Source organism: Vreelandella sp. DA03-1M, from assembly GCF_055725665.1.
The window spans coordinates 3,092,733-3,205,007 of record NZ_CM146798.1; the positions used below are offsets into that span (position 1 = coordinate 3,092,733).

Below are 112,275 nucleotides of genomic sequence, written 5' to 3' on the forward strand. Positions count from 1 at the left end.
CTCGGCAATCATCAGATGCGCCGCTGCATCGCCCCCGGCGGACTGGCCAAATAGCGTGACATTGGTTGGGTCGCCGCCCATGGCCGCAATGTTGGTGTTGATCCAGCGCAGGTCCGAGATCATATCGAGCAGCCCCAGGTTCGCGGGGCGGTTAGCGTAGCCGCCCAAAAAACCTAGCAGGCCGAGTCGGTACGTGACCGACACCACAATGACATCTTGCTCCAACGCCAGCGGGCGCACGTCGAACACCGCAAGATCCCCGGCACCAAATACGTAAGAGCCACCGTGAATCCATACCATTACCGGGCGCGGCGCTTTAGAGGAGTTATCCGGCAGGGTGACCGATAAATGCAGCTCCCCCTCAACGGCGTGGAACTCTTTTTCGGTAACGCCTAATGCTTCATTCAGCTCTGGGATGGTGTTTTGCGGCGAGGCTGGCGACCACTCGGTGGCCTGGATGGGCGTGGTTGATGGCGGTTCATCTGTTGGGGCGCAAAAACGCTGAGCTCGGGCGTAGCGAATGCCCGAGGCGCGGATAACGCCCTTATCCCGCCAGCCAATAATCTCCCCGGCGGGCGTCGTAAAGCGAGGCTCATCGTAGTGCATACCGCTCCTTGGTTTGCTTGATGAAATAAGCGTAGCACCGCGCGGCCGGTCGGAGTCGCCATTTACTCAGGGGGCGCTTCTTCACTTTGGTGCGCCTCGAGTACCTTACGCGCTTCGGTTTCAATGGCATCAAGCACCTCGTCAGCTACTTGATAGCGAAACTGTTTACGGCGATTGTTGGAAAGGCGCCCCTCATTGCTCAGGCACATCATGACTAGGCGCGCCAAATCACTACCACGAATATCGTACGCTTCGTTTATTACAGCATACACATGATCGAAACACGCCAAGTAGCGAGTCTCGGCTTTTAGCTTGTCTTCCAAGGCTGCTTTTGCCATTATTAGTAAAAATGCCACCGCCTCTGTCGCATCCCAGAACCGGTACAGGGCCTCCAATCCCTTAAAGTGAAAGTCATATTGATCGGCATCTATCCAGTTGACGTTCCAATGCTCTCGGGTGGGCTTTGAAAACGCTTCGAGGGCAGCCAAGTACTCTGCGTCATGACGCTTCATGGCAACCGAAATAGGTAAAAGATTGTCGCGGTCCAACCCTCCTTTTCGGCATAGCGTATGGTGTATCAGAAACCGCGATATGCGTCCGTTGCCGTCCATGAAAGGGTGTAGAAAAACAAAACCAAAAGAGAGCACCGCTGACACCACCAGTGGCGAAACGCCTTCTGCTACCCCCTTATCTGAATCTTGATTGGCCCAGCTCATTAGCCCATTCATCAGCTCATCGCAAAGCGCTGGCGGTGGTGGCAGATAGCTGACACCTAGCGCTCCGGGTAAGCCATTGTGCAAGTAGTTCTGCTCATGGCGAAAGGTGACGGCTTTGTCGAAAGGATTACTGATAGTGCTGTTTTGAAGTTCGACAAGGTAGGCTTCTGTCAGCGGTCTACGCTCATGGGCTTGGCGCAGCAGTTGCATGAAGCGCTGTTGCTTATCGGGCGATGGCGACTCCTGTTCGATCGCGAACGAGGACTGTGTTTCACTCAAATATACTCATGAATGTACGCATACCCTACAGGTTTCATCTTGAAGTGCCTCGAATCAGAATATTTTGTTCACTTCATCAAGAAAATATTCAGTAAGCAACTAGAAGTTGTTTTTTTATTAACCTGTAACACCCTATAGGGTTAGTTTTCACTCGCATGTTACTCATGCTTCGCGGCAAGCCGGTTCATGCTCGCTAGATAAACACGCTTGGCCCCATTTCTCCTGATAGAAAATCCTAACAGAAAGCCGTCTGGTGAAAGCTCTCTCGCGCTGTCACACCAGCATGCCATTCCTTTAACTGTGGATACTTTTCTTGCCATTTCACATCTGGAAGCCTGAAAACTAAGTAATCCAGCGCTACCGCAATGGCAATGTCGCCAAGGTTAATAGTTGAGGCCAACTGTTTTTCGCCAAACTCACTGTTCAGCTGGTTCAACAGCCGCTGAATGGCTCGCGAACGCCGCTGGCCTAGCTCGCTATCGTCAATCTCGTTGCCATAGTGCTTTCTGGCAATCACAGTCGTGAAAGCGGCATCCATCAGGTTTTGGCCCAACCCCGTCAGGTGCAACACATCAACCAAATTGGCTGCTGGCAGCATAGGAGGGTTGAGGCTAACGCTATCCAGGTAAACCGCAATCAGCATGGATTCGCTGAGCGTGGTGCCCTCCTCCGTTACCAGTGCGGGAATACGACCGGCGGGGTTGGCTTTTAACAGATCGGCATCGTCTGCCCAGGGGTCGCACCACTTCAGCGTCACGGCGTCCGTTAGGCCTTTTTCCATCAACACGATGCGCACCAGGCGCGCATAGGGCGAGGTTGCGTTTAGGTAAAGTTCCATTATTGCTTCCCTTGGTGTGTAGAGTGCTTTGAAGAGTGCTGTGTAGCGTGCTTTGTAGATTGCCAGGCAGAAAGATGCGTATGGCGCTGCTGTACGCCACGGCTAAGCAGCACCAGCAAAAAACCTACGACGAGAATAAGGCCGCTAATGGCAAACAGTGGCGTGTAGCTGCCCCAGGCGCCATAAAGCGCGGACATGGCATAGCCTGCCACTGCCTGGGCGGCTGCAAAAGCGGCGGTGGCTTGCCCCCAGAGCTTCTTGTGGGCGGTTGGCCCTACCAACTCAGCAAGGCGGCCAGAAGTGAGTGCCACAATACCGGGGATCATTGCCCCTACCATGAAGGAGGAAACCGACTGGCTGAGCAGTGCGAGCGAGAACACCGGCAGTAAGACGACGGCGGCCTTCGCCGCAAAGGCGATCATCAAGCCACCCTGCCAGCCCACTCGATGCGCCAGTGCGCCTACCATAAACGGCCCACACAAGGCGCCCAATCCGAAGATTCCCCATTGCAATGAAGCCGCTTGATTGCCCAAGGCGCTTTCCCTGGCGAGATAGTCCACCCAGAACACGGTATGGGGCACAAAGCCAATCGCATCCAGAGCGTAAGCGCCCACCACCAACATCACGATTATCTTTACACCCGCCGCCTCTGTGGGGCTATTCACCCTTGGGCTAGCCATGATCGGTGAGGCTAAGTGTGCTACTCCCTGTTGTTGCAAAAAATAGTCGCACAAGAGGCCAGCGGCAATACACAGCAGCCCAAGCGTGCCCCAGGTGACGGAGAGGCTTAACCCTAGAAGTAACGGTACGATGAAGGCCGAAAGCAGTGCACCAAAGCCAATACCGGTAAACACCATGGCACCCACACGCGTTCGCCTTTCAGGTGGCGTGGCCGCCAGCGCCAGCGAGGGGCCAACGACCATTAAGATGGCCCCGGCAATGCCCGAGACCAACCGCCAGAAGAAGAACCAGAGAAAACCGCCCGCCCCAGCGCAGAGCACAAAACTGAGTACGATACCCGCGAAGCTTGCGGCCATCACCCAGCGAGGAGAAAAGCGCTCACTCAGCGAGTGGGCGGCGAGTGCGCCGATAAAATACCCCAGCAGGTTGGCGGCACCCAGCCCTAATATGGGTATCTCCTCTCTCATGAGGCAATGGTTGCTTCCCGAAGAAGTACTATTTATTCTTAGATATCTTTTTTTTGCGAAGCGGTAGCGTAGCGCATTGATACGAGGGAAATTTATGAGCGCTCAGGAGGATAACCGCCGCAGCGATCACGACAGCCCATGGAAGATGGCGCTGGAAGCGTATTTTCAGGAGTTTCTAGGGCTGCTGTTCCCGGCGATTCATGAGCAGGTGGATTGGTCGAAAGGTTACAGCTTTCTCGACAAAGAGCTCCAGCAGATCACTGCTGATGCTGAAAGCGGTAGGCGCTATGCCGACAAGTTGATCAAGGTGGCTGCCCTGGATGGCGTTGAAACCTGGGTATTGATCCATGTTGAAGTACAGGGCGAGCCTGAAGATAGCTTTGCCAAGCGTATGTTTACCTACCAGTACCGGTTGCGTGACCGCTATAATATTGATGTGGTCAGCCTTGCCGTACTGGCAGATACCCGCGAGAGCTTTCGCCCCACAACTTTTCACTATCAACGCTGGGGATGTGCGCTGTCTTTTACCTTCCCCATGGCTAAACTGATTGATTGGGAAGCGCACTGGGCAGAACTGGAAGCCAGCGACAATGTCTTTGCTTTAGTGGTGATGGCTCAGATACAGGCCAAGCGAGTGAAGGAGAACGCATCGCGAAAGGATACCAAAGTGGCCCTGATCCGGCTGCTCTACGAGCGAGGCTACACCCGCGATCAGGTTTTACGGCTGTTCAACATCATCGATTGGATGATCCAGTTGCCTAGAAGTTTGGATCCTGAATTTGCACAGGCGGTTTACGCCATACAAGAGGAGAAGCACATGCCTTACGTCAACACGATTGAGAGACTGGGTATTGAGAAAGGACGTCAAGAAGGACGTCAAGAAGCGCAACATGAAGCTGAGCAGCGCGCATTGGAAAGCAAGCGTAATGCAGCCCGTAAGCTGATCGCTCGCACCGAAATGGATGATCAGATGATTGCCGACATCGAAGAGCTGAGCGTCGAAGCAGTAGAAAGGTTGCGGGCTGAGACCCAGCACTAAGCTCGCCTGCTACTCCTTTATAAATATCGTTGCTCTCTTGGGAAGTTCACTTTCTAATAGGTTGCCACTGAAGACAAACAGCCCCTCATCACATCACGCTCAAGTTCTAACATAACAAATGAACCAATGACGGCCCTGCTCGCTGGCGGCCATATTCAAGCGCGGTGCGTTATGAAATTCCGTCTCCTTCCCGGCAAGATTTGCGATGTTCTGCCATAGTAAAAAAGGCTACTTATTAAAGCGTTCAAGGAGGAAGGAAAATGACCCGCATCGCACGTGTGGAGCCCATCAGCAAGGATCGTGGTGACGCTATCATCGTTTCAGGTTGGCGCGTCATAGATGTCACCCAGCCCGATGCCCCCGTGGAAATCTCACGTCACGACCATGAGCCTCAGGCGATTGAAGCGGCACGACGGTTTGAGGCCGAGACCTCAAGTGAGCCTGGCTCTGCGCCAGACGACACCCAGGACTACGATGCCTCCCAGCCAAATTTGGGTAAAGGTAACGACTAGCCTCTGCAACCCGTTATTACATGCTTACGACTGATAGGGAGCCCTTTTTAATTTGATCAGGTAGGCGGGGCTTAAAGCACCACGCCATTCAAATTTTTTAGCGGGCCTCCCTATCTATTATTAGCCGCTCGCTCAACGCGACGAGGTCTTCAGCCACAAAATCCCATGCTTGCTCTGCTTCTAAATCTTTATCCTGCTGAGGGCCATACTCTGTGCGACGGGGTATAAACGCGGTTTTCATTCCCAAGGCACGGGCAGCACCCAGGTCATAATTATGCGCCGCGCATAGCATCACTTCTTCAGGCGGCAGGCGAAGCAGGCGGCAAGCCCCTAAATAGACCTCTGGGTCCGGCTTATAGTGCTGGAATAGCTCGGCGCAAAACACCATATCCCAGGGCAGTTTGGCGTGACGGGCCACATCCACCATTAGTGATAAATTGCCGTTGGTCAGCGTGCCGATAATATAGCGCTCTTTTAAGCGCTGCAGGCCGTTCTGAACATCCGGCCAGGGCTCTAATTGGTGCCAAAAGTGGTTGATGCGATCAATGGTCGCCTCGTCTAGCGTAATCCCATGTTGATTGAGTAGTTTGACGAGGCTTTCTCGATGCAGATCATCCAGCCCCATCCACGGCACGTCACCTTGCCGTACTCGGTTCATTGAAGGGGCATAATGCTGACGCCATTGATCCGTTATCACTTCACTGGGCAGCTCAATCCCTAGCTCTTTCTGCAGCTCCTTGAACTGACGAATCAAACTGGAGCGCCAATCAACAATAGTGCCAAATACGTCAAAAACGATGGCTTTCATTAATGTTTCCTTGTTGGATGGTTATTAGTAGTCCCGCTAGTGTCATGGCGATCAGCAAGCTCCAACCGAGCATAAAGCTGCCAGAGATATCCAGCATCCACCCCAGCAGTGGGGGTATTGAGACAATCGCCAGTTGGTTAATCGCCATGGCTAGGCCTAGCACAAAGCCGGTTTTATCAGCAGGTGCAGACTCAGCCACATAAGCTACCCAAGGGCCGTACCAACCAAAACCAAAAAAGCCCAACCAGGCCATCAAACCGCCCAGCATAAGCGTTGAGTGTAGCGGCAGCCAAACCAATACCAGCAGCCCTACTATCACCGCCACCATGCATACCATGACCGGAAAATAGCGCGAGCGACAGCGATCACTCCAGGCCGCCAGCAAAATACGCCCGGCAACCCCGGCCCCCTGGGCTACGAATAGCAACGTCGCCGCCTGCAGTACCTCCATCTGCAAACGGCTATGCAGGTAGAGCACGGTAAAAATCAAAATGCCGTACTGAACCGAGATCAAACTAATACCGGACGCCATAATCTGTTTCATGGCCGGTTCACGAATCATCGCCAGTCGCGATAAGACGACTTTTTTTACGCTACCTTCAGAGGCTCTTGCTAACGGCACCACGCCAATAGGAGCACGGTAAAAAAGCATAAAGACCAACGCCCCGAAAATCGCAATTAGCCCCCCTACCAAAAAAGAGGCGCGCCACCCCCAGGTGATCGCGACGGTTGGTAGTATGATCGCCGCCAGCGCCCCACCCAGCGGCAAGCCTGCCTGACGAATCCCCATGGCAAAGCCGCGCTGGGATTTGTCAAACCAAGCGGCTACCGATTTGCTACCGCCAGGCTGGGCAGTACTGTAGCCCGCCCCTACGATGACCAAAAACAGCAGCATGGCCCAGTAGCTCTCAGCCAGCACGGCAGCGCTAAGCGCAATGCCCACAACGAGGGTACCTACTCCCACCACCAAACGTTCACTGAACCTGTCCAGCAGCTCCCCGGCAACCAACAGCCCAACCAAAGGCACCAGTTGAGCAGCAGAGACCAGTGCCCCAATCTGAAATGCAGAGAGCGCCATATCTGCCTGTATATAAACGCTGATGGCCCCGATGCCTTGAACGAAAAAGCATGCCGCTGCTTGAGCCAGGGTGGCTATCAGCAGAATGACCCAGCGGTAGCTACCAGAAGTACTAAGCGGAATAATTGCATTCATGCGATGGCCTCACTTTCTATCAGAGGAAAACCAAATTCTCCAAGCGGGCTTTGACGCTGAGCCCCAAACAAGGCATCCCTAACTTGGGCAATACCCATACGCTGCGAGATTTGAGCTGAATCTGTTTCTACCTCGATACCATTTTCTTCCATCTCTTTTAAAGCGATCCTGAATAGCTGATTATTATTAGTAATTCTTACTCCCCCATGTTTATCCAAAGTGTAGGGAGTATCTTCCATTCCAACCCGCAATATATCTACTTCACTATCAGGCTGAGCAGCATAAGCCGCTAACCTACGCATGGCACACATAACCACACCTTTTCTTGGCCCCACATCCATTGGTTTATAATTTTGTTTGGCATGTTGAGGCATTACTGCCGCCCCTACTGTAATTGTAACTTTACGTTTAATCACTCCTGGCTCTACAATATCTGACTCCAAACTTTTTGCTCTTTTAACAATGTCACGAAACTCATTATAGCTTTCAGGAAATGGGAGCCTAGGAGAAAATCCAAACAACAATATAATATTAAGCTGACCACCCCCACCAAGGCGCATTAAGGGGTGCTCTATTGCAAATCTAGTCATAGCATAACTACGGGCTAACTGCACCCATTCAACTTCATGAAGAAGTCCCAGTCTACGCCGCGCTTTTATTGAATTTCTATAAACTTGGAACTGAACCATTGGCGAGGTAATACCATAATCAGCACCTTTACTTGTTCCTGAATCCGTGAAGCCGGCGCCGACACTTTCCCTATCACCGCCAGCGAGCACTTTTTGATCATTCGCCCCGTGCAAGTTGGCTTTCGCAAGCCCGTTATTGCCAAAACCCACCGTGCTGATCGGTGCTGACGGCCCGTTTTGTCATGCCTTTCCACCCGCCAGGCACGACATATCTGGCGATCGCGTGTCGCTTGGAACTGCTTGTGGATAGAGTGTCGCCGATTGACGGTCAGCATGGCGTTCCTCGTGGATAACGCAGTCGGCTCCGCAGCGTCTTGAGCACCGTCATGCGCCCGATATCCTGCCCGAAGTCGAGGATGATCTGCCGTGCCTTGTGAATCACGAGAGCCGCACGGTGCACCAACTCTTGTAGCACGGTGCGCAGCCGGCGCCGCTTGGCCGGGTGGCGAACCGGGCTCAGCTCGCCGGTCATGCCCAGCTGTCCCATCAGGCGCAGGATGTTGTAGGCCAACTGGGCGAGATGCAGGATCAGATCGTTGGTGGCGAACTTGCCGGACGGCAAGCGCTCCAGGTCGAGATCGGTCTTGATCTCGCTGTGAAACTGCTCATGGGTGGCATGCGCCTGGTAGCGCTTGATCACCGCCTCCGGCGCCTCGTCCAGGCTGGTCCACCAGCCTTCCAACTCATAGTCCGGTTCGAGCAGCAACTGGCCATCGCGATCGGCGGTGCGCTCGACCAGGCGCATCACGCGTTGGACGACGTATTCGGTCTTGTTGTCGTCGTGGATCGAGACGGTCTGCGTCCACAGCGCCTGGCGCTTGCCAGGACGCAGCTCTTCCCAGTAGTCCGCCGCCACCGCCAGCCAGGTATCTCGATCAGCCGTGGCCGAGCCACGCGGGTTCCATTTGACGACATAGTCGAGCCGGCGCCCCTCGTCGGCAAAGACCTGGCGTTGCTGTTCGAGAAGCGCCAGGTGCGCCTGGCTGTCGAAGCCGCTGTCCTCGCGTAACAGGATCGGTTGCTTGGTCAAGCATTGGGCGCGAGGCAGTACCCGCTCCAGGAAGGCGTTGCTCTCCTTCATGGTGTGCTGCTTGCCAGGCCGCAGTTCCAGACCCAGGCACCACCCTTCGTTGCCCAGATAGGCGGCGATCGGGGTGTAGCCATCGACCTTCTGGTAGGTCCGCGAGACGCCTTCCTTCTTCGAGTTGCTGTTGTCCATGACGAAGGTGTCGATGTCCAGGCAGACGTGCGTCGTCTCGGCGGTGATCGGTGCTTCGATCAGTGACAGCAGGGTCGTGGACCAGGTGGCGGTGCGCGCCTGCAGGTCGTTGGCGGCAAGTTTCTCCAGCCGCTGTCGCAGCGTCGCCGCGCTCGGCACCTTCTGCAGGGTCAGCAGTTGTTGGAAGGGCTTGTCGCGGCGGAAGTTCTCGACAGCGTCATAGTCGCTCATGCCCAGACACAGCAGGCCCAGGTAGCTCTTGATCACGTCACTGGTGCGCATGCCCAGCGTGGTGGGGAAGCGGCTGTCGATGCTGTCGACGCCAGCGATCTCGAAGCATTGCCCGATGATGGACAGCCCGGCGTGGCTGGTGAGGGTGCGGCGACTGGCGCGGAACTTTATGTTGGGCATGGCACTGTCTGGGTGAATGGCGATAATGGCTATATTGCCATGCAGGTCAGTGGGTTAGAAGTGCTTCCGGGGGCCGGTCTCACGGATTCAGGTTGTTGAGTTCACATCTATATTTGTTTTTTCCTTTTTTGACGAAGGAAAATAATCATAAATCGCTGATAAAAAATTACGGCTCGAGGAAAACTCTACACTAATTCCTTTAAAACGCTTTTCAAGATCACAAATAACCTGCAGCTCTATAGCTGCCTGCATAGTAACAAAGTGTGCCCCACCAAGGTGGAGTGGAACTGCGCATTGGCTCACTCTTTCCCATTCACCAAAAGATGAGATATTATCTTGAACCTCACGACCATTCCGACTTGCCCCAAAGCTTATCAACATATCCTTACAACGAGTCTGCACCCCTAAACTTATTCTTTGGTATACTTCATTGTCAGTGGTTTGCTCCTTAGTGACAGGGTTTCTTGCATGATAATGGTAATATCTACAACCATTTCTATATAGCTCATCAGCTTCCTTAAAAAGCTCTTCTTCTGAAACTAAAATAGAATCTCCTGCGCATATCCTATCAAGATCTTTATCTCCAGTAATATAGTGATTATCTGGAGTAAATTTAGCGCCAGTTGAAGCACATCCAAGTATTAATTTATGCCCGCTTTTCTTCATTTCCTTGTCCCATAAAATGTGACCATGTTTTAAAAAACACCTTAAGACCACATCACATAATTCATAGGCGTTTTAAATGCAGTCCATTTTCAAAAACTAATCCAGCATTGTGCGCCGCACCATGCAAATATTACAAAATGCGTTGCTGTAACCGCAAAACCTTCACTAAGTGTTGTAAATTTTGCATTAAAATAAAAAAATAAAGGAATATTTGCCGAGTCTGCAATCAGACTGGAGCATAGGGGGCAGGTCGTGGAGAAGAGGCTACATACAGAGTTGTCCAGAAATATGGATTCGCTTGCATCCTACTGAACAACAATATTTAACGGTTTAATAATCCATTAGTGATAATATCTATTTACATCATCTAAATTAGCTCTCTATGCTTTCAGTTTTATGAGGTAATCCCATAATCGCTGTGCTTCTGGAGTCAAAGTCGCCACTCGCCTTAATAATTTTATCTTTAGAGAAATGTCGAAAGTTGGATCACCAGATCTTACTAGTCGCTTGGCACTAAGGTCTTCTCGTACTAATGATTTGGGTAACCACGCCATACCTAATTCGGATAAAGTCATGAGGCGCAAACCATTCGCAAGGTTAGTATCGTGATATTGTTGTAGATTCAAATTTCTATCTTTAAGTGCCGTCTGTAACGACCACCCCAAATGACACTCTTCTGAATATCCCAAAAATGAAATCGGGCGTTCATTATATGTATGCAAATTAAAAAGAGGCTGACCAGTAGCATTAGGGACACTGACGGGAATAAGGCTCTCTGTACCTAGCTCAATGAAAGTATATCTATCGCTTTCTACTAATAGTGACAAATGGTTTTTGATTAAATCATCTTCGTCGAACAATGCCACTACAAAATCGACTTTACCCCTATTAAGCTCAATTAAACACTGAGGTAATGTATCAGAATTAATGCTGAGTCTTGCTTCTCCAAATTTTTCTTGTAGCCTCGGCAACCAATAAGGAAAAAATATCGTTGATAGTATGTGTGGCGAACAAAAGCGTATACGTCGTTGTTGGTCCTCAGTTCGCTGTGCAACCGACTCCCTAAACCCTTCAAACACAGGGAGCGATTCCAAGGCTATTTTTTGTAGCTCATAGCCAGCCTCTGTCAGAGCTAACTCTCCTTTTCGCCGCTCAAATAACGCAGTCCCAGCCCAGTCCTCAAGCCCCTGTATACGGCGACTCAGACCTGAAACAGATACATGTCGGTGCTCAGCAGTGCGGCTAAAACTCTTGGTTTCACAAAGAACCAGAAAATCTCTCAAGATTATCAAATCAGTCATTGATGGTATTCCGGCAGGTTAGATATTAATCATAATTTACCTAAAAACATCGATAGGAAATAGCGCCTTCTAATAATTTTTGTATCCGCGGTAACCGGCTTTAGAGCTGAGCAGTCCGATTGGAATCTGCTAATGAAACTGGAAAGATCAGGGTACTTCATTAAATCAGTGCCACATATCAGCCATATTCGTTTGCCAGCAGTCTGTCTGTCAGGGCTAGGTTCTCCAGAACTAATAGTTGTAGGTAACCACTCGGTGGACGCTCAATATAACTTCTAGTGCTTGAGTTGATAGCAAGCCAAGGTGGTTGCTTAGCTCTTCCAGCAGCAACTGGCGCAGACTGGAGATCGGCGGGCAAACGTTAGCGCGCCGCGCTGATACACCTTACGGGTGGTGGTCGCTACCATCGCTTTGCTGAGTGCCTCGCCTACCCAAGGCGTTTTACGCAGCCGCATCAGGCGCGGCGACATCACTAAAAACAGCGCGGTTTCTTCCGCCGTGTAGCCAATCAACAGGTCAATCTTTGAAGCGACACGACGCCAGGCCGCATAAGCCTGATCTTCACTAGGCAGCGGGTAGTGGCCGTACTGGGTGCCAAATGGCATGGCCGCTTTTAGGCCAAAGCCGCGGGCGGATTCTGCCACCAGGGTCTGTCGGCGCAAAATCTCATCAATCGATGCATCGTCTTTTAAGGTGGCGGCTTTTTGGCCCATCTTGGCGTTCATTTTTGCCCGGCCACGGCTAATGCCAAGCGGCGCGCTTTGAATAATGGCGCGCTGAAAAAGTCCTTCGGTGCCCTCGGCAATCATTAGGTGGGCCGCTGCATCGCCCCCAGCGGACTGGCCAAATAGCGTGACATTGGTTGGGTCACCGCCCATGGCCGCAATGTTGGTGTTGATCCAGCGCAGGGCCGAGATCATATCGAGCAGCCCCAGGTTCGCGGGGCGGTTGGCGTAGCCGCCTAGAAAACCCAACAAGCCGAGCCGGTACGTTACCGACACCACAATGACATTGCCTTCGAGTGCCAGTGGTCGCACGTCGAACACCGCAAGATCCCCGGCCCCAAACACGTAAGAGCCACCGTGAATCCATACCATCACCGGGCGCGGCGCTTTAGAGGAGTTATCCGGCAGGGTGACCGATAAATGCAGCTCCCCCTCAACGGCGTGGAACTCTTTTTCGGTAACGCCTAATGCTTCATTCAGCTCTGGGATGGTGTTTTGCGGCGAGGCCGGCGACCACTCGGTGGCCTGGATGGGCGTGGTCGATGGTGGCTCATCTGTTGGAGCACAAAAACGCTGAGCACGGGCGTAGCGAATGCCCGAGGCGCGGATAACGCCCTTATCCCGCCAGCCGATAATCTCCCCGGCTGGCGTCATAAAGTGTGGCGCATCGTGGTCGTTTCGCTCAGCACGGCCGTTTCGCTCATCGTAGTGCATACCGCTCCTTGGTTTGCTTCATGAAACAAGCGTAGCACCGCGCGGCCGGTCGGAGTCGCCATTTACTCAGGGGGCGCTTCTTCACTTTGGTGCGCCTCGAGTACCTTACGCGCTTCGGTTTCAATGGCATCAAGCACCTCGTCAGCTACTTGATAGCGAAACTGTTTACGGCGATTGTTGGAAAGGCGCCCCTCATTGCTCAGGCACATCATGACTAGGCGCGCCAAATCACTACCACGAATATCGTACGCTTCGTTTATTACAGCATACACATGATCGAAACACGCCAAGTAGCGAGTCTCGGCTTTTAGCTTGTCTTCCAAGGCTGCTTTTGCCATTATTAGTAAAAATGCCACCGCCTCTGTCGCATCCCAGAACCGATACAGGGCCTCCAATCCCTTAAAGTGAAAGTCATATTGATCGGCATCTATCCAGTTGACGTTCCAATGCTCTCGGGTGGGCTTTGAAAACGCTTCGAGGGCAGCCAAGTACTCTGCGTCATGACGCTTCATGGCAACCGAAATAGGTAAAAGATTGTCGCGGTCCAACCCTCCTTTTCGGCATAGCGTATGGTGTATCAGAAACCGCGATATGCGTCCGTTGCCGTCCATGAAAGGGTGTAGAAAAACAAAACCAAAAGAGAGCACCGCTGACACCACCAGTGGCGAAACGCCTTCTGCTACCCCCTTATCTGAATCTTGATTGGCCCAGCTCATTAGCCCATTCATCAGCTCATCGCAAAGCGCTGGCGGTGGTGGCAGATAGCTGACACCTAGCGCTCCGGGTAAGCCATTGTGCAAGTAGTTCTGCTCATGGCGAAAGGTGACGGCTTTGTCGAAAGGATTACTGATAGTGCTGTTTTGAAGTTCGACAAGGTAGGCTTCTGTCAGCGGTCTACGCTCATGGGCTTGGCGCAGCAGTTGCATGAAGCGCTGTTGCTTATCGGGCGATGGCGACTCCTGTTCGATCGCGAACGAGGACTGTGTTTCACTCAAGTATGCCCACTGAATTGCACGGTCGAGCATTCCCGTGGGCAATGAGGCCATAAAAGTGGAAGCTTGCCCCAGGATATCTTCTTCTAAAAGCGCCGTAATAACCGAGGTACGACGCACTGTGGCGCAGTAACCCAACGTGCCTAGACCATTGAAATCGATTCGCCAACGGCTGTCCCGCACAGAGGGGCCAACAATATAATGCTCAGGATCGAATAGCGGCACTGCCCGACCACTGACAGCGATATCGAACGGCAAGCGTTTGACCATCGCTTCATATAGATGCGCCAACTTCCTCAAATAAATGCCGTTTGGCGAGTTTTGCAAGGCCTCTCGTAACTCTTCTATGGGCAGATGGGGCAAGGAACCTGCCAGTATGGCAAGGTCTATACCTTCGTGTTTCAGCGCAAACACCAGATGAGCAAGCAGTGAGGCATCAGGGGCTCGTCCTGCGGGTACCGCTATCTCGTTCCCCATAGACATGATGCGTGTCACGGGACGAACCCGCGCGGGGTGTTTGGGCGGGCATACTCCCAAGGCTAAATACTCATGAAGGTACGCATACCCTACAGGTTTCATCTTGAAGTGCCTCGAATCAGAATATTTTGTTCACTTCATCAAGAAAATATTCAGTAAGCAACTAGAAGTTGTTTTTTTATTAACCTGTAACACCCTATAGGGTTAGTTTTCACTCGGATATCACTCATGAAAAAGTTTAAGGCGATGGGCGCTGTTCGGCCGTTTCCTTCAGGCTTTCTTTACAAAATGGGCAGTCACCATCATGTCGCCGACGCCGTCGACCTTGCAGTCCAGTTGGTGATCCTTGCTGTCTGCGAGCCGCTTGATAACGGCTTTGGTGCCCACCTTGAGTACCAGTGAGCTGCCTTTGACCTTGAGGTCTTTGATCATCGTTACCTTATCGCCTTCTGCTAACGGCGTGCCGTGGGCATCTTTTACTGTCACGGTGTCTTCCGCCTGAGCCTCAGCAGGGTTCCATTCGTGGGCGCACTCGGGGCAGATGAACAGGCTTTGATCCTGATAGACGAATTCGGATTGGCAATGGGGGCAAGGTGGGCACGACATGAATGATGACTTCTGTGGTTTGGTTTAGGCTGCTTATGATACTGAGCCTGTATACCCTTGGCGAATGCCTTCACGCCTGCCCAGGAAAGGAGAACCAGGATGAACAAACGTGACCTGGAAGCAACCTACCGTGATTACATCACCTGCCTCAATAATCAGGATTGGACGACCCTTGGCCAGTTCGTGCATGACGATGTCCACCACAACGGTAAGCGCCTAGGCGTTGATGGCTATCGCGCCATGCTGGAAGCCGATTACGAGCAGATACCAGATCTTCACTTCAATATTGAGCTTTTGGCGGTTGATTCACCCCATGTCGCGTGCAGGCTTAGGTTCGATGTAACCCCTAAAGGTAGCTTCCTCGGCCTTGCGGTGGGTGGCAAAAAAGTGACGTTTTGCGAGAACGCGTTCTACCTCTTTAGCGATAACAAAATTAGGGAGGTCTGGTCGGTCATTGATAAAGCCGCGATTGAGGCTCAGCTTGGTTAAACGTTGCGGTTATCTCCATTAACAAACGAATAGAGCAGAATATCGGATCGGTACGCCCAGCCTTGGCTTGCCCAAAACGTCTGGGCGGCTTCGTTCTCGGGAAGAATCATCAGGTGTGCTTTTTGGATACCTTCGTTCTTCAATGCTTCCAGGCAAAGGCTAACCAGCCGTGTGGCAATGCCTAACCGGCGATGGGCGTTTGATACCGACAAGTGCTGCACATAGCCGCGCTTGCCATCGTGGCCCGCCATAATCGTGCCCACCAGCCCCTCTTCTGCTTCTGCCACAAAACTCAGTCCGGGATTGCGCAGCAGGTACTTCTCGATACCTTCCCGTGAATCGGCGTCGCGAATCCTCACGCCTTCACTCTCGCTCCATAGGGCAATGGCGGCGTCATAGTCGTTGATGGTCATGGTGCGGTAGTGCATTAATGGGGTCTCGCTGGGTAATCGTTAGTTAACGCGCTGGTGGCCTTGATCGCTCACTTCACACAAAGCTCATTCGTTATTCTCCCACAGCTAATTAGCAATTATGTACAGCATTCGGCTGAGCGCCCGCCAAGCGCGTCAGAGAGGTCCGGGCCTGGATGCAAGCGGCCCGGCCAGCGCAACACCATGATCGCCAGAACGTTGCGGTGTTCACCACCCGCCAGCCCCTTTTCCCCCGAGGACGAGGGGATGATGCCGCTGGCCGGGTCCACTGCCGCCGCCAGCGCCTCGCGCACCCGTCCCACCAGCGGGTGATCCTCGCGGTCGGCAAGCAGGAAGGCCAATGCCACCTCGGCTTGGATGTCGGCCGTGGCCCGGGCCAGGATGTTGACCATCTCCCGATCCAGCGCTTCCAGCACCCAAGCGTGCACCTCTGGGTCCACCTTCCGCTGGTAGTAGCGGCTGTCAGCGATGACGAAGTGGGTCAGGCCATAGAGCCAGTTACGGTACTCGGCGTCGTCGAGCCCGGCGACTCGATCAGGCGGGTAGTGGCGTCGGAAGGCCGCCTCCACTTCCCGGCGCAGGTCCATCACGCCGAGCTGGTGCAGGAAGTACGCTTGGTTGGCCACCTGAGCGGCATAGATCCCGATCACTGCGGGATCGGTCAGGAAGGCCGCCCAGCCAACCTCTGCCTGGTAGCCCAGCGCCCGTTCGTGGATCTCAATGGTCGGCAGCAGGCCGTGGTACTCGGCCTGGACCAGCCTGAACAGCAGCCCCCGGGCGAAGGCGATCTCCCCCCACTCACTCAGCATGGCGCGCCGGGCACGCTGCTTGGCCGTGCGCTGCGAGTAGTCGACAACGATCGCCCGGCTGCGGGCAGCCGCGTACCCGGGCTCGGCCAGGCTGACGATGTCCTCCTCGAGTCGCGCCAGTAGACGCTTGCCGTAAACGTGATTGAGGGCCCGCCAGCGCTGCTCGCCAGTCAGGCGGTAAAGCCGCTGAGCAAAGTGGCGCTGCTTGTCCTCGGACAGCGTCGGCAGCGCCTGCTCGTAGATCTCCTGGATGGCCAGACCGGCGTCGCGCTGGACGTCACGCTCCGCATGCGGCTCCATGGCGGCGCAGCCAGCCAACACCAGCACAACCACCAGCGAAAAGAGCTTTTTCATGACGGCCCCTTGGTGGTGTTCACTATCGATAGGCCATCATTGCACAGTTGATGAGCAATTATGTACAAGCATCCGTAGCGCTGACGGCCTAATCTAGGGTTGTGTTTCGAGGTGTTGGGTTTCATCAGAAGAGGTAGGCATGAGCAACGCCAGCCGGTTTGAGTTCTTCAAAAGTCATCATGTGCCGACACTGACGGTGCTGAAGGCGGCCATTGAGGATTTTAGCTACGCTCCCCACGCCCATGAGGAATATGCCTTTGGCGTGACGCTGGCCGGGCGTCAGGACTTTTTCAGCGGCGGCCAGTTTCACCGTAGCCCACCGGGCAACGTGATTCTATTCAACCCGGAAGAAGTCCACGACGGGCATTCGGGTGGCGAGCGAGCGTTGGATTATTTGATGGTGTACGCCCATCCGGAACAGGTGAAGCCGCTGTTTGCCGATGCCCTGGGGCACACGCGTGGCGCTGATTTCCGCTCCCATCAAACGCTGATTCAGGATGCGCCACTGCGCCAGGCCATTGTCGAACTGGCACGTTTGGTGACCTCCCAGGTCGGCAGCTGCATCGATCAGGAGAACGCGCTTTATCGGGTAGTAGAGCGTACGGCGCAGCTGGGCGGCCATGCTCAACCCAGCCAGGTTACGCACCGGCCGGATGCCCTGCTGGGCTTGGCGCGGGAGTATATCCACGCGCATCTGGAAGCGGATATGTCGCTGGACGACATCAGCCAGGCCGCACACCTGTCCAAGTACCATTTCTTGCGTCTGTTCCGTCAGCATTTCGGCATGACGCCGCACCAATACGTGATGAATGGCCGGGTTAATGCGGCCCGCGCCGCGCTCGACCAGGGCACTTCGTTGACCGAGGTAGCACTCCGCTTTGGCTTTGCCGACCTGAGCCATTTCAATCGCCGCTTCAAGCGTATTTATGGTATGACGCCCCACCAATATCAGCGCGATATCGCCCGCTAGTCCCACCACGCATAGAGGTTTTACCATGTTAGCAATCATCGCCTATGCCCTGGGCGTCATGTATACCCCTGGGCCTGTGAATCTGCTCGGCCTGAACGTGGGCATCAATGGCCAGGCCAGACAGTCGGTGGGATTTTGCCTTGGCGTGGGCACGGCGATGCTGGCGTATTTATTGGTGTTAGGTTGGGCGGGCGCTGCCTGGATCAATGATGACGCACTGGTGGTCGTAAGCGCCCTGGGGTGTAGTTATATCATTTATCTGGCCTGCAAAATTGCCCGCTCCAACACCGATTTCAGCACGCCCGCTAACGTCTCTCGGCTGGTTAGTTATCGCGATGGGTTAGTCATGCAGTTACTGAACCCCAAAGCCATTGTCGCCACCCTGCCGATTACTACACTGCAATTTCCTGCCGCTGGCATTCATGGACTTAGCCTAGTGATGTGGGCATTCGGGCTTGCCATGCTAGCCGCGGGCGCGCCTGGCAGTTACGTAGTGATGGGCAGTTTGGTCGGCCAGCGGATTAAAAACCCAGCCGTTGTGAGGCGCTTTAATGGGCTAATGGCCGGGCTATTGGTCGCCGTGGCGTTTTCGATCGGGTTTGAGCATGTATGGCTGCCGCTTACCTCTTCTGCTAGTTAGGACGTTAGCTGATTGCTCAGAAAAAAAGCGCCCTGAGGGCGCTTTTCATAACGGCTAGCGGTTAGAAGGAGGTCCATTTTTCGGTGTCTTGCTTGCCACCAATCACGTGAGTCGGCAAGCTTTTAGTGGCTCGAGGCTGGCTCTCACTCGGTTTTGGCGTAGCAGGTAGCGCGCGTTGGTTTTGGCCGGCAGTCGCTCCTCTAAAGAACGACACCTCGTTCAACAACGACTCTGCTTGGCTTTGCAGTGAACGCCCTGCCGCGCTGGACTCTTCCACCAGGCTCGCGTTCTGTTGGGTGACACTGTCCATTTGTGAGACGGCGGTGTTGACTTGGTCGATGCCTTGAGACTGCTCTCGGCTGGCGGTGGCAATCTCACCCATCAACACCGAAACACGCTTAACGCCATGGACGATACCTTCGAGCGACTTGCCTGCTTGGTTGACCAGGTTTGAGCCGGTGTCGACTTGGCCGATACTGTCCTCGACGAGTTTTTTGATGTCTTTCGCGGCATCAGCACTGCGCCCTGCCAGGTTACGTACTTCGTTGGCCACCACCGCAAAGCCACGCCCTTGCTCGCCCGCGCGGGCGGCTTCCACTGAAGCGTTCAGCGCCAGCAGATTCGTCTGGAAGGCGATTTCATCGATCAAGCCGACGATACCGGCAATCTTGCGGCTTGAGGCATTGATACCTTCCATCGCTTTGACGGCTTGACCTGCGATCTCGCCCCCGGCGTTGGCTTGCTGGCTGACTTCGTGCACGAGCTTGTCTGCTTCGGAAGCGTTGTCTGCATTCTGACGCACGGTCGAGGTGATTTCGTCCATCGAGGCCGCGGTCTCTTCGATATTTGAGGCCTGCTCCTGAGTACGACGGCTAAGGTCATCAGTGCCTAGCACGATTTCATCGGCGGCGACATTCACGGACTCAGCGTTATTACGAACAGACATGACCACCTGCGAGAACTTGGTTTCCATGCTCTTTAACGCCCGGAGCATCACGCCAAACTCGTCCTTGGCTGAAACGTCGACGTCGTTATCGAGCCTGCCTTCAGCCATGGCGTTGGCGAGTGCTTGCGCCTTGCCCAGCGGGGTCATGATCCCGCGAATCAACCATATTGCGAGCAGAATGCTGAAGATGATCGCCGCCACCATAACGCCGAGAACGATATTACGCGTCCAAATATAATCGTTTGAAGACTGTTGGTTATTCGCGGCGGCTTGAGCGCTGTTACGGTCGATAAGATCCTGAAGCGCCGTTAGCACCTTAGGATACTCGGCACGCAGCGTGGTGGTGGCAATCTCTCTTGCGCCATCATAATCGTTGCCGATCATGGCGGCGTTAATCTCATCAATTCCGGCACGCAGACTGGCTAGCGATGCTATAAAGCCTTCAGCTACTGCACGCTCATTATTATTGGTCACGCGGGCAGGAAAGTAATCACTCCAGGCGGCGTCGAGAATAGCATCGTTCTCAGCGACTTCCTGCTGTGTCGTTATGGCGGATGCCGGGTTCCGGTCGCGCTGTTCAGCCGTTATTTTTACCCGGTTACCGAGCAGTGCTTGGTTAACCTGACTCAGATTGCCCAATGTGAGCACGTTTTCTTCGTAGGTTCTGGTGAGGGCATCGTTAGTCTTACTGAGATTGTAGAGCCCGATAGTACCAACGGCGATCAACATCAATATGCACGCGCCTAAACTCACGGCAAGCCGCAGTTTAACGCTTCGATTTAGAAGTAGCATGGGGGGATCTCGTGAAAGCCCGCAGCGCGCTGCATTGGGCAGGTGGAAGCAATCTCAGTAACCGCATGCGCTCAGGTAAAAGCGCATATTACGAGTCACGTTGATGCATTATCGGCACGCGCAAAGAAAAGTTTAATTTTTTTAATTTATAAATCGCCAATTTCTTTTGTCATTACATGCTACCCACCCCTTTGATGGTCATTAACTTATCATCTGCATGACACAGCTTTGTCACCTAGGAGCGCTAACGTTGCATTGTAAGTCACAATAAAGTGAGCTTATACATTGCAGAAGGTGATCCAATGGCGCCTGTTCAATCCTCTGACTTAATGCTCCGCATCGAGAAAATGGGGGTGACATATCCTGGGAATGTTCTCGCACTTCGACCCACCACCGTTGATTTCCACAAAGGCGAGTTTACGGTTCTACTCGGTCTTTCCGGTGCAGGTAAATCTACGTTACTGCGCTCCCTCAACCACTTGGTGCGGCCCAGCACCGGCAAAGTGATCTCGGCCGAACTAGGTGCGCTCGAAACCATTACTACGGTACGCCGCCATCGGTGCAAAACCGCCATGGTTTTCCAGCACCATCAGCTCATTGAACGCCACACTGCGCTCCAGAATGTGCTGACGGGTCGGCTTGCTTACCACAGCACCTGGCGCAGTTTGTTTCCGCTACCCAGGCAGGAACAGGAGCTTGCCCTGCACTGCCTGGATCGCGTAGGCCTGGCTGAGAAGGCGCTTACCAGGGTCGATCAGCTTTCCGGAGGGCAGCAGCAGCGCGTGGGTATTGCTCGTGCCTTGGCGCAGCAGCCCGCCATGATCTTGGCGGACGAGCCAGTGGCCAGCCTTGACCCAGCCACGTCTGAGCGAGTGCTAACGTTACTGCGAGACATATGCCGTGAAGATGGTATTACCGCCATTATTTCACTGCACCAGCTGGAATATGCCCAGCGGTTTGCTGACCGCATTATTGGTTTAGCGAATGCCCAAATCGTTTTCGATGCAGCCCCGGCACAGTTACAGCAATGCCACCTGGATGAGATTTACCACGGTGCGCCAGGGGTTTTGCCCGAAGCCGATGAAACCACCAAACCCAACCCTCAATCCGCGAACACCCCTTCGATAAAACTGGAGATTGCCCAATGAAACCGCTATTCAGCTTTTTCTTCGCCATCTGTCTTATGATTGGAATTGTGATGCCAGCCATGGCGGCGGACGCTGATCCAAATCCGGATCTGTTAAAAGTCGCACTACTCCCCGATGAAAATGCCTCCGAACTGATCAAACGCAACCAGCCACTGAAAGACTATCTTGAAAGTACCCTTGGGAAAGAAATTGAGCTAATCGTCACTACAGATTATTCCTCCATGATCGAAGCCATGCGCTTTGGTCGCATCGACCTCGCCTACTTCGGGCCCCTCTCCTATGTGATGGCAAAAAGCAAAAGCGAGATCGAGCCCTTTGCGGCCATGATTGTAGATGGCAAGCCCACCTACCGCTCCATCATCATTGCCAATGTCGATTCCGGCGTTGAGTCCTATGCCGATATCGAGGGCATGAAGATGGCCTATGGCGACCGAGCCTCCACTTCAAGCCACCTGATTCCCAAAACCGTGTTGCTTGAATCGGCTGGTTTGGAAGCAGGAGAGGACTATGAAGCCCATTTCGTTGGCTCCCATGATGCCGTGGCGGTGAACGTTGCCAATGGTAATGCAGATGCTGGGGGACTATCGGAAGTGATCTTTGAACATGTGATGGACCGCGGCCTGATAGATCGCAGCAAGGTTAGGGTGTTGGGTCACAGTGGGGAGTATCCGCAGTACCCCTGGGCGATGCGTTCCAACTTGAACCCGGAACTCAAGCAGGAGATACAAGACGCTTTCATTAGCATTGATGATGAAGAAATCCTGAGCAACCTAAAAGCCGAAGGTTTCGCCGTTATCACTGACGCCGATTACGATGTGATCCGGGAAATGGGTAGTCTGCTCGACCTTGACTTCGCCAAGATGTAAGGGGGCATTATGAATCAGACCAAAACGGATCCGCCGGCCCTTTCATCATTCTCTCCTGACGCGGTGCTGGCCGAACACGCGCGCGGCTGGCGGAGTAAGCTCTTCCAAGTGGGCTCGTTACTGGCAGTGGTTCTCCTGGCGAGTTGGTACGTGGACTTGCTGGATTTTCGCACCCTAGCCAACGGGGTTCCTGCCATCGCCACCCTGCTGGGTGAATCGCTACCCCCTGACTTCACCAACGCCATGGATTGGATAGCGCCGCTGGTCGATACCCTCGCCATGAGCATTGCCGGTACGGCAATAGCGGTCATCGTTTCTGTGCCCCTGGCGTTCCTGGCCGCTCGCAATACCTCGCCCCATCCCGTGGTCTTCCACGTGACCCGCACGTTACTAAACGCTCTGCGCTCGGTACCCGAGTTGATTATGGGCATTATCTTCGTTGCGGCAGTGGGTTTTGGCGCCTTGCCGGGCGTGCTAGCGCTCGGCCTTCATTCCATCGGCATGGTGGGTAAATTCTTTGCCGAAGCGATTGAGCATGTCGACCCAGCCCCAGTGGAAGCCGCCAATGCCGCTGGCGCGACTCGCTTACAGGTTCACTGGCACGCGGTGCTGCCGCAGGTTCTTCCGCAGTTTGCCGATGTCTCCATCTATCGCTGGGAATACAATTTTCGCGCCTCGACGGTCATGGGCATGGTGGGGGCCGGCGGGATCGGCTTCGAGCTAATGGGCTCTTTACGCGTCATGCAGTACCAGGAAGTCAGCGCCATCCTGATTGTCATACTCGTTATGGTGACGATGGTGGATAGCCTTAGCGGCCATCTTCGTAAGAAATTCAAGTAAGGAAATCAAATGAAACCAAGGGTTTTCATTACCCACCGGGTACACAACAGTGTGCTGGAAAGGCTGGAACAGAGCTGTGAATTAATCACCAACCAGTCAGACACTACCTTGCCCGCCGCCGAGGTAAAGGCCCGCGCGGCAACCGCAGACGGCATGATGGTGTTTATGCCGGACCAGGTCAGCGAGGAATTTCTAGCTGGCTGCCCCAAGTTGAAAGTCATTGGCGCTGCCCTGAAGGGATACGATAATTTCGATGTGGAGGCCTGTACGCGTCATGGTGTTTGGCTGACCTTCGTACCGGACCTGCTGACAGTGCCAACGGCTGAACTCACCATAGGGCTAACCATCAGCCTAATCCGACATGTTCGGGCGGCCGACGAGTATGTTCGTTCTGGCCAGTTCAGGGGGTGGCAGCCAACGTTCTATGGGCTTGGGATTGCAGACGCCACCGTGGGCATCGTCGGCATGGGGCCCATCGGCAAGGCTGTGGCAACGCGGCTCAAAGGCTGGGGGGCAACCTTGCTGTATTCTCAGCCAGACGCCTTGCCCGCTGCGGAGGAGGAAACCCTCGGCGTGGCGCGCAAGTCGCTTGAAGAGCTGCTCGGGCAAGCCGACATTGTCATTTTGGCCCTGCCGCTCAATAAACAAACCCTGCATACCATGAACTCTGCGCGCTTGGCCCTGATGAAACCAGGCGCCTTTTTGATCAACCCATGCCGGGGTTCTGTAGTGCAGGAAGCTGCCGTTTTGGAAGCACTGGAATCCGGGCAGTTAGGCGGCTACGCAGCGGATGTTTTTGAAATGGAAGATTGGGCTCGAGAGGATCGCCCGCAAGAGATTTGCCCCACCTTGCGAGCACATCCCAACACGCTATTTACGGCACACATTGGCTCTGCCGTCCAGGATGTGCGGCTGATGATTGAACAGCGTGCTGCCGACAACATTCTTCAAGCGTTACAAGGAGAACGCCCTCAGGATGCGGCTAATTCGCCCTCTATCACTGAGACAACTCCATGCTGAACTTGGTCTGGCTGAAAAGTTTTACCACACTGGTTCAGCACCGACGTTTTCAGGCCGCCGCCCAAGCTCTCGGTATCGCACAACCCACGCTTTCACAGCACATTCAAAAGCTCGAAGAACAGCTAGGTGCCCTGTTGATACGCCGCAGTAAAACTGGATGCGAGCCCACCAAAGCAGCCCTGGCGCTTATGCCTCTAGCGCTTAGTATGTTGCAACTGGACGAGCGTGCTCGAGAAGTCGTTAGCGGTACGCGTTTACGCGTAGGGGCAAGTTCCAACATAGGTATTTACATGCTCCAGCCCTACGTGAGCACGTTCAAGAACATTCCGGCGGTACCTGAGCTGGATCTTGTGATTGATAACAATCCTAACATTGCTAGACAACTGACTAGCGGCGAGCTGGATATAGCGGTGATGGAGTGGTGGCACCCGAAACCTGGCTTCCAGGCAATGGATTGGCGACAGGAACCCGTGGTTTTAATTACCCGACCAGATCACTCCTATGCGGGCTGGCATGAAATAGACAGGGAAACCCTTGCCGGAATGAGCTTGCTTGGTGGTGAACCCGGAACAGGTACTGGCCGGTTGCTGGCGAATTTCTTTGGCGAAAGAGGGCCGTTCCCGAAGGTTTCAATGCAACTGGGCAGTACCGAAGCGGTTAAACAGGCTGTCAAAGCTGGCCTGGGCGTATCACTGGTGCTGGCGGCTTGCGTCGAAGCGGAGATTCAAGCGGGCTCCTTGTGTGCCATCCCGGTCAGTGATGCCGCATTGGCAAAAAAACTGATGGTCATTTGCCCTGAGACTCTAGCAAGGCAGCCGCCAGTATCCACTTTCGTCAGCCATATATGTCAGTGAAAATCGAGTGACATCTTTAGAGCCAGGGAAGGCGTGTGGGTGGCTAAGAATAGGTGCCATTGAGACCCACCCCCGCACGCTTCACTGAAGCGTTAATCGGCATCGCGCAGCCGCACGCCTTCACTCTCGCTCCATAGGGCAATGGCGGCGTCATAGTCGTTGATGGTCATGGTGCGATAGTGCATTAGGCGGCTCTCAGCGGGTGGCGGCATCGTCTTGTTCGTTCTGCTCGGCAGGGTCGTTGAAGTGGTCCTTCTGCTCTGCCCATTTCAGCAAGGCATCCAGCGCCGGGCAGAGCGTTTGCCCCCATTCGGTCAGGCGGTACTCCACTTTCGGCGGCACCTGGGGATAGACTTTACGGGCCACGATGCCATCCGCTTCCAGTTGGCGCAGCTGTTGGGCCAGCATTTTCTGGGAGATATCGGGGATGAGTTTTCCGAAATCGGAGTAGCGCTGCACTTTTCCATCGAACAGATGAAAGAGAATAATGAGCTTCCAGCGCCCTTCCAGCATTTTTAATACATTTTCCACATCGCCTGCGGCGGTAGTGGGCGTATAAATCTTTCTCATGGGTAAGCCACTTACCTTTTTGTGCGTTCTTGATAACGCGTCAGTCTAGGCAGAATATTCTCTCACATTAACTTACGAGAGATGACCATCATGAGCTTGTCACTGCCAGACGCGATCACTACTTACTTCAGCATCAGCAACGGTGCGGATGCCTCCCACATTGCGGATTGCTTCACTCAAGATGCCTGTGTGTTTGACGAAGGCGAGACGCATCGCGGGCACACCGCTATTCAAGCTTGGATGCGCGCCACCCGTGACAAGATTGAGTATAGCGTCGAGCCGGTCAGTGTTTCCCAACAAGGCAATAAGATGGTGGTTACCGCCACCGTGACCGGCAACTTTCCCGGCAGCCCGGTGCAACTTGACCACCAGTTTGAGCTTGCCGAGTCGCAAATCCAGTCATTGGAGATCCACTAATGAACCTGAACTTGAACGGGCGACGTGTATTGATCACCGGCGGCAGCAAAGGGGTTGGCGCGGCCGCGGTGGCACTCTTTCGCGAGGAAGGTGCGCAAGTGCTAACAACCGCCCGTACTCCCCCCGACGACCTGCCCGATGAGCTGTTTGTGACTGCTGACCTGACGACGGCCGAAGGCTGTGCCACGGTGGCCGATGCGGTCAACGATCGCTTGGGCGGCGTCGATATTATCGTTCACGTACTGGGTGGTTCATCCGCCCCCGGCGGCGGGTTCGCTGCCCTTGGGGAGGAGGAGTGGCAGCGCGAGCTCGACATCAACCTGTTTCCCGCCGTGCGGCTGGATCGCGCCCTGCTGCCCGGCATGCTGGCCCAGGGCGATGGGGTGATTATCCACGTGACCTCCATTCAGCGCGAGCTCCCCCTGCCCGAGTCGACCACGGCCTATGCGGCGGCCAAGGCGGCGCTCTCCACCTATAGCAAGAGCTTGTCAAAAGAGGTGTCACCCAAAGGGGTGCGCGTGGTTCGCGTGTCGCCGGGTTGGATCGAAACCGAAGCCGCCGTTGCGCTGGCCGAGCGGATTGCCCAAGAGGCAGGCACCGATTACGCAGGCGGCAAGCAGATCATCATGAACTCGCTAGGCGGCATCCCGATTGGCCGCCCCTCGAAGCCTGCAGAAGTGGCCAACCTGATTGGGTTTCTAGCATCACCGCTGGCAGCCACCATCACGGGCACGGAGTACGTGATCGATGGCGGTACGGTGCCTGTTGTTTGAAGGTGGCGGTAGTGCAGCATTCGCTGGGGCTCCTTCAATACTGACAGGCCCCTTGTTGTCTTTTTAATCCGATATCAAAACCCTTTGGCCATGAATGATTCAAGATTCAACTCGGGATACTGCTTCGACACATTCGCAACGTCATTGCGGGTTTCTGCGATGATCCACTCCCGCACCTGCTTGGCGGCCTCGCTTAGCGGTTTTTTGCGTGAGTGAACCAGGTGGCATAGCCGCTCGGTGGCAATCGCGGTTGGCGTGGCGGGCACCAGCGAGCCCGTTTCCAGCCAATGGGATGCGATGTTCAGCCAGCCGATGGCGATACCTTGGCCCAGCAGGGCCGCCTGGATTACGACGGCATAGTCCGAAAATACCAGCGAGTGAGTGGTTCCATAAGCTTGCAGATGGAAATTGGGCAAAAGCTCAAACCAGTCTATGCGGCTGTCACTGAGGCTAATCAGGGTGGTGGAGACATCGATACCGGGCGATTCGAGTTGCTGCTTTCGATAAGCCGGGCTGCAGACCGGCACCAGTATCTCCGGCAGTATCAACGAGGCGTCATGCAGGATGTCCTCCCCCGTGACGAAGCGAATCCCCAGGTCAACATCCTCGACCGAGCCGCTGACCGCCCCCGAGATCAACTGAAAGCGCAGATCGATATGGGGTAACTGCGCCTGCAGCCTGTGCATGCGCGGCATCAGCCAGTGGGTCGTGAAAGCAGTGGATACCGATAGCGTGACGGTTTCCAGCCCGGTGCTACGTGCCCGTATTTCCTGAATCGCTGCTTCAATATTGTGAAAGCCATCGATTACCCCTTGGTAAAGTATCTCACCACTCTCCGTCAGCACGGTTTTGCCGGGCGTCCGCAAGAACAGCTTAACCTCCAGATACTCCTCCAGAAGCGCAAGCATGCGGCTGACCGCTGGCTGGGTAACCCCCAGTTCAGCGGCGGCCTTGGTGAAGTTACCGCAGCGTGCCGCTGACTCGAATACGAAGAGGGCGTTGGCACTGGGTAGTTGTCGGCGCAATGTAGGCATAACTTCAGGTTATGCCACCACCAAGAATTTCGCAATTGTCCGCGAACACCTTATCTGCTGTACTCAATGACAACCGATAGGCATCACAACAATGAAAGGTGATAACTCCTATGGATGAGCGAGATAGTGTGGGTGTTTCCATACGTTCAATCTGCAAGCGATATGGCAACACGGAAGCCCTGAAGGACATAACTTTAAATATTGAGCCGGGTGAATTCGTATCGTTGCTGGGCCCTTCGGGCTCCGGGAAAACGACTTTGCTTGGCGCCTTGGGTGGTTTCGTCATGCCTTCTTCAGGGTCGGTATGGGTCGGTGATCAGGACATGACCTACATGCCACCCCACAAGCGTAATATCGGCATCGTCTTTCAGAGTTACGCGCTCTTTCCTCATATGAGTGTTGGCGAAAACGTCGCTTTTCCCTTGCGGGCTCGTCGCTTGCCCAAGTCAACGTGGCCAGGACGCGTTAAGCAGGCGCTGGCCATGGTCGAGCTGGATGGCTATCAGGATCGTGGCGTCTCACAGCTTTCGGGCGGCCAACGGCAGCGGGTTGCCCTTGCCAGGGCGATCGTGTTCGAGCCTCGGCTGATCCTGATGGACGAACCGCTTTCGGCGCTGGATAAGCAGTTGCGGGAGACCATGCAGATTGAGCTGCGTCGCTTGCATCGCAAGCTTGGGGCCACCGTGGTGTATGTGACCCACGATCAGCGTGAGGCGCTGACCATGAGCGACAGGGTCGCGATCCTCAAGGATGGTGAGCTGGTACAGATCGGCGCACCCGAAACGCTGAACAACAACCCCAAAGATTCCTTTGTAGCCAGTTTCATCGGCGATTCCACCCTGCTCCCGGTGACCCGCATCGATGAGCACAATGTCCGGCTAGGCGATCACACACTGCGTTCGGCCAAGCCTATTGCTCCCCATGACGATCTACTGCTGGCGATTCAAACCGAAAAACTGCTGATCGATGACGGCCGACATGAACCGGGCATCAATCGTCTGTCGTGCCGGGTCATGGAAGCCGTGTACCAGGGCGATAGCCTGAGACTGTTCCTTGAACTGGAGGACGGGACGTCTATCAGCATGCGTCAGCCCAGTCACCATACGGCACTGCAAAAGATCCCACCGCTCGGCGAGCGTCTGAGCGTGGTACTGCATCCAGAGGACACCATTATCGTGCCTCGTGCGGGATGCGCCACTCCGGCGGCAAACGTCGCCTGACATAACTTCAAAGCACCTCAGAAAGGAGTCATTCACGATCATGGAACTTTCCAATTTTAAAGTTCTTACCTTCGATGTCGTGGGCACGCTGATCGATTTCGAAACCGGTGTACTGGACGCAATCCGCCGAATTGGTGGTAGTGCTGCTCAGGAATTGAGCGACGACACCATTTTCGAGGCCTACAAACGTGGGCGGGATCGCTACCCTGGCCGTTCAAGCAGTGCCATGGCGGATGTCTATCGCTCGCTGGCGGAGGAGTTGAAGCTGCCTGCGGATTCGGTTTCAGCCGATGCCTTCCAACTGGCAGTGTTTCGTTGGCCCGCCTTCGCGGATTCGGTGGCAGCGCTAAAGCGCCTACGCAAGCACTACCGCCTGGTAGCGATGACCAATGCCGACCGCACCGCGTTCTCCTGCTATTCGCATATCCTCGACAACCCGTTCGACGATAGCGTGACCTGCGACGAGACAGGCGTGGCCAAGCCCAACCCTCAATTCTTCGCTTACAACCGTGGTCGTCAGGCGGCTCATGGCTATAAGTTCTCGGAAATATTGCATGTTGCCCAGAGTCAATACCATGACATCGGCATTGCCAAGGAGCTGGGTTATACCACTTGCTGGATAGAGCGTCGCCAGGGCCAGTCGGGATTCGGCGGTACACCGGAGCCCAAACAGGTGACAACGCCTGACTTCCACTTCCCCACGCTGAAGGCGTTAGCCGACGCTGTAGAGAAGGTGTGACATGAGTGGGCCGCAGCCAGTATCCCAGTTTGCTTCGCTTTGGCGTGACACGGCACTTTCCACGCCTGGCATCGGGAGTCTTTCCAGTGACAAGGTGGTCGATGTTGCCATCATCGGGGGCGGCTACACGGGATTGACAGCGGCCCACCGGCTGGCCGAAAGAGGTGTCCAGGCCATCGTGGTGGATGCCAATCCTATCGGCTGGGGGGCAAGCGGTCGCAATGGCGGCGTGGTATCCGCCAAGTTCCGACTATCGTTCCCCAGTATCGCTCAGGCTCACGGTATGCCGGTCGCCACGGCGATGCACCGTCTCTGCCATGAGGCGGTGGATGAGGTGGATGCCCTGATTCAGGATTATGGCCTGGAGGGTGCCCGTTTTACGCGCTGCGGCAATCTACGCTGCGCCCATACGGCCAGGGCGCTGGAAGCGATTACCGAGGAAGCCGAATGGATGCGGCGGGAATTGGGTGATGATTCGCTGCGCTGCCTTTCCGCTGGCGAGGTAGCAGAAGAGACCGGATCCCACGCGTTTACGGGGGGTGTGTTGGGGCTTGGCGTCGGCACCTTGCACCCGCTTGACTATGTACGGGGGCTGGCAGAAGGACTTAATCGACGCCATGGCGAGATCGTCTTCGAGCGAAGCCCCGCTAGCCATATTCGCCGCACGGAGGATGGTGTACGTATCACGACGCCAGGCGGTGAGATAAAGGCCCGCCAGGTGATCCTGGCGACCAATGCCTATTCGGATATCACCCCGGTCAGTGCTGCCATCAAATCGCGTCTGGTTCCGTTCAGAAGCTCGATCATTGCGACTGAGCCGCTTCCGATGGCGCTGCAGAGCCGCCTGATGACCAAGGAGAGAAGCTACGGTGAAACGCGCAGGATGATGCGCTGGTTTCGCAAGGTCGATGGCAGGGTCGTATTCGGCGGCCGGGGGGCATTCGGTAAAAATGATTCCCAGGCGGCATTCAATTCTCTACGCAAAGCCATGGTGTCGCTCTTTCCAGAGCTTGCCGATATCGGCATCGCCTACCGCTGGTCGGGGCATGTGGGCATGACACTGGATGCCTTACCCCATGTCGGCAGATTTGACGACAGAGTTTGCTACGCCGCCGGTTACAACGGCGCTGGAGTGGCTATGTCGACTTTACTCGGGCGTTTGGCGGCAGACTATGCCATGGGCGAAAGCCCTGATGTGGCACTGCTGGCAGCGGAGCGGCTCCAGTCCGTCCCGTTTTACCCTTTACGTGAAGTCGGTATTCGACTGGTAGCAGGTTACTACCAGTTCCTTGATGCAATCGGGCGCTGATGGGGCGTCGGAAGCATTTACTCAGTTGGAGATCGCATGATGAAAGATACTAACTGCTTGAAATACTTTTTTGGTTCTTCAGTAATGGTCATCGGTGCGCTTGGCGCCGGGCAAACGCTGGCAGACGGCGAAATCACTTTCGTCTCCCAGGGTGGCGCGTACCAGGAAGCACAAACGGTTGCCATCCTCGACCCGGTGGCCGAGGCGCTGGGCATCACCATTATCCAGGAGAGCGCCCCCGACGCCTGGCCGATGATCAGGACCCAGGGCACTACCGGCCAGGCGGTGTGGGATGTGGTCGACACCCCGCCGTTGAACTGTGTGCGGGGCGGCAATCAAGGACTGATAGAGGAACTCGACTTCAGCCAGATTCCTAACGCCGAGTCGATGCCCGAGGAGTACAAGACGCCCTACTCGGTTGCCTACGAGTTCTACTCCAGCGTCCTGGCCTACAATCCAGAGGCCTTCGATGGTAATCCGCCACAAAGCTGGGAGGACTTCTGGAATGTGGAGGAGTATCCCGGTAACCGTGCACTGCGCAACCACCCGCTAGGAACCCTCGAAGCCGCCTTGATGGCTGATGGTGTGGCACGAGAAGACCTTTATCCTCTGGATGTTGACCGGGCCTTCGCCAAGCTCGAGGAGATCAAACCGCATATCACCACCTGGTGGACATCCGGCGGGCAGTCGGCACAACTGCTCTACGATGGCGAAGTAGATATGTTGATGATGTGGAATGGCCGTGTCAGCGCCATCATCAATGAAGGCGCTGACGCTGACTTCACCTATAACGATGGGGTCTTGCAGAACACGCACCTGTGCATTATCGAAGGCGCGCCTAATCAGGAGACTGCCGTCGAGTTTATCAACGCAGCCATCGACCCTGAGTATCAGGCCAACCTGCCCCTGCATATCGACTATGGCCCTGGTAACCCGGCCGCCTTCGATACAGGCAAGATTCCTGATGAGCGTGCCAGGGAGTTACCGAGTTTCCCCGAAAATGCCGACCGTCAGGTGTTGATGTCCTACGAGTGGTGGGCTTCCTCGGAAGGTGAACAAGCGGAACGTCGCTGGCTGGAGTTCATGCAGCGATAAGCTCGTCATTGCCGTGGCCTGCCTGCGAGTTACGGCAACGCTAGTCGATTTCCCCATAGGAGACATCCTTTGAAAGCGACCGCCATCAACAATAATTACCCTCACGTTAGTCACCGGGATGCGTCACTGGGCTATCGGCGGCGCGAGCATGTGCTCATGCTGCTCCTGATGTCGCCAGCCGTGCTGGTAGTTTTCGTACTCCTTCTCATCCCCCTTGGCTGGTTGATCGGTCAATCGTTCTATGCCGACGGTTTTTCTCTGGAGCACTATCAGCGAATCTTCACGGAAGGTATTTACTGGAATACGTTCTGGGTCACGTTTCGCATCAGCTTTATCGTGACGCTGCTGGCGCTGCTGATGGGTTACCCCATTGCCTATGCCGCGTCGATATTGCCACGGCGTTGGTCGGTACTGGTGCTGGCGCTGGTGATTTTGCCCTTCTGGACTAGCGTTCTGGTGAGGGCCTATGCCTGGCTGATTCTGCTGCAACGCTCAGGCGTGGTGAATGAATCCCTGTTGGGCGTAGGCCTTATCGATGCACCGCTGGCACTGGTGCATAACGAACTGGGCACCATCATTGCCACAGTGCATATCCTGCTGCCATTCATGGTCTTGCCGCTTTACGCCACCATGCAGAAAATCCCCAGCGATCTGATACAGGCTGGTGCCAGTCTCGGCGGCACTCCCCTGCATGTGTTCATGCGGGTGTTCTTCCCACTCTCTCTCAGCGGGGTTTTGGCGGGCATGACCCTCGTGTTCGTGCTGTGCCTCGGCTTCTATATCACCCCCGAGCTGGTGGGTGGAGGGCGCACGGTCATGGCCTCAATGCTGGTCAGCCGCAACATCCAACTCTATAGCGATTGGGGTGCCGCCAGTGCCGTCAGTGTCGTGCTGCTCATCTGCGTGCTGGCCATTTTCTATGTAGTGAGCCGACTCGTCCCTCTCGAGAAGATACTGGGTGCAAAATGAACAAACTATCCTTGAGCAGAATCAGCTTCATTGGCTATGTGGTTGTGGTACTTATTTTCTTGATTTTGCCACTGCTGATAGTCGTTCCCATGTCATTCTCAGACAGTCGTTTTCTGTCCTTTCCACCCAGCAGCTTTTCATTCCGCTGGTATGACACTTTCTTCAATAACCCAGGGTGGATGTCTGCCGCGAAAACGAGTTTGATCGTGGCGTTCTCCACGGCCTTAATCGCCACACCAATTGGCGTGGCAGCGGCCTATGCCATCAACAATTCTTCCCACCGGCTGATGCGCTATCTGAAAATCGTGCTTTTGCTGCCGTTGATTGTACCGATCATCATCGTCGCCACTGGCGTGTTCTTCATCTACGCCTTGTCAGGGATGCTCTATACCATTCCCGGCTTGATCATGGCGGATGTAATGCTGGCGCTACCTTATGTGATCACCGCCGTTACGGCAGGACTGCACGGTTTCGACCAGACCCAGGAGATGGTGGCCAGAAGCCTTGGCATGAACCGCTTCCGCGCGTTCATGAGCGTCACCCTGCCCCAGATCATGCCCAGCGTAATGACCGGCGCGATCTTTGCGTTCATCCAGGCGCTTGACGAAACCATGGTGGCACTCTTCATCTCGGGTGGACAGAACCAGCCGCTGACCGTGCGCATGTTCACTGCGCTGCGAGACGAAATCGACCCGACCATCGCCGCCATCAGCACCTTGCTGACAGCCGCTTCCTTCGCGCTGGTGTTGCTGTTGGTGCTGGCACGAAAGCAGTCACCGGCATGAATATCGACTTTCTTCCCCTGGAAGAGCGCCACCTCGACCAGGCCGTTCAGCTCTCCAACGCCGTAGGGTGGCCCCATCGGCGATGCGATTGGCAGCGGCTGCTGACGCTGGGCAGTGGGGTCGCTGGTGTTCACAACGGTGAGCTCGTTGCCACCGGGATGCATTGGTCATTCGAGGCCAGGCTGGCAACACTGGGGCTGGTCATCGTATCACCGGACTACAAGCGCCAGGGGCTGGGCCGAAAGGTGATGGAAACGTTACTGGAAGCCATCACCGCCACACGCATCGAGCTGCACGCAACTCAGGCAGGGGCCGATCTGTACCGCTCACTGGGTTTCAAAGAGACCGCCTGGGTGCACCAGTGCCAAGGGTGGGTTGCCGACTCGATGCCGGGGCACACGCTTTCCCCTCTGCCGCCCCACACTCTGCTGCGGGACTTTCGTGCGAGCGACTGCGAGGCAGTGATTGCACTGGATGAACAGGCTATCGGCAGCCCACGCCGAGCACTGCTTTCCAGCCTGCTGGCACAGGGTGAGGCGTTGGTGCTGGAACAGGATAATGGCCAATTGAGTGGTGCCGCGATTTGTCGCGACTTTGGCCGTGGATACGTCATCGGTCCGATCATTGCGAAGGGACATGACGCTGCCAGATGCCTGATCGAAGCTTTGCTGACCCGTCAATCTGGCAGCTTCGTGAGGCTCGACACCCTGGATGCCGACCTGGCCGCCTGGCTTGACGGGATCGGCATTAGCGAGGTCGATCGCATTCCTCAGATGGTCGCGGGAGGCGATCTTCCAAGGATCGGCCCTACCAAACGTTATGCCCTGGCCAGCCAAGCCTTGGGATGATGGGAGAACCAGCATGAGTTTCGTTTATAACGCGGATCCCGAACGGGGGCGAGAGTGGGAGCGGCTGTTCGCCCTGCACGCACCGGACATGGCATTTCACCACTGGCCAGACTATGGAGATCCCCTTGATGTTCGCTATCTGGGTACCTGGGCCCCAATCGATGATCTGGAACGCTTCAGCAATCTGGAGGTGATCTTCTCACTCGGCGCGGGTGTTGACCAGTTCGACCTGGATGCCCTGCCCGGCCATGTGCCGCTCGTGCGCATGCAGGAGCCCGGCATCGTTACCACCATGCAGGAGTTCGTGGCAATGGCCGTGCTTGGGTTGCATCGGGATTTATTGAGTTACATCACCCAGCAGCGTGAGTGCGTGTGGAAAACATGGCGGGTGCGCCCGGCCGCGCAACGCTGCGTGGGGATATTGGGCCTTGGCCAGTTGGGTGCAGCGGTGGCGCAGCATCTGTTGGGGTTAGGCTTCAAATGTCGTGGCTGGAGCCGCACTGCTCGCGAACTCCCTGGGGTGGAGTGCTATGCGGGGGAGGCAGCGCTGGGGCAGTTTCTCGCTGGCAGCGATATCCTCGTCTGCCTGTTGCCGCTGACCGACCACACCCGAGGCATTCTTGATGCCAGGCTTTTCGCTCAATTGCCGCGCGGCGCGTCACTGATCAACGTGGGACGCGGTGCTCACCTAGTGGATCGCGACCTGCTCTCCGCCCTGGACAGCGGTCAGCTCTCTGGCGCCGTGCTGGATGTATTCGCGCCGGAACCGCCACCCGCAGATCACCCTCTGTGGCACCACCCCCGCGTTCTTTTGACGCCCCATGTGGCCAGCATGACCCAACCGGAAAGTGCCGTGATGATGTTGCTGGACAATATTGCCCGGCATCAGGCAGGCCGCGAGATGGTTGGCGTCGTTGATCGCCAGCGTGGCTATTGAACGCCCGACTATTCCATGACAGCAAAGACAGGAATCGACATGAACCAAGCGACACCCCTTCTACGCCAGCAGTGTTATATCAATGGGGCCTGGGGCTCGGCTAACGACGGCCGTACCGTGCCGGTGCATAACCCGTCGAACGGTGAACTCATCGGCCACGTACCGAGCCTCTCTGCAGAGGAAGTTCGCACAGCCATTCAGGCGGCAGAAGCAGCAGGCGTCGGCTGGGCGGCGCTGACCACCAAGGCCCGTGCCGTCATCCTGCGGCGCTGGTTCGACCTGTGCATGGAGCAGCAGGAAGCCCTGGCACAGTTGCTGACCCTGGAACAGGGCAAGCCATTGGCCGAGGCGCGCGGCGAGATCGCTTATGGTTACATTCGTCATCAAAACCAATGTTCAATAAACCTTATTCGGTGAGGCACTGTTTCTTTACGTCTGGGTTTTGTTGATGGTCTTGGTGAGCCCGATAAGCTCTGTAGAAATTGACGACTCCTCCGGCGAGAAACAGCAGGCTGGCGAAAATAAACTGAGCACCCAAGTAGGTGTGCAGTGCATGGGCAAGCGGTGTCTGATAGCTCGGCCAGAGATAAGGAATCGAGGCGGCCAAAAACAGGATGGAGCCGATGACAAACGAGATAGCAACGGCATTGAGTAGCTGCAAGACCACTAAGGTTCCCGCCTGAGTGATCTGCGTCACGTTGACCGTCGCGCCAATCGTGAACAGAACACTGCCAATAATAAAGCACCAGGCGCCCCCACTTTCCAAGCCCACGCTGGGCAGAAACAAGGCGCTGCCTATCAAGAACAGTACACTGCCGATGATATAGCCTGCCGACATTATAAACTCGAGCATGGTCTTCTTGCCGTGCGAGGGGTGACGGCGGTAATGGCTGATGATTTCTATGCAATCGTTTGCCGTCACCGCTAGATAGATTAACGAACCTAAAATGAACAACCCAGCCCCCACCGCCATATATTTTTTCAAAGGCTGGCAGGAAAAAGACACTACCTATCACAAAGACAGCGGCACCCGCGATATAGGCTGAAGCATTCAGCCCTTCCCAGAAAAAACTATCTTTGGGTAACGACGTTCGATAACTGCGTTTTCGGTTAGTGATGTGATGTGGCATATCACGTCCTTACGTTTACACGAGCTAACAGAATGGCCGTTCCAGCGCTGATTTAAACACTCATTAAGCTTGCCCACGCCACTCGGCAGTTTAGTAGGCTATTGCATTTTACTGCCCGAAGCTGATGCCCAGCCTGAGTGCTTGCAGGCCATCAAATTCGACCGTGACTTCATCAGAAAACAGGGGGTGGCCCTGCACTACCAAATCCAGCGTTGCTTGCGAGCCACGATAAGTGACCGTGACAGCGATTTCCGCTGAGGTACTAATGGGCGCCAGCACATCATACTCAACGTTATCAATGCTAACAGCGGAGAGGCCACGGTCATCCAGCTGTTCTTGGATTTCCCGCTCAACGACCACGCCGTAATAGAAGTAAATGCCAGTGTAGCCAAGCGCTACTATTACGATTAGTGAAAAGAGCTTTCCCATTATTTCTCTCTAGTTTGTAAACGCTTTAATGGTTATTGCCTGCCATTAACAGGCGGCGTAACCATTGATAAGTTCTATTTTATATCGACTATATTTAAGCCATTTTCTGCCCATGCGACACAGCTTGAATGCTTACTATATCGTCGTGTTCTAACTGCTCCGCTTTGTCTTTTAAGTTTACGAGCATAAAGCACGATAGCACGGAATCCACGCTATCAAATATTCTTGAGAAAGAGAGAATTGATTGCCCGGTTCTCTTCCAAGAACCGAGCAGCCACTGCAAGGGCCTGAATCATTGAAGGTCAGGCCCGAAAAAGCAGGTTAGTAAAAACCCATTAGAAAAGCTTAAGGATCGCCAGCGCCACCGCCCGCGCCGTGTATATTACCGGTGGTGTAGCTGGATTCTGGCGAGGCCAGCAGTACATAAGTGCCGGCCAATTCTACCGGCTGGCCGGGGCGACCAAGCGGCGTGCTTTCGCCAAACGTTTCCACAGCGTCTTGTGGCTGGCCACCGCTGGGCTGAAGCGGGGTCCAGAACGGGCCGGGCGCAACGCCGTTGACGCGAATGCCTTGCTCGGCTAGCTGCTTCGCCAGCGCTTTGGTGAACGCGACAATGGCCGCTTTGGTCATGGAGTAATCAAGTAGGATTTTAGGCGGATCGTAAGCGACCACTGAGGTGGTATTAATGATCACTGACCCTGGCTCCATATGGGGTATTGCTGCCTGGGTGATCCAATACATGGCGTACAGATTGGTCTTCATGGTGTCGTCGAAGGCTTCATGGCTAATATCCATAATCGACGGCTGCCACTGCTGGCGACCAGCGTTATTGACCAAAATATCTAACCCGCCTAATTGCTCAACGGCCTTTTCCACTAACTCGCTACAAAACGATGCATCACGAAGATCGCCTGGAATAGCCGCCGCGGCACGCCCTTCCGCTTCAATAAGCTCAATGACTTCGCGCGCGTCTGACTCTTCCGCGGGCAGGTAGTTAATCGCCACATCAGCGCCTTCACGCGCATAGGCAATAGCGGCCGCACGGCCAATGCCGGAATCTCCACCGGTAATCAGTGCCCTTCTTCCGGTTAAACGACCACTGCCGCGATAACTCTCTTCGCCGTGGTCTGGGCGCGGTGTCATGTCACTGGCAAGCCCAGGCCACTCTAGCGGCTGGCGTTCAAAGGGGGGGTTGGGGTACTTGCTTTTGGGATCCTGCATTTGGTTTAACGTGCCTCCTGAGTCATTGGTGTTTGAGGTATTACCTGCACCACCGGACGGCGATGTCGAAGATGACTGGGCGAATGCGGGTGCGGCCATAGCAGCGGCCATACCGGTAGCAAGGCCGCCCACCACTTGACGGCGCGTCGGGTCAAATGTGTTGTCGGGCTTCATAATAGTTTCCCATAAGTAACCATTGCCAATAACAACTTGATGCGTGGCCTAAGCCAAGAGCTTTGCCCTGAAAAAGCATGCAATAGGGAAAGGCGTCAGCTCGCTTAAAACTCTATTGACCCTAGTTGGGATAACGGTGATTACCAAGCGGAGTGCCGAAAGAAACTATAAACTTAAAAAATGATAGTTATAAATCCAAATTAAAGTAAGCAACTTTAAAAGTAGTACCGGATGAATAATAAAAAGCAGGCGCGTTGGCCTGCTCTCATACCGGTTCTCACAACAACTCGCTCTTTACTGTCCTTTTATCAACAGGCTTGCGGTTCTCTCACTTCCCGACACGCCCTGACGCTTTCTGCCAGTTCACTGACTAGGCCATGCACACGCTCTACGGCTTCATCGGGCGTATTGGCGTGTTCAATACAGTCGACGAGTGCAGAGCCAACGACGACCGCGTCGCTGTAGCGGCCGATGGCGGCGGCCTGCTCAGCGGTGCGAATGCCAAAGCCCACGGCAATAGGTAGTTCGGTGTGTTCGCGCAGTTGATTTACTGCGCCTTCCAACCGCTCTGGCGTGGGGGCACTGCCGCCGGTGACGCCCGCCACGGAAACGTAGTAGATAAACCCGGAGGCGTTCGCCAGCACTTTGGGGAGGCGCTTGGCATCGGTGGTCGGTGTAGCCAAGCGAATAAAATCAATACCGTGCTGGGCCGCTGGCGTACAAAGCTCTTCGTCATGTTCTGGGGGCAAGTCCACGACAATCAGGCCATCTACCCCGGCCTTGGCGGCATCGGTCAAGAAACGCTCGACGCCGTAGCAGAAAATGGGGTTGTAGTAGCCCATCAGCACAATGGGCGTGGTGCTGTCTTCTGCACGGAAGCGACGCACCATTTCCAGCGTTTTGGCTTGGGTCTGGCCGTTATTCAAGGCACGCAGCGCGGCTTTTTGGATAGCGGGGCCATCGGCCATGGGGTCGCTGAACGGCATACCGAGCTCGATGATATCCACCCCCGCTTTTGGCAGCCCATGCAACAGGCGACGGGAGGTGTCGGCGTCCGGATCGCCAGCGGTGAGGTAACTCACCAGCGCCGGGCGGTTTTGCTGCTTGAGAGAAGCAAAGCAGTGTTCAAGACGAGATTGATGGGTCATGACGTTCTCCTGTGTCGCGCTCATAGCTGTTTAACCCCGAATTTTTCACCCAGGTGATGGGCCACGCTCATCATGTCCTTGTCACCACGCCCGCTGAGGTTGACCACCATTAAGTGCTCGCGGGGCAGGCTGGGTGCGCGCTTGGCCACTTCGGCCAGGGCATGAGCGGTCTCTAGGGCGGGGATGATACCTTCCTGTTGACAGCAAATTTGAAAGGCTTCCAGCGCTTCGTCGTCGGTGGCAGAGACGTACTCGACCCGCCCCTGCTCATGCAACCATGCGTGCTCTGGCCCGATGCCGGGATAATCCAACCCTGCGGAAATCGAGTGGGCGTCGATAATCTGGCCATCTTCGTTTTGCAGCAAGTAAGTGCGGTTGCCGTGCAGCACGCCGGGGGTGCCGCCGTTCAGGCTGGCTGCATGCAGGCCGCTTTTCACGCCCTTGCCACCCGCTTCCACGCCAATCATCTTCACGTCAGCGTCATTCAGGAAGGGGTGAAACAGCCCCATGGCGTTTGAACCGCCGCCAATGCAAGCCACCAGCGAATCCGGCAGGCGACCTTTTTTTTCCAGCATTTGGGCGCGGGTTTCATGGCCGATCACGGCCTGGAAGTCACGTACCATGGCCGGGTACGGGTGCGGGCCCGCCACGGTACCAATGATGTAGAAGGTGTCGTCGACATTCGTTACCCAGTCACGCAGCGCTTCGTTCATGGCGTCTTTTAGCGTGCCGGTGCCCGAGGTAACAGGGATCACTTCCGCGCCCAGCAGCTTCATGCGGAATACGTTGGGCTGCTGACGCTCGATGTCGGTGGCGCCCATGTAGATGACACAAGGCAAACCAAAGCGCGCCGCAACGGTCGCGGTGGCAACGCCGTGCATGCCTGCGCCGGTTTCCGCGATGATGCGCTTTTTGCCCATCTGCTTGGCCAACAACACCTGACCAATGCAATTGTTGATCTTATGCGCGCCGGTGTGGTTGAGTTCTTCGCGTTTGAGATAAATACTCGCACCGCCGAAGTGCTCGGTCAGCCGCTCGGCAAAGTAGAGCGGGCTTGGCCGACCCACATAATCACCCTGAAAATAGGCCAATTGGCGCTGGAATTCGGGGTCGTTCTTGGCAGTGGTGTATTCGTCTTGTAGCTCTAAAATCAGTGGCATCAGCGTTTCGGCGACAAAGCGGCCACCGAAGCTGCCAAATAAACCATTGGCATCGGGCAGGCTCTTGGATACGTCTACAGGTTGATTCATCGCGACCTCTGAATGCGTTATCGAACTGTTCAGTAAAAACAGTTCAGTGAAAACAATGAAATGAAAGTAGCGCAAGCAGGGAGAGATAAAAATCGATAAGATGTCAGCAATATGTGACTTTAAGTCAACTATCAGCAGGATAGCCCATGCAACACAGCATGCCGCCACTTAGCGCCTTGCGCGCCTTTGAAGCCACCGCCCGTTTGGGTAGCGTGACCGCCGCTGCCAATGAGCTAAGCGTGACTCACGGCGCTGTTAGCCGCCAGTTAAAGAGTCTGGATGACCATTTTGGTGTCGCGCTTTTTGCCAAAGCGGGCCGAGGTATTGTACTGACCTCGCACGGGGAGCGACTGCAGATTGGTGTGGGTGAAGCGTTCTCACGCTTGAAGGATAGTTGTGCAGCGCTCAAGCGTGACGTGGAAGAGGCGCCCTTCACTCTGGCCTGCCCTGGCAGCCTTTTGGCCCGCTGGCTAATTCCCCGCCTGGATCGTCTGCACCGCGAGCTGCCTGAGCTCAAGCTAAAAGTTGTGGTGAGTGAAAGCGAGCAGCCGGGCACGCAAACGGATGCCAGCGCCACCCTGGCGTTTGCCGAGCCACCCTGGCCAGAGGGTGTTGAGGTATTCGAGCTGATGGCGGAGCAGATATGTGCGGTGGCAAGCCCACAACTAGCGGCCCAGTGCGATGCGACCAAGCCCGAATCGCTGCTTGCCAATAAGCTTTTATATACATCTTCCCGCCCCCAGGCGTGGCCGCAGTGGGCCAGTGCCAAGGGACTAGAGCTGGCACAGCTTGAAGCGGCGCTAAGCAAAGGCCAGGGGTTTGACCATCTTTATTACTTGATGGAAGCGGCGGTGGCGGGCTTGGGCGTGGCGATCGCCCCCAAGTTGTTGGTAGAAGACGACCTGAAGAGTGGCAGGCTGGTGGCCCCCTGGGGAAGTATTCAGACTCCTGCGCGCCTGTGCCTGTGGTTACCCAGCCAAACCAACGTTCTCACTCAACCCCGCCGCAGCGAGCCGCTGGCGGAGTGGCTCAAGCGGGAGTTGATAGTGCCTAGAGCAGAAGCTGAAAAAGAAACGCTGCAAGTTCTTCAAAACCAAGATTTAATGCAGCAAATCATGGCTTCCTCCGATACTCACAATCGAGGCTAAAGCTGCCAATTTTGCTCATTAAACAGACTGTTCTACCGATGCGATGACAAAACTATTTATATTTTGCCATCGGCGGGCATGACGATCAGTCCTGATAATATTTATTTGATAAAAAGCAACATGCTACCCCTTCTGCACTATCAAATAAGTATGCAACTCCGGATACTGGTCGTACTCCAGATGTCTGCACACCGCGCCTAGCGTAATCAGCAGGGACAAGAAGCCGCTGGTACCAAGCGTGGAGTAGTAAATTTCTGGCCCCATGAAGCTATCGGTGTGCTCACCGGGTTCGTCGGTACCGCCGAAAGAGAAGATCATTACCCCACCCTTATTCAGGCTTCCGATAAGTTTGGTCATCACACTTTCCTGCTGCGCTAGCGGAATATGCCAAATGCTGTCCCAGGCGGTGATAAAGTCGTATTTTTCCGGCGGCTGCCATTGGCAAATATCCTGGTGGTGAAAGGTCACGTCAGGGTGCTTCTGCTTAGCGAGGCGCAGCATTTCATCGGATATATCCACGCCTTCAGGCGTAAAGCCTTCATGTTGCAAGAAGTCGATAAAGCGGCCGGTACAGCCGCAACCGATATCCAGCGCTCTACCCCGATTTTTCACAAACGAAAGCGCCCTTTTGTGCGCCTCTATGCCGTTAGCGAGATTGAATTTTTCGCTTTGCCAAAGGTGAGTGATCTGATCGTAGGCGCTGCCAATATCAGTAGGTGTCATGGGTGGCCTATAGGATAAAAAGTGGAGGCTTAGTGACTCTATCACCCACTCAAGCGTTCGCGGTTATTGGCCACCATTTCAGCCAGAAAGTCTGCCACGGCCCGAATGCGGCCTGACTGGGTAAGATCCGTCTGGATAACGAGATAGATGGGCTGATCTACGCCAATATCCGTAGCGACACAGACAAGCCCGGCCTCCCTGGCCAGAAAATGTGGCAATACCGCTATCCCCAGCCCCGCTTTGGCCGCCGCTAGCTGGGTCGCCAGCGAGGTGGTGGTTAGCGCCGGCTCCCGCCCTTGCAGAACCCGCTCAATCCACTGGGCGGCAGGCAGGTGCGCTTGCATGTCTCCCCAGGTAATAAAGGCGTCGCTGTCGTAATCGCCCGCGTCATGATGAATCTCACGCTGGGCCACATAACTGGGGCTAGCATAAAGCCCAAAACCCAGCGAGCCGAGGCGCCGAAGGGTGACATTGCCCCGCTCGGGCTTAACCATTCTAAGCGCCAGATCAGCGTCGCGGCGGTGCAGATTAACGGTGGTGATATCGGTCACCAGCTCAAGTGTGATGCCGGGGTACTGAGCATAAAACTGTGGCAATGCAGGCAGAATCAACGACGTGGCTAGGTTTTCAGCCGTGGCCAAGCGCACCCTACCGCTCAGTTGCGTAGCGAGTGCGCCTCCGCTGGAGAAGGCAGCTGCGGCGGCTTCCAGCGCTTCGGCTTTTTCGATTAGCCCGGCCCCTTCCTCGGTAAGCTGATAGCCCGACTGCTGACGAACGAACAACGGAAGCTTTAAGGCTTTTTCGAGCCGCTCGATACGCCGGGAGAGCGTCGCGATCCCCAGATGGAGTTCCGCTGCCGCGCCACTCAAAGTGCCATGGCGGACCACCGCCAGAAAGGTGCGCGTGTCATCCCAGACCCACCCGCGGGGCATCTGATTTTCAAAACTGGAAAACGGTTTACCGAATTCGTTCATTTTTTTCATTATTGGATAGTGCCACGCTGTTATTGCGCGTTTCAACAAGCGCTCGATAACGGCTCACGCTCTATTGATGGGCCATGGTTTAGTAAGTCATTACAGGAGACATAGCATGCAAACACGTACACTCGGCACCGACCTGACCCTCTCTGCCATTGGCTTAGGTTGCATGGGAATGAGCGAGTTCTATGGCCCCCGAGACGATAGCGAGTCGCTTCGGGTGTTGGCCCGGGCAGTGGAGCTGGGCATCGACTTTTTTGACACGGCGGATATGTACGGGCCACACCATAACGAGGAGCTGATTGGCCGCTTTCTTGCCAGCCATAAGCCAAACGTACGTATCGCCACCAAGTTTGGCATTGTTCGTAACCCTGGTGAGTATCAGCGTCGCCTGGATAGCAGCGCCCTGTATGCTCGCAAAGCTTGCGAGGCGTCGCTGAAGCGGCTGGGCATCGAACAAATCGATCTCTACTACGTTCACCGTGTTAACCCGGCAACCCCTATCGAAGAGACCATGGAGGGCTTGGTACAACTGGTTAAAGAGGGAAAAATTGCCCATATTGGCCTCTGCGAGGTTAGCGACGAGACCCTGCGCCGCGCACACGCCGTGCACCCGGTGACGGCGGTTCAAACCGAATACTCGCTCTGGACACGGGACGTGGAGCAAGCGGTACTGCCCACCTGCAAGGAGCTTGGCATCGGCTTTGTGCCCTACTCTCCTCTCGGTCGAGGGTTTTTAACGGGCAGGTTTCAAGAGAACGCTGATTTCGGAGAAGGTGATTTTCGTTCTAACCTGCCGCGCTTCTCTGAACAGGCCATGGACACTAACCGCCGAATCGCAGAGGTGATTGGTGACATGGCAGCACTCAAAGGCTGCCCCCCTGCGCAGCTCTCGCTGGCCTGGCTACTTTCCAAAGGCGACAACATCGTACCGATCCCAGGCACCAAACGGTTGCGCTATCTTGAAGAGAATGCAGCATCGGCGTCCATCACCCTAACCGATGATGAGCAGCAACAGCTCGAAGCGGCCACTGCACGCCTTCCGGTTATCGGCGAGCGCTACACACCGGAAGGCATGAAGGGGGTAAATGCGTAAGGAGCGGCTTGGGCCTGGCTACTGAATGATCTCGCCAATCGAACGTTTGCCATCCAGCAGCAGGTACTCCTGGTTTACCAAATCGGGCTTTTGCACAGCGTGAAGTAGCGCATGGGCGACGTTGGCGCGGGAGATTTGGTTGTCGCCTGCTTCCTCCAGTGAACTGGCAAACCGCTGACTGGCGGCTTCGTCGGTCAACCGCCCTGGCTTGAGAATGACGTAGGGAAGTCCGCTATTGCGAAGGTGAGCATCGGCGGCAAATTTTGCGGCCATATAGGGGCGCATTTTCTCGGGCGCGTCTAATGGCTGTTCTGCCCGCATGGCGCTAATCATTATGTAGCGGGAGAGACCTTTTTGCTTGGCGATATCGGCGGTACGAATGGCACCGAACAGGTCGATCATTAGGGTTTTGTCTGGACCGGTATGAGGGCCTGAACCCGCGGTAAAGACCACTTGGTCACAGCCATCAAAGGCGTGCTCAAACTCACCTTCTAAATCAGCTACCACGGTATCGATGCCGTGCTCTTTGAACCAGGCTGCCTGCCCTTCACTGCGAATCATCGCCTTGATGGGCGTGCCCGCTTTTTGGGCTAGCTCGCAAAACTGCTTGCCAATCTGTCCGTTCGCGCCAATCACTAACGTTGTCATAACGACTCCTTGTGAATTACCTATTTACTGTGGATGCAGGCACCCAGGTAGAATTTCAAGGCAATGAGCAGGCCGCTCTTCCAATAGACCAAACTCTACTTGGTGATGTTCCCCTTACGCGACAACCCCAAACACTCGCCCTATCGCGGAGGTTAACGCCATCGCAAGGCTGCCCCAAAACATCACTCTTGCGGCAGCTTTTAACATCGGCGCGCCACCTACTCGAGCAGCGATGGCACCCAACAAAGCCAAAAAAAGCAATGAAAACAGCGCTACCAGAGGAGTCAATAATGATGATGGTGCCCACCAGGCGACCAATAGTGGCAATAACGCTCCCGTGGTAAAGGTCGCTGCTGATGAGAGGGCTGCTTGAAGCGGGCGCGCTTGACCAGTGTCGGTGATGCCAATCTCATCCCGTGCATGGGCACCTAAGGCATCGTTGCTCATGAGTTGTTCGGCAACTTGCCGCGCCAATTCAGGCGTCAAACCACGGGTTTCATAAATAGCGGCGAGCTCTTCCTGCTCTAGTTCGTAATGCTCTGCCAATGCTTTGCGTTCAATACTAAGGTCGGCGTGCTCAGTATCGGCTTGCGAGCTGACCGACACATACTCACCCGCCGCCATCGACATAGCGCCAGCCACCAAGCCAGCAACGCCTGCCAGCATGATATCGCTCTGCGCTGTGCTTGCCGCTGCAACGCCGAGGATGAGGCTACTGGTGGACACAATGCCGTCGTTGGCGCCTAGCACTGCAGCACGAAGCCAGCCTGAACGGTGAGACCGATGATGCTCTGTATGGATCATGGAATTAATGCCATCCTGGGTGTGCCTAATCGCTGACGATTAAATGCGCTTAGCTCCTTCAGAGCCTAGCAGGTATTGGACATTGTCGTTGGGCACTTGTTGTCTAGCCACTCGGTAATTTAAGTTTGTCCGGTTGTCTTCCAGGAAAGAGGCAAAGACATTGTTAAAGCGCCTATCTGCGTTGGATTAGGCGACGTTGAATGCCTGTTTGGCTTTCATTATGCAATCCGTGTAGGGTTATTAAACAGGCATTCAACAAAAGGATTTCCCATGCAACGCCATTTACTGGTTACGTCAATAACCCTGGGGCTTTTCGGTGGTGCTGCCACCACGGCGCTGGCGGAGTCCACGCCGCTGGAAGAGCAGCTCAAAGAGCTTGAGTCATTTCAGGTAATTGCTCACCGAGGCGCCAGCGGCCATGCACCGGAAAGCACGATGGCGGCCTACGAACTGGCCCATGAGTGGGGCGTCGATTACTTGGAACTCGACGCTCAAATCACTTCGGACGGCGAGGTGGTGGTGTTTCATGATGACACCATTGATCGCACCAGTGACGGCGAAGGCGAGATCAATGATTACACGCTGGACGAACTCAAAGCACTGGATACCGGCACGTGGTTCAATGAGCAAAACCCTGACAGTGCCGACACAGCCTTTGAAGGCGCTCAAATACTTACTTTGGATGAGTTATTGGAGCACTTTGGGCACGATGCACGCTACTACATAGAAACCAAGTCGCCGCAGTTGAACCCTGGCCTGGAAGAAGCGTTGGTAGCGCTGCTGGAAGAGCACGACTTGATCGAGAGTGGTCGGGTCCTGGTGCAGTCTTTCGAGCAAGATAGTCTGCTGAAAGTGCACGAATTAAACGAGAACATCCCGCTCATTCAACTGGCCTGGTATTACCCCAGCGAAGAAAAAAATGGCCGATTGGTGGAGTGGACGAACGTGACGCCGGGGCCAGAAGATATCACCGATAAGGACTTCCAGGCAGTGGCGGATTATGCGGTCGGACTGGGCACCAATTTCATTTACGAAGGCGAGGAAGTGATTGACGCTGACTTCATCCGTCAGGCGAACGACAACGGCCTGCCGGTCCATGTCTACACCATCAATGAAGCTGATGAAATGGAGCGTTTGATGGAAATGGGCGTCAACGGTCTGTTCACCAACTATCCTGATCGTATGCTCGAACTCGTAGAGTAAGACCGCCTATAAACACTCAGCACGCCCAGCCTTGGCTGGGCGTTTTTGGTGAATCGCTTTACGCTCTAAAGGCAGCGGCCAGGTCGAGTTGCGCCACTACCTGCTCCACTCGTTTACGGTCGTCCCCTTGTAGTGCTTTAAGTGGTTGAGGCAAGCAGGGTTGGCTGACCTTGCCGGTTACCTCTGCAATGGTGGCGGCTACCCGCAAGCTGCCTCCATATTCACGATAAAGCGCCCATAACAGCTCAAGCGCGCTGGAAAGCGCATCGGCCTGCTGGGTATCTCCCGCTTGGGCAGCCCGAGTCAGCGCCAGTGCTGTGCGGGGATAGAGCCCGCCGATAACGGAGTACCACGCATCACAGCCGGCGTTTAGCCCTGTAGCGGCGGCCGGGTCGCCGCTGATGCCTATGGTGACCTCTGAAGGAATGAGCGCGCGCAGCCGCACCACACGCTCGCGCGCTTTCTCGATATCATTCACTACTGGCGGGATCTTGATAGAGCGCACCTGTGGCAATTGAGCAATACGCCCGTGCAGCTCATCGCTGAAATCAAAATGGGTGGTGCCAGGATTGTCATACACGCATAGCGGAACACTCAATGAACGGCTGACAGTAGCATAGAGGTCGTACACTTCATCGTCGGTCAGCTTTTGATAGGACACCGGTGCCAATAACAGCCCACTGGCACCGGCTTGCTGGGCACGTTCCGCATTAGCCAGCACATCGCGGGTACGTAATGCACCTATGCCTACGACTACAGGCACAGTACCGGCGTTTTCGACACTGAGACTAGCCACACGGGCGCGCTCTGCAACGCTTAAATAGGCGTAGTTGCCGGTCGATCCCAGCACGCCAATGGAGTCCACACCAGCTGCGGCCAAGTGTTCCACTAAGTGAATAAACTCACGCTCTTGAATGCCGTGTTCGTTCATGGGAGTTAGCGGAAATGCACTCAGGCCGGTGAACATGGCGGATGATCCTTTTAGAATGGCAGAGGAAGATTTTCAAACGAACTTAATGAAATGAGTATCACACAGACGCTTAGCCATTAAGTACAAGCTCTCATCAGCGCCGGAAAGTATAAGCCAATCAAAATGGACAAAGTTAATGAAAACAAATTAAAACACAACCGCCACCAAGAACCTTCGCTCTTCTTTAACATAGCTACCTGTTATTTTTTTTGAATTGATGTAGTGTTTGTGTCCGTGCCGTATCGCTACGGCACAGTTTTTTGGTGCCTATCCCTTAGTTAAACAAAGGGCACTGAATATAAAAAACAACGCCGATAGACCGCGAGGGAGAACACGTCATTAACTCATACACTGATAAAGTACAAGGTAGAACTGCATCGTGCATGAACCTGGCGTTCATCAATCAACCAGTAAGATACCGCCCATGCCTTCACCTGTCTTGAGCGGTTCTCTCATGCGATTGGCGTTACTGGCAATGGTCACCCTCATGTTGCTGGTGATGCTCATTTTCACATGCACAAATGCCATCGCTCGAGAAGCCCCTCTTTTTTTAGTCGCCCATCCTGACGTCGCCACCCGCTGGTTGAATCGCGATACTACCCGCGCGATTTTTGCGATGCGTCAACGCACATGGCCGGATGGTCAAGCTGTCAGGGTTTACGTTTTAAATAACAGTGATTCCGTGCATGCTCGCTTCACCAAAGAGCAGTTAGCGGTATATCCGCACCAGCTTCAGCTAGCCTGGGATCGCATGGTCTTCTCGGGGACCGGCCAAGCCCCAGACCGCGTCGCTGACCAAGCAGAGATGCGCGAGCGCGTTGCCACGACACCCGGCGCCATAGGTTACCTTGAAAGGGAGTATCTGGATGATAGTATCCAAGTTATCTCAATGGAATGAGCATCGTACTGTTGCCGCTCTGTTAGGCATTGTCATATTAGGGGTGCCTACCCACGCCCATAGTGATGAAAACGTTATGGATACTCTGCAGATGCATGGCTTTCTTAGTCAGGCATTAGTCGTTACTGATGATAACAACTTTTTTGGTCCCAGCAGCCAAGATGAAGGTAGTTTCGAGTTCACCGAAATCGGTCTCAACGTCTCATTACGCCCTCATCAGGATGTGTTACTGGCCGCACAAATGCTAAGCCGACGTGCAGGTGGCGATAGCAGCGACGCTTATCCAAAGCTCGACTATGGCCTTATTGATTACCAAATGGTTTCCGATCAGCAGCGCACTTTTGGTATTCAGCTAGGCAGGATTAAAAATCCGTTTGGGTTCTATAATCAAACACGCGATGTGGCGTTTACACGCCCTAGCATACTATTACCTCAATCACTTTATTTTGACCGGACTCGTTCATTAGCTCTAACAGGAGATGGACTAACGTTATATCTGGAAGAACGATTGGATAACGGCGTTATAAGAGGTCAGCTTGGTTTAGGAAAACCCCAGGCAGACAAAGACTTAAATCAGACGCTTCAGTTGCATCGTATACGGGGCTCTTTCGATCCGCAGCAATCTGCTATTGCCCAAGTACGCTATGAGCATGACGCAGGACGTATCGTTGCGGCTCTCAGCCATGCCAATGTCAGATCCCAAATAGATACCTATTCCCCCAACGTGAGTGATGGAGATTTTTATTTCAGGCCCTGGGTTTTTTCGTTGCAGTACAATCAAGAACTCTGGAGCGTAACGGCCGAGTATGCACTGCGCCGCTCAGGGTTAAAAAATTTCAATCAACCGGCTTTAAATTTCGATACGACCGGTGAAAGTTGGTATGTGCAGTATACGCGGCGCTTTTATAACGATTGGCAGTGGCTAATCCGTTATGACAGCTTAGTCAGTAACCGTGATGATGCTTCTGGTAAAGCCTTTGAAGCTAGTGGCCTGGGGCCTGCTCACTCTCAGTTTGCTGATGATTTAACCTTTGGCTTGCAGTGGACGCCGCATCCTCAGGTAATGTTGGCAGGCGAATACCATCATGTGGATGGTACTGGCTGGCTGCCTGCTCAGGACAACCCGGATCCATCAGCGACCAGCCGACGCTGGAACATGTGGTTGTTCCAGTTATCGCTGCGTTTCTGATCTATTACTCGATCCTGGCTAGGATAATACTGCGATGAAGATACCCGCCCTTTTTCAAACCCCACAGCGCCTTAGTCTGACCTGGCGTGTTATCGCATTGAGTAGCCTACTGCTTTTAGCATTAGTTAGCCTATTTACTTGGCTGGGCCACGAGAAACTCACCCGCCAGTTTCAGGAAAGTCGAAGCCAGCATCATGAACGTCAACAGCGTGAAATTCATTTAGCGTTAACGCGTTCCTCCGAGAATTTACGTCAATTAGCCGGATTGACCGCTGCTTCAGCAAGTTTAGGCTCACCTTTACAAGCAGGAAATACCATTGATGTGGAACAAGCGCTGGATTCACTGTGGCCTGCACTCCAGCTTGAGGCGGGAATCGATGAGATTCTAATCGTTAATTCTCGTGGTCAAGTCTTGGGCAAATGGGGCTCCGGAAATGCAGAAGCACAGCTACCTATACTCAGTTGGGTGCAACGAGTCATGAATACCGAACGGCCACTAACCACGCTTCGCTGTACCGTTAGCTGCCAACAATTTGCTGCAGTGCCGGTACTGGTAGAGGGGGAAAGTGTTGGCATGGTCTTGCTGTCCCGCTCATTAGCGGATGTCACTCGGCAGGCGAAAGAAGTCTCTGGCAGCGAAGTCGCGTTACTGGTCACAGGCGCTGTTGAAGACAGTGAAAGCCGTAATGTAACGGCTCAACGACAACTGAAGGCATGGAATGGGTATCTGCTCGCACTTACCAATGGAGAACAAAGCCTGGCACCGTTACAGCGAGCTGCAGAAGCCGCGCCAGTGGACCGCCTGATAGAAGCACCGATACGCTTTGAGCATACTGGCCGTCATGTGGAGCTTAGCGCCGCACGCATGGTCGAGAGCAGCGAGCGCAACGATAATGGTTACTTCCTGCTGATATCGGATATTACCAGCCAAATTAATGCCATCCATAACGATACACGCACCCTATTGTTCGTTGGTGTGCTTGGCTGGATTGCCGCTGAATTACTACTGCTCGTCATACTGCTTGGCCCCATGGCACGGCTGCGAAGAGTCGCAGGCTTGCTACCCATACTGGCGAGTGGGCAATTTAGCGATATACGCTCCGCCCTTCCCAATCATCGCCATCGCATTGCAGACGAGATAGATATACTCGAAGTCACCACGCTTGAGCTTTCTCATCAACTCGAAAGGTTGGAAAGCGAAGTACAAGAGCGCGGCAAACAGTTAGCTGAGCGTATTGATGAGCTGGCCAATGAGCGTGATTTCGTCAATAGCTTACTGGATACCGCCCAAGTATTTATAGTTGCCCAAGACAGTGCAGGACGCATCAGCCTCGTCAATGAGTACACCCAATTGATGTTAGGAATAAAAGAGGCTTCCCTGCTTGGGCGCAATTTTGCAGATGTCTTCGAGGCTGGTGTCTTTACCACAGCGAATACCGTTGATCTTCCTCAACAAGAAGAGAAAACGCTGCGCACCCCCGATCATCATCTGCACACTATCGCTTGGTATCATGCGCCTTTGCATACAGGTAACGAGGAAACGGTATCACGCATTTCCGTTGGCCTCGATATCACCGAACGCAAGGCCGCCGAAGCGCGGCTAACTTGGCTTGCCGAGCGAGACCCGCTGACCGAGCTATACAACCGGCGCTACTTCCAACATGCACTGCAAATCGCCATTGAACGCTCTGCCACTGCAAAAGGGGCGGTACTGCTGCTGGACTTAGATCAGTTTAAAGAGGTTAACGAGCTGAGCGGCCACCATGTGGGCGACCAACTGTTGCGTGAAGTGGCCGATACACTTTTCCATAAGCTAGGCCGCCGTGGCGTCATCGCCCGCTTAGGGGGTGACGAATTTTCGCTGCTACTCGAAGATACCAATGCCGACCAAGCGGTAACAGTCGCGCAATATGTCGTTCAGCTGCTAGACGGTATCGGCTTTGTGGTCGGAGAGCGGCGGCATCGCGTGACGGCGAGTATTGGTATTGCGCTGTTCCCCACCCATGGCAATACACCTGCCGATCTGATGGCGAGCGCTGATGTGGCTATGTACAAAGCGAAAGAGAGTGGTCTTCAGCACTGGCACCTTCTTTCTAAAGCTGAAAATGCCAAAGATGAGCTGCAGGATCGCGTCTACTGGGTTGAGCGGATACGCAGTGCGCTTGAAGAAGACAGTTTTGAGCTAATGGTTCAACCTATCATTAGGCTAGAAGACCAAGACATAAAACATTACGAAGTACTGCTGCGAATGCGCAACCCAGATGGCAGCCTGGTTTCTCCCGCACACTTTATTCCTATCGCCGAACAGAGCGGTCAAATCGTGTTGATTGATCGTTGGGTAGTGCGGCACAGCTTAAAAGCCCTCAGCCAACTGCAGGATCGAGGCATTACGTTTGCAGTTAACCTTTCTGGCCAATCCTTGCATGATGAGGGGCTAAAGCAATATCTAGCCGAGGAAATAACCGCCAGCGGCGCTGACCCTCACCATTTAATACTGGAAGTGACAGAGACCGCAGCGGTTACCGACTTCTCTGCTGCACGCGGTGTATTACAAGCCGTACGCAGCCTAGGGTGTCGTACCGCTCTGGATGACTTTGGTGTTGGTTTTAGTAGCTTTCACTACCTTGGGCAGTTACCCGTTGATTACATTAAGATAGACGGTTCTTTTATTCGCAGTTTGTTAATTAGCCCTGACAGTCGCGTTATCGTTCGCGCAATAGCGGATATAGCCAAAGGATTTGGTAAGCAAACTATTGCCGAGTTCGTTGACCAAGAAGCATTGCTGCCTATATTAAAGGGCTACGGAATAACGTATGGGCAGGGGTACCATTTAGGTAAGCCTACCAAGCTTACCGAAGGTTTTTTTGGAATAAATTATTTATAATAGAAGCAGTTTAAATTTCACTCTTTGCCTAAAAGGATAGCGCGTGATGTCATCACCTCGTATAGCAAAAAACAGGGAAGCACCTTCAGCATTACTGGAAAGGTTTATTCAAGATTTTAAATTTAAACTGTGCATCACTGAGCAGGAAAAGCATAAAGTTTACCGTTTAAGGCATGACGTTTACTGCGAAGAGCTGCAATATGAAGAACCGACCGACCCTTACAACAAGCTCGAATATGATATCCATGATCAAAACTCTATTCATTGCTTGATTGAACATCGCAGAACCGGCTTAGTGGCCGGATGTGTGCGAGTCGTCATTCCAAAGCCTTCTAGCCCTCAGCCGCTAAACCAGCTTCCTTTACAGACGTATGGTAGCCAAAGCCTAACTCATCCGGAATTCCATCCCGAAAAGCTGGCTATAAATAGTTACTATGAGATTTCTCGCCTTGCCGTTAATCCTCTATTCAGAGCAAAGGCAAAAGAAAAAGACATATTAGCAAACACAAGCGCTATTACCTGTTTTTCCGTAGAGGAAAGGCAGCTATTTCCATTACTGGCAAGCGGGCTATTCATTACAGGTTATTCGTTAGGAAAGCAGCTAGGTAAAATACAGGTTTTTGCCATGATGGAACCTAGCCTGCCTCGACTTCTCGCGCTAACAGGGTTTCACTTCACCAAAGTAGGAGAAACTATTAACTTTCATGGTAGAAGAAGCGCCTACTATATAGATAAGCAAAAAGCAGAAAGTGGTTTAAAGAAAACGTTGCTACCCTTATATTTGCACATACAACAAACTCTCGCCCCTCAGTTAGAAGAAATGTTGGCCCAAGAAACCAGCATTCCTCTTACCATGTAAATAAAAATGCCTATTATAAACATAGAACCTAGGCTTCGGCGGTTGAGCTCCCACGATCATCTAAAGCATTCGAACGCTTAAAATCATTAACCGTAACGCTGGTAAATTTCTCCAAGAAAAATACTAGCGTTTCGGGATATCTAAAGCGCTCTACAAAGCGCTCTTGACCTTCTTGCGAACGCCGCGTCACGCTTGCTTGATAGCCGCTGTTAGATTTTGTCACTTTAACGCTATTTTCTCGAGCACCATCACTGGTAACAGCGGTTAGGGAAGAATTACTCGTTAGTAAGGCATCAAGCTGCTGGGCAGCCGTGTGTTCTTCTTCAGTCGCCCATAGAGGTTGATCGCGATCCCCGTAGTGGTAAAGCATAATTACCAACATGACGGAAAAAATACTGCTGGTAAGCATCCAGGTTAATAAAACGCTCGATAGCGGTGTGGTGAGCATTACAACTAACTGAAGCACAATACCCACCGCTAGTACGCCCGCCAACGGCCTCCACATACGCGGGTTCATAAACCGCCGCTTCAGGGTATACCCCCACAGCCCAATCACGGCTAATGCGCCCACCAGCAAATACACGGGAGAGAGCAGTGTCCCGCCACCTGCTAATAAGGCGATGACACCGATGATAAGCATCACTGTGTAGAAAGCTGCTAATAGGCGGTAAGCGCGGTCTAGATTCATCAGTCAATCTCCATGCTTAATGGCCGGTGTCATGAGTGGTGTACCGGCCTTTGTTTTTATCGGCGATGGTTCCCGTCATACTTTATGCAGTATAGGCAATGTTGTGACTTCTACACGCCACGCCAATGGTTTAATTTAAATTTGCATTAAAGCCCCTGGGCGCCCCGACGCAGCCAATCATGAACAAATGCCAGCTTGCGACGAGCGTTTTCAGAAAGCACAAAAGGATAGAGGTCCGGCAAGCCCATAGAGCGGTTAACATGATTAACGCCCACGGTGAGCGCCGCTGCCACGTAAATCAAGCGATCAGCATCTGGCTCCGCATAAGGCTCCCACTGATGACTGGGCAGCTCTGGTGAAGAGAGATCGGATGCTGCAAAGCTATCGGCAATATCGGTTAAATGCAGCAAGTGAGCAGCCGTCTCGGCCCAATCCTCATGAGGGTGTGCAGATGCGTAAGTGGTTAAATAACGCTCTTTCCAATCGGGGGGCGGTCCGTTTTGATAGTGGTGCTGGAGCGCGGCGGTGTAATCCTGGCGCTCGTCACCAAACATTTCCCGGAAAGCGGCAAGAAAATCTTCACGCAAGCTAAGCCGCCACCAAAGCATGTGCGATATTTCATGGCGCATGTGGCCAATCATGGTGCGATAAGGCTCTTCTAACGCCTCACGCCGCGTTGTCACCAGAACAGGATCTACCTCGGCCACGCTGATGGTGACGACACCTTCAATGTGCCCCATGGGCACGGGCTTTTTGCCTTCCGCTAGAAGATGAAAAACCGGCGGCGCGCCTGGGTCTTCGGGACGGAACCAGTGCCAGCGGCCCAGGTTATCCAGCACCCAGCGCTTCGCCGCTTCAGTTTGGGCCCAGTTCGGAATCGCGTTAGGAAGACTGGGGTCGGGCGCCAGCGCAGTCATCGCACAAGAGCGGCAAAAAGCGCCCTGTTCGGGGGCTATCCAATTACAGCCGATGATGTCTCGATTAATACAGAACGGCGGCATAGGCACAAAAGCCCGGGCCTGGGGATCATAGGCGACGGGGACACCGTCAGCCGTCGTAAGATTGTCGAACCAAAGAGAGCCGGAGCCGACGGGGTTAGCAAATACGCGCATGCGGTGGAGCTCCTGAAAACGAGGAAAAGAGATCATCAAATAAACCGTTGAGCTTTCTCTTCTCCAAAATCCTAATAAAAAGTGTGCTGCGCTTATTTCTTCGTTGCAATACTGTTCATTTCAAAGCCATTTCATTTCAATGCTATTTCATTTCAAAACCACGCTTGATCAAGAAATCACGCATATGTGGGCGCAGTTTAGTATCGAAAAGTGGCATAAGATTATGTGACCAATCGGTATCTTTATTACTGCTGCTACGGGCTTGGTAGTAAGCCTGCATGGTGGCATCAAAACGTTTCACCTGCTCACCGTCTTCAGTGTAGTAGTCTTCTTTAAGAATCGCTTCCACTGGTAGGCGCGGTTTCACTTCAGGATCATGCTCTGGGTAGCCAAGACACATACCAAACACGGGATAAACATGCTCAGGTAGGCGTAATAGATCACTAATTGCTTGGGGATTATTACGTATGCCGCCGATATAACAGATACCCAGCCCTTCAGATTCAGCCGCCACTGCAACGTTTTGCGCCATCAGCGCCGTATCTACCGTCGCCACTAACAGTTGTTCAGTCATGCCGCGCACTACGTTCGCACCAGTCTGCTCAGATGCCTCAGTAGGGCGTTTCATATCGGCGCAAAACACTAAAAAGTCGGCACAGGTAGCAATGTATCCTTGCCCACCCGCCAGTTCTGCAATCTGTTCGCGATTAGCCTGATTTTTAACATGGATAACGGTATACGCCTGGACATGGCTGGACGTAGCAGCGCCCTGTCCGGCCTGGATAAGCTCAATTAGCAACTCCCGTGGGATCTGGCGGTCGCTGAATTTACGGATCGAACGGTGGGATTTAAGCAACTCAATAACGTCGTTCATGGTACCTCGTCTTGGCATATTGACTGTCACTAGTAGCGCTAGAACTACCTAGCATAACCCTCTTATCCTATCGGCTATGCCGAAACCTCACCAGTTTCTGCCAGCATCGAATGCCAATCGCTCTTCTGCTGGTGGCTATAGCATGGCTACCTTTTAAATGCCCTCTTTTTAGTGCCGTGACTCTGACTCTCTTTGTTGTTTCTTGCTCCAGCGCTCCAGCAGTAGGTACACCATGCACGCCAGCGCCAGGGGAAACAAAAAATAGAGGGCGCGATAACCGATCAAAGCAGCGAGAATCTCGCTCTTAGCCACTTGATGTTGCAACAAAGCGATGAACACAGCTTCAAGCACACCCAGGCCTGCGGGAATATGAGTCACCACACCCGCAATACTGCTGACAAGAAGAATCCCGAGGATAGTAGGATAGAAAACGCCCTGGGGTAGCAGTAGGTAGACAAGCGCGGCCATCAAGGACCAATTAATCGCGCCCAGCAACATCTGAAGCAGAGCTAGTCGTAGCGAAGGGAGAACGATTTCATGACCCCGCCATTGCCAGGTGCGTCGCCGTGAATAACAACACGCTGACAGATAGAAAAGGCAAACAAGCAATAACCCCGCCCCAATAACCTGCAACCCTAGCGTGCCAACTTGCCAGTGCTCAGGCAACTCAATCAGCCTAAGCGTAAATAGCGTCCCGGCAAGTAGCATATAGCCCAGCCAATTGGTGGTTAAGCTCACACTCAGCACACGCGTCACGGTCGCCACTTTAAGGCCAAACTTTGTGTATAGTCGATAGCGCAAGGCAATGCCGCCAACCCAGGCGCCCAGATTGAGGTTAAAGGCGTAGCATACGAAGGCTAACGGCAGCACCTGCTTGATAGGCAGCTCATGGCCGGTATAAAACTTGCCCAGCAGATCGTAACTGCTGAAGACGGCAAAGCTTGCGGCAGTAATGCCAAGCCCCATCATGACCAGGGCGGGACTATAGCCGCGCAGCGTTTCGATAACGGCCTGCCAGTCCATATTCTGGACCAGTGAAAATAACAAGATCGCGACCACCATAAAGAGCAGCAAAGTGACGCCGTGCTTCAGCCAACGACCCCAGGCACTGCGCAGTTTAGCGCTCGCTTTTTTGCTGTTTGACTGCATCCGGCTCACTCCTGTGCACGCTTGGGCTTCCGCGACCTCGGCGCCAACGTTTCCATTCGAGCCACATGAGCGGGTAACCATCCCATTCGCTTAGGAAAATGACGCAGGAAATGAAAACTCACGAACATAAGCGGCGCCCGCCACCAACGACCTTTTTCCGCGGCTTCGGTTGTTATCCTCTTACAACTGCTCTCGATAAGCTCAGATAGGTGTTTATGGATCTGTTGGTTGAGCCCAGCGTCGCGAACGAACAGATTGGCTTCCAGGTTCAGTGACAGGCTGAGTGGATCGAGATTGCTTGATCCCACCGTTGACCATTCATGATCAACGATCGCGATCTTTCCGTGTAAAGGATGCTCGGTATACTCGAAAATACTAATGCCCTGCTGCAACATATAGCTGTAAAGCGAGCTGGAGAACATCCTAGCCCAGGGCATATCGGGGCGGCCCTGCAAGATCAGTGTGACGTTAACGCCCCGTCGCGCCGCGTTTCGCAATTCATGAAAGAGACGATAACTGGGAAAGAAGTAGGCATTGGCAATGACTAGATGTGACTGCGCCGAACGAAATGCTTGGAGATAATGCTCTTCGATATCATTACGATGAAGGCTGTTATCACGAATGGCCAGCCTTATAGCGGCGCTGCCAGTGCGGGGAGGCAACGCCCGGATCTGCGGTAGTTCCTGTACCGCCTGATGCTCTACCAGGAGCGCTCCAGCAGCATCACGAATGTCCTTTACAATCGGGCCCCTTACTCGCAAGCCATAATCTTGCTTGCCCATGGCATATTTATCGGGCAGGTGATCGGCGCCGAAGTTGATACCGCCGATAAAAGCCACATCGCCATCTACCACGACGATCTTACGGTGAAGACGGCGAAACAGGTTAGTACGCATACCGAACAAGCGCGGTTTGGGGTCATAAACATGCAGGTGAATACCAGCGTCTGTCAGCTCTGTTATATAGTCGTTGTCCAGATCCGCCGTCCCATAGCCGTCTACCGTGACGTCTATACGTACTTGCCTAGCGGCAGCGTCAAGTAGGGCCTCCTTTAGCTCCCGCCCCACTTCATCGTTGAAAATGATGAAGGTTTCAATCAATACTTCTTCGCGAGCCGAACGAATGCAGTCAAATACGCTATTAAAATACTGACTTCCATTGATTAATAATTCGGCTTCGTTACTTTCCGTCCATTGGAAATTCACAAGCATATCTCGGCAATGAGGGGTACGTGATCAGACAGGTGAGTCCAGGGCTTTCGAGACAATGCGCGGGGGTTACGCACTGAAACGTTACGCACATAGATACGATCAAGGCGCAGCAGCGGCCAGCGCGCCGGAAACGACTTCGCTGGGTGACCATAATGGTGCACGAATGCTTCAAACAGCCCACATTCCGCCAGCACATGGTCTGCCTGACGCCGCCAGTCATTGAAGTCTCCCGCCACAATAACCGGCTCGTCATCCGGTAGGGTGTCGAGCAGTTCACACAGTAGCTTCATTTGCGCTAGGCGATGCCCCTGACGTAGCCCGAGATGAACGCAAACGGCATGTACTCCACTGTGGCCAGGCACATCCAGTTGGCAATGCAGCAGGCCACGTTTTTCGGTGTCCTGAATGGAGACATCCTTATTGTCGTACTGCAGTATCGGGTAGTGGGATAACAGCGCGTTGCCATGATCGCCATTTGGGTAAACAGCGTTACGACCATAGGCAAAGTCTGGCCATAACGTGTCAGCGAGGTATTCGTACTGGGGCACGCTGGGCCAATCATGAAAGCGAACTGCATGTTTTCGGTGCTCGCCTATCACTTCCTGAAGAAAGACCAAGTCTGCAGATAGGGTCGTTACCGCCTCACGTAGTTCCGGCAGGATATGACGTCGATTAAATACATTGAATCCCTTGTGCACATTGAGCGTCATGACCTGTAACGACGCGACAGGCGTAATAAGGCGTGATTGTTTTGTTGCAGACTCCTTAGCTGCAGACTGTTCCTTGGCGCTCACCGAACACTCCCCTTCTGCTCCATGACATGGCCCATAGGGCAACCCATCAAGGAAAAGCGTAGCAGGAGAGCCTTGGTCTTGCCTTTTACCAGCCTCTTCTTGGTGCCAATGGCAATCGCTGGAGAGCAACGCGACAGAACAAATTACAACAAATGTATTATCGCCCCGCGTATACCGCGTTGATCAACCCATAATTTGCCTAACGTAATGGGAAGCTTAAACCGACGCTTTCCCGCCGCACCTGGATTAAAGAGCAACTTTCCTGACTGGGTTTCGTTGCGAGGTTTATGAGAATGGCCGTGCAGAACGGCATCGCATGGGGTCGATGGGTCAAAATCCGCTAAACGATGAACAAGGTGCAGATGATGGTCATTGACCATAATGTCCTGATGCACCGGCAAGCTCCCCGCCCATGTTGCCGTGTCGATATTGCCCTGCACGCAGTGAACCGGCGCCAGAGCTTCCAGGTGTTCCAAGATCGCTTTGTCCTCTTCTTTGTTGCCCACGTCTCCCAAGTGCAGTATTAGCTCGCACCCCTGCAGCAGAACAAGTGCTTCATCACGCAACAACCCGTGAGTATCGGCAATAAGTCCGACGGGAGAAGCAATGTTGTAACTCGGCATTGATGAGTTCATTAATACGGTTTTCTCGCTTTTTTGAACTTTGTTGTAGTAACAATTTCGTCGCTTTTATTGATAGAACGCTACGTAACATTACTCAAATAGATCATATTTTTAAATAAGCGGAAATGTCGTGATGTCATTGTTTTAGATTTTTATCTATCTAATAGATTAAGCAACAGCAAGCTATACTATGCTGGCTATCATTATATGACTGCCCCTTGATGGAATAATAACGACGCCAGGAAGCCGACATGACCAATATTTCTCCAAACGCACCCGGGCAAAAGTGGAACGCCAACGGCTACGCCAAGAATGCTGATTTTGTGCCTAAGCTAGGCTGCGAAGTCGTCAAGCTGTTAGCGCCTCAACCCGGCGAACGCATTTTGGATCTTGGCTGTGGCGATGGCGCGCTGACAGAGCGCTTAGTGCAATTAGGGGCTAATGTACTAGGGATCGATGCCTCAGAAGAGATGGTGGAGGCAGCACGACAGCGCGGGATCACCGCACGCGTGGTCGATGGCCATCAGTTGCCCTTTGATCACGAGTTTGACGCCGTGTTTAGCAACGCCGCACTGCACTGGATGCTTGACCCTCAGGCTGTTTTGGCGGGCGTTAAGCGGGCGTTGAAGCCAGGGGGCCGGTTTGTGGCTGAGTTTGGTGGCCATGGCAATGTAGCCGCTATTTGCACCGCCCTGATTGCAGCCTTGCAGTTCCGCGGCATTAGTGCGCGCGGACGCCATCCCTGGTACTTTCCTACCACACATGAGTACGGCCATAGACTGGAAACCGTAGGTTTCAAAGTAGAAAGCATTGAGCTGATTCCTCGCCCCACTCCCTTGCCTACGGGCATGACTGGATGGCTTGAAACGTTTGCCAGCCCGTTTTTACATGGGCTTGATGAAGATGTGCGAGAGACCGTGCTGGAAAATACCTTAACGCTTTTAGGCCACAGCCTACGGGATGCGCAAGGAAACTGGACAGCCGATTATGTACGCCTGCGCGTTTCAGCCCGGGCATAAAAACTGACAAGCTTCTAAATAAAAAAGCCGCCGATATCGATATGAAACCTGACAACGAGAGATTAAAAAGTACTGTTATTGATAGTTCAGTCAGCGCTAAAAAGACCTCACCTCTGAGCAGTACTGACGGTGCCCCCTAAAAAATCAACTCCCGACAAACCTGCCGCTACTAAGAGCCAAGCTGTCCAGCACGATCAAACTGAAACATAAACGGGTGATAGGAGCCTTGTTGTTATCTGCATGCCTAACGGTACTGGGCACATACGCTACAAGCGGGATCACGGCGAGCTTGAAAATGCCGCCATTGTCCGCTTAAACCGTCAAAAGTGGACAGCCCCTGGTGAGTAGTGCCTGCGCCGCTTAGTAGTTTGAAGGCTTCAACCGCTTGAAAGCTGCCGATCAAGCCTACCAGTGGCGCCATGACTCCACTCTCTGCGCAACTAAGAGCTTCGTCACCACTGTCATCGGGTGGATATAAGCAAGCGTAGCAAGGGCACTCGACATTGCGAGGGTCAAAGACGGCCAGCTGGCCTGAAAAACGAATGGCTGCGCCGGAAATCAATGGAACTCCGGCCTTTTGTGACGCCGCATTGACGGCATAACGGCTTGAAAAACGGTCGGTACAATCCAGTACCACGTCCGCTGAAGCCACTAAGCGCTCAAGCGCTGCGCCTTCTACATGCTGGTCTATCGCCACGATGTCACAGTACGGATTAAGCGCTTGCATGCTGGCCTGGGCGGATTGGGCTTTATTTACTCCTACGCTTGCCTGCTGATGGGCAATTTGGCGTTGAAGATTAGAAAGTTCGACGTGATCGGCATCCGCGATGGTGATCCGCCCTACCCCAGCAGCCGCTAAATAAAGCGCCGCTGGCGAGCCCAAGCCACCTGCCCCAATAATCACGGCGTGAGCAGATAGCAGGCGCTCTTGGCCCTCGATATCCACTTCGGGCAGCATGATTTGACGGCTATAGCGCAACAGTGCCTGATCATCCATCATCGGCTTATTTATCCTCAAATTCCTCGAAGGCGGGGATGTGTAAATTGAAACTCTCTTTCACCTCTTCCATCACCACATAACTTTTTGACTCTTTCACCCCAGGAAGCGTTAACACCACATCGCCCAACAGTTGGCGATAGGCCGACATTTCGGGAATACGGCACTTTAAAATGTAGTCGAACTGACCTGATACTAAATGACACTCTTGAATCTGGGGTAGTTTCTCGACCGCGCGGCGGAATTCATCAAATACGGCGGGCGATTGTGTTTCTAAACTGATTTCGACAAAGACTAATAAATTGGCCTTCAAGGCACGCGGATCGAGAATTGCCTGATAGCCGCGAATAATGCCAGCCTTCTCCAAACGTTTAACGCGCTCAAGACAAGGGGTTGTGGATAACCCTACTTCCGAGGCCAAATCAACATACGAAATACGCGCATTGTCCTGCAAACAGCGCAGGATTTTAAGATCGATACGGTCCAGCGTTCTATTTTTAGGTTTCATGCCAGAGTCTCTTGCTAAAGGTTGTACTAAATGGCGCTGAGTGATCAGACCATTTATATACAAATTCTAATCAATCAGTTAGTTATTAAAATAGCCTCTCAACATCAGCGCTTGAGGATTTGCAGCGGTTGTTGATGTTAGCGCTGTCGTTTTAACCCGTTGAGTTTAAGTGGCTGTTATTAGACGCCCTAGGGTAACCCGTTCATGCCCTCCCAGGTCACGCACACTTTCAACGTTCTGATAGCCAGCACTGCTCAGTGCCATGCGTACCTTTTCCGCCTGTGTATAACCGTGTTCAAGCAGCAGCCAGCCGGACGCTGTCAAATAGTGCCGAGCAGACTGCACCAAGTGCAACAAATCCGCCATGCCATCAGCGTTTGCAACCAGCGCAGAGCGAGGCTCAAAACGCACATCGCCTTCGGCAAGGTGAGGGTCATCGGCAGCAATATAAGGCGGGTTGCTAACGATAATATCGAAAAGCGTACCGGCCTCAGCATCGCTTTCCAGCGCGCTAAACCAATCACTCAACAGAAAATGAGCGTTGGTAATACCCAAGGCTTTCGCGTTGTTTGCTGCCAGCTCGACCGCCTCATCGCGCACATCGACGCCTAGCACTTGCCAATCGGGCTGCTCACTGGCAAACGCCAGCGCAATGGCGCCAGTGCCGGTTCCAAGGTCAAGCAGACGGCCAGTGGGCAAAGTTGCTCGACTAAGTGCAAGCTCAACTAACGTTTCAGTATCGGGACGAGGAATTAACGTATTGGGAGAGGTCGCTAAGCGCAGCCCCCAGAATTCACGCGCGCCGGTTAGGTAGGCCACTGGTGTGCCCTGGGTACGTGCGTCAATGAGTGCATCGAAGCGCGAATGCTCCTGGGAAGAACACATTTTATCGCCCCAGGTGTAAAGCCAGGTACGATCCCGCTCAAGCACATGGCACATCAGTACTTCAGCATCAACACGCGGCGAGGTAGACCCCGCCGCCTGTAACCTTTGTGCCGCCTGTTTCAACAGCGCATCAAGCGACATTAGACGTCCTGAAGGGCTGAAAGCTGTTCCGCTTGATACTCGTGAATCAGCGGATTAATCACATCGTCCAACTGCTCGCCACTGACCACTTCATTCAGTTTATACAGGGTCAAGTTAATACGGTGATCGGTGATGCGACCTTGCGGGAAGTTGTAGGTGCGGATGCGTTCGCTGCGATCCCCCGAGCCCACCAGCGAGCGGCGGGCATCGGCTTGCTCCTGACGCTGGGAATCTACCGCATTGCGTTTGAGCTTGGCTGCCAGCAGCGACATCGCTTTGGCACGGTTTTTATGCTGGCTGCGCTCTTCCTGGCACTCCACTACCACGCCGGTAGGCAGGTGAGTAATGCGGATGGCGGAATCGGTGGTGTTAACGTGCTGGCCGCCAGCACCGCTGGAACGATAGGTATCCACACGCAAATCGGCCGAGTTGATATCGATATCACCGACATCATCGACCTCAGGCATGACCGCGACGGTGCAGGCAGACGTGTGAATGCGCCCCTGAGATTCGGTCGCCGGTACGCGCTGAACCCGATGGGCGCCGGATTCAAATTTTAGCTGGGCGTAAACACCATCGCCCTTCACCCGGGAGATGATCTCTTTGTAACCGCCCTGCTCACCGTGGCTGGCGCTGACGATTTCGACCCGCCAGCCGCGCTTTTCCGCATAACGCGAATACATGCGGAACAGATCACCGGCAAAGATAGCAGCCTCGTCGCCGCCGGTTCCTGCGCGTACTTCTAAAAACACCCCACGCCCATCGTCAGGGTCTTTCGGCACCAGCAGACGCTTAAGCTCAATATCTAATTCTTCTAACCGCTCACGCCCTTCGCTCAGTTCCATCTCCGCCAATTCGCGCATGTCAGCGTCGCTGTCGCGGCTAAGCTGCTCGGCTTCATGCATATTGGTTTCAATGTCACGATAGCGCTGCCACGCGGCCACCAGCTCCTCTAACTCGGAGTATTCTCGTGAGTAGTCGCGAAAGCGCTGCTGGTTATTGATCACTTCAGGATCAGACAGCAGCATCGCCAGCTCTTCAAAGCGTTCTGTAAAGCTGTCTAAGCGTTGGCGCAAAGTCTCTTTCATGCGGGCGTATCATCCTTCTGGCGTTTAACCGGGGGCGCTGGCGTGGTTTCAAAGGCTGGTTTAGTAGGCAACAGCAGGCGCGGCGCGGCATTCAGCAAGTCATGATGCTCTTCTGATGCGGCATCACGTATGGCTTGAGTCGGCTGGTGCAACAGGCGATTGGTCAATTGATGCGCCAAGCGCTCAATGACTTTAGCAGGGTCTTCACCGCGCGCCAGCCGCTCTAACGCTTGATCGCGTGAAAGATCGCGCAGCGCCTCGCCATGCTGACGATAGTCGCGAATCAACTCTCCGCCGTTGCGAATGCGTCGCTCATGCTGCCAACTGCCCACCCCGTGTTCAATCAACGACTCGGCTTGCTCGGCGGCGACTTGGCGATGGCGGCGATTCTCTTGAATCACCTCTTCCAGATCGTCGACGGTATAGAGGAATACATCGGCCAACTCGCCCACTTCGGGTTCGATATCACGCGGCACGGCGATATCGACCATAAATACCGGCCGATGACGACGCTTCTTGAGCGCCCGCTCCACCATCCCTTTACCGAGGATAGGCAGCGGGGCCGCGGTGGAAGAGATGACGATATCGGCATGCTCAAGGGCTTCAGGAATTTCTTGCAGGGTAATCGCCGTACCCCCCAAGGGGCCTGCCACGAGCTCGGCACGTTCGCGGGTGCGGTTGGCGACAGTAAGCTGGCGAACACCGGCTTCGTGTAAATGCCGAGCGACCAGTTCGATGGTTTCACCAGCGCCAATGAGTAGCGCGCGTGAACGGCTAAAATCATCAAAGATGCGGCTGGCCATACTGACCGCCGCGTAGGCCACTGAGACAGGGTTTTTGCCAATACCGGTTTCAGTACGTACCTGTTTGGCCACCGCAAAGGTGTGCTGGAACAGGCGTTCAAGCTCACCGCCCAACCCTTTCGACTCACGCGCCTGTTGATAGGCATCTTTCAACTGGCCCAGAATCTGCGGCTCGCCCAACACCATGGAATCCAGGCCAACCGCTACACGCATTAAATGGCGCGCCGCATCGTTGTCTAGATAGTGGTAGGCACAGCGGGTCAGCTCATCGACGCGTAAGTTATGAAAGCGTCCAAGCCAATTGAGTACCGCCTGCTCGCCAGCCGCATCCGTGACGCAGTAAAGCTCCGTGCGGTTGCAGGTCGATAGCACCGCCGCTTCACTAATTTGTGGCAGATTGCGTAATTCAGCCAACGCAGTGTCAAGCTGCGCGGGCGAAAAAGCCACCTGCTCACGCACGGCCACGCTGGCGGTACGATGATTTATTCCCAGGGCAAGAAGCGTCATGCGTTATGCGTCTTCGCTAGTGTGTCGGACTTTCGCCGACCGCCGGTCTTAAAGCGGCCGCACCGTCAATTAGGGCTTGCTCAAACAAGTCTTTGGTGTGGTTCAAGCGCTGCCTATAAAATAGGCATAAAGATTGCTGACCACTTTTTCAAGGAGGAACATTCTATCACAGCAGGCTATCATCTGGCCCACACCACTTTGCCGCAGGCAGGCAAGCCGCTATGCTGAGCATTCGGCCTCGCTTTTCATTATCGGGCCCTGTATTAATGGGCTCTACCTGTTCAGGCTTCTCATTAGTGAGCTCTATGTTACGGCATTCGATACTACTACCCGTGGCTGCCTCTGCTGCTCTGCTGCTGAGCGGCTGCCAATCTACGCCTAGCCCACAAGATGGCCCCCTCGGCACCTGGGCCGACGATCCGATGCGCAATGCGCCGCCGATCACCCGTGGCTTGGATGCCGCTGGGCTAAGCACGCTGCTCGGCGCCGAGCTTGCTGGCCAGCGTGGCGACTACCGTTACGCAAGCCAGGGCTACCTAGAAGCGGCTAATCGCTATCGCGAGCCAGCACTTGCCGAGCGTGCGACGTTCGCCGCCCGCTTTGGTAATGAGGCCTCTTTAATAGAGGCTTCTGCGCTACGTTGGCGTGAGTTGGCCCCACAAGCAGAAGCACCTAATCGCTTATTGGCGGCTTTTTCATTACAGCGCGGTGATTGGCTCGACAGCCTTGAGCAGCGTATTGATATTGTCGAAGCTGGCGGCCATGGAGATTTGACGGCCTTTGCAGAAATTGCGGTGACAGAAGAAGCGCCACTCACCTTAATTGCTCAGCAGTTGCACGCGCACCTAGCCCAGCCCAACGCTGACCAGTTAGAACATCACAGCGATGTACTGCTGGGCACAGCGCTGATTGAAGCCACGCTTGGCGACACCGCCGCTGCCCAGCGGCGGCTTAATCAAGTCGCGCTGCTGGACCCTGAATCAGCGGCGTTATGGTTGGTAAGAGCACGCCTTGCGCTAGAGATGGAAGACTACTCCGCTGCTCAGCGGGCGGCACAACAGGGCTTGGAACTCGCCCCTGACGATGTGCGATTTATTTTGCTACTGGCCCAGGCCGAGATTCGCCTCAACAACATCAGTGCGGCCGAGACGCAAACTAACGCACTGCTGGAGAGCCATGGCGGTAACCAGGATCTACGTTTATCGCTGGCACAGCTGTATCTGGAAGAGGGGCACCCCGAACCCGCCCAACGCCTGCTGCAGCCGCTGATTGGCCAGCCAGAGGTGCCGAATCTAGCCTATTACCTGCTCGGGGCGATTACCCAGGCCCAAGGCGATACCGACAACGCGCTACTTTATTACCGCCAAGTCAACGAGGGGGATGAATTTGTGCCCGCTCGCGCGACTGCGGCGCAAATGCTGATTGAAGAAGATCGTCTGCTTGATGCCCGCGCTTTTCTGCGCATCGAACGGATGCGTTTTGACAGCTACTTTACTGAGCTGGTGATGCTCGAAGTTCAGTTGCTGGACGAAACCAATCAGACCGAAGAGGCCAATGCGCTATTAGACCGTGAAATCACCCGCACACCGGATGATGCTTCACTACTTTATATGCGCGCTATGCGCCGCTGGGAAGCTGGCGACATTGCGGGAATGGAGGCTGATTTACGTCAAGTGCTGCGCACCGACCCTGACAATGCCGAAGCGCTCAATGCGCTGGGTTACACGCTGGCCGATCTCAACTTGCCTGGGCGCCTACAAGAGGCGTTTGAACTGATTGAGCGCGCCTACGAAGCCGACCCAGACAACCCCGCCGTACTCGACAGCATGGGCTGGGCCTATTTCCGCCTTGGGCAGCCAGAAGAAGCGCTTCCCTGGCTTGAAAGCGCCTATACACAGATACCCGATCAAGAGGTCGCTGCCCATTTAGCCGAGGTCTTGCAGGCACTAGGTCGTGAAGAAGAGGCGCGCCGTCTGATCGAGCAGATTATGCAGCGAACCAACCTGCATCCGCAGATTGACGATTTGCTTAAGCGCTATCCTGAACTAACACCCCAAGAGACACCCTAACGCTACACCACCCGATTAAGCGCACCGATCATGCTACTCTTGCGCCGTCATCACCTAACATGGAGCCTGTTTATGCCGACACTGACGTCCCTTCCTTTACGCTCACCCGTTGCACTTCCTTCCCCGCGGCTATGGGTTGTGGGTCTTACTCTCTTACTCCTTGCTGGGTGCGCTTCGCAAGGCCCGGTAGATGAAAGTGGCCGACAAGCAGGCCAGTGGGAGCGGCAGCAGGCCGATGTAGAGGCATTCGATTCCTGGACGCTCGTTGGCAAAGCCGGATTGCGTACTCCAGAAGAGAACGTCAGCGCCAACCTGGACTGGAATCAAACCCCCTACTATTTCCGCATGCTGATCAGCGGACCGTTTGGTGGCGGGCGTAATGTACTTGAAGGCCGTGAAGGCCGCTTCTCGCTCTCCAATAGTGATGGGCGCTTTGAAGCAGAAACGCCGGAAGCTTTAATGGAAGAGCAGCTTGGCTGGTCACTGCCGGTTAGCGCCATGCCAGACTGGGTGCGTGGCCTACCCAGCGAAAATGACAGCTATCAGTTGGAAACCGATGAGCTCGGCTTCCCAAGCCGCTTGGCACAAGACGGCTGGGAAATCGACTACCGCGACTGGGAGCAGTTTGAAGGCATGTGGCTGCCGCGCCGGTTAATCATGAACTACGGCGATGTACGTATCACGCTGGTCGTTAACCAGTGGCAAGCTAGCGACGAGTAAACCGTTTAAATGAACGCGCAACTTACTTTACCCGCCCCGGCCAAGCTTAACCGCATGCTGCATATAGTGGGCCGTCGTGAAGACGGCTACCACGCACTCCAAACGCTATTTCAGTTTATTGACCTTAATGATCACCTTACGCTGGCTAGCCGAGATGATGGAGATATCCAGCTAACCCATGAGGTCAACGGCGTAAACCACGATGACAATCTGATTGTGCGTGCCGCCCGTTTATTGCAGCGCCATTGCGGCACTCGCTTAGGGGCAACCCTTTCCATAGAAAAACAGCTGCCCATGGGCGGTGGCTTAGGTGGCGGCAGTTCCAACGCGGCCACTACACTAGTGGGGCTCAATCACCTCTGGCAGCTTCATCTGTCGTTAGACGAATTAGCACGTTTAGGTCTGCAGCTTGGGGCCGACGTGCCTGTCTTTGTGCACGGCCATAGCGCCTGGGCTGAAGGAGTAGGTGAGCAGCTTACCGCGGTGACACTGGACACTCCTTGGTTCGTGATTATTCACCCCGGCATAAGCGTGCCTACACCGGGCGTCTTCCAGGACCCGCAATTGACACGTGACAGCCACCCCATTACTATGGCGCGCGCACTGCAGGGGGGAGCGCCGGAGTGGCGCAATGACTGTGAAGCCGTCGTAAAGGAACGCTATCCGCCAATCGCGGAAGCCCTTGACTGGCTCGCACAGCACGCACCTAGTCGGTTGACCGGCACGGGCGCTTGTTTGTTTGCTGCTTTTGAGACGCAGCAAGCAGCACAAGCAATCGCGCAATTAGCGGGTCAACGTTGGCCGACATGGGTAGCACACGGGCTCAACACCTCTCCCCTACATGATGCTCTGGGCTGTTTATAATCCCGCTCTGGGCTGTTTACAATCCCGCTCTGGGCAGTTTATAACCCCGCTCTGGGCTATTACAGCCTCGTTCTGGGCTATTACAGCCTCGCTCTGGGCTATTTAGAGTCCTGCTCTGGGCAGTTAAAAGCGCCCGGTCAGCGCGTTAGGTTATTGCTGGGGTATCGCCAAGTGGTAAGGCACCGCTTTTTGGTAGCGGCATTCCCAGGTTCGAATCCTGGTACCCCAGCCAACCCAACAATGGCCTGCGTTTTTACCCCTGATTCCCAACACTGCAAAGGTGGCTGCGCGTGTCAAAATTGATGGTTTTCGCCGGGAATGCTAATCCCGCACTCGCTCAAAAAATTGCCGAGAGCTTAGACAGCCGTATGGGTAACGCTACGGTGGGTCAATTCAGCGACGGCGAAATCGCAGTCGAGATCAATGAGAACGTGCGCGGTAAGGATGTCTTCATCCTGCAATCCACTTGTGCACCGACCAACGACAATCTGATGGAGTTGATCCTGATGGTCGACGCACTGCGTCGCGCCTCGGCAACTCGCATTACCGCGGTACTGCCCTACTTTGGCTATGCCCGCCAGGATCGCCGCGTGCGCTCCGCACGGGTGCCGATATCCGCCAAAGTAGTCGCGGACATGATGGTTAAAGCAGGCGTTGACCGGGTAATGACCATGGATCTACACGCTGATCAGATCCAGGGCTTCTTTGATGTTCCGGTCGACAACGTCTACGGCTCGCCCATCCTGCTAGATGACATCGAGCGCCAGAATTACAGTGACCTTGTTGTGGTCTCGCCTGACGTTGGCGGTGTTGTTCGTGCCCGCGCCATCGCCAAACAGTTAAATGCCGATCTCGCCATTATCGACAAGCGTCGCCCCCAGGCTAATCAAGCCCAGGTGATGCACATTATTGGTGAGATTGAAGGCCGCACCTGCGTCGTGGTCGACGATATGATCGACACCGCAGGCACGCTATGTAAAGCCGGTGAGGCGCTCAAAGATCACGGCGCCAAGCGCGTCGTGGCTTATGCAACGCACCCGATTCTGTCCGGCCCAGCGGTCGATAATATTACCAACTCCGTCCTGGATGAAGTGGTGGTGACCGACACCATCCCGCTATCTGACGTTGCCCGTCGTAGCGGAAAAATTCGCCAGTTGAGCGTTGCCGGCCTGATCGCGGAAGCGATTCGTCGGGTCAGCAACGAAGAATCTGTCAGCGCGATGTTCCACTAAACGCCTGACGATATAGCCCCCTTCTGGGGCCACGGAAACGCCAGCGTCTGGTCGCGGTCGGTGGCGTCTTCCTTACTTAAACTAAGAGGCAATTCCATGTCTGATTTTATCCTGAAAGCCAGCGTTCGTAACGACCTGGGGAAAGGTGCGAGCCGCCGCCTGCGTCGTGCGAACCAGCAAGTACCTGCCGTTGTATACGGTGGTGAAAAAGGCGCGCAGTCTATCTCTGTAGAAAAAACTGCTTTCTACAAAGCGATTGAAGACGAGTCCTTCTTCTCTTCGGTCATCAAACTGATGATCGAGGGCAAAGAAGAGCAAGTGGTTGTTCGTGACCTGCAGCGTCACCCGTTCAAGCCGTTGCTAACGCACGCCGACTTTCTGCGCGTTGATGCTACCCACGAAATCACCATGAACGTGCCGCTGCATGTGACGGGCGAAGAAGCGTGTGTAGGCATTAAAGACCAAGGCGGTGAACTGCACGTACTGGCCAACGAAATTGCGATCAGCTGCTTGCCGAAAGATCTGCCTGACTTCATTGAAGTCGATATCGCTGCTGTTGAGCTTGGCACTACGCTGCACCTGTCTGACCTTACCCTGCCGGCCGGCGTCACTTCTGTTGACCTGTCCCACGGTGAAGAGCACGACAATGCAGTACTGAGCGTCACTAAAGTAAAAGTACGTACTGAAGAAGATGAAGACGGTGAAGGCGAAGGCGAAGAAGATTCCGACGCCGAGTAAGCAGTCCCGTTAAGCATTTCCGAGGGCCATGCCTGCATGGCTCTCGTGATGCTGACATGATGTTAGAATCAAGCGCCTCGGCGCTTGATTTTTTTTAGGGCTGGCGCTGGCGCGATGTCAAAAATTTCTCCTAGAAATGGGTATGAGGTGGGAATATGAGCCAGGTAAAGGCCATTATTGGATTAGGTAACCCCGGCGCGGAGTATGACGCCACTCGCCATAACGCCGGCTTCTGGTTGGTCGATGCAATTGCGCGCAGCGCGCATGCAGAGTTGCGCCCGGAAAAGAAGTTTTTTGGCCACTATGCCAAAGTCCGCCTAGGCGACCATGAGCTGCACCTACTCAACCCCGCCACCTTTATGAATCGCAGTGGTGCCGCAGTAGCGGCCTTAAGCCAATTTTTCAAACTGACACCCGACAATCTGCTGGTCGCCCACGATGAACTTGACCTTCCGCCAGGGCAGGCACGCTACAAAACTGGCGGTGGGCACGGCGGTCATAATGGCCTACGCGATATCATTAGCGCGCTAGGCGATCAAAAGCAGTTTCACCGGCTACGTATCGGCATTGGCCACCCTGGCGAGGCACGCCAGGTCACTAACTATGTACTGGGGCGGCCCGGCAAGGCCGAACAAGAAGCGATCACTCGCGCCATTGATGAGTGCATCACCACGTTGCCATTAGCGCTAGCGGGAGACTGGGCCAAAGCGATGAACCAGTTACACAGCCTTAAGTCAGAATAAACGCTATCGAAAGCTGGCTAGTGACGCCGGTAGCTGACGGCTAGCGCATCTCGTAGAATGGCGATTATATTTACGCCCTACCACCTTATTTTCAGGAACATTTTATGGGTTTCAATTGCGGCATCGTCGGCCTGCCTAACGTCGGCAAGTCCACGCTATTTAATGCACTGACGAAGTCAGGCATCGATGCAGAAAACTTCCCTTTCTGCACCATTGAGCCAAACGTCGGTATCGTTCCGATGCCGGACCCGCGCCTTGATAAGCTCGCCGAGATCGTCAAGCCGCAAAAAGTACTGCCGACCACCATGGAGTTCGTTGATATTGCGGGCTTGGTCGCTGGCGCTTCCAAAGGCGAAGGCTTGGGCAACAAATTCCTGGCCAACATCCGTGAAACCCAGGCAATTGCCCACGTGGTGCGCTGCTTCGATAACGACAATGTTATCCATGTAGCCAATCAGGTCGATCCTCGCGCCGATATCGAAACGATCAATTTAGAGCTGGCGCTTGCGGATCTTGATACCGTCGAAAAAGCCAGCCAGCGCCTGGTACGTTCGGTAAAAGGCGGCGATAAAGACGCCATTGCCACCAAGGCGATTCTTGACCGTATTCAGCCCCATGTTGCAGAGGGCTTGCCATTACGCAGCTTTGGTTTGAGCGAAGAAGAGCAGCGTCAGGTTAAGAGCTTCGGCTTTTTAACCCTGAAGCCCACCATGTACATCGCCAACGTCAATGAAGACGGTTTCGAGAACAATCCCTACCTGGATATTGTTAATGAAATTGCCGCCGAGGAAGGCGCGCTGGTAGTCCCCGTGTGCAATCAGCTGGAAGCTGAAATCGCCGAGCTGGACGATGAAGAACGCTCCATGTTCCTGAGTGAGATGGGCATGGATGAGCCGGGCCTTGACCGAGTCATTCGTGCAGGGTACTCACTGCTGGGTCTACAAACCTACTTCACTGCCGGTGTTAAAGAAGTTCGCGCCTGGACAGTGAAAGAAGGCGCAACAGCCCCAGAAGCAGCAGGCGTCATTCACACCGACTTCCAGAAAGGCTTTATTCGTGCCGAAGTCGTCGCTTATGACGATTTTGTTTCGCTGGGTGGCGAGCAAGGCGCTAAAGATGCTGGCAAGTGGCGCCTGGAAGGGAAAGAGTACATTATTAAAGATGGCGACGTAGTGCACTTCCGTTTTAACGTATAAAACGGCGACGCCAACATTCTCAGCAATAAAACATTGACTAAAATCAGTGTTATCAGTATCATTCGCCCCCGTTGAAAGGCTACGTAGCTCAGCTGGTTAGAGCACATCACTCATAATGATGGGGTCCCCTGTTCAAATCAGGGCGTAGCCACCAAAGCTTATTGAAAAGCCCGCTGATTCTGTCAGCGGGCTTTTTTTGCTTTAACTCGGCTGTGGCTGTGGGCGCAATACGATCAACTCAACGTGGTGCGGTTTAAAAATTGCGTCAGCGCGCGAGTGAGGTACTCCACATCTTTAGTACCCGCGGTTTCTCGAATGGAGTGCATCGCCCACTGAGGGATACCAACATCAATGGTGGGTACGCCTAACTCGGTAGCGGTAATCGGTCCAATCGTGCTGCCGCAACCCATATCTGCCCGGGTTACAAACGACTGCACCGGGACATCCGCTTCACGACACACATCACGAAACAGCGCGCCGGTAACACTATTAGTGGCATAGCGCTGGCTCGCATTCACTTTGATCACCGGGCCGCCGTTAATCGCCGGACCGTGGCGCTCATCATGCTTGTCGAGAAAATTGGGATGCAGCGCATGGGCGTTATCACAAGAGATCATCAGCGACGACTGAATCAGCTGAATCAGTGACTCATCACTACCCTTGCCTTCCAGCTGACCATTAATGCGCTTTAGCACATCCGCCAGGAAAGGGCCTTGAGCACCACAGGCGCTGGCACTACCCACTTCCTCATGATCGTTAGCCACCAGCAGGGCCCCTTGACTACCGTCGCAATCCAGAAGCGCTTCTAAACCAATGAAGCAGGAAAGCAGATTATCCAACCGGGCGCTGGCCACCAGCTCTTGCTTAACGCCAACCAGTGACGGCGGCTGAACATCGTAAAAGCCTAATTCAAAATCAACCACTTCCACTGCCCGCAGGCCGTGCTGCTCTTCTAACCACTGGGCCAGCAACTCGGCTAGCGTCGCCGTTTCGCTCTGCATTAACACTGGCACCATTTGCGTCTGCGGATTCAGCGGGCGGCCACTGTTCACGTCACGATCAAGGTGAATCGCCAGGCTCGGTACCATGGCAATCGCCCGGTCAACATTGAGCAATACGCTTTCCAGGTGACCATCGGCATGGCGCACATGCACCCGCCCTGCCAACCCCAGGTCACGGTCAAACCACGGTGCCAACAAAACACCGCCGTATACTTGCACGCCTAATTGCAGCCAACCCGCTGAGCACTGAGTGGCATTAGGCTTTAGATGCAGCCCCGGGCTATCGGTATGCGCACCTATCATACGCAGCGCCGTTAATTCAGACTCAGGCAGTTGAAACGCAACAATCGCCGAGTCATTCCGGATAACATAGTAGCGCTTGCCCGGCGTGAGCTGCCAATTAGCCCTCTCTTCCAGCCGCTGAAAGCCGGCTTGCTCCAATCGTGCAGCCATATTGCCCGCCGCATGCCACGGAGTTGGTGATTGGCGCAGAAAATCGCACAACCGCGTTAAACGATCAGCGTTGAAAGTCTCCGACATGGAAATCCTCATAACAGTAATGATTGAGTCTCAGAACGCAGGTGACCTGCTACAATACTCCCTCGACCTACGCAACTCATGAGTCATATGCGGGTCTAGGGAAGAATGAGTGTACACAAATCCGGGAGAGCTTGACTGATGAGCTTGTTTGCAACGCTTTCGCGTTCGGTCGCCCTGGCTGTCATGCTGGTCATCACCAGCCCAGCCGCCTTAGCGCAACTTGAACCGACCGATGAACAACGCCAGGCGGCGGTGGAAATTGCGGACTCACTCCGCTACGGCCACTATGCTGATATTACTTTTGACGAAGCGTGGTCGCAGGATGCCTTCCAACGCTACTTGGATATTCTTGACGGTCAGCGCGCTTACCTACTGCGCAGTGATATCGAAGCCTACCGCCATTTAGAGACCAGCATGGCAGACGCCATTTTTAGTGGCGACCTAGATGACGCTTTCAATTTGTATAATGCGTTTAGTGAACGTCAACGCACCCGCGTTGAGTCGCTACTTACTCAGCTCGATGAAGGCCTTGATTATAACTTTGAAAGCAATGAACGCTTAGAGATTGATCGTGAAGACGCCCCCTGGGCCTCCCGGCAAAGTGAACTCGACGAGCTGTGGCGCAAACGGCTCAAAAATGACGCTTTAACCCTTGCCTTAACCGACCAGGACAGCGAACAGATTGAAACCAATCTGCGTCAGCGCTATGAAGGCCAACTGACGCGTCTGGAGCAAACCGAGCCTGAAGACGTGTTTGGCGTACTAATGGCAGCGGTCACTGGCAGCATCGACCCGCACACCGGCTACCTCTCCCCCCGCCAGGGTGAGTCGTTTGATATTCAGATGAGCCTTTCTCTTGAAGGGATCGGCGCTTTGCTTCAATCGGACGGCGAGTACGTTAAAGTCGCAAGCTTAGTACCCGGTGGCCCGGCAGAACGCGCAGGCGTCTTGGAACCAGCAGACCGCATCATCGCTGTTGGCCAGGAAGAAGGCGAGATGGTTAATGTCGTCGGTATGCGTCTGGATAACGTCGTTGACTTAATTCGTGGTCCTAAAGGCTCCATCGTTCGTTTAGATGTAGTACCTGCCCAAGCAGTCGATATGACTCGCTCGCAGATCGTTGAAATTACCCGCGATACCGTCAGCCTTGAAGATCAAGCTGCCAGTAGTGAAATCATTGAAGTCGAGCGCAACGGCGAGCCGCACCGCCTTGGGGTCATTAACGTGCCCACGTTCTACGTTGATTTTGACGCTTGGCAAGCCGGTGAAGAGGAGTATCGCAGTACCACACGCGATGTTGCCAAAGAAGTCGAACGCCTCAAAGAAGAGGGTGTAGAAGGTATCGTGCTTGATCTGCGCAACAATGGCGGTGGCGCCCTGCAAGAAGCCAATTCATTGATCGGCTTGTTTATTGATCGCGGCCCCACCGTACAGGTACGCGACGCCCAGGGCCGCATCCAGCTCTACGGCGATAGCGAAGCAGGCACGCTCTATGACGGCCCGTTAGGCGTCTTAGTGAACCGCCTCTCTGCCTCTGCATCGGAAATTTTCGCTGGCGCTATTCAGGATTACGGTCGCGGCCTAGTGCTCGGCACGCCTACGTTCGGCAAAGGCACCGTGCAAACGCTTAATGACCTGAGCCATGGCCAGATCAAGCTAACTCGCGCCAAGTTCTACCGTATTTCTGGCGATAGCACCCAGAACCGCGGCGTAGAGCCGGATATCGACTTCCCCAGCCTGATCGACCCCGAGCGTATTGGTGAAAGCAGCCTGGATAACGCACTAGCATGGGATACTGTTCAGAACGTTCAATATCGCCGCTATGGCGAACCTGAAAACATGCTGGAGCAACTCATTACCCAACATGATGCACGTGCGCAGGATAATGCCAATTTCCGCTATCTTGAACGCCAGTCCACACTCGCTCGTCAGCTACGCGAACAGCACACCAGCGTGAGCTTAAACCGCGAACAGCGCGAGCGTGAAATGGAAGCCCAGGAAGCCGAACAGCTCTCACTGGAAAACCAACGCCGCCGTGCGCTGGGCCTGGAAGAGCTGGATGAGTGGATGGACGCTCGGACAGACGCCACAGCAGGAATAGGCAGCGAAGAGAGTGATGCTGCTGCCTCACAAGAGAGCGAAAGCGAAGAGGATGAAGCACTGGCCGTCGATCGCGCCTACGTGCTGGAATCAGCAGAGATACTTCTCGATTACGTCCATCTGCAGGATTCTCAGCGGTTAGCGGCTAAGCGTTAATACGCACGGTTAAAGCACACTGAGAAAAAACGCCGGCTCCTTTATAAGGGTCGGCGTTTTCATTGCGCTACTTTAACCACCTGCCTGTTTTTATCACCTAGCCTGCCTCAGCATCGCGTTAACACAGCGCCGCTCGGCGGGCAGGCCGATCCCCCATTCGCGTTAAGCGATGCGTGAGTGCCGCTAACTGCACAGCGCTGCCTTGGGTGCCCGCCTGAACAATATCGTGGGTCCAGGCAGGTAATTGAGAGGCAAGCCGGTAATAGACCCACTGCCCCTCGCGCTGATCGCTAAGCAACCCACATTGACGTAACTGAGCCAAGTGCCGTGACACTTTGGGCTGTGACTCCTGCAGCGCATGGGTCATTTCACACACGCACAGCTCCTGCTCTTGAGCAATTAGCAGCACTAGCATTAAACGCGTTTCATCGCTTAAACACTTAAATACTTGCAGCGCCTGGGGCGCAGTAACGTTGCCCACCATAAATTTCCTAAACTAATGGATTATCAACGTAGTTTACGTCACTAAATCGGTTGACGGTAAGCACCGATACTTCTAATGGCGAACCAGCTCACAACGTCAGACACGACAAAACCGCCTAGGCATTAGCTGGCAGTGGATATAGCAAAGGAGAAAAGGAAACACTAGAAATGAACGCTTTCAGTCAACGCAGAGAAAACTGGGCGCAAATGAAAAGCAAATAAGAAGGGGGGGGGGGATTAATTGGCTCCTCGAGCAGGACTCGAACCTGCGACCCAATGATTAACAGTCATTTGCTCTACCAACTGAGCTATCGAGGAATCATGCACTACCCAAAACGGTACGCCGTAAAAAGGCAGTTAAAGAGATACTAACGGTATTACAACTTGGCTCCTCGAGCAGGACTCGAACCTGCGACCCAATGATTAACAGTCATTTGCTCTACCAACTGAGCTATCGAGGAACATCATAAGTTGTCGTGTTTTAAGCAAAACCCTTCGCCTTAAAGCGGTAGCGAAAATTGGCTCCTCGAGCAGGACTCGAACCTGCGACCCAATGATTAACAGTCATTTGCTCTACCAACTGAGCTATCGAGGAACTGCTCAAACACGGTGCGTAGTATACCCATTGAAATGTGGTGGTCAAGTATCGATTATGGCCGAATGCTAGCCCCAGGTTTCTTGTGCCCGTATAATGGGGATATCCAAAAGTGGCATGGCCCACTATCCGACACTCCATTCATCCTCGTCCCTTGACGACTCATAGATGACAGGTACCGATGGCGAAGAAGCTCTTCATCAAAACGCACGGCTGCCAAATGAACGAGTACGACTCCTCCCGCATGGCGGATCTACTCGGCGAATCTCACCAGCTAGAACTCACTGATAATGAGCGTGAAGCCGATGTCATTCTGTTAAACACCTGCTCGATTCGCGAGAAAGCGCAGGAGAAAGTTTTTCATCAGCTGGGCCGCTGGAAAAAACTTAAAGATGCCAACCCCGATCTAGTGATTGGCGTGGGTGGCTGCGTGGCCAGCCAAGAAGGCGAAGCCATTCGCAAGCGCGCACCGCACGTGGACATGGTATTTGGGCCGCAAACCCTGCACCGCGTCCCCTCAATGCTGGATGCCCGCAGCAATAACCAAATTGCCGCCGTGGATGTCACCTTTCCTGAGATCGAAAAGTTCGACCATCTGCCCAAGCCCTCCTCCGATGGCGCCACCGCATTCGTGTCGATCATGGAAGGCTGCTCCAAGTACTGCACCTTCTGCGTGGTGCCTTACACTCGTGGTGAAGAAGTTTCACGTCCCTTTGAAGCGGTTATGGATGAAGTCATCCACCTTTCCGATCAGGGCGTGCGTGAGATAAATCTGCTGGGCCAGAACGTGAATGCCTATCGCGGTGAGAATCAGCTTGGCGACGAGATCGACCTGGCCGAGCTGATTGCCTGTGTGGCGGCAGTAGACGGGATCGATCGCGTCCGCTTCACCACCTCGCACCCGGTTGAGTTTACCGACAGCCTCGTGGACGCCTTTGCGGATATTCCCGAGCTGGTGAGCCACCTACACCTGCCGGTACAGTCGGGTTCAGACCGCATTCTTAACGCTATGAAGCGTGGTCATACGGCGGCGGAGTACATTGAAAAGATGGAGCGTATCCGCGCCAACCGCCCGGACATCAGCTTCTCTTCAGACTTCATTATCGGTTTCCCCGGCGAAACGGAAGAAGATTTTGAAGCGACGATGAACCTGATTCACCAGATTGGCTTCGACCACTCGTTCAGCTTCGTTTACTCCGCACGCCCCGGCACACCTGCTTCTGGCCTGCCGGATGAAACACCGGAAAGCGTGAAAAAGCAGCGTTTGGCAATTCTGCAGGAGCGGATCATTCAGCAAACTGCGCAAATTAGCCGCCGCATGGTGGGTAGTACGCAGCGTGTACTGGTTAACGGCTTTTCGCCCCGTGACCCCGGCCAACTCTCAGGGCGTACCGAGAACAACCGCGTGGTGAACTTCCGTGCCGCCAACCCCACCGAGCTAATCGGCTACTTTGTCGATGTGGAGATCACCGAGGCCTTCCCCAATTCGCTGCGCGGCGAACTGGCCTCACCCGAGCGCTATTAAACGTTCACTTAGCACCGCCATTAACACAGGTCATTGCCCCGCTTCAGGCGGGGCAGTAAGCTGAACGATACACACACTAACGAGGGGTTCCCCACTCTTGAGCCAGCCAACACCTCAGGCCAATCGCATCATCACCTTAAGCCTTGAACCCAATGATCCGCAGCGCCTTGCTAGCCTTTGCGGCCAGCAGGACGAGCATTTGAAGCTGATTGAAAGCCGCCTGGACGTGACGCTGCGCAACCGAGGCAATGTGTTCCAATTGGCGGGCCCCGCCAATCGCATTAAAGCAGCGGCAAACGTACTGGAACATCTCTACCGCGAAACGGCATCCAGCGAACTTGAAGCCGATACCGTCCACCTGTTCCTACAGGAATCTGGGCTTGAAGCAATAGAAGATGAAGAAGATGGTAGCGCCAGCAGCGACGAAGTGATCATGCGCACGCCACGCACCATGATCAAACCACGCGGCCTTAATCAGCAGCGCTATGTGTCCAGTATCCGCGAACACGATATCAATTTTGGTGTTGGTCCTGCGGGCACAGGCAAAACCTATCTAGCGGTCGCTGCGGCGGTTGAAGCGCTCAACCAACAGGAAGTACGCCGCATTCTGCTTGTGCGGCCTGCCGTCGAAGCGGGTGAGAAACTTGGCTTTCTACCTGGCGACCTGGCCCAAAAAATCGACCCCTACTTGCGCCCTCTTTATGACGCTCTGTACGAGATGATCGGTTTTGAGCAAGTGGCGAAACTGATTGAACGACAGGTAATTGAGATTGCCCCGCTGGCCTACATGCGTGGCCGCACGCTTAATAATTCCTATATCATTCTGGATGAGAGCCAGAACACGACGCCAGAACAGATGAAAATGTTCCTGACCCGAATTGGTTTTGGTTCTACCGCCGTCATTACCGGCGATGTGACCCAGGTCGATTTACCCAAGGGGCAGCGTTCAGGGCTGATTCAGGTGCTCGACGTATTGAAAGACACCCCAGGCATTGGCGTTACCCACTTTGCCGCCAAGGATGTGGTTCGCCACCCGTTGGTTCAGCGCATTATCGAAGCCTACGACATGTTCGAGTCTCAGCAAGAAGTGGAAGAGCGTGCCCGCCGTGAAGTGCGCCAGCAAGAACGTGATGCCCGCATGCAAACGCGAGAAGGCTCCTGGGATAGCTCGCGATGAACGAGCCTACGAGTGATGAGCTAATAATTGATCGTCAGGCAGCGATCAACGAACCCCTGCTACCCTCTCTGACACAGCTCACCCACTGGGTGGGCTGTGTTTTTGCGCACCACCCCGATGACCAGCGTCGGGAAGTGACTATCCGCTTCGTGGATGAGAGAGAAAGTCAGACGCTTAACCGCGACTACCGGGGCAAAGACAAAACCACTAACGTGCTGTCATTTCCCTTTGAGAGCCCGCCCGGGGTTGAATTACCGCTACTGGGTGATCTCGTGATTTGTCACGCCGTAGTGGCTCAGGAAGCTCGCGAGCAGCGTAAACCGCTTGAGCATCACTATGCTCATATGGTCGTGCATGGCATCTTGCATTTAATGGGCTACGATCATATTAACGATGAGGAAGCTGAGGAGATGGAGCAGTTCGAACGCGAGCTATTGGCAGAGCTGAATATTCCCGATCCCTACTCCGATAGCTTCCAAGCGCCTGATGGTGATGAAGCCTAAAAGCGTACGTCTTGATTATTCGATGGTGGTTGCGTTAATTCACGTAACAATGAATCTGGTACTATCCCCCGCTTCAGTGATAAAACGGCTACCTGACGATGTAGCTAACATCTAGCAACTGACTGCCAGCAAACGAGAGAATTGACGCATGAGCGAAGACCGATCGAGCAACCCTAGTCAAAAATCCTGGCTCGAGAAACTCTTTGGCGCCCTTTCCGGAGACAATGACGAACCCAGCTCACGCGATGAGCTGATGACGTTTTTACGCCACACCGCAGGGAAACTAAAGCTGGACCAAGACGCCATCATGATCATTGAAGGCGCGCTTGAAATCAGCGACCAGCAGGTACGCGAAGTGCTGATACCGCGTTCCCAAGTCTCAGCCATCGCGCTGGATCAAACCAGCGACGGCTACCTACCCCTCATTCAGGAAACCGGCCACTCCCGCTACCCGGTGATTGGCGAAAATCTGGATGATGTAAAAGGCATTCTACTGGTAAAAGACCTCTTACCACTGCTATCCCAAACGCAGGCCCAGCGAGATGCTTTTAAGCTTGATGATATCTTGCGCCCGGCAATGTTTATCCCGGAATCCAAACGCCTTAACAGCCTGCTCAAAGAGTTTCGAGATACCCACAATCATATGGCGGTGGTGGTTGACGAGTATGGCGGCACCGCAGGCATTATCACCATCGAAGATATTCTTGAGCAGATCGTCGGCGACATCGAAGATGAGCACGATACCGATGAAGAAGACGATATCCGCGAAATAGAGAATGGCCGCTACGCCATTCGTGCGCTGACGCCTATCGAAGACTTCAACGAACGCTTTGACACCGAGTTCTCTGACGATGAGTTCGATACCGTTGGCGGCCTGGTAATGCAACAGTTCGGCCATCTGCCTCGGCGCGGAGAACATACCATTCTTGGTGGCTGGCGATTTGTGATCCTCAATGCTGACACCCGTCGTATTCGTCTACTCGAAGCCTACCGTGATACGCGCCGTGATGACGAAGAAGATGATGATCAGGAAAACAAGCCAGCCTAGTCGCTGATCGTCACTCTACTCTCTATCCGCTTTCTCGCACTTTACCGTAGATAGGTTATCGCTATGGGTTTACCCCCCGCGTTTATGTTACAGCTGCTTGCTGCCCTGGTTGCTGGTGGATTCACCACCCTTACGGCCTCACCGTTTGAACTGTGGTGGCTTGGCCCGGTGGCAATTGGTTTACTTTATGTGGGCCTGCACGCCTTAACTCCCGCCCAAGCGGCACTAAAAGGCTGGTTATACGGTGTGGCACTGTTCGCCAGCGGCACCTCCTGGGTGTATGTCTCTATTCACGACTATGGCTATACCGGTGTACCACTGGCCGTTTTCCTAACCGCGCTGTTCGTGACGATTTTGGCGCTGTTTTTTGCCGGGACCTTCTGGCTCTATCGCCGTTTCACCTCCGCCCGGCTAGCGTTTATCAGCTTTGCCGGTGCCTGGGTGTTGGGCGAGGTGCTACGTACCTACCTGTTTACAGGCTTTCCCTGGCTGCTGCTGGGCTCTGGCTATGTCGATTCGCCACTAGCCGCCTGGGCACCCGTTGGTGGCGTCTATCTGCTTTCTCTATTAGTAGCACTTAGCGGTGCGCTTGGTGCTGAACTACTGCTGCGCCGTCAATGGTGGGCACTCGCACCACTGGCAGCTATTTGGCTAGTCCCGTTGGCATTGCCTCAGCAGTGGACCACACCAGTAGATGAGCCCACCCGTGTCGCCCTGTTACAAGGTAATCTGCCGCAGCTATTGAAGTGGACCCCTGAAGGGCAACGGGAAGCCGCTAACACCTACAGCGAACTGACTCGCGAAGTTGCCGACGACGTTGACCTGATCATCTGGCCTGAAACCGCTCTGCCGATGATGGAAAACCAGGCCCGCCCAGTGCTGGAACGAGTACAATCTAACCTACCTCCCGATGTCGCCCTGCTCACCGGCATCGTTCAGCGCGACGATCAAGAGCGCTATTTCAATAGCGTCATTGGCGTAGGCAATGTAGAGGGCAGCTACCAGAAAGAGCACTTAGTGCCTTTTGGTGAGTACTTGCCACTGGAAAGCGTACTCCGCGGGGCGATCGATTTCTTTGACCTTCCCATGTCGACCTTTACCAAAGGCGAGCACGAGCAAACACCCATGCAGGCCGCGGGGATAAATATCGGCAACGCGATCTGCTATGAAATTATCTACCCGCAGTTAGTTGCCCGCCGCGCGCAAGACAGCGGTGTCATCATGACGGTCTCCAACGACACTTGGTTTGGCGCCTCAATTGGCCCTCATCAGCATTTGCAGATGGCCCGACTGCGAGCGCTAGAGAATGGTCGCTATGTGGTCCGCGCCACGAGCAACGGCATTACGGCGATTATCGACCCCAAAGGCCATATCGTTGAGCGCGCACCGCAGTTCGAAACGACTCTGATAACCGGCGAATTCTACGCCATGGAAGGTTTGACACCGTTTACCCGCACAGGCAGTTGGCCCGCTTGGCTGCTAGCAGGCTTGTTGCTTTTATCCGGCGTTGCTGCGCGAGGCGGCCAACGTGACGTAAAAAGCTGATACATAAAAAAGCTGATACATAGTACTCGCCCGTAGCAAAATGGCCCGCGTCCTTTGTAGGACGTGGGCCATTTCATTTGTTCAAGCTAGCGCTATGGGCAAGTAAACGCCGATAGATTAGGCAGCGCTGTTTTTCAACGTCGCCATATCAATCACAAAGCGATAGCGCACATCGCCTTTTTCCATGCGCTCAAAGCCTTCGTTGATGTTGTTGATATCCAACATCTCGATATCACAGGTAATGCCTTGGTCAGCGCAAAGCTTGAGCAGCTCTTCGGTCTCTGCAATGCCACCAATCAGCGAACCGGCAACCACACGACGTTTGAAGACCAAGTTAAAGGCTTCAATGGCTGGCTCAATAGGTTCAAGCAAACCGACAATAATGTGCGTACCGTCGTACTTCAGCGACTTCAGGTAAGGGTTAAGGTCATGCTGTACGGGTACGGTGTCGAGCATAAAGTCGAAGGTTTCAGCCACGGCATCCATCTGCGCCTGGTCGCTGGAAACCACCACGTGGTCAGCACCGTTGCGCTTAGCTTCTTCAACCTTGGCATCTGAGCGGGTGAATACGGTGACTTCCGCACCCAACGCCTTAGCCAGTTTAACGCCCATATGGCCTAAGCCACCCATACCAATCACACCAACTTTATGGCCTTTACCGACGCCATGATGCTTGAGCGGTGAATAGGTCGTCACACCGGCACAAAGAATCGGCGCTGCTGAGGCTAGATCGATACCATCAGGCATCTGCAGTACAAAGTGCTCACTCACTACGATGGAGTCGGAGTAGCCACCCTGGGTCATGGTGCCGTCTTGGCGGTCTTCGCTACCATAGGTCATGGTGAAGCCTTCCAGGCAGTACTGCTCTACGCCGTCTTTGCAGGCAGCACAGGTACGGCATGAGTCGACCATACAACCGACACCCACCAGGTCACCGGCTTTAAAGCGCGATACTTTATCGCCGACAGAGGTCACGCGTCCGACAATTTCATGGCCGGGCGCGACGGGGTACTGACTCATGCCCCAATCGTTACGTGCAAAGTGCAGGTCACTGTGGCAAACGCCGCAGTAAAGAATTTCGATGGCAACGTCATCGGGGCGCGGCTGGCGACGATCAAACGAAAACGGTGCTAAGGGCTTATCGTTAGCAAATGCCGCATAGGATAATGCTTGGCTCATCGGTAGAACTCCTCATCATCAAAAGACTGCCTTATACATCAGCAGACATATCCCTCGCGTGCGAGGCATGCCAATAGTATTGGCCTATTCAGTAATGATAGCGATGAACGAAGCTACGCCATTTTTGCCAATTACTCCGACGGCACGTAATAAAATAACAAAAAATAGCCAAAAATCGATATGATTGTACAAAAGCCACCAGAAACCAGAGAGAACAATCATGGCCTCAACCGCTCAGGCTGGCAATGCGCTGGCTGCTGTTATCGCCCCTCTCATCAAGCGTGACGGTATCAGTGACACCCCTCTGCCGGGCGTGTCATTACTCTGTTTAAGCCGCCATCAGGTACGGACCCCGCTTCTGTATGAGCCAAGCCTGACTATCATTGCCCAGGGAAGAAAAATGGGTTATCTGGGTGATCGCGAAATCTATTACGATCCCGGTCACTATTTAGTCCAAACGCTACCACTGCCCTTTGAGTGTGAAACCTACGGTTCACCGGAAGCTCCGTTGCTGGGTATATCGGTACGCCTTGATCCGGCACTGTTAAGCGAGATGGTCACCGCCATGGGTAACACCGGGTATCACGACCAGACACCCTTACCAATGGCTTCAGTGGCCATGACAGAGGGCATGCAAGACGCCGTTTTGCGCTTGGGACGCACGCTAAATGAAGCGGTAGAGTGCAACACCATGGGCACCGCACGGATCCGTGATGTGGTATTTGAGGCGCTAAAGGGCGAGCAAAGCCAAGCATTGAGGGCACTGGTTTTGGGGCACGGTAATTATTCACGCATTGTGCAGGTGCTTTCAAAACTCCATGCTAACGTTGCCCAAGACTTTAGCGTTGAACAGTTGGCTGCACAGGCCAATATGAGTGCGTCGACGTTTCACCAGCACTTCAAGCAGATTACTCGCTCGTCCCCGGCCCAGTATTTGAAACGGCTTCGCTTAATCAAAGCACAGCAGTTACTGCTGCAGGATAACCATAACGTCAATCAGGCCGCTGCGGCGGTGGGTTACCGCAGCGTGCCTCAGTTTAGCCGCGACTATAAGCGCTACTTTGGCGAGCCCCCGCTTCAGCATCGCCGTCAAGAGCAGGCGTTACGTGCTTAAAACGAGGGCTAATGCAGTAATTATTTGGCAAACACCTGACTCATATCTTTAAACGCTTTGAACTCTAGGGCGTTTCCGCATGGGTCAAGCAAGAACATGGTGGCCTGCTCACCCACTTCGCCTTTAAAGCGAATATAAGGCTCAATCACAAACTGCGTATCGCGCGCTTTCAGACGCTCGGCTAGGGCTTCCCACTCATCCCACTCTAAAATCACACCGAAGTGCGGCACCGGAACGTTGTGTCCGTCTACCGGGTTGGTGTGTGCGCTCTCTTGCCCCGGCGTTTTGGGCTGCTCATGAATGACCAGTTGGTGGCCAAAGAAATTAAAGTCAACCCACTGCTCGCTGGAACGCCCCTCTTCCAGGCCAAACACATCATTATAAAACGCCCGCGCCAGCGCTACATCGTAAACAGGAATAGCCAAATGGAAAGGTGAAAGGCTCATTGTCATCTCCAGCTTATTAGGCTTTTAAGGGGTTGAATGGCACTTTATGCTGCCACGCTGTATTCATCCTAGGGCGACGCATGGGAAAATAAAATCAATAACTATTTGGCTGATTCACAAAAAGGATTTATCAATGATCCGCGAGCTGAAAACGCTGATTGCGGTAGCACAGGAAGGCACCTTTGCCGCGGCAGGTAACAAAATTGGCCTGACTCAAGCAGCGGTCAGTGCGCAGATGAAACGCCTTGAGGGAGAACTAGGCATTGCCCTGTTTGAACGCAAAGGGCGTGCCGCCATATTGACCCAACGAGGGCAAGAGACGTTAAAGCAAGCCCACGCCCTGCTGACGCTGTATAGCACGCTGGGCGTGTCCATGTCAGGCCAGCCAGCCATACAACGGATCAATATCGGCGCCATCGCCTCCATCCAGCGCTCGCTACTGCCTGATGCGCTCGCGCGCTTTCATCACACTTATCACGATTGCTGTACCCGCGTGGTACCGGGGCTTTCCATGGAACTGGTAAATCAGGTCGACGCTGGCGAACTGGATATGGCAGTGATTATTCGCCCGCCCTTTTCGCTACACAGTGATTTGCGCTGGACACCCCTAGCTCACGAGCCTTTTCGGTTAATCTTGCCACCGCATATCAACGGCGACCAGTGGCGGGAACTGCTCTCCAACCAGCCGTTTATCCGCTACGACCGTGCCTCCTTTGGGGGCAGGCAGGTGGAGCGCTTTCTACGTGATAACCACTGCAATGTGCGCGAGGTATGCGAAGTCGACGAACTGGAAGCGATCATTAAGCTGGTCGCCAAGGGGGTAGGCGTGGCCCTGGTGCCCGAGGCCATCGCCCACTCACGCTGGCCAGCCGGCGTGCGTGCGATTGATTTAGGCGAGCGTACCTTTCATCGTGATATAGGGCTAATTCATCCTACCAGTGGTCATTTGAGCGAACCCGCCCGAGCGCTTGCTCATTTGATTGGCGAAACGGCACAACAACCTGGTAATTGTGTTTAGCCCCCATTTAAGGCCACAGGAGTTAATGCATGAAACCAGAGGATCTGGAAAAGCTAGTCACCCGTACCATGCCCTTTGGCAAGTATGAGGGCCGCCTGATCGCCGACCTCCCCGGCCCCTATTTAAACTGGTTTGCTCGGGAAGGGTTTCCTTCTGGCGAGATTGGTCAACTGCTGCATTTGATGCACGAAATCGATCACAACGGGCTTGGCCCGCTGCTCGATCCGCTGCGTAAAAAGCCTAGCCAGCGCGGCGACACTTAACGCTGGTAATCGTCGCGCTCGTTTAAGGCGCGCTGAAACTCAGCCCGGTAAGCCGACTCATGGAGGGTCGGGTCTTTGGGAAAACGGCCTAAAGCGACAGCTAACTCAAAAAAGCCCGTAGCGGGTAACCCATCGCCCCGGCGGCTGATTACTAAGGCAGCGATAAAAGGTGTTTGTTGCGCGGCGTCTTCACGCATTAACTGCTCAAGCGCTTGGGTAACTTGCCCAATGGTCCGCGGCGGCGTTAGCGCAAGCTCGGTGGCCACCTGCTGGTAGGTCATTGGCAGGGTTTCTTGCGGTGCGCTGAGTAGCAACTGACGTAAAGCGGTTATGTGATCGGTCATGTACATCCTATCGTCAGGTATTAAACGTTCAGATTGCCAATTGGCGTTGTATTTGTGCTAAGAATAGCTGAATACGATGTGACAAGGAGGGAACATGGCAATGCAACTGAAAGCGTCACACCCACGCGGTGGCCGCTGGCCAGGCATACTGGCAGGTTTAGCCATTCTGCTGCTTGTAGCGGCGGCACTGATGATGGCGGGCGCTGGCCCGGCTTATCGGGGCGAACTTATCAGCCTGGGCGAGGCGTTTAACTTACTACGTAACGGCGTCTATGCCGCTGGTGGTGCGGTGGCAGTCAGCATCATTACGCTGCTGCTGAGCATGCTGGCTCGTCGCTTCACATCAGCCTTGATGGCCTCAATGGTCATGATCGCTGCAGCGGCGCTGCTTTTTGTGCCTTGGCAGCACTGGCAACGTGCCCAAGAGGTACCGGCCATTCACGACATCACCACCGATACCCAGAACCCACCTGCTTTTGAAGCTTTAGCCAACGCACGGCGTGCTGCACCTAACGCGGTCGATTACCCTGGTGAGACAACCGCCCTGCAACAGCGAGCAGCCTACCCTCACATCAAGCCGATAATCGTAGCTGAATCTCCGCAAACCGTACTGGCAGCTGCCCAAGCAGCGGCGGAAGAGTCTGGCTGGCGCATCGCCCTAATTACCGACAATCACATAGAGGCCACCGCAACCACGCGCTGGTTTGGCTTTGAGGATGATGTGGTTATTCGTTTAACCGAGCTAAACAATGGTGTGCAGGTCGATATGCGCTCGGCTTCACGCCTGGGCGCAAGCGATGTGGGCACCAATGCAGCGCGTATTGAAGAATATTTAAGCGCGCTGGAAGCACGGCTCGAATAACGGCTCTACTTCCTTCCCAGCCCCCCTTCTAAGCCGCCGTTTTTAATGTAAGGAGTCCTGCCTGTTGCCAGCTTCACGCGCTAAAATTTGTTCCGCGTCCAGGGTGGCGATGGGTACTTGGTGCTGGACTGGAATATCGCCGCTCAATTGAAGCGCTTGGTAACGCAGGGCGCAAACGCGTAAAAACGAGGTGAAGTTACCCAAATCGTGCCCGGCATCGATCGATTCATGATACAGCCGGGTAATCATTTGGGCGGTATTCATTCCATCTCGCTGGGCGATTTCTTCGAGAATGTGCCAGAAATAGTTTTCCATCCGCACACTGGTGACCATGCCATCGATACGCAGCGAGTGCGTCGCACTACGCCATAGCTCGGGATTAGCTTGAATAAAGAGTTTACACATGGACGTTGCCTCTTCGAGTAGTCCGCTCAGGCTCACGCTATCAATATAGTGGGCAATAGCGCAGAACGCCCGGCTAGGGCCGGGCGCAAAGGTAATTATGATAGTGCGGCTAGCTTTACTTATTTAACAATGCCATAAATTGCGCCAGCCAGGCTGGGTGGGCAGGCCATGCGGGGGCGGTGACCAAGTTGCCATCGGTTACCGCATCCGTTACCTCCAAATTGGCAAAGTGGCCACCGGCAAGCTCTACCTCGGGCTGGCAGGCCGGGTAAGCGGAGCACTGCCGGCCCTCAAGCACTTTTGCAGCAGCCAAGAGCTGCGCACCATGACAAATGGCCGCCACGGGCTTGTTGGTCTCGAAAAAGTGCTGAACCATCGTCAGGACTTCCTTGTTGAGACGAAGGTATTCCGGTGCGCGACCACCCGGTACCACTAGGGCATCGTAATCGGCGGGGTTAGTGTTGGCAAAATCAGCATTCAGTGCGAAGCGGTGCCCAGGCTTTTCAGAATAGGTTTGATCGCCTTCAAAGTCATGAATCGCGGTTGCCACAGTATCGCCCGAGGCTTTACCAGGGCAGACAGCATCTACTCGGTGGCCGACGGCCATAAGTGCCTGAAACGGCACCATGGTTTCATAGTCTTCAGTGAAATCGCCGGTGATCATTAAAATGCGCTTACTGCTCATCTCAGTACTCCTTTTACCTATTTATCTTATGGTTATTGATCGAGTGTGTGAGCACACGCGAGGCGTGTGAGATAAGACTAGCAAGCGCTTTCCACCAGCAGGTAGTAATTGCTTACTACTGAGTCATTTTCTCCTGCTGCGGAAGCGCTAGATGCCGTTGCCCCGCCGTGTCGCCGCCTGAAAGTGCCCTACCTGTGAATGCATGTCGCCGGCACGATCATCTAGTGTATGACTGGCCGTCGTGGCTTCTTGTACCAAGCGGGCATTTTGGTGCGTCACCTGACCCAATTGCGAAATCGCTTGGTTGATCTGGTCAATACCTGCCGACTGTTCATGGGTCGCCCCAGCAATCTCCGTGACATAGCGCGTCACCTCACCCAGGCTATCAATGATCTCCGGAAGGTACTTACTGGATGCGTTGACGAGTTGCTCGCCCTCGCTCACCTTAGCGACACTGTCGTCTACTAAATGACGAATTTGGGCCGCCGTTTCAGCGCTGCGTCGCGCTAATTTACGCGCTTCTTGGGCCACCACAGCAAACCCGCGCCCCTACTCGCCAGGCCGGGCGGCTTCAACGGAGGCACTCAGTGCCAACAAGCTGGCTTTAAAGGCAATATTTGAAATAAAGACTAAAATTACCATAAGAAAATTAAGTTATATAAATTAAGCAACTGCTAATCAGGACGTTCTATCGCAAAACGATCACTAATGCGGATGTAATCGCTGCCCGCTAGGCGACCTACAGGTTTCAGAAGGTCCATATCCACATGGCGACCGTCCCATAGCGCGTCATCAATATGAATGGAAACCACTTGCGCCAGTACCAACGTACCTGCTAAAGGTTGGTCACCGAACCGAATCATATCGAACAGTTTGCAGCCAAACGCTACAGGCGCATTAGCAATCCGCGGAACGCTCACACCCGGCATAGCAGCCTTTTCAAGCCCGGCCAGGGTAAACTCATCCTCTCCTGGCGGCAGGCTGGCACTAGTGGTATTGAGCGCTTCAATTAACGCCTCACTCCCCACATGCACAACGCATTCTGCAACGTCATTTAAATTGCGCACCGTATCTTTAAGCTCACCGCTGCCATTGAGCAGTGGTGAAAATGCCAGCACCGGCGGGTTGACACTAGCGACATTGAAGAAGGAGAACGGTGCTAAATTAGTATTTCCCTGCTTATCCTGGGTAGACACCCAGGCAATGGGCCTTGGGCAAACAACGCCGGATAACAAGCGGTAAATAACACCGGGGCTTAGGGGGGAATCATCTAACAGATAGTTACTCATTTTTGGCTCCTTGGCGGTTAGTGTTCAGGTTAGTATCACTTTATAACAACAAGGCCTACTAGGCCCTGTTTTACTATTATCGATGCGACCAGTTTAAGGAATCCTCTCCATGAAGATTATTATTCCCGATGACTATCAGGACTGCGTGCGAAGCTTAGAGGCCTTCAAGCAGCTAGAAGACCAGGATGTAACGATCTATCACGACCCTCTTACCGACCTGAACGCGCTAAGTGCGCGTTTCCAGGACGCCGAGGCGTTAGTGCTGATTCGTGAACGCACGCCTATCACGGCTGCCCTACTGGCGCGCCTGCCCAACCTGAAAGTCATTAGCCAAACGGGTGGTGGTGCAGCGCATGTGGATATGGCGGCCTGTCGCCGCCATGGCGTCACTGTCATGGCGGGCACTGGATCGCCCTATGCAGCGGCAGAATTAACCTGGGGTTTAGTCCTGGCGGCAATGCGTCATATACCGGCTGAAGTTGAGAACCTGAAAGCGGGCCGCTGGCAGCGCACGTTAGGTACCGGCCTTAAAGGACGCACGCTAGGCATTTTTGGCTACGGAAAAATCGGCAGCCTAGTGGCACGCTATGGTCAGGCGTTTGAAATGAACGTGTTGGTGTGGGGTCGGGAAGGCACCCGCCAACGCGCCGCTGAAGCCGGGTTAGAAGTGGCCGAAAGCCAAGCTGCGTTGTTTCAGCGCTCAGATGTGCTGAGCCTGCACCTTCGCTTGAACGACGAAACCCGCGGTATCGTCACTGCTGAATCACTCGCCCAGATGAAGCCTACGTCTCTGCTGGTGAATACCAGTCGCTCACCGTTAGTAGCGCCCGGTGCGCTTGAACAGGCGCTTAAAGCTGGGCGTCCTGGTCAGGCAGCGGTGGATGTCTTCGATGCGGAACCGGTCATTGAAAACGCGTTGCTGGCATTGCCTAATCTAGTCGCCACGCCTCACCTTGGCTATGTAGAAAAAGATAGCTATGAGTTCTATTTTGGCGACGCCTTTAGCAACCTGCTGGCCTACATGGATGGTCAACCGATTAACAATTTAGCGGGCTAATTGAGCGCGCTAAGTAGGCTAGCCATCCCCGTCTCTGTGCCAATTGTGCTAGCCTTATGGGTTCACGAGTAACACAGGGGCCATTAATGCTCACCATTTCTAGCAACGTTACCCTGGCTGATTGGGAGATTGATATTAGCCAGATTCGCGCCCAAGGCGCGGGCGGCCAGAACGTCAATAAAGTCGCTTCAGCAGTACATCTGCGCTTCGATATTCTTAGCTCAACACTGCCACCGCTGTACAAAAAGCGCTTAATGGCGCTGTCCGATCAGCGCATCAGTAAAGAGGGCGTGGTGATTATTAAAGCCCAGAGCCATCGAAAGCTTGAACTCAATAAAGAAGATGCGCTGGCACGTTTAAAAGAGCTGATTCAGAGTGCCACCAAGCAGCAAAAAGCACGCCGCCCCACCAAGCCCACCAAAGGCTCGCAGCGCCGTCGTGTTGATCACAAAACCCGAAAAGGGAAAATCAAGTCATTGCGCGGTAAAGTGTCGGCGTCATAATGCGCCAGCCAGTTCTTCAGAGCCTATCTTAATGAGCACATCTTCTACCGTTCGCCTACTCTCGCCGTGCGTGCAGATCTGCCAGATCGAGCCATCCACTTCATTGTGCAATGGCTGCGGCCGTACGCTAGATGAAATTGCTGTCTGGGGTGCCATGACCGAGGCCGAAAAAGCCCCGGTATGGGAACGCCTGGAAAGCGAAGGCTATGTCTCTAAAGACTAAGTTTCTAAAGACAATGCCGCAGGCTGATGACGGTCACTCAAGATATGATGCAACTCACCGCACGCCACCATCGGGTCGTCACAGTTGATCACAATATCCGAGCGCGACAACACGTAACTGCGGCCGGTAATGGTATTTTCCACTACTTGGTAAGCGCCTTCCTGATGAGTGCCAATGAAGGTGCCGATAAACCCCGTCTCACGCAGTGAAACCGTCTCTAGTTTATCGCCTATACTCAATCGCCCTTCATAATTCATCAATGCCAGGCGTGCCGAGGTACCAGTACCCGTTGTACTACGGCAAATAACGCCAGGATGAACATAGGTGGTTGAGCGTGAACGTATATAACCTTCCGTCACCTTCTCTTCAGGACCCATAAAGTGCAAAAACGGCAGAGGCCCTACGTCACCCAGGGTGTAATGGGAAAAGCCTCGCTGCGCTTTAATTGCCTCAACAATTTTATAGGCACATTCAGAGAGCGCACGCTCTTCATCACGCGTCAGCTTAAAGCCCAATTCAGTGGCATCCACTAACGCATAAAAGCCACCGCTGTAGGCGATGGAGTATGTGACATCACCAATGCCCGGCACATCAATCGTATCGCGATAGGTATCGATATAGCTGGGAAGGCCGCCACAAGTAACCGACTCCACCACACCGTTATGCACTTTGGCTTCGATCTGCACCAAGCCTGCCGGCGCTTCCAGCTTAAAGCGCTGTATGCCTTCCTGCTTGGGCACAATACCGCTCTCCAGCACAGCTGTCGCGGTACACAAGGTGTTAGAGCCAGAGTAAATGGGATAGCCCATTACTTCCATAATGATATAGCCCGCGACCGCTTCCGGGTGGCTGGGAGGCACTAACAAATCGACTGACATTTCTGGAATGCCGTAGGGCTCTTCAAGCAGCAAGCGACGTAAACCGTCGGCGTCATCGCGCAGGTACTCCATCTGCTCGCGCACAGTGGCGCCAGGCAAAATATCGATGCCACCGGTGACAATACGGCTAACATCGCCACCGGCGTGAGTATCCATTAACTGGATGGTATGGAGGTTAGGCACTAGTGGCGCTCCTGAGCGTCAGAAGAGGAATTTTCGAGGGCGAACGGAGCACCATGAGAGGCCCACTGGGCATCGGGAACAAGCACAATTTTACCCAGATAGTTGCTGTCTCGATTAACGAAATAGCGCTCGGCCGCATGCAGGTCGGAAAGCTTAAATGCCGCATGAAGCACAGGCTTTAATTCACCGCTGCGTATCCATGCCACAAGCTGTTCGGCCTCTTCACGGGTGCCGTGGGAAACGCCAAAAATCTGCACTTGGTACAGATAAACGCGCGTCCACATCATTTCGCTCAGATTGCCACCGCTGGCACCCGCAATGGAAAGGCGCGGGTAGCTCTTACGTCCCTGCATATCGACAATCATGGTATCGATAAATAGATTGGTCATTTCACCGCCGACCAGATCCATCACCGCATCGATCGGTTTACCGCTGGTCGTTTCCAGCACGCGATCCACAAACGTCGGCAAGTCGCCACGGTCAATCACCGCTTCTGCGCCTAGTGCTTTAAGGGCGTCAGCTTTGTCTAGCTGGCTTACCGCATAGGGAATAGCGCCCACAACGCGGCAGAGCTGAATCAGTGCGGTACCCACGCCACCGCTGGCGCCACTGACCAATACGCGCTCACCAGCACTCACCTTGGCGGCGGTCATCATGTGGTAAGCGGTTTGATACGAACACATGCCCATTGAGGCAAGCTCTGCATCGTGCAGCTCAGGATTGGGCACATGATAGAACTGATCAGCAGGGACAGCGATATACTCAGCAAAGCCGCCATCGGCACCATGGCCGTAGTAATCAGGAGTGAGGTTAATATCACGGCGCTCGTCGGCGTAGATATTAAAATCGAGCAGCCCTCGCTGGCCAATGCGCTCAGCGTCGACCCCCTCTCCAACCGCCACGATGCGGCCTGCCACATCGGCCCCTTGAATACGCGGGAAGGTAAGCGTCGGGGTGCCACCCATGGCAAAGGAAGTCACATCACCTTTATCTTTGGTGGGATAAAGGCCTTCACGCGCTTTTCGGTCAGTATTGTTCTTTGCTGTCGCCGTCACCTGCACCAGCACTTCGCCCGCCTTGGGCTTAGGTGTAGCGACATCCGGATGGTACTCCAATTTCTCGATACCGCCATGTCCAGTCAATAGCATGGCGGCCATCGTCGGCGGCACCGTGTGTTCAGTTTCGGCCATGAGCTGACTCCTTAATATGGGTATATTGGCGCTCAAATGACAATAACAAACTCTTGCCGAGTCTCAAAAGCCATATAAGCGGCAATGGCGGCAACGCGTGGTTGCGAGGCCGCCAGAAGAACAAAGCACACTTATTAATATTAGCCAATACAGATATTAATTAAACATAAGCATTAGCTAAAGACAGGGACACCAATCAACACGGTGTGCAAGTAAAAAGCAAAGAAGACATACGCCACCAGCCCGATGAGTACGGTAGAAATAGTAGCCATTTTCGTGGTGCTAACTGGCGCAGCTGACGTCAAACGATCACGCTTTTTGGCAGCTTTAAACGCTAGGATTGCCCAGATAAGAAAGGCTGCAAAAAAGATAATATCGCCTAAGCGGCCGTTGGCTAGCAGGTGGGCAAACGCCCATATTTTTACTGACAGCATCATCGGGTGGCCAAGCTTGGCCTTAATAGCATTATGGGGAACATACGCCGCCACTAGCATAATAAAGGCAGGCAGCATGAGCAGCGCGACCGCATGGCGCATTCCCATGGGTGGTTGCCACACATAAATAGGGTCAAGGCGCATCTGGCCAAATCCATAAATGGCAATCGCCAAGCCGATCACGGACACTGCCGAGTAGGCTATTTTCCACGTGGTTTCGCCGAATTTGGCAATTTGCTGCTGTCGCCAATTTTCAGCAAAAATACGCACAGAGTGGCTGCCTAAAAAAATCAGCAGCCCGATGATCATTATGGTCATGAAAAATGCTCCCAGTGAAAATGCTAGTCGACGGCTTGATGCCTTATAGTCTTGGTCGCTGCAGAGGATGCCACACTCACCCCTCAACCACCTATGCATGCGTCAACTTTTCGTTTCCTGGCGTGTCGTTCACTGACGAGCTTAAAACCAGTGTTTGCGTTTAAATAACCAAATCAATATGCCGCCGATGCCCAGCATCGCTCCTAAGACAAAAAAGTAGCCGTACTCATAGCGCAGCTCGGGCATATTTTCGAAGTTCATGCCGTAAATCCCAGCGATAAACGTAAGGGGCACAAAAATCGCGGTAATGACGGTGAGAACACGCATGGTGATATTTAGCTGATGAGAAGAAATAGAGATATAGCCATCAACTAGGTCACCACAAATGTCATAGTACATCTGGGTCAAGGTGTAGAGACGTTCAAAGCGGTCCGCCACATCGTTAATAGCGTGCAGGGTTTCGCTCTCTTCCCGGGGCAGATGCTCGTAGTCATAAGCCGTCAGCTCTTGAGTAATGCCTTTGTGGTAACTAAAAATGCGGCGCATTTTGACCAATCGAGAACGATAAGTAATGATCTTGCGCATCAAAACATCGTTGCCGTCTTCTAACAGTTCATCCTCTAGATCGCTTAATTCAGTTTCAAACTCAAGCAGGCTATCGATATAAAACCCAGCTGAGATATACATAACGCGCAGCGCGACCTGCTCCGGCGAATGCGCCAAAAGTGCTCTGCCGTGCTCGTTAAACAGCCGCTCAATGCTTAACGCTTCACCAGGATGGAGCGTAACCAAAAACCGTTCGCCCACAAAAAAACAGACCTGTTGAGGCAAATAGTTCAGCTCGGCATCGAAGGAGGAGATGCCGCGATAAATAATCAGCGTATGGTTATCAAACTCTTCTATTTTAGGTGGATGGCGCTCTTTATGGGCATCTTGAATCGCCATCGGGTGAAACTCGAATGCCTCTAAAATCGACCGTTCGCTCTGCTGGGTTTCTCCCTGCATATCAATCCAGATATGGCTTCCCGGCGTAGCCCGCCACACAGCCATTAGGCTTTCACCGCCCTCATGGGTCTCGCCTTCAGGCGTAGTCAGAATAGTTCGAATCATGATCGTCCTTGAATATTTCCGGTCTTTCTTAAGAAGCACTACCTAAAGGCTGCACTATGCGAACTTGGGCTTTTCCCAAGCGCTTGGCATCATACATGGCAACATCGGCTCGCTTTAATAGCTCATTGGCCGTTTCAGCACTAGTCGGCATATACATGACAACACCTATGCTTGCGCTGATATTCAGCGCCGCATTGCCAGCAGCAAACGGCTCTTCAATCACCTGTATTAATTTGTTAGCCAACGGCTCAATCGCCATGGACTCACTGCCTTCTAATAGCAAGACAAACTCATCGCCGGCCCACCGCGCTATATAGTCGGTTTCACGGACGGTCTCCACCAATCGTTTAGCCATCACACGCAGCAGCTCATCACCCATGGCATGGCCATGAGTGTCGTTAATCGCTTTAAAACCGTCCAGATCCATGAATAAAACTGCTAAGGGCTTTTGAGTACGCCGAGTACGGGCCATTGCGTCAGGCAGGCGTTCATCTAGGGCGCGTCGATTAGGCAGTTTAGTTAATACGTCTTCACGGGCCTGTTGATCGCGCAAACGCTCTAGCTGCTGTCGTTCGGTAATATCATGGATAAAAAGACTGCGTCGCTCGCGGCCATCAATGATTAATGTCTTGATGCGAACCTCGACGGGCAGCTCCTTGCCATCATGGCACCGCGCTGTATAGGTGATAGGGCCTTGATCACTCTCAGTTGGCAAGCCATTAGGAAAGAGTAGTTGAGTGATGGGCCTTGCCAGCACAGCTTTGCGTGGCCAACCAAACATTAACTCAGCCGCTCGATTCCAATCCAGAATAACGCCCTGTGAATCAACGCTGATATAGGCGTCATAGGCGGACTCAATGACCAGATTGAGCTCGTTAGTGCGCCGCTCAATCTGGCACTCCATGCTGTAATGAAGCTCGTTTAACGCCCGCTGAGATTCTTGTGCTTTTTTTCTCTCTCGGATCAGCCGCTCACGAAGGCGAATTTCATCAGTCACAATCGCCGCTAAATCTTTCAAAGCCGCCAGCTCCTGCTCTCTAAGAGTACGAGGCTTAATATCAATCGCACACAGGGATCCCAACGCAAGCCCATTGGAGGTGCACAGCGGAATACCTGCATAAAAGCGAACCCCATCCGAAGCGGCCACATAAGGATTTTGCGCAAAGCGAGGGTCCTTGCGTGCATCTTCAACAATTAACGGCTCTGAGGCCATCACTGTATAAGCGCAAAAAGCCACATCTCGCGTTGTCTCGCGGGTTTCCACGCCCACGCGCGACTTAATCCACTGACGCTCGGCATCAATCAACGTGATCGTTGAGATAGGCACATTCAGTAACTGGGTAACCAGCCTGGTGACGCGGTCAAACGCTGGTTCATCCGGGGTATCTAATAGTTCAAGCTCATAAAGAGCGGCTAACCGCGCCTCTTCATTAAGTGCTATGGGGTAGCTCATTGTAATGTCACCCCTTTAGGTAGGTGTAGTTCTACCAGCATATCGCGACCAGCACTTTCCTGCTTACTGCCTATGGTTTTTACTCATACTCGCGAGCAACACACTCACCAGCGTTGAGGCGACTAGCGCGCCGACAAACGGCCCCAACGTAGGAATACTGCCCGGAAAACTGGCAGCTACCACTCCCGCGATGAGGCTGCCCTGACTGAACCACCCTGGAATAATGGCACCCAGCAACCCTGCAATGCCTCCCGCAATAGCCGCAAAAGGGGTCATTCGTTGCCACAGACCTAGCAGCACAGGCACCACAATGGCGGCACACAGTAAGTCAGCAATCAGGAACAGCCGCAGTACCGACAACCCCTGCAAAGCAATCACTACCACCGGTATCATCAATGCAATCGTGACCCAGCGGGCAGCGGCGATGGAAACACCCCGCTGTTCGCTGCGCGACACCACCAGGGAAGCGATACCATTTTGTAACGTATCAACACTGGAGGCTACCAAAGTGACTGCCAGCACTAAAGCGGGGAGTGTCAGCCAAGCTGGGGCCTCCGTTAGCAGCGCGAAAAACGGCATCGGCGGCTCGCCAAGGGGAACCCCACTCATTGACGCCAGCATGCCCAAACCACCAATGAGCATCACGACTAAGACGGTCATACCGCCGCCTAGCCAAGCGCCACGGCCCAGGCTTTGATCGTCCTTTGCCGCCCAAACGCGCTGCCAATACCCCTGATGGAAGAGGTTCGCTGCGGTGACGGCGATGACCAGCGTTAACGCAACGCTTAGCGCGCTGGCAACGGGGATTGAAGGCAGCGTTGCCTCGCTAGGCATTGTGGGTAGGCGCCATAACGTAACGCTACCTACCGCCAACAAAAGCGCTAGCAACAGCCATGCCTGCCATCGGTCCGTGGCAAGGCTGGCACGCAACCCGCCAACCGCCGTATACACCAGAGTGGTGAGGGCAACGCCAATAATCACCAGCGCGGGCGGCACATCTGACAATAGCGCGGTGATTGACCCAATGGCGGTGAGCTCCGCTGCCAGAAAGCAAGCCATATAGCCAACCGACACCAACGTTACCCAGCGCCGCACGCCTGGGCCATAGCACGCTTCTGCAAACTCTGCGATGCTGCGCCCTTCCGGCAATGCACGGCGAATTTTTGGGCCATAGAGTCCTAATACAATAAACGGCAGTGCCGACCCTAGCGCATAACCTGCTAATGCGAGGGGGCCAACAAAAGCGCCAATTTCGGGCGGGGCAAAGAGTATCCACGCCCCCATGCCAGAGGCAAGAAAGGAGAGACCCAGGGTTGAAGCTGTTTGTGAGTTACGAGCCGTGACATAGTCATCAACGGGTCCATCTACCCAGCGAGCCCGTAGGCCTAAAAAAGCAAAGCAGCACAGCGCCGCGCCAAGCACGGCTGACGTCAGGTATAGCATGTCGCACTTCCTCCGCCGGTACGAACCGGATCAGGTTCCAGGGTCTGCGCAGCGCGCATTCTCAGCCCTTGCAAGCAGGGCTCCCCTGGCGACAGTGAATGAAGACAGTATCGTCAACCAAAAACGCGTCTTAGTAAAGTTTCGCGTCTTAGTAAAATTTAAGGTGTGTTGGCAGCCTCCGCGCGAGGCACCCGCCCCATCAGATAGAACTCCTCATTGGGCGGCGTACCCGCCAGGGTGACCAGTCGATTCGACAAACCAAAAAACGCCGCGATGGCGCCTATATCCCAGCAGTCCTCTTGGCTAAAACCTTCTTGCCGCAGGCGCGTGCGCCACTTATCGGTCATTTCACCGACATCAATGGCACAATGCATGGCAAAGTCGAGCATGACTCGGTGGCGCTCACTAATCGGTGCCACGCGATGGTTGATGGCGACCTGATCCGCAAGCAGCGGGTCTTTGCTGTAGATGCGCACCAGTGCCCCATGCGCCACCACGCAATACAAGCAGCGATTGCGCGCACTGGTAGCGACCACAATCATCTCTTTCTCGGCTTTAGTGAGCGAGTCAGATTCACGCTCCATTAGCGCATCATGGTAGGCAAAGAAAGCACGAAACTCAGCAGGACGATGGGCCAACATTAAAAATACATTAGGCACAAACCCTGCCTTTTCCTGGACGGCCAAAATAGTATGGCGAATATCGTCGGGCAGATCATCTAACGTTTCTGGTACATTAAAACGGCTTAATGGAGCAGACATAATCACCTCTTTATTGTTCAGTTTAACCATCTCATTAAAACGACTTAGCCATAACGAAACAAAAGAACACATCTCCGGTCGTCTAAACGAACTGTTTCCTGCCCCCTACCAAGCGTTTGAAAATGGTACGGATGAGCGCCAACTACATATTCGGGTCATGCTGCATATGTTACTGGCCCGCCCAATGACGCGGGGCCAAATGACCTTGAGAGCCATTCATGGCTGGGAAAATGATTGCTGGAAGAAAGCATGCCGTTGTTTGATAACTTTTAAATCACGATATGTCGGTTCATCGGCTTGGCTTTAGCCTCACCTGCTATCAATTGACCCCGCTTAATGCGGGGCCAGCCTCAGGCATTGAATAGCGCTTCATTTAGCCAAGCGAAATCGTACTATTAATGCCACTGGAAACATTCTCTGGCTCAAACCAACGCGCTGTCACGGTTTTGGTTTGCGTCCAGAAGGCAATCGCCTGCTTACCATTAGGCCCTAAATCCCCCAGTTTTGAAGCCCGCGAGCCGGTGAAACTGAAGTAGGCAACCGGTACGGGGATGGGCACGTTAATACCAATCTGCCCCACATCAATATCGGTTTCAAAACGGCGAGCAATCCAACCAGAGTTAGTAAAGATAGAGGTGCCATTGCCGTTGGGGTTGGCGTTGATAAATTCGATCGCTTCATCGAGTGTTTCAACACTGACCACACACAGTACAGGCCCAAAAATCTCTTCGCGGTAAATGGTCATATCCGCGGTCACATCCGCAAACAGAGTAGGGCCCACGAAGTTACCGTTGGGGTAGCCCTCCACTTGTACGTTGCGGCCATCGACCATCAGTTTGGCGCCCTCTTTTTCGCCTGCATCGATTAAACGCAGCACACGATCACGAGCAGCCGGGGACACCAGCGGCCCCAAATCGGCATCCAACTGGGTGCCCGGCCCCACTTTCATTACCCGCGCCGCCTCGACAATGTCGCTTAGCCATTCGCGTGCCTCACCTACCAGCACCACCACCGAGTTCGCCATGCAGCGCTGGCCCGCCGCACCAAAGGCTGAGCCCAGCAGGTTGTTGATCGCCTGACTGCGGTTAGCATCCGGCATCACCACGCAGTGGTTCTTGGCCCCCATCATCGCCTGCATGCGCTTGCCTGCTGCAGCAGCACGGTTATACAGCAGCGACCCTACATGGGTGGAGCCAATGAACGAGAGCGCCTTGATATCCTGATGATCAGCAATTTGATTAGCCACATCCGGGCCACCGTGTACCACATTAAGGACACCAGGTGGGATGCCCGCTTCATGGGCTAGCTCGACTAAGCGCATAGTGGAGCTAGGATCTTGCTCCGAGGGTTTGAGAACAAAGGTATTGCCGGTAGCAATGGCCAGCGGAAACATAAAGCACGGCAACATAATGGGGAAGTTGAAGGCGGTTATCCCTGCGCCCACACCCAATGGCTGGTGCATGGTGTAAACATCCACCTCATTGGCGGCATTTTCAGCCAACTCTCCCAGTTGCAGCGAGGTAATCGAACAGGCGTGCTCCACCACTTCCAGGCCACGACCAACTTCGCCTTCCGCATCCGGCAAGGTTTTGCCGTGCTCTTCGGTAATCAGCGCCGCCAGTTCTGCGGTGTTGTCACGAATTAACGCCTGAAGCTTAAGCATGATGCGCATTCGCTTGCCAAGCGGCACTTTACGCCACTCCTTAAATGCCTCCTTGGCATTACTGATAGCACGCTCCACTTCGTCAGCGGTACAAAACGGTACCCGCGCAACGACCTCTTGTGTGGCGGGGTTCACCACATCGCGCCATTCCTGACTTTGCGACGGTACGGGCTGACCATTGATATACATGGGTATTTCGCGAACGGACATAACGTTGCTCCTGTTTATAGTTGTGGTTGTCTTGGTTGTGACTGTCGTGGTTATGGCTGTGATTGTTATGGCTGTGATTGCTGTCATCAATCAGTGATTGCCTGCGCACCCCTGTCAGCAAGAACACAGGGTATAGCAGCAAGTTGACGTTAACGTCAATCAAGTATCCTATGAGTAAACAAAATCTAGCGCATGGCGTCAATTAGCCTTTCCATTGTTGTGCCGTGCTGGCTATGCTTCCGCTAATCAGGGGCGCCGTGGCTTTTCAGACCGTTCACGGCAAACGCTACGCATGACGTGTTTAAGCACAGGAAATTAACGATGCAGTCCTTCAGCTGCCGCTGTGGCAATCCACTTTTTTATGAAAACACTCACTGCCTTACCTGCCAGTCAGACGTCGGTTGGTGCCCTGCTTGTAGCAATATTGTCGCGATTGAGCCGTTGGACAATGGCGGCTATCGCTGCACGCACCCTGGTTGCGATACAGCGCTGATGAAGTGCCACAACTACGTCGCTGAGAACGTCTGTAACCGCATGGTAGTGATGGAACACGGCCAAGCGGATGCCCTATGCGACTGCTGTCGTTATAACGAGGTAATCCCCGACCTCAATATTGAAGGTCATCGTGAACGCTGGGCGGCGCTTGAAGCAGCAAAGCGGCGGCTATTTCATACCCTCGATCTACTCAAGCTGCCACATGGCACCAAAGACGATGCTATTAACGTGCCGCTAAGCTTTTCATTTATGGCCGACGCCCTTCCCGATCAGGGGTTATGGCGCTCTACCGCGAAGCAAGAGAAGGTGTATACCGGCCATGCCTCGGGCCATATCACCATTAACGTCAAAGAAGCCGATGACGTTGAGCGTGAACGTTTGCGGGTCGATATGAACGAATCACACCGCACCCTGATCGGCCATTTCCGTCATGAAATTGGTCACTACTACTGGGATGTACTGGTAAAGGAGCGCGATGAAGAGGCCTGCCGCGCGGTATTTGGCAACCACCATCGGCCAAGCTATTCTGAGGCTTTAGAACGTTACTATCAGCAGGGCGCCCCCAGCGACTGGCCTGCGCGTTTTATCTCTGCCTATGCCACCATGCACCCCTGGGAGGATTTCGCCGAAACCTTCGCCTATTACTTGGACATGGTGGCCGTGCTGGATACGGCACTGCACATGGGGATCACCCACGTTGAATACGACGGCAGCTTGGACAGCATGCTGATGGCTTTTCATCAGGTCGGCTTGGCGGTGAACGAACTCAACCGGGATATGGGGCTGCTCGACCTGTCGCCGGGGGTGCTCGCGCCCGCCGTGCGCGATAAGCTGGCGTACCTGCATCAACTGATCCAAGCCGCCAGCCCTGTTGAGCGTTAGAGCGTCAATCGTTGTCGTTGTCCCCTGCGTGACTTTGGCTTTGCGTCTGACTCTGCGTTTGTGTCACTCGGGGGACAGTGTCGTCATTCACAAAGTAGGTTGCACTCAGCGTATCGTGAATGGCGGCAAAGCCAATTTGCAACTCGTCGATAAAGGCATGCAGCTTGCTCGGCGAATGGGCGAGCGCTTGGATATCGGCATCGACTACGTCCGCGCGAACCAGCGAAACCGTGGCCGCGGGGCGGTCTTGGCGGGGAAGTAAGGTAAGCTCATGGCCTAGCGTTTCGAGGCTGCAAGCAATCGAACGTGGCAGGTTGGGGTCTTGGAGCAAAAAGCGCAGCACATCCGGCCCCCGCACGCGTAAACGCACCTGCTGACGATACATTTGATACGCGGTGAGTGATTTAAGCACGCTCATCCACTGCAGGTTTTCAAACGGCAGTAGCTCCTCAGGGTTTTGCGGCAGCAGGCTGGCAGAGCGCACGTCCACAATGCGCGTCGTCATATCCGCCCGCTCCAACTGACGCCCCAATTCAATAAACGTGCGCGCCGGGCCATGACTCAAGGTGCCCTCAATGAGCCCCGTTAACGCTTGGCAACCACGAATCACGCTTTTGAGAAAGCTATCGCGGCGGCGTGGACTCACGCCATTTTCAGCATGATCAGCCACGCTCAGATAGAGTTGATTGACCTCTTCCCAAATCTCCCGAGGCACCACGTCCCGGGTGGTTCTGAGGTTCTCGCGAGCACTGGCGAGGGCGGAGATAATCGAAATATCATTCTCGGTATCGGCACATAAAAAATGCACGACATTGCGCTCATCAAAATCATCATGGCGTGCGGTAAAGGCTTCCAGGCTGCCGGTCATTTCGATAAGTGGGGCCCAACCTAGCGGCAAGCGCCCCGGCAAATCCAGCATAAGGTGACTGTTGACACTTAATAGGCGCGCGGTATCCTCCGCTCGTTCGATATAACGCGCCATCCAGTAAAGATTCTCAGCAACGCGTGACAGCATGGCGTTAGGCTCCTTTCACCGCGGCCGCTGCCGCCTTATCGTCGGTTTCTACAATCCAGGTATCTTTACTGCCGCCGCCTTGTGAAGAGTTCACCACCAGTGATCCTTCTATCAATGCCACCCGCGTCAAACCACCGGTCGTGACATGAATTTCAGGCCCTGAGAGTATGAAAGGGCGTAAATCCACATGGCGCGGTTGCGGCAACCCATTCGCTAGCGTAGGCGTAGTAGAAAGCGCCAGGGTAGGCTGGGCCATGTAATTGCGGGGGTTTGCCTTGATCAACTGCGCAAACTCATCGCGGGTCTCTTTGGTTGAGCGCGGGCCAATCAACATGCCGTAACCGCCCGACTCATTGGCGGGCTTGACTACCAATTCATCCAAGTGGTCGAGCACATAGCGGCGGTCATCTTCAAACATGCACAGGTAGCTCGGCACGTTGGGCAACAGCGGCTCCTGATCGAGGTAATAACGAATCAGCGCAGGTACGAAAGCGTAAACCACCTTGTCATCCGCCACCCCAGCGCCCGGCGCGTTGGCCAGCGCCACTTTACCCGCCCGCCAAGCGCGCATCAGGCCCGCAACACCCAGCATGGACTCAGGATTAAACGCTTCCGGGTCGAGAAACTCATCATCAACACGGCGGTAAATAACATCCACGCGGCGCATGCCCTCGACGGTGCGCATATACACCACATCATCGTCATCCACTAACAGGTCACTTCCCTGCACCAGCTCTACACCCATTTGCTGGGCAAGATAGGCGTGCTCGAAGTAGGCAGAGTTATAAATCCCTGGGGTCAGCACCACAATTTGCGGGTCATCGCCAGGTCGCGGCGACATCGACGCTAGCATGTCGTAAAGCTGCGCCACGTAATCATCAACCGGCAAAATCTTGCCTGAAGCGAATAACTCCGGCAGCACTCGCTTAGTGACATTGCGATTTTCAAGCATGTAAGAAACGCCGGAAGGAATGCGTAGGTTATCTTCCAGCACATAAAGCGTACCGTCGCCATCGCGCACCAGGTCTGACCCGCAAACATGCGCCCACACGCCGTGAGGGGGATTAATACCTACACACTGAGGGCGAAAATTAACCGACTGCGCCAATACCTCAGCGGGTAATACTTTGTCCTTGATCACCTTTTGGTCGTGATAGAGATCATCAATAAATAAGTTTAGCGCCTGCACGCGCTGCTTGAGCCCCGCCTCGGTTTTACGCCACTCATTGGCGGGAATAATGCGCGGCACAATATCAAACGGCCAGGCACGGTCGATCATTGCCCCTTCTGAATAAACGGTGAAAGTAATCCCCATGGTACGGATGGCGATCTCCGCCGCCGTCTTGCGCTCCGCTAACTCTTCTGCGCTAAACCTTGCCAACATGTTGCACAGTTCACCCGCTGACTCGCGTGGCTGACCGGGCGCTGCCATCAGCTCATCGTAAAAATCACGACACGCATAGTTATTCCAATTCACTTGGCTCATGGGCGCTCTCCTGGCGCTGGGGTGGAAGCGGCAACTTCCTCAATGCTCAGTGTAGGCCTGCCGCGTGCAAAACAATCAAACAATTGAGAGCAAAATACGTACCATCTTTTGCGATATTTCAACGTTCGCTTACTTAAACACGACTCAAACATTACTTGGCAGAGCATCAACGCCCAACAAAACCCTTTTATGCTGTCTTTTGGTGCAGCCAGTTGGCTTCAAGTTGGTGCATAACACCATTTCCACTTTAGTTAAACGCCTTACTTAATATAGCGGCTGCAAAAAAGTAAAAGTGGAACGATACTTGCGAAACGTTCGGTTATTCCCTAACCCAGCCGACTATCCGGTTGATAACGGTTCTCTTGAGGGTGGCCCATGACCATTCGCGTTGCCTTGTACCATCGTACGACATACCACTTTGACCGCCCGGTGCGTTTATCACCCCATGTTATTCGGCTGCGTCCGGCGCCCCACTGCCGCACACATATTGAGGCGTACTCACTCAAGCTCTCCGGCGAAGACCACTTTTTAAATTGGCAACAGGACCCGTTTGGCAACTTCAACGCCCGCGTGGTGTTCCCAGAACCGCGTAAAGAGCTAACCATCGCCGTCGAGCTGATCGCCCCGATGACGGTGATTAACCCGTTCGATTTCTTCCTGGACGACATTGCGCAACAGATTCCCTTCGATTACCCGGAAGCGCTGCGCCAGGAACTGGGCCCCTATCTTGAAATCACCGAGTCCGGGCCGCGCTTAGTGGAGTGGCTCAAGGGCGTGCCCCGCGAACCGACCACCACCGTCGATTTCCTGGTCGCGCTTAACCAGCGCCTACAAGACGATATCGGTTACCTGGTGCGCTTGGAGCCCGGCGTACAAAGCTGTGAAGAGACCCTGTCCCTGGCCAGTGGCTCCTGCCGCGATAGCGCCTGGTTGCTGGTGCAGATTTTTCGCCATCTAGGCCTCGCGGCACGCTTTGTATCGGGCTATTTGATTCAGCTTAAATCCGATGTCAAAGCACTCGATGGACCCAGCGGTACAGAAGTAGATTTCACCGATTTACACGCCTGGACCGAAGTATTTCTGCCTGGTGCAGGCTGGGTAGGCCTTGATCCAACCTCAGGCCTGTTCGCAGGTGAAGGCCACATTCCGTTGGCCGCAACCCCCACCACGGGTAGCGCGGCGGCCATTACCGGTTTTTCGGATAAGTGCGAAGTCACGTTCGATGTGACCATGGAAGTGGAGCGTATCCACGAAGACCCACGGGTCACCAAGCCGTATAGCGATGAGCAGTGGCAGCGTATCTGCAACCTCGGCGACGACGTGGATGCCGAGCTTCTTCAGCAAGATGTGCGCCTGACCATGGGTGGCGAACCTACCTTTGTATCGGTTGATGATATGGAGAGCCCGCAGTGGAATACCGAAGCGCTAGGTGAGCACAAGCGCGAGCGGGCCGAAGCACTACTGACTCGCCTTCAGGCCGCCTACGCCCCCGGCAGTGCCATTCAGCAGCAGCAGGGCAAGTGGTACCCCGGCGAACCGCTGCCCCGCTGGGCGCTGGCCTGCTACTGGCGTAAAGATGGCGTGCCGCTATGGCGCGACCCCCAATGGCTGGCCTGCCTGGAGGCTGCCCCGAAAGTGCACGTGGATCACACCATGGCGCAACGCTTTACCAAGGCACTCAGCGAGCGGCTGGGTGTGGCCGAACGTTACTGGATTCCGGCGTTTGAGGATGCCTACTACTATCTTTGGAAAGAGCAGTCGTTGCCAGTTAACGTTGACCCGCGCGAAGCCAACCTCAAAGACGATGCCGAGCGCCACCGCTTAGCCCGCCTATTGGAACAAGGCCTGGACGAAGTCGTTGGTTACGCTCTGCCACTGCGCCACTCGATCAGCCAAGCCCACCGCTGGGAAAGCGGCCGCTGGCCGCTCAAGCGCGACCACCTTTTCCTGGTACCCGGCGATTCCCCCATGGGGCTGCGCTTACCGCTTTCGGCGTTGCCCTGGGCTGACCCGGAAGAGCAGCCCCAGCCTGAATCGCTATTCGCGCCCCGCCCGGCACTGGGCGATATTCACGGCGAGGTTGCCCGTCGTAACGCTGAACAGCTGCATATCAGCGACGCCGAACGCCTGGGTCGTTCCAGCCACCCCAGCCCATCGCACCCTGAAGGCGAAGATGTCCAGCAGCAGCCACGGGCAGAAAGCGACCGCGAGAGTGGCATTATTCACACCAGCCTGTGTGTGGAACCACGGGATGGTCGCCTGCATATTTTCCTGCCACCGCTGACCAGCTTAGAGCACTACCTTGACCTGCTCAGTACGGTTGAAGAGTGCGCTAAAGAGCTCGCTTGCCCGGTGATGGTAGAGGGCTACTCGCCGCCTCGCGATCCGCGTCTGGAAAACTTTATGATCACCCCCGACCCAGGCGTGATCGAAGTGAATATTATGCCTGCGGCCAGCTGGCAAACCCTGGTCGCGCAAACCGAACGGCTCTACGCTGAGGCACGAGAAACTCGCCTGGGCACCGAAAAATTTATGCTCGACGGACGCCACACCGGCACCGGCGGTGGCAACCACGTCACGCTAGGCGGCCTGACGCCTGACGATTCACCGTTCTTACGCCGCCCCGATCTGCTTGCCAGCTTAGTGACTTATTGGCAGCATCACCCTAGCCTCTCTTATCTGTTTTCGGGTCTCTTTATTGGCCCGACCAGCCAAGCCCCACGGGTGGATGAAGCGCGTCACGAAGCACTTTACGAGCTGGAAATTGCGCTACAGCAAATGCCCGAAGGCGACGTAGTACAACCCTGGCTGGTCGATCGCTTACTGCGCCATCTGCTCACCGACTTGACTGGCAACACCCACCGCGCCGAGTTCTGTATCGACAAGCTCTATTCGCCGGATAGCGACAGCGGTCGACTCGGCTTATTGGAGCTGCGTGGCTTTGAGATGCCGCCCCATGCCCGTATGGGCCTGATGCAGATGCTGCTGATTCGCGCTCTTGTCGCGCGCTGCTGGAAAACACCCTATCGGGCCAAACCGGTGCGCTGGGGCAGCGCCTTGCAAGATCGCTGGATGTTGCCCCACTACTTGTGGAACGATCTTGACGATGTGCTCAGTGATCTACGCCACCACGGCTTCGATTTTGATCTTGAGTGGTTCGCCCCCTTTCTGGAGTTCCGCTTCCCGCTGCACGGTCGCCTGCATACGCCTATGCTGGATATTGAACTACGCCAAGCCATCGAACCCTGGCATGTACTGGGTGAAGAGGCCGCCGCGGGCGGTACAGCCCGCTATGTGGATTCCTCGGTGGAGCGCCTGGAAGTCAAAGTCAGCGGCATGAGCGGTGACCGTTACGTGGTGACCTGCAACGGGCGCCGAGTGCCGCTTTCAGCCACCGGCAGAAACGGGGAAGCAGTCGCCGGGGTGCGCTACCGCGCCTGGCAGCCGCCCTCGGCATTGCATCCGCAGATTCCTATTCATGCACCGCTGGTGTTTGATGTGATCGATACCTGGAATCAGCGCTCTGTGGCGGGCTGTACCTATTACGTGGTGCATCCCACCGGGCGTAATTTCGATACCTTCCCGGTCAATGCGTTTGAAGCCGAAGCCCGGCGACTGGGGCGTTTTAGTGACAGTGGCCATAGTCATGGCCAACAAGCTCCCAAGCTGGAACCCCCCAGCCTGGAACTGCCACAAACGCTCGATCTGCGCTGGACGCCTAGCTAATGTTTTTAACTAAGCTAATGCTTTTCTCTTAGTAGCTAGTGCTGGATAATCCGCCCCCTTACCTCTCAGGATTACAAGGATAATGACGGCCCCTGTCTCACCCTCACTTCTCGCGCCCGTGGCTAACGGGCTTGTTGAGGATTACTTGAACCAGCTAGGCAAGGGACAGCCCGGCACGTATGACGCCATGCTCGATGGCCAAGGGCAGTTACGCCCGGGCTGGGAAAGCTTATTGGGCTCGCTGGAGGGCATGGGCCCCACGGGGCGTTTGCAGCAGCATGAAGAGATTCAGCGCCTGCTGGCCGAAAACGGCGTCATTTTTAATATGCATGATGAAACCCAAGGGCGTTCTTGGCGGCTTGACCCGCTACCCTGGGTGATTGATGAAGTCCAGTGGCAAGCGCTGGAGGCGGGGCTTACTCAGCGCAGCCGCCTGCTGAC

111 protein-coding genes, 5 tRNA genes, 1 pseudogene and 1 riboswitch (2 of these 118 running past the window's edge) are annotated in these 112,275 nt (G+C 54.2%); of the genes and pseudogenes, 55 read left to right on the forward strand and 62 right to left on the reverse strand.

Annotation, left to right across the window (positions count from 1 at the left end; genetic code table 11):
- From ACXUPB_RS14515 to ACXUPB_RS14530, 4 genes are all read right to left on the reverse strand, one after another.
- On the reverse strand, positions 1-606 hold the 5' portion of the coding sequence (locus ACXUPB_RS14515; RefSeq protein ID WP_472953061.1) for a carboxylesterase family protein. Its footprint begins 726 nt before the window's first position; the window shows 606 of its 1,332 coding nt (coding positions 1-606); the start codon lies at positions 604-606; its stop codon lies beyond the left edge, outside the window.
- A 62-nt stretch (positions 607-668) separates the two neighbouring features.
- Entirely contained in the window at positions 669-1,601 is a 933-nt protein-coding gene (locus tag ACXUPB_RS14520) for a Fic family protein (protein ID WP_472953063.1), read from the reverse strand.
- A gap of 235 nt (positions 1,602-1,836) precedes the next feature.
- Positions 1,837-2,439 (reverse strand): glutathione S-transferase N-terminal domain-containing protein, encoded by a 603-nt coding sequence (locus ACXUPB_RS14525; protein WP_472953065.1) that lies wholly within the window; start codon positions 2,437-2,439, stop codon positions 1,837-1,839.
- Positions 2,439-3,587 (reverse strand): YbfB/YjiJ family MFS transporter, encoded by a 1,149-nt coding sequence (locus ACXUPB_RS14530; protein WP_472953067.1) that lies wholly within the window; start codon positions 3,585-3,587, stop codon positions 2,439-2,441. Before ACXUPB_RS14530 ends, ACXUPB_RS14525 begins: the two co-directional genes overlap by 1 nt.
- Before the next feature lie 94 nt (positions 3,588-3,681).
- On the opposite strand from ACXUPB_RS14530, the gene ACXUPB_RS14535 reads away from it, so the two are divergent.
- Together ACXUPB_RS14535 and ACXUPB_RS14540 are read left to right on the forward strand one after the other, a co-directional pair.
- Entirely contained in the window at positions 3,682-4,626 is a 945-nt protein-coding gene (locus tag ACXUPB_RS14535) for an Rpn family recombination-promoting nuclease/putative transposase (RefSeq protein WP_472953069.1), read from the forward strand.
- A gap of 260 nt (positions 4,627-4,886) precedes the next feature.
- Entirely contained in the window at positions 4,887-5,138 is a 252-nt protein-coding gene (locus tag ACXUPB_RS14540; RefSeq protein ID WP_472953070.1) for a hypothetical protein, read from the forward strand.
- A 97-nt stretch (positions 5,139-5,235) separates the two neighbouring features.
- On the opposite strand, the gene ACXUPB_RS14545 is transcribed toward ACXUPB_RS14540, so the two are convergent.
- The 9 genes from ACXUPB_RS14545 to ACXUPB_RS14585 all read right to left on the reverse strand — a co-directional run bounded on the left by ACXUPB_RS14545 (position 5,236) and on the right by ACXUPB_RS14585 (position 14,959).
- Positions 5,236-5,946: a haloacid dehalogenase type II gene (locus tag ACXUPB_RS14545; RefSeq protein ID WP_472953071.1), complete on the reverse strand. Its 711-nt coding sequence runs from the start codon at positions 5,944-5,946 to the stop codon at positions 5,236-5,238.
- Complete coding sequence (locus ACXUPB_RS14550; protein ID WP_427389938.1) at positions 5,927-7,159, reverse strand: MFS transporter; 1,233 nt, start codon at positions 7,157-7,159, stop codon at positions 5,927-5,929. Before ACXUPB_RS14550 ends, ACXUPB_RS14545 begins: the two co-directional genes overlap by 20 nt.
- Positions 7,156-7,998 carry a hypothetical protein gene (locus ACXUPB_RS14555; RefSeq protein ID WP_472953073.1) on the reverse strand — a complete coding sequence of 281 codons (843 nt, stop codon included), beginning with the start codon at positions 7,996-7,998 and terminating at the stop codon, positions 7,156-7,158. Before ACXUPB_RS14555 ends, ACXUPB_RS14550 begins: the two co-directional genes overlap by 4 nt.
- A gap of 118 nt (positions 7,999-8,116) precedes the next feature.
- Entirely contained in the window at positions 8,117-9,478 is a 1,362-nt protein-coding gene (locus ACXUPB_RS14560) for an IS1380 family transposase (protein ID WP_074210231.1), read from the reverse strand.
- A gap of 87 nt (positions 9,479-9,565) precedes the next feature.
- A complete protein-coding gene (locus ACXUPB_RS14565; protein WP_472953075.1) occupies positions 9,566-10,144 on the reverse strand; it encodes a 3-keto-5-aminohexanoate cleavage protein in 579 nt (192 codons plus the stop codon).
- Between the two features lie 380 nt (positions 10,145-10,524).
- On the reverse strand, positions 10,525-11,445 hold the full coding sequence (locus ACXUPB_RS14570) for a LysR family transcriptional regulator (RefSeq protein WP_472953077.1): 921 nt from the start codon (positions 11,443-11,445) through the stop codon (positions 10,525-10,527).
- Positions 11,446-11,756: 311 nt separating this feature from the next.
- On the reverse strand, positions 11,757-12,884 hold the full coding sequence (locus ACXUPB_RS14575) for a carboxylesterase family protein (protein ID WP_472953079.1): 1,128 nt from the start codon (positions 12,882-12,884) through the stop codon (positions 11,757-11,759).
- A gap of 62 nt (positions 12,885-12,946) precedes the next feature.
- Positions 12,947-14,359, reverse strand: a complete 1,413-nt coding sequence (locus ACXUPB_RS14580) for a Fic family protein (protein WP_472953081.1) — start codon at positions 14,357-14,359, stop codon at positions 12,947-12,949.
- A 264-nt stretch (positions 14,360-14,623) separates the two neighbouring features.
- The gene (locus ACXUPB_RS14585) at positions 14,624-14,959 is read right to left on the reverse strand and encodes a zinc ribbon domain-containing protein YjdM (RefSeq protein WP_350359404.1); all 336 of its coding nucleotides are present in this window, start codon (positions 14,957-14,959) and stop codon (positions 14,624-14,626) included.
- 99 nt (positions 14,960-15,058) lie between these two features.
- On the opposite strand from ACXUPB_RS14585, the gene ACXUPB_RS14590 reads away from it, so the two are divergent.
- Positions 15,059-15,448 carry an ester cyclase gene (locus tag ACXUPB_RS14590; RefSeq protein WP_350359405.1) on the forward strand — a complete coding sequence of 130 codons (390 nt, stop codon included), beginning with the start codon at positions 15,059-15,061 and terminating at the stop codon, positions 15,446-15,448.
- On the opposite strand, the gene ACXUPB_RS14595 is transcribed toward ACXUPB_RS14590, so the two are convergent.
- Entirely contained in the window at positions 15,445-15,876 is a 432-nt protein-coding gene (locus ACXUPB_RS14595; protein ID WP_472953083.1) for a GNAT family N-acetyltransferase, read from the reverse strand. The two genes, ACXUPB_RS14590 and ACXUPB_RS14595, sit on opposite strands and share 4 nt — an antisense overlap.
- A 101-nt stretch (positions 15,877-15,977) precedes the next feature.
- The gene (locus ACXUPB_RS14600) at positions 15,978-17,042 is read right to left on the reverse strand and encodes a DUF3541 domain-containing protein (RefSeq protein WP_350359407.1); all 1,065 of its coding nucleotides are present in this window, start codon (positions 17,040-17,042) and stop codon (positions 15,978-15,980) included.
- A 139-nt stretch (positions 17,043-17,181) separates the two neighbouring features.
- Between ACXUPB_RS14600 and ACXUPB_RS14605 the strand changes: the two genes are divergently transcribed.
- Together ACXUPB_RS14605 and ACXUPB_RS14610 are read left to right on the forward strand one after the other, a co-directional pair.
- Entirely contained in the window at positions 17,182-18,012 is an 831-nt protein-coding gene (locus ACXUPB_RS14605; protein WP_350359408.1) for an AraC family transcriptional regulator, read from the forward strand.
- Between the two features lie 25 nt (positions 18,013-18,037).
- On the forward strand, positions 18,038-18,652 hold the full coding sequence (locus ACXUPB_RS14610) for a LysE family translocator (protein ID WP_350359409.1): 615 nt from the start codon (positions 18,038-18,040) through the stop codon (positions 18,650-18,652).
- Positions 18,653-18,713: 61 nt separating this feature from the next.
- Here the strand turns inward: ACXUPB_RS14610 and ACXUPB_RS14615 are convergent, their stop codons facing one another.
- Positions 18,714-20,390 (reverse strand): methyl-accepting chemotaxis protein, encoded by a 1,677-nt coding sequence (locus tag ACXUPB_RS14615; RefSeq protein WP_350359410.1) that lies wholly within the window; start codon positions 20,388-20,390, stop codon positions 18,714-18,716.
- A gap of 302 nt (positions 20,391-20,692) precedes the next feature.
- Between ACXUPB_RS14615 and phnC the strand changes: the two genes are divergently transcribed.
- From phnC to ACXUPB_RS14640, 5 genes are read left to right on the forward strand one after another with little or no spacing between them, the layout of a single operon-like run.
- The gene (phnC, locus tag ACXUPB_RS14620; RefSeq protein WP_472953086.1) at positions 20,693-21,538 is read left to right on the forward strand and encodes a phosphonate ABC transporter ATP-binding protein; all 846 of its coding nucleotides are present in this window, start codon (positions 20,693-20,695) and stop codon (positions 21,536-21,538) included.
- Entirely contained in the window at positions 21,535-22,404 is an 870-nt protein-coding gene (gene phnD / locus ACXUPB_RS14625) for a phosphate/phosphite/phosphonate ABC transporter substrate-binding protein (RefSeq protein WP_350359412.1), read from the forward strand. Before phnC ends, phnD begins: the two co-directional genes overlap by 4 nt.
- A gap of 9 nt (positions 22,405-22,413) precedes the next feature.
- A complete protein-coding gene (gene phnE, locus ACXUPB_RS14630; RefSeq protein ID WP_350359413.1) occupies positions 22,414-23,244 on the forward strand; it encodes a phosphonate ABC transporter, permease protein PhnE in 831 nt (276 codons plus the stop codon).
- Positions 23,245-23,253: 9 nt separating this feature from the next.
- On the forward strand, positions 23,254-24,264 hold the full coding sequence (locus tag ACXUPB_RS14635; protein WP_472953088.1) for a phosphonate dehydrogenase: 1,011 nt from the start codon (positions 23,254-23,256) through the stop codon (positions 24,262-24,264).
- On the forward strand, positions 24,258-25,118 hold the full coding sequence (locus ACXUPB_RS14640) for a LysR family transcriptional regulator (protein ID WP_472953089.1): 861 nt from the start codon (positions 24,258-24,260) through the stop codon (positions 25,116-25,118). Before ACXUPB_RS14635 ends, ACXUPB_RS14640 begins: the two co-directional genes overlap by 7 nt.
- Before the next feature lie 195 nt (positions 25,119-25,313).
- Here the strand turns inward: ACXUPB_RS14640 and ACXUPB_RS14645 are convergent, their stop codons facing one another.
- Positions 25,314-25,688 carry a winged helix-turn-helix transcriptional regulator gene (locus ACXUPB_RS14645; RefSeq protein WP_472953090.1) on the reverse strand — a complete coding sequence of 125 codons (375 nt, stop codon included), beginning with the start codon at positions 25,686-25,688 and terminating at the stop codon, positions 25,314-25,316.
- A 90-nt stretch (positions 25,689-25,778) separates the two neighbouring features.
- On the opposite strand from ACXUPB_RS14645, the gene ACXUPB_RS14650 reads away from it, so the two are divergent.
- Entirely contained in the window at positions 25,779-26,105 is a 327-nt protein-coding gene (locus ACXUPB_RS14650) for a nuclear transport factor 2 family protein (RefSeq protein WP_472953091.1), read from the forward strand.
- Positions 26,105-26,878 carry an SDR family oxidoreductase gene (locus ACXUPB_RS14655; RefSeq protein WP_472953093.1) on the forward strand — a complete coding sequence of 258 codons (774 nt, stop codon included), beginning with the start codon at positions 26,105-26,107 and terminating at the stop codon, positions 26,876-26,878. The genes ACXUPB_RS14650 and ACXUPB_RS14655 overlap by 1 nt, the downstream gene beginning before the upstream one ends.
- A 74-nt stretch (positions 26,879-26,952) precedes the next feature.
- Here ACXUPB_RS14655 and ACXUPB_RS14660 read toward each other — a convergent pair whose 3' ends face one another.
- On the reverse strand, positions 26,953-27,912 hold the full coding sequence (locus tag ACXUPB_RS14660; protein WP_472953094.1) for a LysR family transcriptional regulator: 960 nt from the start codon (positions 27,910-27,912) through the stop codon (positions 26,953-26,955).
- A 110-nt stretch (positions 27,913-28,022) separates the two neighbouring features.
- Between ACXUPB_RS14660 and ACXUPB_RS14665 the strand changes: the two genes are divergently transcribed.
- From ACXUPB_RS14665 to ACXUPB_RS14705, 9 genes are all read left to right on the forward strand, one after another.
- Positions 28,023-29,132, forward strand: coding sequence for an ABC transporter ATP-binding protein (locus tag ACXUPB_RS14665; RefSeq protein WP_472956756.1), 1,110 nt, complete (start codon positions 28,023-28,025; stop codon positions 29,130-29,132).
- Positions 29,133-29,172: 40 nt separating this feature from the next.
- Positions 29,173-29,871, forward strand: coding sequence for an HAD-IA family hydrolase (locus tag ACXUPB_RS14670; protein ID WP_472953097.1), 699 nt, complete (start codon positions 29,173-29,175; stop codon positions 29,869-29,871).
- A 1-nt stretch (position 29,872) separates the two neighbouring features.
- Positions 29,873-31,180, forward strand: a complete 1,308-nt coding sequence (locus ACXUPB_RS14675; RefSeq protein WP_472953099.1) for an NAD(P)/FAD-dependent oxidoreductase — start codon at positions 29,873-29,875, stop codon at positions 31,178-31,180.
- A gap of 36 nt (positions 31,181-31,216) precedes the next feature.
- The gene (locus tag ACXUPB_RS14680) at positions 31,217-32,275 is read left to right on the forward strand and encodes an ABC transporter substrate-binding protein (protein WP_472953101.1); all 1,059 of its coding nucleotides are present in this window, start codon (positions 31,217-31,219) and stop codon (positions 32,273-32,275) included.
- Between the two features lie 69 nt (positions 32,276-32,344).
- On the forward strand, positions 32,345-33,244 hold the full coding sequence (locus ACXUPB_RS14685; protein ID WP_472953103.1) for an ABC transporter permease: 900 nt from the start codon (positions 32,345-32,347) through the stop codon (positions 33,242-33,244).
- Positions 33,241-34,029 carry an ABC transporter permease gene (locus ACXUPB_RS14690; RefSeq protein WP_472953106.1) on the forward strand — a complete coding sequence of 263 codons (789 nt, stop codon included), beginning with the start codon at positions 33,241-33,243 and terminating at the stop codon, positions 34,027-34,029. The genes ACXUPB_RS14685 and ACXUPB_RS14690 overlap by 4 nt, the downstream gene beginning before the upstream one ends.
- Positions 34,026-34,877 carry a GNAT family N-acetyltransferase gene (locus ACXUPB_RS14695; RefSeq protein ID WP_472953107.1) on the forward strand — a complete coding sequence of 284 codons (852 nt, stop codon included), beginning with the start codon at positions 34,026-34,028 and terminating at the stop codon, positions 34,875-34,877. Before ACXUPB_RS14690 ends, ACXUPB_RS14695 begins: the two co-directional genes overlap by 4 nt.
- A gap of 13 nt (positions 34,878-34,890) precedes the next feature.
- Positions 34,891-35,814 (forward strand): 2-hydroxyacid dehydrogenase, encoded by a 924-nt coding sequence (locus ACXUPB_RS14700; RefSeq protein ID WP_472953108.1) that lies wholly within the window; start codon positions 34,891-34,893, stop codon positions 35,812-35,814.
- A 39-nt stretch (positions 35,815-35,853) separates the two neighbouring features.
- Positions 35,854-36,231, forward strand: coding sequence for an aldehyde dehydrogenase family protein (locus ACXUPB_RS14705; RefSeq protein ID WP_472953109.1), 378 nt, complete (start codon positions 35,854-35,856; stop codon positions 36,229-36,231).
- Here ACXUPB_RS14705 and ACXUPB_RS14710 read toward each other — a convergent pair.
- From ACXUPB_RS14710 to trpB, 5 genes are all read right to left on the reverse strand, one after another.
- Positions 36,221-36,667, reverse strand: coding sequence for a YrhK family protein (locus ACXUPB_RS14710; RefSeq protein ID WP_472953111.1), 447 nt, complete (start codon positions 36,665-36,667; stop codon positions 36,221-36,223). The two genes, ACXUPB_RS14705 and ACXUPB_RS14710, sit on opposite strands and share 11 nt — an antisense overlap.
- A gap of 385 nt (positions 36,668-37,052) precedes the next feature.
- Positions 37,053-37,373: a hypothetical protein gene (locus tag ACXUPB_RS14715; RefSeq protein WP_472953113.1), complete on the reverse strand. Its 321-nt coding sequence runs from the start codon at positions 37,371-37,373 to the stop codon at positions 37,053-37,055.
- 345 nt (positions 37,374-37,718) lie between these two features.
- Positions 37,719-38,768 carry an SDR family oxidoreductase gene (locus ACXUPB_RS14720; protein ID WP_335598040.1) on the reverse strand — a complete coding sequence of 350 codons (1,050 nt, stop codon included), beginning with the start codon at positions 38,766-38,768 and terminating at the stop codon, positions 37,719-37,721.
- 308 nt (positions 38,769-39,076) lie between these two features.
- Entirely contained in the window at positions 39,077-39,916 is an 840-nt protein-coding gene (gene trpA, locus ACXUPB_RS14725) for a tryptophan synthase subunit alpha (RefSeq protein WP_472953115.1), read from the reverse strand.
- Between the two features lie 20 nt (positions 39,917-39,936).
- Positions 39,937-41,166 carry a tryptophan synthase subunit beta gene (trpB, locus tag ACXUPB_RS14730; protein WP_335598038.1) on the reverse strand — a complete coding sequence of 410 codons (1,230 nt, stop codon included), beginning with the start codon at positions 41,164-41,166 and terminating at the stop codon, positions 39,937-39,939.
- Between the two features lie 146 nt (positions 41,167-41,312).
- On the opposite strand from trpB, the gene ACXUPB_RS14735 reads away from it, so the two are divergent.
- Positions 41,313-42,314 (forward strand): LysR family transcriptional regulator, encoded by a 1,002-nt coding sequence (locus tag ACXUPB_RS14735; protein ID WP_472953117.1) that lies wholly within the window; start codon positions 41,313-41,315, stop codon positions 42,312-42,314.
- A gap of 123 nt (positions 42,315-42,437) precedes the next feature.
- Here ACXUPB_RS14735 and ACXUPB_RS14740 read toward each other — a convergent pair whose 3' ends face one another.
- Both ACXUPB_RS14740 and ACXUPB_RS14745 read right to left on the reverse strand, forming a co-directional pair.
- Complete coding sequence (locus ACXUPB_RS14740; protein ID WP_472953119.1) at positions 42,438-43,037, reverse strand: class I SAM-dependent methyltransferase; 600 nt, start codon at positions 43,035-43,037, stop codon at positions 42,438-42,440.
- 41 nt (positions 43,038-43,078) lie between these two features.
- Positions 43,079-44,020 carry a LysR family transcriptional regulator gene (locus ACXUPB_RS14745; RefSeq protein ID WP_472953120.1) on the reverse strand — a complete coding sequence of 314 codons (942 nt, stop codon included), beginning with the start codon at positions 44,018-44,020 and terminating at the stop codon, positions 43,079-43,081.
- Positions 44,021-44,126: 106 nt separating this feature from the next.
- Here ACXUPB_RS14745 and ACXUPB_RS14750 point away from each other — a divergent pair, with 106 nt between their 5' ends.
- Entirely contained in the window at positions 44,127-45,110 is a 984-nt protein-coding gene (locus ACXUPB_RS14750) for an aldo/keto reductase (protein WP_472953123.1), read from the forward strand.
- A gap of 18 nt (positions 45,111-45,128) precedes the next feature.
- On the opposite strand, the gene ACXUPB_RS14755 is transcribed toward ACXUPB_RS14750, so the two are convergent.
- Positions 45,129-45,758, reverse strand: a complete 630-nt coding sequence (locus ACXUPB_RS14755) for an SDR family oxidoreductase (RefSeq protein ID WP_472953125.1) — start codon at positions 45,756-45,758, stop codon at positions 45,129-45,131.
- Between the two features lie 114 nt (positions 45,759-45,872).
- Entirely contained in the window at positions 45,873-46,562 is a 690-nt protein-coding gene (locus tag ACXUPB_RS14760) for a VIT1/CCC1 transporter family protein (protein WP_335598034.1), read from the reverse strand.
- Between the two features lie 270 nt (positions 46,563-46,832).
- Here ACXUPB_RS14760 and ACXUPB_RS14765 point away from each other — a divergent pair, with 270 nt between their 5' ends.
- Complete coding sequence (locus ACXUPB_RS14765) at positions 46,833-47,765, forward strand: glycerophosphodiester phosphodiesterase family protein (RefSeq protein ID WP_472953128.1); 933 nt, start codon at positions 46,833-46,835, stop codon at positions 47,763-47,765.
- 58 nt (positions 47,766-47,823) lie between these two features.
- Here the strand turns inward: ACXUPB_RS14765 and ACXUPB_RS14770 are convergent, their stop codons facing one another.
- Positions 47,824-48,732, reverse strand: a complete 909-nt coding sequence (locus tag ACXUPB_RS14770; RefSeq protein WP_472953130.1) for a dihydrodipicolinate synthase family protein — start codon at positions 48,730-48,732, stop codon at positions 47,824-47,826.
- Positions 48,733-49,159: 427 nt separating this feature from the next.
- On the opposite strand from ACXUPB_RS14770, the gene ACXUPB_RS14775 reads away from it, so the two are divergent.
- Genes ACXUPB_RS14775 through ACXUPB_RS14790 form a run of 4 tightly spaced genes read left to right on the forward strand, consistent with a single transcriptional unit; the run spans position 49,160 to position 54,565 of the window.
- Entirely contained in the window at positions 49,160-49,633 is a 474-nt protein-coding gene (locus ACXUPB_RS14775; protein ID WP_200897134.1) for a type 2 periplasmic-binding domain-containing protein, read from the forward strand.
- Positions 49,602-50,822, forward strand: coding sequence for a hypothetical protein (locus tag ACXUPB_RS14780; protein ID WP_335598031.1), 1,221 nt, complete (start codon positions 49,602-49,604; stop codon positions 50,820-50,822). Before ACXUPB_RS14775 ends, ACXUPB_RS14780 begins: the two co-directional genes overlap by 32 nt.
- Positions 50,823-50,856: 34 nt before the next feature.
- Positions 50,857-53,706: a bifunctional diguanylate cyclase/phosphodiesterase gene (locus tag ACXUPB_RS14785; protein WP_472953132.1), complete on the forward strand. Its 2,850-nt coding sequence runs from the start codon at positions 50,857-50,859 to the stop codon at positions 53,704-53,706.
- Between the two features lie 46 nt (positions 53,707-53,752).
- Complete coding sequence (locus ACXUPB_RS14790) at positions 53,753-54,565, forward strand: PEP-CTERM/exosortase system-associated acyltransferase (protein WP_472953134.1); 813 nt, start codon at positions 53,753-53,755, stop codon at positions 54,563-54,565.
- Positions 54,566-54,593: 28 nt separating this feature from the next.
- On the opposite strand, the gene ACXUPB_RS14795 is transcribed toward ACXUPB_RS14790, so the two are convergent.
- From ACXUPB_RS14795 to ACXUPB_RS14825, 7 genes are all read right to left on the reverse strand, one after another.
- The gene (locus tag ACXUPB_RS14795; protein ID WP_335598028.1) at positions 54,594-55,253 is read right to left on the reverse strand and encodes a hypothetical protein; all 660 of its coding nucleotides are present in this window, start codon (positions 55,251-55,253) and stop codon (positions 54,594-54,596) included.
- A 146-nt stretch (positions 55,254-55,399) separates the two neighbouring features.
- Positions 55,400-56,365 carry a zinc-binding metallopeptidase family protein gene (locus tag ACXUPB_RS14800; RefSeq protein WP_035560148.1) on the reverse strand — a complete coding sequence of 322 codons (966 nt, stop codon included), beginning with the start codon at positions 56,363-56,365 and terminating at the stop codon, positions 55,400-55,402.
- A gap of 142 nt (positions 56,366-56,507) precedes the next feature.
- Complete coding sequence (nfsA, locus tag ACXUPB_RS14805; RefSeq protein WP_035560145.1) at positions 56,508-57,239, reverse strand: oxygen-insensitive NADPH nitroreductase; 732 nt, start codon at positions 57,237-57,239, stop codon at positions 56,508-56,510.
- A 168-nt stretch (positions 57,240-57,407) separates the two neighbouring features.
- On the reverse strand, positions 57,408-58,388 hold the full coding sequence (locus ACXUPB_RS14810; protein WP_045812091.1) for a lysylphosphatidylglycerol synthase domain-containing protein: 981 nt from the start codon (positions 58,386-58,388) through the stop codon (positions 57,408-57,410).
- A 5-nt stretch (positions 58,389-58,393) separates the two neighbouring features.
- Positions 58,394-59,599, reverse strand: coding sequence for a cardiolipin synthase ClsB (gene clsB, locus ACXUPB_RS14815; RefSeq protein WP_472953138.1), 1,206 nt, complete (start codon positions 59,597-59,599; stop codon positions 58,394-58,396).
- Positions 59,590-60,393 (reverse strand): endonuclease/exonuclease/phosphatase family protein, encoded by an 804-nt coding sequence (locus tag ACXUPB_RS14820; RefSeq protein WP_472953140.1) that lies wholly within the window; start codon positions 60,391-60,393, stop codon positions 59,590-59,592. The genes clsB and ACXUPB_RS14820 overlap by 10 nt, the downstream gene beginning before the upstream one ends.
- A gap of 143 nt (positions 60,394-60,536) precedes the next feature.
- Positions 60,537-61,016, reverse strand: a complete 480-nt coding sequence (locus tag ACXUPB_RS14825; protein ID WP_335598026.1) for a metallophosphoesterase family protein — start codon at positions 61,014-61,016, stop codon at positions 60,537-60,539.
- A gap of 251 nt (positions 61,017-61,267) precedes the next feature.
- Between ACXUPB_RS14825 and ACXUPB_RS14830 the strand changes: the two genes are divergently transcribed.
- Positions 61,268-62,035, forward strand: coding sequence for a class I SAM-dependent methyltransferase (locus ACXUPB_RS14830; protein WP_472953143.1), 768 nt, complete (start codon positions 61,268-61,270; stop codon positions 62,033-62,035).
- Positions 62,036-62,279: 244 nt separating this feature from the next.
- On the opposite strand, the gene ACXUPB_RS14835 is transcribed toward ACXUPB_RS14830, so the two are convergent.
- The 5 genes from ACXUPB_RS14835 to hemA all read right to left on the reverse strand — a co-directional run bounded on the left by ACXUPB_RS14835 (position 62,280) and on the right by hemA (position 66,964).
- Entirely contained in the window at positions 62,280-63,035 is a 756-nt protein-coding gene (locus ACXUPB_RS14835) for a HesA/MoeB/ThiF family protein (protein ID WP_472953145.1), read from the reverse strand.
- Between the two features lie 4 nt (positions 63,036-63,039).
- Entirely contained in the window at positions 63,040-63,540 is a 501-nt protein-coding gene (locus ACXUPB_RS14840; RefSeq protein ID WP_035586613.1) for an Lrp/AsnC ligand binding domain-containing protein, read from the reverse strand.
- Between the two features lie 165 nt (positions 63,541-63,705).
- A complete protein-coding gene (gene prmC / locus ACXUPB_RS14845; protein ID WP_472953147.1) occupies positions 63,706-64,566 on the reverse strand; it encodes a peptide chain release factor N(5)-glutamine methyltransferase in 861 nt (286 codons plus the stop codon).
- Positions 64,566-65,654 carry a peptide chain release factor 1 gene (gene prfA / locus ACXUPB_RS14850; RefSeq protein WP_008957335.1) on the reverse strand — a complete coding sequence of 363 codons (1,089 nt, stop codon included), beginning with the start codon at positions 65,652-65,654 and terminating at the stop codon, positions 64,566-64,568. The genes prmC and prfA overlap by 1 nt, the downstream gene beginning before the upstream one ends.
- Entirely contained in the window at positions 65,651-66,964 is a 1,314-nt protein-coding gene (hemA, locus tag ACXUPB_RS14855; protein ID WP_472953150.1) for a glutamyl-tRNA reductase, read from the reverse strand. The genes prfA and hemA overlap by 4 nt, the downstream gene beginning before the upstream one ends.
- A 305-nt stretch (positions 66,965-67,269) precedes the next feature.
- On the opposite strand from hemA, the gene ACXUPB_RS14860 reads away from it, so the two are divergent.
- The 9 genes from ACXUPB_RS14860 to ACXUPB_RS14900 all read left to right on the forward strand — a co-directional run bounded on the left by ACXUPB_RS14860 (position 67,270) and on the right by ACXUPB_RS14900 (position 74,680).
- Entirely contained in the window at positions 67,270-69,033 is a 1,764-nt protein-coding gene (locus ACXUPB_RS14860) for a tetratricopeptide repeat protein (protein WP_472953151.1), read from the forward strand.
- A gap of 72 nt (positions 69,034-69,105) precedes the next feature.
- Positions 69,106-69,753 (forward strand): lipoprotein insertase outer membrane protein LolB, encoded by a 648-nt coding sequence (gene lolB, locus ACXUPB_RS14865; RefSeq protein ID WP_472953152.1) that lies wholly within the window; start codon positions 69,106-69,108, stop codon positions 69,751-69,753.
- Positions 69,754-69,762: 9 nt separating this feature from the next.
- Positions 69,763-70,617, forward strand: a complete 855-nt coding sequence (gene ispE, locus ACXUPB_RS14870) for a 4-(cytidine 5'-diphospho)-2-C-methyl-D-erythritol kinase (RefSeq protein ID WP_472953153.1) — start codon at positions 69,763-69,765, stop codon at positions 70,615-70,617.
- 157 nt (positions 70,618-70,774) lie between these two features.
- Positions 70,775-70,849 (forward strand) — tRNA-Gln (locus ACXUPB_RS14875).
- A 58-nt stretch (positions 70,850-70,907) separates the two neighbouring features.
- A complete protein-coding gene (locus ACXUPB_RS14880) occupies positions 70,908-71,849 on the forward strand; it encodes a ribose-phosphate pyrophosphokinase (protein WP_009287569.1) in 942 nt (313 codons plus the stop codon).
- Positions 71,850-71,945: 96 nt separating this feature from the next.
- Complete coding sequence (locus ACXUPB_RS14885; protein ID WP_035560113.1) at positions 71,946-72,587, forward strand: 50S ribosomal protein L25/general stress protein Ctc; 642 nt, start codon at positions 71,946-71,948, stop codon at positions 72,585-72,587.
- A 155-nt stretch (positions 72,588-72,742) separates the two neighbouring features.
- Positions 72,743-73,330: an aminoacyl-tRNA hydrolase gene (pth, locus tag ACXUPB_RS14890; protein WP_179916166.1), complete on the forward strand. Its 588-nt coding sequence runs from the start codon at positions 72,743-72,745 to the stop codon at positions 73,328-73,330.
- A gap of 104 nt (positions 73,331-73,434) precedes the next feature.
- Positions 73,435-74,526 (forward strand): redox-regulated ATPase YchF, encoded by a 1,092-nt coding sequence (gene ychF / locus ACXUPB_RS14895; protein ID WP_035560108.1) that lies wholly within the window; start codon positions 73,435-73,437, stop codon positions 74,524-74,526.
- A gap of 77 nt (positions 74,527-74,603) precedes the next feature.
- Positions 74,604-74,680, forward strand: a tRNA-Met gene (locus ACXUPB_RS14900).
- Between the two features lie 79 nt (positions 74,681-74,759).
- On the opposite strand, the gene ACXUPB_RS14905 is transcribed toward ACXUPB_RS14900, so the two are convergent.
- Positions 74,760-76,067, reverse strand: coding sequence for a M18 family aminopeptidase (locus ACXUPB_RS14905; protein WP_472953155.1), 1,308 nt, complete (start codon positions 76,065-76,067; stop codon positions 74,760-74,762).
- Between the two features lie 138 nt (positions 76,068-76,205).
- Between ACXUPB_RS14905 and ACXUPB_RS14910 the strand changes: the two genes are divergently transcribed.
- Complete coding sequence (locus ACXUPB_RS14910; protein ID WP_335598017.1) at positions 76,206-78,323, forward strand: carboxy terminal-processing peptidase; 2,118 nt, start codon at positions 76,206-76,208, stop codon at positions 78,321-78,323.
- Between the two features lie 118 nt (positions 78,324-78,441).
- On the opposite strand, the gene ACXUPB_RS14915 is transcribed toward ACXUPB_RS14910, so the two are convergent.
- From ACXUPB_RS14915 to ACXUPB_RS14930, 4 genes are all read right to left on the reverse strand, one after another.
- On the reverse strand, positions 78,442-78,807 hold the full coding sequence (locus ACXUPB_RS14915) for a metalloregulator ArsR/SmtB family transcription factor (protein WP_472953158.1): 366 nt from the start codon (positions 78,805-78,807) through the stop codon (positions 78,442-78,444).
- A 241-nt stretch (positions 78,808-79,048) separates the two neighbouring features.
- Positions 79,049-79,124: transfer RNA gene (locus ACXUPB_RS14920), tRNA-Asn, on the reverse strand.
- Positions 79,125-79,191: 67 nt separating this feature from the next.
- Positions 79,192-79,267 (reverse strand) — tRNA-Asn (locus tag ACXUPB_RS14925).
- Between the two features lie 58 nt (positions 79,268-79,325).
- A tRNA-Asn gene (locus ACXUPB_RS14930) sits at positions 79,326-79,401 on the reverse strand.
- A 181-nt stretch (positions 79,402-79,582) separates the two neighbouring features.
- Here ACXUPB_RS14930 and miaB point away from each other — a divergent pair.
- From miaB to lnt, 5 genes are all read left to right on the forward strand, one after another.
- A complete protein-coding gene (gene miaB, locus ACXUPB_RS14935) occupies positions 79,583-80,926 on the forward strand; it encodes a tRNA (N6-isopentenyl adenosine(37)-C2)-methylthiotransferase MiaB (RefSeq protein ID WP_176301940.1) in 1,344 nt (447 codons plus the stop codon).
- Between the two features lie 97 nt (positions 80,927-81,023).
- On the forward strand, positions 81,024-82,103 hold the full coding sequence (locus tag ACXUPB_RS14940; RefSeq protein WP_035560092.1) for a PhoH family protein: 1,080 nt from the start codon (positions 81,024-81,026) through the stop codon (positions 82,101-82,103).
- The gene (ybeY, locus tag ACXUPB_RS14945; protein WP_472953160.1) at positions 82,100-82,606 is read left to right on the forward strand and encodes an rRNA maturation RNase YbeY; all 507 of its coding nucleotides are present in this window, start codon (positions 82,100-82,102) and stop codon (positions 82,604-82,606) included. The genes ACXUPB_RS14940 and ybeY overlap by 4 nt, the downstream gene beginning before the upstream one ends.
- Positions 82,607-82,754: 148 nt before the next feature.
- Positions 82,755-83,654 carry an HlyC/CorC family transporter gene (locus tag ACXUPB_RS14950; RefSeq protein ID WP_472953161.1) on the forward strand — a complete coding sequence of 300 codons (900 nt, stop codon included), beginning with the start codon at positions 82,755-82,757 and terminating at the stop codon, positions 83,652-83,654.
- A 63-nt stretch (positions 83,655-83,717) separates the two neighbouring features.
- Complete coding sequence (gene lnt / locus ACXUPB_RS14955; protein WP_472953162.1) at positions 83,718-85,199, forward strand: apolipoprotein N-acyltransferase; 1,482 nt, start codon at positions 83,718-83,720, stop codon at positions 85,197-85,199.
- A gap of 117 nt (positions 85,200-85,316) precedes the next feature.
- Here the strand turns inward: lnt and ACXUPB_RS14960 are convergent, their stop codons facing one another.
- A complete protein-coding gene (locus tag ACXUPB_RS14960) occupies positions 85,317-86,378 on the reverse strand; it encodes an NAD(P)-dependent alcohol dehydrogenase (protein WP_179916173.1) in 1,062 nt (353 codons plus the stop codon).
- A gap of 220 nt (positions 86,379-86,598) precedes the next feature.
- On the opposite strand from ACXUPB_RS14960, the gene ACXUPB_RS14965 reads away from it, so the two are divergent.
- Positions 86,599-87,492, forward strand: a complete 894-nt coding sequence (locus ACXUPB_RS14965) for an AraC family transcriptional regulator (protein ID WP_472953163.1) — start codon at positions 86,599-86,601, stop codon at positions 87,490-87,492.
- A gap of 20 nt (positions 87,493-87,512) precedes the next feature.
- Here ACXUPB_RS14965 and ACXUPB_RS14970 read toward each other — a convergent pair whose 3' ends face one another.
- Positions 87,513-87,938: a VOC family protein gene (locus tag ACXUPB_RS14970; RefSeq protein WP_179916175.1), complete on the reverse strand. Its 426-nt coding sequence runs from the start codon at positions 87,936-87,938 to the stop codon at positions 87,513-87,515.
- Between the two features lie 133 nt (positions 87,939-88,071).
- Here ACXUPB_RS14970 and ACXUPB_RS14975 point away from each other — a divergent pair, with 133 nt between their 5' ends.
- Both ACXUPB_RS14975 and ACXUPB_RS14980 read left to right on the forward strand, forming a co-directional pair.
- Positions 88,072-88,956, forward strand: a complete 885-nt coding sequence (locus ACXUPB_RS14975; RefSeq protein ID WP_472953165.1) for a LysR family transcriptional regulator — start codon at positions 88,072-88,074, stop codon at positions 88,954-88,956.
- 29 nt (positions 88,957-88,985) lie between these two features.
- Positions 88,986-89,219: a DUF3820 family protein gene (locus ACXUPB_RS14980; protein WP_179916177.1), complete on the forward strand. Its 234-nt coding sequence runs from the start codon at positions 88,986-88,988 to the stop codon at positions 89,217-89,219.
- On the opposite strand, the gene ACXUPB_RS14985 is transcribed toward ACXUPB_RS14980, so the two are convergent.
- On the reverse strand, positions 89,216-89,563 hold the full coding sequence (locus ACXUPB_RS14985) for a hypothetical protein (RefSeq protein WP_179916178.1): 348 nt from the start codon (positions 89,561-89,563) through the stop codon (positions 89,216-89,218). The genes ACXUPB_RS14980 and ACXUPB_RS14985 overlap by 4 nt on opposite strands.
- Positions 89,564-89,657: 94 nt before the next feature.
- On the opposite strand from ACXUPB_RS14985, the gene ACXUPB_RS14990 reads away from it, so the two are divergent.
- Entirely contained in the window at positions 89,658-90,425 is a 768-nt protein-coding gene (locus tag ACXUPB_RS14990; RefSeq protein WP_472953167.1) for a DUF1499 domain-containing protein, read from the forward strand.
- 42 nt (positions 90,426-90,467) lie between these two features.
- Here the strand turns inward: ACXUPB_RS14990 and ACXUPB_RS14995 are convergent, their stop codons facing one another.
- The 4 genes from ACXUPB_RS14995 to ACXUPB_RS15010 form a co-directional block, all read right to left on the reverse strand.
- Positions 90,468-90,830 carry a ribbon-helix-helix domain-containing protein gene (locus ACXUPB_RS14995; protein WP_008957361.1) on the reverse strand — a complete coding sequence of 121 codons (363 nt, stop codon included), beginning with the start codon at positions 90,828-90,830 and terminating at the stop codon, positions 90,468-90,470.
- Positions 90,831-90,945: 115 nt separating this feature from the next.
- Positions 90,946-91,515: a DJ-1/PfpI family protein gene (locus tag ACXUPB_RS15000; RefSeq protein WP_179916180.1), complete on the reverse strand. Its 570-nt coding sequence runs from the start codon at positions 91,513-91,515 to the stop codon at positions 90,946-90,948.
- Positions 91,516-91,662: 147 nt separating this feature from the next.
- Entirely contained in the window at positions 91,663-92,046 is a 384-nt protein-coding gene (locus tag ACXUPB_RS15005) for a methyl-accepting chemotaxis protein (RefSeq protein ID WP_472953169.1), read from the reverse strand.
- Positions 92,047-92,189: 143 nt separating this feature from the next.
- Complete coding sequence (locus tag ACXUPB_RS15010) at positions 92,190-92,804, reverse strand: flavin reductase family protein (RefSeq protein WP_008957365.1); 615 nt, start codon at positions 92,802-92,804, stop codon at positions 92,190-92,192.
- Between the two features lie 109 nt (positions 92,805-92,913).
- On the opposite strand from ACXUPB_RS15010, the gene ACXUPB_RS15015 reads away from it, so the two are divergent.
- The 3 genes from ACXUPB_RS15015 to ACXUPB_RS15025 all read left to right on the forward strand — a co-directional run bounded on the left by ACXUPB_RS15015 (position 92,914) and on the right by ACXUPB_RS15025 (position 94,587).
- Positions 92,914-93,861 carry a D-2-hydroxyacid dehydrogenase family protein gene (locus ACXUPB_RS15015; RefSeq protein ID WP_472953173.1) on the forward strand — a complete coding sequence of 316 codons (948 nt, stop codon included), beginning with the start codon at positions 92,914-92,916 and terminating at the stop codon, positions 93,859-93,861.
- A gap of 86 nt (positions 93,862-93,947) precedes the next feature.
- Positions 93,948-94,364 (forward strand): alternative ribosome rescue aminoacyl-tRNA hydrolase ArfB, encoded by a 417-nt coding sequence (gene arfB, locus ACXUPB_RS15020; protein ID WP_472953175.1) that lies wholly within the window; start codon positions 93,948-93,950, stop codon positions 94,362-94,364.
- 31 nt (positions 94,365-94,395) lie between these two features.
- Positions 94,396-94,587, forward strand: a complete 192-nt coding sequence (locus ACXUPB_RS15025; protein WP_335596485.1) for a DUF1289 domain-containing protein — start codon at positions 94,396-94,398, stop codon at positions 94,585-94,587.
- On the opposite strand, the gene ACXUPB_RS15030 is transcribed toward ACXUPB_RS15025, so the two are convergent.
- From ACXUPB_RS15030 to ACXUPB_RS15060, 7 genes are all read right to left on the reverse strand, one after another.
- Positions 94,584-95,648 carry a proline racemase family protein gene (locus ACXUPB_RS15030; protein WP_198556003.1) on the reverse strand — a complete coding sequence of 355 codons (1,065 nt, stop codon included), beginning with the start codon at positions 95,646-95,648 and terminating at the stop codon, positions 94,584-94,586. The genes ACXUPB_RS15025 and ACXUPB_RS15030 overlap by 4 nt on opposite strands.
- Positions 95,648-96,838 (reverse strand): alcohol dehydrogenase catalytic domain-containing protein, encoded by a 1,191-nt coding sequence (locus tag ACXUPB_RS15035; RefSeq protein ID WP_472953178.1) that lies wholly within the window; start codon positions 96,836-96,838, stop codon positions 95,648-95,650. The genes ACXUPB_RS15030 and ACXUPB_RS15035 overlap by 1 nt, the downstream gene beginning before the upstream one ends.
- Before the next feature lie 173 nt (positions 96,839-97,011).
- Positions 97,012-97,590 (reverse strand): NnrU family protein, encoded by a 579-nt coding sequence (locus ACXUPB_RS15040; protein WP_472953180.1) that lies wholly within the window; start codon positions 97,588-97,590, stop codon positions 97,012-97,014.
- Between the two features lie 141 nt (positions 97,591-97,731).
- Entirely contained in the window at positions 97,732-98,700 is a 969-nt protein-coding gene (locus tag ACXUPB_RS15045) for a magnesium transporter CorA family protein (RefSeq protein WP_179916186.1), read from the reverse strand.
- Positions 98,701-98,728: 28 nt separating this feature from the next.
- On the reverse strand, positions 98,729-100,153 hold the full coding sequence (locus ACXUPB_RS15050) for a sensor domain-containing diguanylate cyclase (RefSeq protein WP_472953183.1): 1,425 nt from the start codon (positions 100,151-100,153) through the stop codon (positions 98,729-98,731).
- Between the two features lie 63 nt (positions 100,154-100,216).
- Positions 100,217-101,596 carry an SLC5/6 family protein gene (locus ACXUPB_RS15055; protein WP_179916188.1) on the reverse strand — a complete coding sequence of 460 codons (1,380 nt, stop codon included), beginning with the start codon at positions 101,594-101,596 and terminating at the stop codon, positions 100,217-100,219.
- A riboswitch (TPP riboswitch) is annotated at positions 101,586-101,693 on the reverse strand. (Overlaps the previous gene by 11 nt.)
- Positions 101,694-101,754: 61 nt before the next feature.
- Positions 101,755-102,357 (reverse strand): peroxidase-related enzyme, encoded by a 603-nt coding sequence (locus tag ACXUPB_RS15060; protein WP_179916189.1) that lies wholly within the window; start codon positions 102,355-102,357, stop codon positions 101,755-101,757.
- A 28-nt stretch (positions 102,358-102,385) separates the two neighbouring features.
- Between ACXUPB_RS15060 and ACXUPB_RS15065 the strand changes: the two are divergent.
- A pseudogene (locus ACXUPB_RS15065) lies at positions 102,386-102,589 on the forward strand (hypothetical protein); the annotation flags it as partial.
- A gap of 141 nt (positions 102,590-102,730) precedes the next feature.
- Here the strand turns inward: ACXUPB_RS15065 and ACXUPB_RS15070 are convergent.
- Positions 102,731-104,230, reverse strand: coding sequence for a CoA-acylating methylmalonate-semialdehyde dehydrogenase (locus ACXUPB_RS15070; protein ID WP_472953186.1), 1,500 nt, complete (start codon positions 104,228-104,230; stop codon positions 102,731-102,733).
- 321 nt (positions 104,231-104,551) lie between these two features.
- On the opposite strand from ACXUPB_RS15070, the gene ACXUPB_RS15075 reads away from it, so the two are divergent.
- On the forward strand, positions 104,552-105,607 hold the full coding sequence (locus tag ACXUPB_RS15075; protein WP_472953188.1) for a zinc-binding metallopeptidase family protein: 1,056 nt from the start codon (positions 104,552-104,554) through the stop codon (positions 105,605-105,607).
- 4 nt (positions 105,608-105,611) lie between these two features.
- On the opposite strand, the gene ACXUPB_RS15080 is transcribed toward ACXUPB_RS15075, so the two are convergent.
- Entirely contained in the window at positions 105,612-106,622 is a 1,011-nt protein-coding gene (locus ACXUPB_RS15080; RefSeq protein WP_472953189.1) for an alpha-E domain-containing protein, read from the reverse strand.
- A 4-nt stretch (positions 106,623-106,626) separates the two neighbouring features.
- Positions 106,627-108,108, reverse strand: a complete 1,482-nt coding sequence (locus ACXUPB_RS15085; RefSeq protein WP_101145667.1) for a circularly permuted type 2 ATP-grasp protein — start codon at positions 108,106-108,108, stop codon at positions 106,627-106,629.
- 375 nt (positions 108,109-108,483) lie between these two features.
- Between ACXUPB_RS15085 and ACXUPB_RS15090 the strand changes: the two genes are divergently transcribed.
- Together ACXUPB_RS15090 and ACXUPB_RS15095 are read left to right on the forward strand one after the other, a co-directional pair.
- Positions 108,484-111,834 carry a transglutaminase family protein gene (locus tag ACXUPB_RS15090; protein ID WP_472953191.1) on the forward strand — a complete coding sequence of 1,117 codons (3,351 nt, stop codon included), beginning with the start codon at positions 108,484-108,486 and terminating at the stop codon, positions 111,832-111,834.
- 82 nt (positions 111,835-111,916) lie between these two features.
- Positions 111,917-112,275: the 5' portion of a circularly permuted type 2 ATP-grasp protein gene (locus tag ACXUPB_RS15095; RefSeq protein WP_472953192.1), read on the forward strand. The gene runs 2,047 nt beyond the window's last position; only the first 359 of its 2,406 coding nucleotides appear in the window; its start codon is at positions 111,917-111,919; its stop codon lies off the right edge, out of view.

What these genes read in the sequence shown, in the direction of transcription:
- ACXUPB_RS15040 (WP_472953180.1), bottom strand. Translation starts at nt 97,590, where the DNA reads ATGACCATAATGATCATCGGGCTGCTGATTTTTTTAGGCAGCCACTCT.
- ACXUPB_RS14830 (WP_472953143.1), top strand. Translation starts at nt 61,268, where the DNA reads ATGACCAATATTTCTCCAAACGCACCCGGGCAAAAGTGGAACGCCAAC.
- ACXUPB_RS14705 (WP_472953109.1), top strand. Translation starts at nt 35,854, where the DNA reads ATGAACCAAGCGACACCCCTTCTACGCCAGCAGTGTTATATCAATGGG.
- ACXUPB_RS15035 (WP_472953178.1), bottom strand. Translation starts at nt 96,838, where the DNA reads ATGGCCGAAACTGAACACACGGTGCCGCCGACGATGGCCGCCATGCTA.
- ACXUPB_RS14720 (WP_335598040.1), bottom strand. Translation starts at nt 38,768, where the DNA reads ATGAAGCCCGACAACACATTTGACCCGACGCGCCGTCAAGTGGTGGGC.
- ACXUPB_RS14780 (WP_335598031.1), top strand. Translation starts at nt 49,602, where the DNA reads ATGATAGTATCCAAGTTATCTCAATGGAATGAGCATCGTACTGTTGCC.
- ACXUPB_RS14975 (WP_472953165.1), top strand. Translation starts at nt 88,072, where the DNA reads ATGATCCGCGAGCTGAAAACGCTGATTGCGGTAGCACAGGAAGGCACC.
- arfB (WP_472953175.1), top strand. Translation starts at nt 93,948, where the DNA reads ATGCTCACCATTTCTAGCAACGTTACCCTGGCTGATTGGGAGATTGAT.
- ACXUPB_RS14950 (WP_472953161.1), top strand. Translation starts at nt 82,755, where the DNA reads ATGAGCGAAGACCGATCGAGCAACCCTAGTCAAAAATCCTGGCTCGAG.
- ACXUPB_RS15045 (WP_179916186.1), bottom strand. Translation starts at nt 98,700, where the DNA reads ATGATTCGAACTATTCTGACTACGCCTGAAGGCGAGACCCATGAGGGC.
- trpA (WP_472953115.1), bottom strand. Translation starts at nt 39,916, where the DNA reads ATGACCCATCAATCTCGTCTTGAACACTGCTTTGCTTCTCTCAAGCAG.
- ACXUPB_RS14660 (WP_472953094.1), bottom strand. Translation starts at nt 27,912, where the DNA reads ATGCCTACATTGCGCCGACAACTACCCAGTGCCAACGCCCTCTTCGTA.
- ACXUPB_RS15070 (WP_472953186.1), bottom strand. Translation starts at nt 104,230, where the DNA reads ATGTCCGTTCGCGAAATACCCATGTATATCAATGGTCAGCCCGTACCG.
- ACXUPB_RS14575 (WP_472953079.1), bottom strand. Translation starts at nt 12,884, where the DNA reads ATGCACTACGATGAGCGAAACGGCCGTGCTGAGCGAAACGACCACGAT.
- ACXUPB_RS14740 (WP_472953119.1), bottom strand. Translation starts at nt 43,037, where the DNA reads ATGACACCTACTGATATTGGCAGCGCCTACGATCAGATCACTCACCTT.
- clsB (WP_472953138.1), bottom strand. Translation starts at nt 59,599, where the DNA reads ATGCTTGTGAATTTCCAATGGACGGAAAGTAACGAAGCCGAATTATTA.
- lolB (WP_472953152.1), top strand. Translation starts at nt 69,106, where the DNA reads ATGCCGACACTGACGTCCCTTCCTTTACGCTCACCCGTTGCACTTCCT.
- prmC (WP_472953147.1), bottom strand. Translation starts at nt 64,566, where the DNA reads ATGTCGCTTGATGCGCTGTTGAAACAGGCGGCACAAAGGTTACAGGCG.
- lnt (WP_472953162.1), top strand. Translation starts at nt 83,718, where the DNA reads ATGGGTTTACCCCCCGCGTTTATGTTACAGCTGCTTGCTGCCCTGGTT.
- ACXUPB_RS14840 (WP_035586613.1), bottom strand. Translation starts at nt 63,540, where the DNA reads ATGAAACCTAAAAATAGAACGCTGGACCGTATCGATCTTAAAATCCTG.
- ACXUPB_RS14675 (WP_472953099.1), top strand. Translation starts at nt 29,873, where the DNA reads ATGAGTGGGCCGCAGCCAGTATCCCAGTTTGCTTCGCTTTGGCGTGAC.
- ACXUPB_RS14590 (WP_350359405.1), top strand. Translation starts at nt 15,059, where the DNA reads ATGAACAAACGTGACCTGGAAGCAACCTACCGTGATTACATCACCTGC.
- ACXUPB_RS14610 (WP_350359409.1), top strand. Translation starts at nt 18,038, where the DNA reads ATGTTAGCAATCATCGCCTATGCCCTGGGCGTCATGTATACCCCTGGG.
- ACXUPB_RS15000 (WP_179916180.1), bottom strand. Translation starts at nt 91,515, where the DNA reads ATGAGCAGTAAGCGCATTTTAATGATCACCGGCGATTTCACTGAAGAC.
- ACXUPB_RS14790 (WP_472953134.1), top strand. Translation starts at nt 53,753, where the DNA reads ATGTCATCACCTCGTATAGCAAAAAACAGGGAAGCACCTTCAGCATTA.
- ACXUPB_RS14550 (WP_427389938.1), bottom strand. Translation starts at nt 7,159, where the DNA reads ATGAATGCAATTATTCCGCTTAGTACTTCTGGTAGCTACCGCTGGGTC.
- ACXUPB_RS15015 (WP_472953173.1), top strand. Translation starts at nt 92,914, where the DNA reads ATGAAGATTATTATTCCCGATGACTATCAGGACTGCGTGCGAAGCTTA.
- ACXUPB_RS14580 (WP_472953081.1), bottom strand. Translation starts at nt 14,359, where the DNA reads ATGTCTATGGGGAACGAGATAGCGGTACCCGCAGGACGAGCCCCTGAT.
- ACXUPB_RS14645 (WP_472953090.1), bottom strand. Translation starts at nt 25,688, where the DNA reads ATGAGAAAGATTTATACGCCCACTACCGCCGCAGGCGATGTGGAAAAT.
- ACXUPB_RS15090 (WP_472953191.1), top strand. Translation starts at nt 108,484, where the DNA reads ATGACCATTCGCGTTGCCTTGTACCATCGTACGACATACCACTTTGAC.
- ACXUPB_RS14765 (WP_472953128.1), top strand. Translation starts at nt 46,833, where the DNA reads ATGCAACGCCATTTACTGGTTACGTCAATAACCCTGGGGCTTTTCGGT.
- ACXUPB_RS14915 (WP_472953158.1), bottom strand. Translation starts at nt 78,807, where the DNA reads ATGGTGGGCAACGTTACTGCGCCCCAGGCGCTGCAAGTATTTAAGTGT.
- ACXUPB_RS14665 (WP_472956756.1), top strand. Translation starts at nt 28,023, where the DNA reads ATGGATGAGCGAGATAGTGTGGGTGTTTCCATACGTTCAATCTGCAAG.
- ACXUPB_RS14535 (WP_472953069.1), top strand. Translation starts at nt 3,682, where the DNA reads ATGAGCGCTCAGGAGGATAACCGCCGCAGCGATCACGACAGCCCATGG.
- ACXUPB_RS14585 (WP_350359404.1), bottom strand. Translation starts at nt 14,959, where the DNA reads ATGTCGTGCCCACCTTGCCCCCATTGCCAATCCGAATTCGTCTATCAG.
- ACXUPB_RS14530 (WP_472953067.1), bottom strand. Translation starts at nt 3,587, where the DNA reads ATGAGAGAGGAGATACCCATATTAGGGCTGGGTGCCGCCAACCTGCTG.
- nfsA (WP_035560145.1), bottom strand. Translation starts at nt 57,239, where the DNA reads ATGAACGACGTTATTGAGTTGCTTAAATCCCACCGTTCGATCCGTAAA.
- ACXUPB_RS14615 (WP_350359410.1), bottom strand. Translation starts at nt 20,390, where the DNA reads ATGCTACTTCTAAATCGAAGCGTTAAACTGCGGCTTGCCGTGAGTTTA.
- ACXUPB_RS14795 (WP_335598028.1), bottom strand. Translation starts at nt 55,253, where the DNA reads ATGAATCTAGACCGCGCTTACCGCCTATTAGCAGCTTTCTACACAGTG.
- trpB (WP_335598038.1), bottom strand. Translation starts at nt 41,166, where the DNA reads ATGAATCAACCTGTAGACGTATCCAAGAGCCTGCCCGATGCCAATGGT.
- ACXUPB_RS15075 (WP_472953188.1), top strand. Translation starts at nt 104,552, where the DNA reads ATGCAGTCCTTCAGCTGCCGCTGTGGCAATCCACTTTTTTATGAAAAC.
- hemA (WP_472953150.1), bottom strand. Translation starts at nt 66,964, where the DNA reads ATGACGCTTCTTGCCCTGGGAATAAATCATCGTACCGCCAGCGTGGCC.
- ACXUPB_RS14560 (WP_074210231.1), bottom strand. Translation starts at nt 9,478, where the DNA reads ATGCCCAACATAAAGTTCCGCGCCAGTCGCCGCACCCTCACCAGCCAC.
- ACXUPB_RS14985 (WP_179916178.1), bottom strand. Translation starts at nt 89,563, where the DNA reads ATGACCGATCACATAACCGCTTTACGTCAGTTGCTACTCAGCGCACCG.
- ACXUPB_RS14595 (WP_472953083.1), bottom strand. Translation starts at nt 15,876, where the DNA reads ATGCACTACCGCACCATGACCATCAACGACTATGACGCCGCCATTGCC.
- ACXUPB_RS14745 (WP_472953120.1), bottom strand. Translation starts at nt 44,020, where the DNA reads ATGAAAAAAATGAACGAATTCGGTAAACCGTTTTCCAGTTTTGAAAAT.
- ACXUPB_RS14995 (WP_008957361.1), bottom strand. Translation starts at nt 90,830, where the DNA reads ATGTGTAAACTCTTTATTCAAGCTAATCCCGAGCTATGGCGTAGTGCG.
- pth (WP_179916166.1), top strand. Translation starts at nt 72,743, where the DNA reads ATGAGCCAGGTAAAGGCCATTATTGGATTAGGTAACCCCGGCGCGGAG.
- ACXUPB_RS15080 (WP_472953189.1), bottom strand. Translation starts at nt 106,622, where the DNA reads ATGCTGTCACGCGTTGCTGAGAATCTTTACTGGATGGCGCGTTATATC.
- ACXUPB_RS14990 (WP_472953167.1), top strand. Translation starts at nt 89,658, where the DNA reads ATGGCAATGCAACTGAAAGCGTCACACCCACGCGGTGGCCGCTGGCCA.
- ACXUPB_RS14775 (WP_200897134.1), top strand. Translation starts at nt 49,160, where the DNA reads ATGCCTTCACCTGTCTTGAGCGGTTCTCTCATGCGATTGGCGTTACTG.
- ACXUPB_RS15025 (WP_335596485.1), top strand. Translation starts at nt 94,396, where the DNA reads ATGAGCACATCTTCTACCGTTCGCCTACTCTCGCCGTGCGTGCAGATC.
- ACXUPB_RS14760 (WP_335598034.1), bottom strand. Translation starts at nt 46,562, where the DNA reads ATGATCCATACAGAGCATCATCGGTCTCACCGTTCAGGCTGGCTTCGT.
- phnC (WP_472953086.1), top strand. Translation starts at nt 20,693, where the DNA reads ATGGCGCCTGTTCAATCCTCTGACTTAATGCTCCGCATCGAGAAAATG.
- ACXUPB_RS14700 (WP_472953108.1), top strand. Translation starts at nt 34,891, where the DNA reads ATGAGTTTCGTTTATAACGCGGATCCCGAACGGGGGCGAGAGTGGGAG.
- ACXUPB_RS14770 (WP_472953130.1), bottom strand. Translation starts at nt 48,732, where the DNA reads ATGTTCACCGGCCTGAGTGCATTTCCGCTAACTCCCATGAACGAACAC.
- miaB (WP_176301940.1), top strand. Translation starts at nt 79,583, where the DNA reads ATGGCGAAGAAGCTCTTCATCAAAACGCACGGCTGCCAAATGAACGAG.
- phnD (WP_350359412.1), top strand. Translation starts at nt 21,535, where the DNA reads ATGAAACCGCTATTCAGCTTTTTCTTCGCCATCTGTCTTATGATTGGA.
- ACXUPB_RS14910 (WP_335598017.1), top strand. Translation starts at nt 76,206, where the DNA reads ATGAGCTTGTTTGCAACGCTTTCGCGTTCGGTCGCCCTGGCTGTCATG.
- ACXUPB_RS14565 (WP_472953075.1), bottom strand. Translation starts at nt 10,144, where the DNA reads ATGAAGAAAAGCGGGCATAAATTAATACTTGGATGTGCTTCAACTGGC.
- ACXUPB_RS14650 (WP_472953091.1), top strand. Translation starts at nt 25,779, where the DNA reads ATGAGCTTGTCACTGCCAGACGCGATCACTACTTACTTCAGCATCAGC.
- ispE (WP_472953153.1), top strand. Translation starts at nt 69,763, where the DNA reads ATGAACGCGCAACTTACTTTACCCGCCCCGGCCAAGCTTAACCGCATG.
- ACXUPB_RS14605 (WP_350359408.1), top strand. Translation starts at nt 17,182, where the DNA reads ATGAGCAACGCCAGCCGGTTTGAGTTCTTCAAAAGTCATCATGTGCCG.
- ACXUPB_RS14750 (WP_472953123.1), top strand. Translation starts at nt 44,127, where the DNA reads ATGCAAACACGTACACTCGGCACCGACCTGACCCTCTCTGCCATTGGC.
- ACXUPB_RS14980 (WP_179916177.1), top strand. Translation starts at nt 88,986, where the DNA reads ATGAAACCAGAGGATCTGGAAAAGCTAGTCACCCGTACCATGCCCTTT.
- ACXUPB_RS14970 (WP_179916175.1), bottom strand. Translation starts at nt 87,938, where the DNA reads ATGAGCCTTTCACCTTTCCATTTGGCTATTCCTGTTTACGATGTAGCG.
- ACXUPB_RS15050 (WP_472953183.1), bottom strand. Translation starts at nt 100,153, where the DNA reads ATGAGCTACCCCATAGCACTTAATGAAGAGGCGCGGTTAGCCGCTCTT.
- ACXUPB_RS14755 (WP_472953125.1), bottom strand. Translation starts at nt 45,758, where the DNA reads ATGACAACGTTAGTGATTGGCGCGAACGGACAGATTGGCAAGCAGTTT.
- ACXUPB_RS15085 (WP_101145667.1), bottom strand. Translation starts at nt 108,108, where the DNA reads ATGAGCCAAGTGAATTGGAATAACTATGCGTGTCGTGATTTTTACGAT.
- ACXUPB_RS14635 (WP_472953088.1), top strand. Translation starts at nt 23,254, where the DNA reads ATGAAACCAAGGGTTTTCATTACCCACCGGGTACACAACAGTGTGCTG.
- ACXUPB_RS14695 (WP_472953107.1), top strand. Translation starts at nt 34,026, where the DNA reads ATGAATATCGACTTTCTTCCCCTGGAAGAGCGCCACCTCGACCAGGCC.
- ACXUPB_RS14715 (WP_472953113.1), bottom strand. Translation starts at nt 37,373, where the DNA reads ATGGGAAAGCTCTTTTCACTAATCGTAATAGTAGCGCTTGGCTACACT.
- ACXUPB_RS14540 (WP_472953070.1), top strand. Translation starts at nt 4,887, where the DNA reads ATGACCCGCATCGCACGTGTGGAGCCCATCAGCAAGGATCGTGGTGAC.
- ybeY (WP_472953160.1), top strand. Translation starts at nt 82,100, where the DNA reads ATGAACGAGCCTACGAGTGATGAGCTAATAATTGATCGTCAGGCAGCG.
- ACXUPB_RS14690 (WP_472953106.1), top strand. Translation starts at nt 33,241, where the DNA reads ATGAACAAACTATCCTTGAGCAGAATCAGCTTCATTGGCTATGTGGTT.
- ychF (WP_035560108.1), top strand. Translation starts at nt 73,435, where the DNA reads ATGGGTTTCAATTGCGGCATCGTCGGCCTGCCTAACGTCGGCAAGTCC.
- ACXUPB_RS15055 (WP_179916188.1), bottom strand. Translation starts at nt 101,596, where the DNA reads ATGCTATACCTGACGTCAGCCGTGCTTGGCGCGGCGCTGTGCTGCTTT.
- phnE (WP_350359413.1), top strand. Translation starts at nt 22,414, where the DNA reads ATGAATCAGACCAAAACGGATCCGCCGGCCCTTTCATCATTCTCTCCT.
- ACXUPB_RS14640 (WP_472953089.1), top strand. Translation starts at nt 24,258, where the DNA reads ATGCTGAACTTGGTCTGGCTGAAAAGTTTTACCACACTGGTTCAGCAC.
- ACXUPB_RS14785 (WP_472953132.1), top strand. Translation starts at nt 50,857, where the DNA reads ATGAAGATACCCGCCCTTTTTCAAACCCCACAGCGCCTTAGTCTGACC.
- ACXUPB_RS14965 (WP_472953163.1), top strand. Translation starts at nt 86,599, where the DNA reads ATGGCCTCAACCGCTCAGGCTGGCAATGCGCTGGCTGCTGTTATCGCC.
- ACXUPB_RS14905 (WP_472953155.1), bottom strand. Translation starts at nt 76,067, where the DNA reads ATGTCGGAGACTTTCAACGCTGATCGTTTAACGCGGTTGTGCGATTTT.
- ACXUPB_RS14545 (WP_472953071.1), bottom strand. Translation starts at nt 5,946, where the DNA reads ATGAAAGCCATCGTTTTTGACGTATTTGGCACTATTGTTGATTGGCGC.
- ACXUPB_RS15010 (WP_008957365.1), bottom strand. Translation starts at nt 92,804, where the DNA reads ATGAGTAACTATCTGTTAGATGATTCCCCCCTAAGCCCCGGTGTTATT.
- ACXUPB_RS14885 (WP_035560113.1), top strand. Translation starts at nt 71,946, where the DNA reads ATGTCTGATTTTATCCTGAAAGCCAGCGTTCGTAACGACCTGGGGAAA.
- ACXUPB_RS14525 (WP_472953065.1), bottom strand. Translation starts at nt 2,439, where the DNA reads ATGGAACTTTACCTAAACGCAACCTCGCCCTATGCGCGCCTGGTGCGC.
- ACXUPB_RS14825 (WP_335598026.1), bottom strand. Translation starts at nt 61,016, where the DNA reads ATGCCGAGTTACAACATTGCTTCTCCCGTCGGACTTATTGCCGATACT.
- ACXUPB_RS14800 (WP_035560148.1), bottom strand. Translation starts at nt 56,365, where the DNA reads ATGCGCGTATTTGCTAACCCCGTCGGCTCCGGCTCTCTTTGGTTCGAC.
- ACXUPB_RS14860 (WP_472953151.1), top strand. Translation starts at nt 67,270, where the DNA reads ATGTTACGGCATTCGATACTACTACCCGTGGCTGCCTCTGCTGCTCTG.
- ACXUPB_RS14960 (WP_179916173.1), bottom strand. Translation starts at nt 86,378, where the DNA reads ATGAGCCAAGCATTATCCTATGCGGCATTTGCTAACGATAAGCCCTTA.
- prfA (WP_008957335.1), bottom strand. Translation starts at nt 65,654, where the DNA reads ATGAAAGAGACTTTGCGCCAACGCTTAGACAGCTTTACAGAACGCTTT.
- ACXUPB_RS14680 (WP_472953101.1), top strand. Translation starts at nt 31,217, where the DNA reads ATGATGAAAGATACTAACTGCTTGAAATACTTTTTTGGTTCTTCAGTA.
- ACXUPB_RS14655 (WP_472953093.1), top strand. Translation starts at nt 26,105, where the DNA reads ATGAACCTGAACTTGAACGGGCGACGTGTATTGATCACCGGCGGCAGC.
- ACXUPB_RS15060 (WP_179916189.1), bottom strand. Translation starts at nt 102,357, where the DNA reads ATGTCTGCTCCATTAAGCCGTTTTAATGTACCAGAAACGTTAGATGAT.
- ACXUPB_RS14810 (WP_045812091.1), bottom strand. Translation starts at nt 58,388, where the DNA reads ATGCAGTCAAACAGCAAAAAAGCGAGCGCTAAACTGCGCAGTGCCTGG.
- ACXUPB_RS14835 (WP_472953145.1), bottom strand. Translation starts at nt 63,035, where the DNA reads ATGATGGATGATCAGGCACTGTTGCGCTATAGCCGTCAAATCATGCTG.
- ACXUPB_RS14600 (WP_350359407.1), bottom strand. Translation starts at nt 17,042, where the DNA reads ATGAAAAAGCTCTTTTCGCTGGTGGTTGTGCTGGTGTTGGCTGGCTGC.
- ACXUPB_RS14570 (WP_472953077.1), bottom strand. Translation starts at nt 11,445, where the DNA reads ATGACTGATTTGATAATCTTGAGAGATTTTCTGGTTCTTTGTGAAACC.
- ACXUPB_RS14710 (WP_472953111.1), bottom strand. Translation starts at nt 36,667, where the DNA reads ATGCTCGAGTTTATAATGTCGGCAGGCTATATCATCGGCAGTGTACTG.
- ACXUPB_RS14670 (WP_472953097.1), top strand. Translation starts at nt 29,173, where the DNA reads ATGGAACTTTCCAATTTTAAAGTTCTTACCTTCGATGTCGTGGGCACG.
- ACXUPB_RS14735 (WP_472953117.1), top strand. Translation starts at nt 41,313, where the DNA reads ATGCAACACAGCATGCCGCCACTTAGCGCCTTGCGCGCCTTTGAAGCC.